Consider the following 101,990-nt stretch of genomic DNA (forward strand, 5'->3'; position numbering starts at 1 on the left):
AATGTGAGATATAGTGAATAGATATGATGTGATATAAAGAAAAACCCCCTGCAAAAACAGAGGGTTGAGTTCGAAATTGAATAGAAATGATTAGCTACGAGTTAGCTGTAAATCATTCCCACTCAATGGTAGCTGGCGGCTTACCGCTGATGTCATACACCACGCGGGAAATACCGTTAACTTCGTTGATGATGCGGTTAGAGACTCGGCCTAAGAAGTCATACGGCAGATGCGCCCAGTGGGCGGTCATAAAGTCGATGGTCTCAACAGCACGCAGGGAAACAACCCAGTCGTACTTACGGCCATCGCCCATGACGCCAACGGAACGCACCGGCAGGAACACGGTGAACGCCTGACTGACTTTGTTGTACAGGTCAGCTTTGTGCAATTCTTCAATGAAGATAGCATCCGCACGACGCAGCAGGTCGCAGTACTCTTTCTTCACTTCGCCCAGTACGCGCACGCCGAGACCCGGCCCCGGGAACGGGTGACGGTACAGCATGTCGTATGGCAGGCCCAGCTCCAGACCAATCTTACGCACTTCGTCTTTGAACAGCTCACGTAGCGGTTCAACCAGACCCATCTTCATCTCTTTCGGCAGGCCGCCGACGTTATGGTGAGATTTAATGACGTGCGCTTTACCGGTGGCGGAAGCCGCGGATTCAATCACGTCAGGGTAGATAGTACCCTGCGCCAGCCATTTCACATCTTCCAGTTTCAGCGCTTCTTCGTCGAACACTTCAACGAATACGCGGCCGATGATCTTACGTTTCGCTTCCGGATCGTTCTCACCTTTCAGCGCGTCCAGGAAACGCTGTTCGCCTTCAACGTGAACGATGTTCAGTCCAAAGTGGTCACCAAACATATCCATTACCTGCTGGGCTTCGTTCAGGCGCAGCAGACCGTTGTCAACGAACACACAGGTCAGGTTTTTACCGATCGCACGGTGCAGCAGCATCGCGGTGACGGAGGAGTCCACGCCACCGGACAGGCCGAGGATCACTTTATCATTGCCAACCTGCTCGCGAATGCGGGCAACGGCGTCATCGATAATTTTTGCCGGCGTCCATAGCGCTTCACACTGACAGATATCGCGCACAAAGCGCTCCAGCATACGCATGCCCTGACGGGTGTGGGTCACTTCCGGGTGGAACTGCACGCCGTAGAAGCGTTTTTCTTCGTGCGCCATAATGGCGAACGGGCAGTTGTCGGTACTGGCGACAGTAACGAAACCTTCCGGGATAGCGGTCACTTTATCGCCGTGACTCATCCATACGTCCAGCAGCGGTTTGCCATCGGCGGTCAGGGAGTCTTCAATACCACGCACCAGCGCGCTGTCGGTCTGAACCTCTACCTGCGCATAGCCGAATTCACGTTCGTTAGATCCTTCAACATGACCACCGAGCTGCATTGCCATAGTCTGCATGCCGTAGCAGACGCCGAATACCGGCACACCGGCATTGAAAACGTATTCTGGCGCGCGCGGGCTGTTTGCTTCGGTGGTGCTTTCCGGACCACCGGAAAGAATGATACCGCTTGGGTTGAATTCGCGAATTTGTGCTTCCGTAACATCCCATGCCCACAGTTCACAGTAGACGCCCAGTTCACGTACGCGACGTGCAACCAACTGAGTATACTGCGAGCCGAAATCGAGGATGAGAATGCGATGTTTATGAATATTGTCTGTCATTGACGCTAATTCCGAGGCAAGTGAAACAAATTCGCCCGGCATATAGCCGGGCGCGGAAACTTATCAGGAGCCCATGCGGTAGTTAGGGGACTCTTTGGTGATGGTCACATCGTGAACGTGACTTTCCTGAATACCCGCACCGCTGATGCGTACAAACTCTGCTTGAGTGCGCAGCGCGTCGATAGTACCACAGCCGGTCAGGCCCATACAGGAGCGCAGGCCACCCATCTGCTGGTGGATGATCTCTTTCAGGCGGCCTTTATACGCTACACGGCCTTCGATACCTTCCGGGACCAGTTTGTCAGCAGCGTTATCGCTCTGGAAGTAACGGTCGGAGGAGCCTTTGGACATCGCACCCAGAGAGCCCATACCGCGGTATGATTTGTAAGAACGGCCCTGGTACAGTTCGATTTCGCCCGGGGATTCTTCGGTACCCGCCAGCATGGAACCAACCATCACTGCAGCAGCACCGGCAGCGATTGCTTTCGCGATGTCGCCGGAGAAGCGAATACCGCCATCGGCGATAACCGGAATACCGGTGCCTTCCAGCGCTTCAACGGCGTCAGAAACAGCGGTGATCTGCGGTACACCTACGCCGGTCACGATACGAGTCGTACAGATGGAGCCAGGGCCGATACCGACTTTAACCGCGCTGCAGCCGGCTTCCGCCAGTGCGCGAGCGCCTGCGCCCGTTGCAACGTTACCGCCGATGATCTGCAGATCCGGATATTTAGCGCGAGTTTCACGAATACGCTGCAATACGCCTTCAGAGTGACCGTGAGAGGAGTCAATCAGCAGTACGTCAACGCCCGCGGCAACCAGCGCGTCAACACGCTCTTCGTTACCAGCACCCGCGCCGACAGCAGCGCCAACGCGCAGACGACCATGCTCGTCTTTACAGGCGTTAGGTTTACGTTCTGCTTTCTGGAAATCTTTAACCGTGATCATGCCGAGCAGGTGGAAGCTGTCATCAACAACCAACGCTTTTTCAACGCGTTTTTCGTGCATTTTGGCAAAAACAACATCACGCGCTTCACCTTCGCGAACGGTCACCAGACGCTCTTTCGGGGTCATGTAAACGCTCACTGGCTGGCTGAGATCGGTCACAAAACGTACGTCGCGACCGGTGATGATGCCGACCAGTTCGTTATCTTCCGTCACAACCGGGTAGCCTGCAAAACCGTTACGCTCGGTCAGTTCTTTCACTTCGCGCAGCGTGGTGGTTGGCAGTACGGTCTGTGGGTCAGTTACCACGCCAGATTCGTGTTTCTTCACGCGGCGAACTTCTTCCGCCTGGCGCTCGATGGACATGTTTTTGTGGATAAAACCGATGCCGCCTTCCTGGGCCAGAGCAATTGCCAGGCGCGCTTCCGTCACGGTGTCCATTGCTGCGGAGAGCATAGGAATGTTCAGGCGAATGGTTTTCGTCAACTGGGTGCTGAGGTCAGCAGTATTCGGCAGAACGGTAGAATGAGCGGGAACGAGGAGGACGTCGTCAAACGTCAGGGCTTCTTTTGCGATACGTAGCATGGGCAATATCTCACCTGGGAGGTTATTAAATATTGCCGCGGCATTATACAGAGCGTAACCGATTGCATCCACACTTTTTTGCAAAAAAACCTTGCGCTCCTCTGTGGGCATGTTACTTTCGACTGAATAACCTGCTGATTTAGAATTTGATCCCGCTCACATGTTATCCTCTCAGACCACCTCAATTTTTACCGTAAGCCGCCTGAATCAGACGGTTCGTTTGCTGCTTGAGCAGGAAATGGGGCAAGTATGGATCAGCGGTGAAATATCCAATTTCACTCAGCCGTCCTCGGGTCACTGGTATTTCACGCTCAAAGATGACACCGCTCAGGTTCGCTGCGCGATGTTTCGCAACAGTAACCGCAGGGTAACGTTCCGCCCACAGCACGGGCAACAGGTACTGGTACGCGCCAACATTACATTGTATGAGCCGCGTGGGGACTACCAGATAATCGTCGAGAGCATGCAGCCAGCTGGCGAAGGCTTGTTGCAGCAAAAATATGAGCAACTGAAGGCCAAACTGCAGGCTGAAGGGCTGTTCGATCAGCAATTCAAAAAAACACTGCCCTCACCGGCCCACTGCGTCGGGGTTATCACCTCTAAAACCGGGGCTGCACTGCACGATATTCTTCACGTCCTGAAGCGTCGCGACCCTTCCCTGCCCGTTATTATCTACCCGACCGCAGTCCAGGGCGATGATGCGCCAGGACAAATTGTACGCGCCATTGAGCTGGCGAATGCCCGCAACGAATGCGACGTATTAATCGTCGGACGCGGCGGCGGCTCGCTGGAAGATTTATGGAGCTTTAACGACGAACGTGTAGCGCGAGCGATCTTTGCCAGCAACATTCCAGTAGTCAGCGCCGTCGGCCACGAAACTGACGTCACTATTGCCGATTTTGTCGGCGATCTGCGAGCGCCCACGCCATCAGCCGCGGCGGAGATTGTCAGCCGCAACCAACTTGAACTGCTGCGTCAAATTCAGCATGGTCAGCAGCGTCTGGAGATGGCGATGGACTACTATCTCGCCAACCGAACTCGTCGATTTACCCAGCTTTTTCACCGCTTGCAACAACAGCATCCGCAGTTGCGTCTGGCCCGCCAGCAGACCGTGCTGGAACGACTGCGTCAGAGAATGAACTTCGCACTTGAGAATAAGATCAAACAGGCGAATCAGCGTCAACAGCGCATACTACAGCGTCTGAATCAGCAAAACCTGCAGCCGCGTATCCACCGCACGCAAACACGTATTCAACAACTGGAATACCGACTGGCGGAAAATATTCGCTCGCGCGTCAGCGAGCAGCGAGAACGTTTTGGCAATGCGGTCACGCATCTGGAAGCCGTCAGCCCGCTGGCCACGTTGGCACGTGGTTATAGCGTCACTACCGCGACAGACGGCAAAGTGCTGAAGCAAACCAAACAGGTGAAGGCCGGTGATGTGCTCACCACCCGACTGTCTGATGGTTGGGTAGAGAGCGAAGTGAAAGGCGTAACGGTGGCAAAGAAAACGCGTAAGAAAAAGCCGGATTAAACCGGCACAAACTCCACGCGTTTCTTCGAAATCAGCCCATGGCCATTCTGACAGAAATAATCCACCGCGCCGCAGGCTTTTAACACTTGCAGTGGCAAATGGCATTCCGGACAACGCGCTTCCAGCTGAATATCTTTGTGACACTGCTCGCAGTGCGCCACACCGTTTTGTGGCTCCAGCTCAGCATGACAATCCGGGCATGTAATCGACATATCGTGTCCTTGTACAGAAAATGTATTCTTGTTTTTATTTTAACACCATGCGCGTAATGTGGCCCACGTAACTGCTGTTGTAACGTTAACAGGCACTCCACTTCTTCCGCACCGCATCGGTCATGGCTGATGATGTTCCCGTCGCGAAGATAAATCCGCAGACCTTTTGTCCGCCATCAGGTCCCGCATATTTGTTGAGCCAGATCGCCAGTGAATTTTCAACCACGGTACATGCGATGGGAAAGGCCTGGACTTGTTCAAACACCTCAAGATGGTGCAGGGAAAAGGTCGTGATAAACAAGATATCAAAAGGCTGAGTAAGCAGTTCTTCGAAGGATGTGCAACGCGTCACGCCTGCAGGCTGTTTAGTGGAGCGAACATCAAAACCCGCTCAGCGTAGTGAATCACTAAAGAGGTTATGTAATGCAGGCAAGTATGCCGTTTCAACGACTGCGCCAAGGCCAACAAACCCAAACAGCATGTTCTTACCTCGAAAATTAAATGGCCGGGACACAACGTCTGCCCCGGCACAAACGAGGTGGTATCAGGCGCTGGTCACCGGTTTAGTTTGCGTATTTTCCAGCATGCGACGAATCGGAACAATGAGGACGATCAGTACTGCAGCGCAGATCAGCAGCGCAATCGAACAGCGCGCGAAGAGATCCGGCAGCATATCCAGTTGGTCAGCCTTCACATGACCACCAATCAGACCCGCGGCCAGGTTACCCAGCGCACTGGCGCAGAACCACAGACCCATCATCTGCCCACGCATTCTTTCCGGTGCCAACAGCGTCATGGTTGCCAGACCAATCGGACTCAGACACAGTTCGCCAAGCGTAAGCATCAGAATACTGCCCACCAGCCAGAATGGTGAAACGCCTGCCCCGCCGTTGCTCAGCACGTTTTGCGCCGCCAGCATCATCAGACCAAAACCTGCCGCTGCACACAGAATACCGATAACAAATTTGGTGATGCTGCTCGGACGAATGTTCATGCTCGCCAGCTTCGGCCACGCCCAGCTAAACACAGGTGCCAGCAGAATGATAAACAGCGCGTTGATTGACTGGAACCAAACCGCCGGGATTTCAAAATCACCGATCATACGATTAGTGTAGTCATTGGCGAACAGGTTAAACGAGGTTGGTTTTTGCTCAAACGCCGACCAGAAGAACGCGGCGGAGACCAGCAGGATAAAACAAACCAGCAGTCTGGCGCGCTCTTTACGATTCAGACCAGCAAAGATAAACAGGTAGATGAAGTAGAGAGCAACGGATGCGGCGATCACGTACACCAGCATGCTGGCAACCGCGACCGGGTTTATCACAATCACGCCCTGCGCAATCAGCGTAACGATAACCACCACGCCGACGGCCAGCGCCAGCAGCCACGCGCCCACGCCGTTACGTTTCACAACAGGACTATTCCAGGTGGAATCCAGACCGACTTCGCTATCGTAGCGCTTCATCGACGGAACGGCAAAAACACGGAAAATAATCAGCGCGACCAGCATCCCGATGCCACCAATACCAAAACCCCAGTGCCAGCCGTGGGTTTTAATCAGCCAGCCGGAGATCAGCGGCGCGATGAACGACCCCATGTTGATGCCCATGTAGAACAGCGAGAAACCGCCGTCGCGGCGCGCATCGCCTTTTTTATACAGCGTGCCTACCATGACCGAAATACAGGTCTTAAACAGACCGGAGCCGAGCACGATAAACATCAGGCCGATAAAAAACAGGTTGTTCCCCATGATGGCCGAGAGCGCAATCGACAGATGGCCGAGCGCAATCAGAATGGAACCGTACCACACTGCTTTTTGCTGACCGAGCCAGTTATCCGCCAACCAGCCGCCCGGCAGCGCGGCGAGGTACATCGTACCGGCAAAGATACCCACGATCGCCGAGGCGTTTTCACGCGCCAGCCCCATGCCGCCGTCATAAACGGTAGCCGCCATAAACAGGATCAGTAACGGGCGAATGCCATAAAACGAGAAACGCTCCCACATCTCTGTGAAGAACAGCGAGCCGAGCGGATAAGGATGGCCGAAGAAAGTTCGGCTTTCTTTTTGATTAACAGAGGATTGCATAATTCTCCCGAAAGTTATGTCGTCGTGCGTGTAGACACCGCGATGTACGCCAGTCAGTTACGTATCTGACCGATTTTTTACATGCGGCGAAAATTTATTTAACCATTTGATAACCTAAGACTAGTTTTGTCTAGTACCAGACCCCGGACTTTAAGATGAAAACTCGACAAATGTCTACTTTCTTAGATTTAAACTTGGTAAAAAACGAATAGTAATTGACATCGCACGGGTTGAGGCTGGCGATGAATTAACGAAAAAAACCCGCGACAAGCGCGGGTTTTTATCAGCATCAAGCAACGATCACTTGCTTTTTTTAATATGCTTAATCAAACGCTTACGTTTACGCATCTGAGTGGGAGTCAACGTATTGCGTTTGTTAGCAAACGGGTTTTCTCCTTCTTTAAACTGAATGCGGATCGGCGTCCCCATCACGTTCAAAGATTTACGGAAATAGTTCATCAGATAGCGCTTGTACGAATCCGGCAGGTCTTTAACCTGATTGCCGTGGATCACCACGATTGGCGGGTTATAACCACCGGCGTGAGCATATTTCAGCTTAACGCGACGACCACGCACCAGCGGCGGCTGATGATCTTCTACCGCCATGGTCATGATGCGAGTCAGCATCGCGGTGCTAACGCGGCGGGTGGAGCTGTCGTACGCTTCACGGACCGATTCAAACAGATTACCGACACCGCTGCCGTGCAGCGCAGAGATAAAGTGTACGCGCGCAAAATCAATAAAGCCCAGACGGAAGTCCAGCGTCTCTTTGACCTGCTCTTTCACTTCCTGTGTCAGGCCATCCCACTTATTGACTACGATAACGAGTGAGCGTCCACTATTGAGGATAAAGCCCAGCAGCGACAGGTCCTGATCGGAAATACCTTCGCGCGCGTCAATCACCAGCATCACCACGTTGGCGTCTTCAATCGCCTGCAGCGTTTTGATAACTGAAAATTTTTCTACCGCTTCGGTAATTTTGCCGCGCTTGCGCACGCCTGCGGTATCGATGAGCACATATTCGCGTTCATCACGCTGCATTGGGATATAAATACTGTCACGCGTGGTCCCCGGCATGTCGTAAACCACCACACGATCTTCGCCGAGAATACGGTTAGTAAGCGTGGACTTACCTACGTTCGGACGACCAACAATCGCCAGTTTGATCGGCAGATCCTGCGGGTTGAAATCGTCTTCAGGCTCTTCTTCGCCGTTTTCTTTGGCTTCCAGTTGCGCCCAATATTCCGCGTCTTCGTCCACTTCTTCCTGCGGAGCAACGTCATCCATCCACGGCAGCAGAACATGTTCCAGCAGGCTAAGAACGCCACGACCATGAGACGCCGCGATCGGATAAATTTCGCCCAACCCCAGTGAGTAAAAATCAACAACCGCCTGGTCAGGATCGAGTCCGTCAGTTTTGTTGGCGACCAGGAACGTCGGTTTCTGGCGCGAACGCAGATGCTTCGCAATAGCTTCATCTGCAGGCATCAGGCCAGCACGCGCATCCACCATGAACAGCACAACGTCCGCTTCTTCAATAGCCAACAGCGACTGTTCCGCCATACGGGTTTCAACACCGTCTTCGGTGCCATCAATACCGCCGGTATCAATACAGATAAACTCGCGGCCTTCAATTTCCGCACGACCGTACTTACGGTCACGAGTCAGACCCGGGAAATCCGCAACCAGCGCATCTCGGGTGCGAGTTAGACGGTTAAATAACGTGGATTTGCCAACGTTAGGGCGCCCGACAAGCGCGACCACAGGTACCATGTTTAAAGCCTCATTTAAAAAATCATCAGACAACGGGCGCATTTTGCGCCGTTGTTAAAAACAGTAAAACGGCCCCTGCATCCAGGAGCCGTTTTTCAAAGCGAGCGGCCGGGACGATTAACGCGTAATAGAGTACAGCGTACCGTCTTTCGCCTGGATCAGCAGTTTACCATCAGCAGAGACCGGCTCAGTCAGGAAACCAGAGCTGTCAACTTTCTGCTGGGCAACAAAACGGCCATCGTCAACGTTGATCCAGTGCAGGTAGCCTTCGCTATCACCCACAACCAGATTGCCGTTATACAATACCGGGGACGTCAGCAGACGGTGCAGCAGATCGCTTTGCGTCCACAGCGTCACGCCGCCGTCGGTGGTCAGCGCCAGTACGCGGTCGTTCTGGTCAACCAGGTAGATACGGTTACCGTCGACGATAAAATCATTCACCGAGCCCAGTTCACGTTTCCACATGATCTGACCGCTACGCAGATCCAGCGCCGTCAGGTTACCATTATAAGCCAGCGCGTAAACAACGCCATTGACGATAACCGGTGTGGTATCAACGTCGCTCAGACGATCGATTTCCGTTGGACCTGTCGCCTGCGAAATGCGTTGCTGCCAAATCATCTGGCCCTGCTGCATCAGCACGGCGCTTACGCGACCATTATCGCCACCGACAATGGCAGCGCCAAAAGCGGTCGCTGGCGCAGATTCTCCGCGCAGTGACAGAGAAGGCATATCGAGGTTAACGGTCCATTTGATGGCGCCGTCAGCTTCGTTCAAGGCTTGCAGTTGGCCGTTACTGGTGTGGATCAACACCATGCCATCGCTAACAACCGGACGAGACAGCGCTTCCCCGGCAACTTTCGTCTGCCATGCGGTGGTACCGTCGCTGGTGTTCAGCGCATAAACCTGCGCTTTCTCACTGCCGATATAAACATGCCCGCCGGATACGGTGACACCGCCAGAAAGCTGTGCTGATGCACGGGAGAACCAGCCGTCTTTCTCACCCAGATTAACCGACCAGACTTCTTTACCGTCGTCTGCATTCAACGCTTTCACGACACCGGCGCGTGAAGCTGCATAGACAACATTATCCGCCAGCGCAGGATGAAGATTGGAATAGAAATCGCCAATACCGTTGCCTACAGAGGTGCTCCATGCAGTGGACGGAGTAAACTGGTTTTCAACCACCGGTAATGGGGACATCTTAACGACATCTTCTTCGCCACTAAACAGTGAACAGCCGCTCAATAGGGTAACAGAAAGCAGCCCTGGCAGAAGTAATTTACGCAATTGCATCGGGTCCCTCTCAGATGGACAAATTATTGATTTTCATCTGCATCATTTCGCTCAGAGCAGGAGAGGCATCGCTTTTCACGCCCGCTTCCCATGCGCTACGCGCGCCTTGTTTGTCGCCTTTGCTCAGCAACGCTTCACCGCGCAGATCGGCAACAATGGCCGCCCACCCTTCACCCTTAATGGTGTCGAGCGTTTTCAGCGCGGTATCAGCCTGTTTAAGCTGAACCTGAACACGAGCCAGACGCAGGTTAATCACCGCTTTGAGATTTTCATCGCTGGTCGCAGCTAAACCTTGTTGTAATTGGCTTGCAGCTTTCTCTAGTTCATTTTGGTCAACAAACTGTTGCGCCAGTTCCAGTGAAGCTAACGCGCCGTAAGTATTTTTGTTCTCTGCGGCAAATTTCTCTGCAGCAGGAATGCTATCCGGTTTACCCGAGCTAACCGCAGTCACCGTATTTTGATAAGCCAGAGAAGCAGAGCGTGCGGACTCTGTCTGATGGCTGGTCCAGTAACGCCAGCCAACCAGCGCGCCAACCCCTAAAATGATCCCAACAGCCAGCGCTTTGCCATTTTCAGCAAAGAAGCGTTTTACCGCATCAACCTGGTCGTTTTCGTTCTCGTAAATTTCCACGCTGTCCTTCTCCTTAGCCCAATAGAGTGCGCAAATGCGCGGCAACGCTATCCTGCGCTACTGCCGTTTGCTCACCAGAGCGCAAATCCTTCACTACAACAGTACCGTCAGCCACTTCGGACTCGCCCAGTACTAGTGCAACGCGGGCGCCCCACTTATCGGCGCGGGCAAACTGTTTCTTAAAGTTGCCGCCGCCGTGGTTTGTCATCAGTTTCACACCAGGAACTTCATCGCGCAGACGTTCTGCAAGTCGCATTGCCGCTGACTGCGTGTCTGCCCCTGAAGCGACCAGGTATATATCGACAACAGGATCTGCGTTAAATTCCGGATTAACTGCCTGAACTAACAAAACAAGTCGTTCAAGGCCCATAGCAAAGCCTACCGCCGGCGTTGCGCGGCCGCCAAGTTGCTCTACCAGACCGTCATAACGACCACCTGCACACACGGTACCTTGTGAGCCCAGGCTGGTGGTGACCCACTCAAATACGGTACGGTTGTAGTAATCAAGACCACGAACCAGACGCTGATTGACGGTGTAGGCAATACCTGCGGATTCCAGCAGTTTGCACAAGCCTGCAAAATGCTCGCGCGAGTCGTCATCCAGATAGTCGCCCAGCGCAGGCGCATCGTTGAGTAGTGCCTGTACTTCCGGGTTTTTGGAGTCGAGCACGCGCAACGGGTTGGTGTACATGCGGCGCTTACAGTCTTCGTCCAGTTTATCTTTATACTGTTCCAGATAAGCGACCAGCGCATCACGGTAGTTCGCACGTGCTTCAAGCGAACCAATGGAGTTCAGTTCAAGTCTCACATGCTGGGAAATACCCAGCGCACGCCACCAGCGGGCGGTCAGCAGAATGAGTTCAGCATCGATGTCCGGGCCTTGCAGGCCAAAAACTTCGCAACCCAACTGATGGAATTGACGATAGCGCCCTTTTTGCGGACGTTCGTGGCGGAACATCGGCCCGATATACCACAGACGCTGTTCCTGATTGTACAGGAGACCATGTTCGATGCCGGCGCGTACGCAGCCCGCAGTCCCTTCAGGACGCAACGTCAGGCTGTCGCCATTACGGTCCTCAAAGGTATACATCTCTTTTTCAACCACGTCGGTGACTTCACCAATCGCGCGTTTGAATAACGGGGTCTGCTCTACAATCGGCAAGCGGATTTCACTGTAACCATAGCTGCCGAGCACGTTTTTGAGAGTGCCTTCAATGCGCTGCCAGATGGCGGTTTCGCCAGGCAGATAATCGTTCATGCCGCGAATGGCTTGAATGTTTTTTGCCACGTTTATTCTCTTTATGAATATAAAAATGAACCCTCAGCGCTAACCCGAACAATGCGGGCGCCATGCGGGTTCAATCATACACGGGAAGCACGCCGCTTCCCATCACGTTGTTATTTTTCAAGCTGCTGCACGTCGATACGACGCGCTTCGTCCAGAATACTTGCTTTAGCACGAATGCGGGCTTCAAGCTGCGTAATCATGTCGTCGTTATCGAGTCTGTCCTTACGCACTCCGTCTTCATACAGACCGCTTTTCTTGTTACCGCCCGTCACGCCCAGCGTAGAAACCAGCGCTTCACCAGGGCCGTTTACCACGCAACCGATGATCGAAACATCCATTGGCGTAATGATATCTTCCAGGCGTTGCTCCAGCGCGTTCACCGTGCCGATAACGTCAAACTCCTGACGCGAGCAGGTTGGGCAAGCGATAAAGTTGATCCCGCGCGCACGAATGCGCAGCGATTTCAGGATGTCGAAGCCAACTTTGATCTCTTCCACCGGATCGGCAGCCAAAGAAACGCGCAGCGTATCGCCGATCCCTTCAGACAGCAGCAACCCTAAACCGATCGCGGATTTTACCGCCCCGCTGCGTGCACCACCGGCTTCGGTGATCCCCAGATGCAACGGCTGATCAATCTGTTTCGCCAGCAAGCGATAAGACTCTACGGCGAGGAAAACGTCAGACGCTTTAACGCTGACTTTGAATTGATCGAAGTTGAGGCGATCGAGGTGATCCACATGGCGCATAGCAGATTCCAGCAGCGCTTGCGGCGTCGGTTCTCCGTATTTTTCCTGCAGATCTTTTTCCAGCGAACCGGCATTAACGCCGATGCGGATCGGAATATTTTTATCACGAGCGCAGTCAACCACCATGCGAATGCGCTCTTCGTTGCCGATATTGCCAGGGTTAATGCGCAGGCAATCAACGCCGTATTCCGCCACCTTCAGCGCGATACGATAGTCGAAGTGAATATCGGCAACCAGCGGGACGTTAACCTGCTGTTTGATAAGCTTGAACGCCTCTGCTGCATCCATTGTCGGTACAGAGACACGAACAATGTCTGCGCCTACGCGTTCCAGCGCTTTAATCTGATTAACCGTTGCTTCCACATCTGTGGTACGCGTATTGGTCATCGACTGTACGGCGATGGGAGCGCCATCGCCGATCGGCACGTTCCCAACGTAAATTCGTGTCGATTTTCTACGTTGAATTGGAGCCTGGTTATGCATTAAAAAATCTCCCGCATTGCCGTCTGTTACTGAGCCGGTGATTGTTCGGCATTAACGGTCAGACGCGCAACCTGGTTAGTTCTGATAAAACGACTCAGGTCGACAGGTTTACCCTGGAACTGAATCTGCACTGCCGCCGGAGCGCCAATTTTCAGTTTGTACGGCGCCTGACCGGTCAGATTCAGATTGCCATCTTTACGCTGCATCCCGCTGAACAGTTTCTTACCGGTCGCATCGGTGACTTCCAGCCAGCAGTCGGCGGTAAAGTTCATTACCAGCGCGTTAGGATCGCCAGCCGGTGTTGTAACGCCCGCCTGGTCAGTCGGCAACGGTGCTGCGGCGGCCGGAGCGGTTGGCGCTGTGATTGCGGTATCAACGTTAGCCTGAGAAGGTGCTACAACGGCGTTCTGTTGCGCATCAGCAGCCGGAGCCTGAGTCGCTGCGGCATCTTGTTGCGCTGGCGCCGCATCCGTTACCGCGCCATTTTCAGCTACCGACGTGGTATCCTGGCTTGCCGCAGCGCTGGTATCTAACGGTACATTCTGCGCACCCTCTTTACCGGCATTCAACTCAGCGGAGGATTGATCGACCATGGTGGTGATCTCTTCCTGCTGCGCTTTATGGTTCTGCCACCACCAGGCACCTGTCAGTCCGACAACGACAAACAGTACCAGCCAGGTAAAGGTCATTAACCAGCCGTCGCGTTTCTTACGACGCTTACCGAGCGAAAAGCTCTGCATCGGCGCGACTTTAGCAGGACGAATCGGAGCCTGTTTTTCCAGCCCTGGCAACAGTTCTTCTTCAGGAATATGCACCAGACGCGCATAAGAACGGATATACCCGCGCAGGAATGTTGAAGCGAGATCGGCTGGCGCCTTATCTTCTTCAATATCGCGTACCGTGGAGACCTTCAGGCAAAGTCGCTCCGCGACTGCCTGCTGGCTGAATCCGAGTTGTTCACGGGCATTGCGCAGACGAACGCCGGTGGAGAGTGCTTCATTTTTGTCGTGCGTGGCTTCAGTATTCATTCGCTACAGCTGCGTAATATTTGGGTTCTGATGCCGGCGAGCCATAATGCTCACCCACACCGCGAAACATCTGGTCAGTTAACCTTCGTCAGACAGTATAAAACCGTCAGACCATCAATGACAAAACAGCGTAAACCTGAGGGTTAAACGCTTGTTGCGCCGTTACATACTGCCTTAAAGTCGACAAAAACGCACCGTTATTATTGACCTGACGACAACAACAAGGAACCTCATCTGGCTTACGTTGCACTACGGTACATGAATTATACCGTAGTGCACTCAACATCAAACAGTCTTGATGTCGATAGCGTCGCCCTGCATACGCTTACGCAGAGTACGCTTGGTACGGTCGATAACGTCGCCCGCCAGCTGACCGCAGGCTGCATCAATGTCATCGCCACGTGTTTTACGCACGATGGTGGTGAAACCATAGCTCATCAACACTTTGGAGAAACGATCGATACGGCTGTTAGAGCTACGACCATACGGCGCGCCCGGGAACGGGTTCCACGGGATCAGGTTGATCTTACACGGCGTATCTTTCAGCAGCTCGGCCAACTGATGCGCGTGTTCCGTGCCATCATTGATGTGATCCAACATCACATATTCAATGGTTACACGACCCTGGTTAGCGTTGGATTTCTCCAGATAACGACGGACGGCGCCAAGGAACGTTTCGATATTGTACTTTTTGTTGATAGGCACAATTTCGTCACGAATTTCATCGTTCGGCGCATGCAGAGAAATCGCCAGCGCGACGTCGATCATATCGCCCAGCTTATCCAGCGCAGGCACAACGCCCGAGGTGGAGAGCGTAACGCGACGCTTGGACAGCCCGAAACCAAAGTCGTCCAGCATGATTTCCATCGCTGGCACCACGTTGGTCAGGTTGAGCAGAGGCTCGCCCATCCCCATCATCACCACGTTGGTGATAGGACGCACGCCCGTTGCTTTCACCGCGCCGACGATTTTCGCCGCACGCCAGACCTGACCAATGATTTCCGACACCCGCAGGTTACGGTTAAAGCCCTGTTGCGCTGTAGAGCAGAATTTACACTCTAATGCACAACCGACTTGTGAAGAAACACACAGGGTAGCGCGATCGTCTTCCGGGATATACACGGTTTCTACGCGTTGATCGCCAACCGCAATGGCCCATTTGATCGTACCGTCAGAGGAACGCTGCTCTTCCACCACTTCCGGGGCGCGAATTTCAGCCACTTCTTTCAGCTTGTTACGCAGCACTTTATTGATGTCAGTCATGTCATCAAAGTTGTCGCTGCAATAGTGATACATCCACTTCATGACCTGATCGGCACGAAACGGTTTTTCGCCCATTTCTTTGAAGAATTCGCGCATTTGCTGACGGTTCAGATCCAGCAGGTTAATTTTTCCATTTTTATTTGGAACCGCAGGAATGACGACTTCAGAGGTGTTAACTAATTCAGACATAATTTTTTCCGGCCTCGTTGTTACACGTTGTGGCCCGTGGAGGGTTAAAAAGAAACGCCCCGGCAAGCGATCTGCTCTTCCGGGGCGTTGCATTGTACAAAGTCTGGCGCAGGGATGCCACGTTTGCACGAAGCATTAGCGAAAATAATATGTAAATCGCTAATTCATCTCCAAAGGATTTCGCGTCGCAGGAAGGCGGCAAGTTCGAGCATCCCCGGGAGCATAGAAAACTATGTGACCGGAGTAAACGAACGCAGCCAACGCATCTGCGACGTGAAAGACGCGGGAGATTAGCGAGTACGAGGGCAAACCTCGCCTTCCCCAAAGAAATAGGCGATTTCGCGCGCCGCTGACTCAACGGAATCGGAACCGTGGGTACCGTTCTCAGTAAAGCTGTCAGCGTAATCTGCGCGCAGAGTGCCTGCCAGCGCATTTGCCGGGTTGGTTGCGCCCAGCAGATCGCGGTGGCGCTGTACGGCATTTTCGCTTTCCAGAACAGAAACAACGATCGGACCAGAGGTCATGAACTCAACCAGACCGTCAAAAAACGGCTTGCCATCATGCTCGGCGTAGAAGCCGCGCGCCTGCTCAACGGTCAGGTGCAGCATTTTAGTACCGACAATTTTGAACCCTGCAGCTTCAAAGCGCGCAAAGATGCTCCCAATAACGTTTTTTGCCACCGCGTTTGGTTTGATGATGGAAAAAGTACGTTCAATAGCCATGATTACCTCTGAAAAAGATGTTTTGTTGTGGTTTACCTGGCGCGGATTATAAAGAGCATCCTGGCAATTGACTATTGACGAAGATAACATTTCTTTAAAATAAGATGAATTTTAGCAACAAACAGTAACCAATTGGTCTACTGCAATGAAAATCTCACCGTCGCCACCTGTCCGGCATCATCCATCACCAGCAATTGATAATCCCCTTTGTTCGCCAACCGTAGCGTCAGGCGACGTCCTCGTTCATCCAGCCGTTCACCGTTAAGAAACCACCAACGTTCGCCTGTCCCGCCGCTGGTTTGTACCGGCAATGAGGCCTGCGCAGAACCGGGTAAACGCCTTACAATCGCGCCATCGCGAACGCCTGTCAACTGCAGCGGCAGTGAAACATCCTGTCCCAGTGGCGGACACGTGGCTGAGACCGGCGGTAGCCTTGCCCCACGTCGATCTGACTCCGGTAACCACGGCTCCAGTGGCAAAGGCCAGACGATTAGCGTTTGCTCGTGCGCCTGCGGGCAATCCGCCGCCACACGTTGACCTTCATCGTCCAGCCAGACAGGGAAACGAATGCCACTCACTCCTTCCTGTTCGGGCAATAACAACGTTGGCGGCTGGCTATCGTCCAGTAGCCAGGTAGACAGACGGCGTCGGCAGTTGCTGTCACCGGGGGCAAGAGATTGCCCGCCCGGCCAGCACACCACACCGCGACTCACGGATTCAGGGCGTGGATCTTCCGGCTGATTTGTCCCGCGAGAGAGCAAAAGATTGTTGACCTGATTGAGCAACGGCACGGCACTGGCGAAACCAAACTGACCCACTACCGGCGTACCGTCGGGCCTGCCGGTCCAGATTCCAATCACATAACGGGCGTTAACGCCAATCGCCCATGCGTCGCGATAGCCATAGCTGGTGCCCGTTTTCCACGCCAGAGGGACCACCCGGCTCAGCGCGTTATCCGGCAACGGCTGCCCTTCATCGGCCATAATGCGGCGAATAATCCACGCCGCGCCCGCCGACATCAGCGGACGCTCCAGCAGCGGATCGTCTGGCTGTAGGCGCAGTTTTCCCGCTTTCCCCTGGCGGGCAAAGGCGCTGTAAGCCGCTGCCATATCCTCAAGCTTTGCTCCCGCACCGCCCAAAATCAGCGACAGATTCGGTGCGGCCCCGGCGGGTAGATACAGCGATAAGCCAACGTTACGTAAGGATGCGGCAAAACGCTTCGGGCCATAGGCTTCGAGTACCTGCACAGCGGGTAAATTCAGCGAGCGCACCAACGCTTCACTCATACTCACCGGGCCATGAAAACCACTGTCAAAATTTCCTGGTCGATAATCCCCGGTTCGCCGCGGGACATCCTGCAACAACGAAGCCGGATGAATGAGTCCGTCATCCAGCGCCAGACCATAAACAAACGGCTTTAGCACCGAGCCCGGCGAACGGATCGCATTCACCATATCCACATGACCAAAACGGGAGTCGTCATTCATATCTACCGACCCCACCCAGCCACGCACGCTCATATCGGTGTGATCGACCACGATCATCGCCAGCGAACTGCGCGCAGGTAAGCGTCCTTTCCAGTTTTGCGCCAGTTCTTCCAGTTGGCGCTGTAATCCGGCATCAAGGGTAGTCACGATTTTATCGCTTCGGCTTTTTCCCAGCATCATGCGCGAGAATAACGGCGCTAACTGCGGCATTTGTCTGGGCGCCAGCCAAACCGGTTCTTCGCGTGATTCCTGCACCTGCCTGACTGACCAAATGCCCTGCGTTGCCATGCGTTCCAGCACTTTATTGCGCGCCACTTCAGCACGGTCCGGCCAACGATCCGGTCGTAGGCGGCTCGGTGCCTGCGGCAGGACGGCCAGCAGCGCGGCATCGGAATAACTCAATTGTGCAGGCGATTTCCCCAGATAGGCCCAGCTTGCCGCACCCACGCCCTGTAGCGTACCGCCAAACGGCGCACGGTTGAGATACAGCGTCAGGATGTCGCGCTTGGAGAGATGCCATTCCAGTTGCAATGCGCGCCAGAGTTGGCGGAACTTGCCGCCGAAGGTGCGGGGATGGGGATCGAGCAATCGTGCAACCTGCATGGTGAGCGTGCTGCCGCCAGAAATCACACGCCCTGAGGAGAGGTCCTGCCATGCCGCGCGCAGCACTGAAAAAGGATTAACGCCAGGATGTTTCCAGAACCAGCGGTCTTCGTAGTTGATTAACGCCTCGAGATACCGGGGTGACACTTCATCAATTGTCACCGGATAACGCCAGATGCCGTCTGCATCGGCGAAGCGCCAGAGCGGCGTACCATCATAGGCCACCACGACACGCGCCGGATCGACTTCGTGAAGCGGCAGCGGCCAGATTTTATCTGCTGCCCAAACCGCCACCACAAACAATAGCGTAGCGGCTACCAGCCAGTGCCAGCAGCCGCGCTTACCCAACACGCGCATCATTTACGGTCTGACAATCAAAAGTCCCTCTGTCGCACCGGTCGCGCGCCACTGCGGAACATACATTGATTCCACCTGCGGGACAGGAACCTGGTAGGTCCCCGGCGTTACCGCCCTCGCCAGATACACCAGCGTAACCGGTTGTCCTTCGTTAACCGCCACCGCGGCGACAAAGCGATCATCACGGAACTCAACATGCTGGATATCCGCCTGCTGCATCTGATTGAGCAGATTCGCCACTTCGCTGCCGCTATCCTGCAGGCTGGCGCTGCCGTTGGCCAGATTCTGGTTTTCAAGTTCCAGGCCCGCAGGCAGTAAGTCGACCACCAGCGCATCCGGTACGTTCTGACTGGCTTTCACCTCCAGCCAGACCAGCACCAGCTCGCCGCTGCGCAGAGAATCCAGCGATTTGCTGTTCCCGTCGAGTCCCAGGATCTGACGCTCAATGTGCAGCACATTACTGGCAGGCGTCGGCGAGGTTTGCGGGTAACCACTCACATCCAAACGCAGCCACAGCGGCAGGCTACCTGTATTGGTCACGCTCAGCGTAGACAGCGCGTCGGCATCCAGATTACGCGTCTGTGATTTCTCTGCGGCTAACGGTTGTTCAGAGAATGACGTTTGCGCCTGCCATGAGCCAGGCAAGTCCTGCAACGTATGTGCGGCAAGGAACAGCGCATTATTTTCCTGAGTAGAGAGCCAACGCTGCCCAAAGGCCTGTTCTGACAAGGTGTTCAGCAACGTATTCTGCACCTCTGGTTTAAGTTTGTTTTCTTCCAGCAATGCCAGCATCAGTGCGTTGTCGCGAAGTTGACTGCCGTAATCCGCCATCCACTGATGCGCATCGCGGCGTGGTGTATTCAACGCCAGCGTCAGCGCCTGTTCACTGCGGTTAGCATCGCCCATGTTTTTCAGCGCAATCCCCAATTGTAACAACGGTAAACCCGAAGCCGCCTGCGTACGACGCTCCCAGATTTCACGCAGCGCACCTAGCGGGGCTTTCTGCTGACGAGCCAGTACCAGCGCGGAGTAGGCCTGGACGGCAAACCGGCTCGCTGAAGCGTCGTCAGTATAACGAATCGACATCATGCCCGGATCCTGCAAGTAGCGCAGCAATCGTTCATTGCCCCGGTTAATGACCTCTGTCGGAACGCTATAGCCTTGTTCATTCGCCCGAACGAGAAAATCCATCACATACGCGGTCAACCAGTACTCTTCCGACCCGTTCTTTTCCCACAGTGCGAAACCGCCGTTATCACGTTGCATTTGCAGTAAACGAGAGATACCAATCTCTATTGCCGCGCGGCGTTTTTCATCGCTGTCGCCCGCGATACCTAATGCCTTCATCTGCGCGGCGTTGGTGTATAAAGACGGGAATAACCCGCTCGCCGTTTGCTCGAGGCAACCGTAAGGATAAGCTTTCAGTTCACGGATGTAGCGCGCCAGATTCAACGGCGGTTTACCGCTGAACAGCAGTTGTCCCTGCATCGTCGCTGGAGAGAAGCTCATCAGTTCTTCGCCCGGAAGCTGCCAGGTTGCACCCGGCTGAAGTGCGACACCGTTGTTGATGGTTTGCGCCGGGAACGCCGGACGCACGCCAATCTTCCACTGCTTATGCTGAACAGGCAGCGTTTCGCCCGGTAACGTCAGACCGCTAATCTGCGCCTGAATTTCGCCATCGCCAAAACCCTCTCGTGCACGTACCGGAACAAACAATGTTGTCCGTACGCCCGGTGCCAGATTTACCGGCGCGGGATCTTGCCCCATCAGCTCCAGTAAACCGCTGGCCACGAGCTTAATGTCCAGCGTTTGTGGTTTGTCAGTCAGGTTGGTCACGTCCATCGTCAGGCGCGACGTATCCCCCCCTGCCAGAAAGCGCGGCATGTTCAGTTCAGCAATCACCGGCGCGGCGACAATCACTTTGCTTTCACTGCTGCCAAAATCATCCGCCGTCCAGCCTTGCGCCATAACCCGCAACTCGCCGTTGAAATCACCAATCGGTAATGTCACCGTACCTTCGCCCTGGTCGTTAAGCATGACTGGCAATGCCTGTTGCGCCACAATATTAACGTGATTGACTGGAGGTTTGCCGCCGCGTTTTAACTCATCGCCATCACCACCAAAGCGCAGCGCCGCCAAACGCCCTTGCCCTTCTATCACCTGGCCGTAAATATCATAAATATCCGCGCCATAGCGTTTTTGCCCGAAAAACGCCTGCCACGGATCCGGCGTGGCGTAATCGGTAATGTTCAATACCCCGCTGTCAACGGCAGAGACCAGTACGTTAACCTGTTTAGGCACGTCGCCATTTTTAACGCTGGCTTTAATCTTGACGGTCAACGGCTGATTTGGCCGTATTTTCGCCGGGCTTTCCAGCGCCAGCCCCAAACGACGGTTTTCATCACCTAACGGTAAATGCAGAAGGCCGACAGCCCTTTTGGGCGTTGCCGAGCGAGACTTATCGCCCGGACGAACCACCAGTGCGCTGAGATACAAATCGTGGCGGTTCCAGGTTTTATCGACCGGAATGGAGATATCAAGCCCCTCTGCCGGCACGTTTATCTCTTGCCACCATAGCGGGCCTTCGCTGGACTCCACCATCGCATAACCTTTGCCGGCGGCGGGTGCGGCAATGTGCAGCTTCATGGTATCACCGGGACGATAACTGGGTTTATCCAGTTTCAGGGTCACACGATCAGGACGCACTGACCCGCTGCCGTCGCTGTTATCCTGCCAGCTATAACCGGCCCAGAAGCGCACGCTGCTCACCGCATCATTCGGAGCTTTCACTTCCAGACGGTAAGCACCCCACTCAACCGGGAAGCTGACTTTACCGGTTTCATCGGCCTTAAGATCCAGGGTCTGCTCCCCCTCAATCAGATCTTTTTGATCGAACTGTGATTGCCACCCCTCGCCTTCAGACCAGTTCCAGTAATAATCACGACGTTCACGGATCAAGCGCACCTGCAAACCGGATACCGCTTTTTTCTCGCCTTGTGCGTTGGCATACACAATATCAAACGCGGCATTGCTGCCCTCATCAACGATGGGCTGATTCACGGTGGTATCGGTGCGGTAGTCATAAACGGCTTTCGCTGCAAACTGCGGACGAATACCCGGCAGCGTATCCGCAGGCCAGATGGCCTGTTCAACCCGACGCGTCACCGGGCGACCACCTGACTCCAGCAGGCTGGCTTGCAGAATGACCTGTAACGGGGAATGCGTCTCCTGCCACTGGCTGTTAGTGATTACTTCGCCGCGTCCGTGGTCATCCAGCGTGAGCTGAACTTCATCGAGGCTACGGGAAAGGTTTTCTTCAGCGATATTCCCAAACTGGAACCCCGGCAATGCCTGCACCGCATCCCGCAATGGTCGCAGATAAAGCTGTCCTTGCAGAGCATTGCCGTTGGCGGGCGCGCCATACAGGTAATAGCCCACCGCAGAGAACTTCACTTCATCAGTTGGCGCCACCGGCATCTTACTGGCGGTGAGGTTAAGCGCCATCCGCTCCGGCATAAAATCTTCGACATGGAAATCCCACATCCGTGACTGGTTGTCACCAGTATTGGCACGAATATGCCACATGCCGGTTGGTGCGCTGCTGTCCAGCGGCCAGCTAAAGCGGTACAAGCCGTTTTCCGGTTGGCTAACTACCGAGCGTAAAACCTGTCCGTCGGGTTTCACGACTTCCAGCTTCACCGGCTGGTCGGGTAACGTTTTGCCGTCGCTGTCACGCAGTAATCCGTTGAGGATCACCGTTTCGCCGGGGCGATAGAGGTCACGAGGACCAAACATAAAGAACTGTTTGCTGTATCCCGGCGCGCCAGCGATATCAAACTCAGCCAGATCTAACGCCGGGAGCTTCAGGTCCAGCAGCGTGGTTTGTCCGTCTTTGCGAGCCAGCAATAAGGCAGCGTCTTTATCATTCTCCAGCTTTACATGTCCTTGCGCATCGCTGGTCGCCTGCGCCAGCGTCTGCCCTTTTTCGTTGAGTAACGTGACCTCAATACCCTGCTGCGCAGCGCCATTTTCCAGACTCTGCGTAAAGACATCCAGTTGAGTGTGGTAACGGTGCACAGACACGCCAATATCACTGAGCGTAAACAGCGTAGCGGCATTGCTGTAGTTGTATTTTCCAGCCTGATTCATAACCGCAATGTAAACTCCCGCCTGCTGCAGCGGTTTGATATCGCTAAGCGGTAGCAGCAGTTTCTCGCGGGTGTTACGCGCAGGATTAAGGTCAAAGCGCCCGGTATAAACCAATTCAGCCATCTTCAGCAGATTGTCAGACTCCCAGTTAGACAGCGAGTTGCGGTATTCCCACTGGCTGACAAACGCACCGAGCGACTCAGGCTTAACGCGAAAGAAGTTCACATCCACGCTATTAACGTTAAGGGCCATCACCGGCAGCCCTTCAATCACTTTGCCTGGCAGCAGCGAGCCACGACTGGCGAAGCCTACGCTTGGCTGGACATCGCGGGTGGTAATGTTTTTTTCATAGTCGATAGCGAACGTTGCTTTATTCAGCGCCAGCAACTCACGCTCGATGCTCACCACCAGTTCGCGATTAGGTTCGAGATGGCGTAAGCGTAGCTCTTTCAAATTTGGCGCCAGTTCCCAGGCTCCATCCACTTTGCCGCTTTTTTTATCAACCACGTGTAGTACGCGAGAAAAATCTTGTTCAGGATCGAGAGGAATAGAAAAAGTCAGCACCAGCGTCGCCGCACCATCCAACTGGACTTCTGAGGCATCCAGCAGCGTCAGCGGCTTGCCCTGGCTTTGCTGCATCAGCTTATGTAATTGCGCCGGATCTTTTGCCAACGTGGTCTGTGGGGCGGGCGTATCATTTTTTGCCGCCATCGACGGCTTATCGTTATTATCGCACCCCGCCAACGCCAACATCAGCAGACAGGCCACTACGTGTAATTGTTTCATTTTTCATCCCTGGCCTGAGTGGCCCGTTAGCTACGTAGAACAACTATTATGCGTCAGATTTCAGGCGGTGGAAGTCAGTAATGAGATGTTGTTGTCTGAATTTTCGTGATTAATGTGGGTCCACCTGACAAATCAGCCTCTTTTACTTGTCGCTTTACGGTAAACAGCCGACAATTTGCCGAAACCTGGTAAAAATGGAGATGCCTATGACCACCGCCTTCTTTGTCGCTGCCGACTGGCTTGTCGAACACATTGACGATCCGGAAATACAAATTATTGATGCCCGGATGGCTCCTCCAGGACAGGAAGAACGCGATGTTGGCGAGGAGTATCGCGCCGGCCATATCCCTGGCGCGGTCTTTTTTGATATCGAAGCGCTCTCCGACCATACTTCTGCGTTGCCGCATATGCTGCCACGTCCGGAGGCTTTCGCCGTAGCCATGCGCGAGCTGGGTGTACATCAGGATAAACACCTGGTCATCTACGATGATGGCAATCTGTTTTCTGCCCCGCGAGCCTGGTGGATGCTGCGCACGTTTGGCGTCGAAAATGTCTCCATTTTAGCAGGCGGTTTTGCGAGCTGGCAGCGTGATGCGTTACCGTTGCAGAAAGGGAACGTTGATTTGCCCGAAGGCGAGTTTGACGCTGCGTTTACGCCAGAGGCCGTAGTGCGGGTGACCGATGTCCTGCTGGCCAGCCATGAAAAAACCGCACAGATTGTCGATGCTCGCCCGGCAGCGCGTTTTAACGCCGAAGTTGATGAGCCGCGACCAGGCCTCAAGCGTGGTCATGTGCCCGGAGCGCTTAACGTACCGTGGACCGAACTGGTTCGTGACGGCGAACTGAAAACCACCGAAGAGCTGGATGCTATCTTCTTCAGCCACGGCGTGAGCTTTGACCGCCCAATTATCGCCAGCTGTGGCTCAGGCGTAACGGCTGCCGTAGTGGTGCTGGCACTTGCCACGCTGGGTGTGTCCAACGTCGCGTTGTATGACGGCGCATGGAGCGAGTGGGGTGCTCGCAACGATTTACCGGTAGAACCGGTATTATAAAGCTGGAAATGCCGGATAGCGCTTCGCTTATCCGGCTTACAATTTAGATAATCCGATTCTGTTTAAAGTCGCGCAGGAAACCGCCCCAGCGGCGTTCGTAGAACGGTGCGATGTGCTCAGTGATAAAGTGGCTCACGCCCTTCTCACCTTTGACCACCTGGCAGATATCAATCGGTTCATCACCTGGCAACGTATCAGTCGCGACGCTGCCCGCGACATGAATGATCTCTTCAATATCACCGTCGGCTTCAATGCCAATCAACAGGTTGGGTTGGGCATCCGGACTTTCTTTGATTGAGCAGAGAAATGCCCGTTTTACCGGTTTAATGGTTTTAAACAGCGTGGTCAGCGAGTCAATCATCTGCGCCGGAGGTTCAGCGACTTCAGAGAGGATCAGCGATTCACCGCCTTCCAGTACTTCCTGGGTACTGAGCGGATTCCCTTCATCTCCCATCAGCAGGCTTATTTCACGCGGCATAAATTCTTTGCCGGTCGGCAGTTTCGCGTTGAGAAACAGCGTTTCGCCAAGCGTCATTTCAAACAACGTGCGCACTGGCATGACAACAAATGCCTGCTCCTCTTCAACCGCCTGCTGCAAGGCTTCCAGAGAGGTGAAGAACGGGATCACGGTCGTGCCATCTTCTTTTTCCCAGTGCTGAAGGTCGAGCGCACTATCTTCAACCACCGTCTCACCTTCTGCGGCAGTACCTGGCACCCAGACGGTAGACTCCAGTAAAGTACGGAAAAATGCCGGACGATGCGCAGGCTCTGTCGCCGCTTGCTCCAACAGGATTTCTAATTCGTTTTTCGTTTCGGACATAAGGATCACAAATTGGGTAAATACATGTAGGCCGGATAAGCGTAGCGCCATCCGGCCATACAATCATGAATTATGCGGTCAACAGATTCGCGATAGTACGCACACCTAAACCGGTTGCGCCCGCAGCCCACTGCTCAACCGGTGCTTTGCGATAGGTTGCAGAGCAGTCGATGTGCAGCCAGCCCTGCTGATAGTTTTCCACGAAATGGGACAGGAAGCCCGCCGCAGTGCTTGCACCCGCCGGATAAGCCGCGCTGCCGGTATTATTCAGCTCGGCAAAGTTAGACGGCAACTGGCTACGGTGGAACTCTGCCAACGGCAGACGCCAGAACGGCTCGTTTTCTTGCGCCGCACTTGCCAGCAGACGGGCAGCCAGTTCATCATCAAAGCTAAACAGCGCGTGGTAATCGTTGCCCAGTGCCGTTTTTGCCGCACCGGTCAGCGTGGCAGCATCAATGATCAATTCTGGTTTTTGCGCGCTGGCGTCGATCAGGCCATCGGCCAGCACCAGACGCCCTTCAGCATCAGTATTCATCACTTCAACTTTTTTACCGTTGCGATAGTGAATAATATCGCCGAGCTTAAAGGCGTTACCGCTGATCAGGTTATCCGCGCAGCACAGATACAGCTTCACGCGCTTGTTCAGACCACGGGTAATGGCGAACGCCAGCGCGCCGGTCACCGTTGCCGCGCCGCCCATATCAGACTTCATCGAGTCCATAAATGCGCTTTGCTTGATGCTGTATCCGCCGGAGTCAAAGGTAATTCCCTTGCCAACCAGACAGGCATAAACCGGAGCTTCTTTATCGCCAGTTGGATTGTAATCCAGTGCCAGCAGCACCGGAGGACGTTCGGAGCCACGACCTACGGTATGCAATCCCATGTAGTTCTGCTCGCGCAGATCTTCGCCTTTAGTGATCCGATAAGAGATGTTATCGCAGGCAACAGAACACAGCAGGTCTACTGCGCGTTGCGCCAGCTGTTCCGGGCCCAGCTCTTCTGCCGGGGCGTTAATGGTATCGCGCACCCAGTCAATAATCTTCAGACGGTTATCCAGCTCTTTGCGCTGTGTCTCGTCCAGAGCAGCCCACTCAACGTTGCGGGTGCCTTTTGGTCCTTTGTAGCCCTGCCAGAACGCCCAGCTACGTTCGGTATCCCAGCCTTCACCTTCCAGTTGGACATGTTTAATACCCAGGCCGTCAATTTTACGGGCAGCGCGCTGGATAAGGCCGAGGTCATCTTTTCCGTTCAGGTGCAGGGTAATGCCGTCATTATTAATGCTGTATGTCGCCTTTTCACCCCAGCGGGCGTCGGCGGGTTGCGTGGAAAGCGTAATTTTCATGGCTTCTGTCATTTTATTTATCCTTATTTTCGCGCATACAGGAAAACGGGCCACCCGTGGGCAGCCCGTTGACTTATTCGGCTTCGTCCAGCCAGACCAGCAAAATGGCCTCAAGGATTTTTTCGTTCGATGCCTGTGGATCATCATCGAACTCTTCCAGGTCACAGATCCACTGGTGCAGATCGGTGAAACGAACGGTCTTAGGGTCGAGATCGGGGAACGCGTCGTACAGCGCCTCGCCAATTTCACGGCTATCGGTCCACTTCAGTCCCATACTACCCTCTGTTAATGCTCACGTGCATGATTGATTGTGTAACGTGGGATTTCGACCACTAAATCGTCCTCGGTGACGCGCGCCTGACAGCTTAAACGGCTCTCCGGCTCCAGTCCCCAGGCTTTATCCAGCATATCGTCTTCTTCTTCTGTGCTTTCCGGCAAAGAATCAAAACCTTCACGTACGATGCAGTGGCAGGTTGTGCAGGCACAGGATTTTTCACAGGCGTGTTCAATCTCAATACCGTTACGCAGGGCAACGTCAAGAATGGTTTCGCCGGTCTCAGCTTCCAGAACTGCGCCATCGGGACAGAGATCCTGATGAGGCAAAATAACAATCTTTGGCATATTAAACCTCGTCCACGGAATGGCCCTTCAGCGCGCTACGGACGGATTTGTCCATGCGGCGAGCGGCGAATTCCTGGGTTTGTTTGTCTACGTTTTTAATGGCTTGTTCTATCGCGTCAACATCGTCACCCTGTGCAACCTCGCTCAAATGCGCGGCGGCGGTGTCGATAGCCTGACGTTCTGCGGCGCTTAACAGCGCGGCATCAGCGTTCAGCGCACCGGATAAACTCTCCAGCACGCGTGCCGCTTCGACTTTCTGTTCTGCCAGCATACGCGCTTTAACGTCCTGCTCGGCAAAACTCATCGAATCCTGAATCATGGAGGCGATTTCACTGTCGGTCAGACCGTAGGACGGTTTAACCTGAATTGAGGACTCAACGCCGGTAGATTTTTCCATCGCGGTGACGCTGAGCAGGCCATCGGCGTCCACCTGGAAGGTCACGCGGATATGCGCGCCACCCGCCGGCAACGCCGGGATACCGCGCAGCGCAAAACGCGCCAGGGAACGGCAGTCCTGCACCAGCTCACGCTCGCCTTGCATCACGTGAATGGACATCGCGGTTTGGCCATCTTTAAAGGTGGTAAAATCCTGCGCGCGCGCCACCGGAATCGTGGTGTTACGTGGGATCACTTTCTCCACCAGACCGCCCATGGTTTCAAGACCAAGCGACAGCGGGATAACGTCCAGCAGCAGCATTTCGCTGTCCGGTTTATTTCCGACCAGAATATCTGCCTGGATTGCCGCACCAATAGCGACCACTTTGTCCGGGTCGATAGAGGTCAGCGGCGTACGGCCAAAAAATTCACCGACGCGTTCACGCACCAGCGGCACGCGTGTTGAACCACCGACCATCACCACTTCCAGCACATCCTGCGGCTCAACGCCCGCATCTTTCAGCGCGCGACGGCAGGCCAACAGCGTACGCTTAACCAGTGCGGAAATGAGTTCATTAAAGGTTTCACGGGTGATTTCACCCTGCCATCCCGCCACGTTAACCGTCACAGAATCGGCGTCGCTAAGCGCGATTTTCGCGGCAATCGCGGCATCCAGCAGCTCGCGCTGTACGCGGTTATCACTGCGATCGGCAACACCCGCCTGCTCGCGAATGTAATCTGCCAGCAGATGGTCAAAGTCGTCGCCGCCGAGCGCGGAATCACCGCCGGTCGCCAGCACTTCGAACACGCCGCGACTCAGGCGCAGAATAGAAATATCAAACGTGCCGCCGCCAAGGTCATAGACGGCGATCACGCCTTCCTGACCTGAGTCCAGGCCATAGGCGATCGCCGCAGCTGTCGGTTCGTTCAGCAAACGCAATACGTGCAGACCCGCCAGACGCGCGGCGTCTTTGGTCCCCTGACGCTGTGCATCGTCAAAGTAAGCCGGAACGGTGATCACCACGCCGTCCAGTTCTCCGGACAGCGATTCGGTTGCCCGCGCGGCCAGCGCTTTCAGAATGTCAGCGGAGACGCGCACCGGATTAAGCAAACCGGCAGCGGTTTCAATCATCGGCAAGCCATTTTCGCTTGCCTGGAAGGTATAAGGTAAATGCGGGTAACGCGCCTGGATATCCGTCAGAGAGCGGCCCATCATGCGTTTTACCGAACTGACGGTGTTTGCCGTATCCAGCGCGGCATTGGCGCGGGCATCGTAACCGACAGAGTAGCCCTGTTGCTGATAGTGAACCACTGACGGCAACAGGTGGCGACCTTCATGGTCTGCCAGCGTTTCGGCCTGGCCGCTGCGTACGGTCGCAACCAGGGAGTTGGTGGTGCCTAAATCGATACCTACCGCCAGACGACGCTGGTGCGGTGCGGCGCTCAGACCAGGCTCACTAATTTGTAATAAGGCCATTTTCGCTTCCGGAAATTAAAAATCGAGCAGTTTTTCTTCGAGTTGTTCTGCACTGCTTCGCAGTTTATCGAGAAAACGCAGTTTACGCACGGTATCTGCCGCCGCGTCCCACGTCTCGCTATCCAGTTGTTCCACCATCAATTGATGGCGTACGTTATACATTTCGCTAACGCGTTGCATAAACGTATCCAGACGTTGACTGTCTTTTGCCTGTTCAATTTCGTCCAGCTCTTCGCGCAGCTCCAGCTGTTCCATCAGGAACGCGGTGTCGCGCACCGTGTGTTGCTCGCTACGGATATCAAAGCCGTGTAAAGACAGTAAGTATTCCGCGCGCATCAAAGGATGACGCAGCGTTTGCCAGGCCTGGTTGATCGTGGCGGACTGCGAAACCGCAGCAAGTTGTTCCGCCTGGGAACCGCTGGCGAATTTATCAGGATGATACTGACGTTGTAGATCCTGAAAACGTAGGCTCAGCGCCTGAGTATCGAGCTGATAACGGGCCGGTAAGCCAAAGAGGGTGAAGTAGTCCATAACATTCTCAGGGTAGCCTGTTAGAACAAACCCCACACGTAGCAAAGCCACGGTGGGGTTTTCGGGTGACGCACGTTATACGTGGAAGCTTTCGCCACATCCACATTCGTCTTTCACATTCGGGTTAGTAAACTTAAACCCTTCGTTAAGACCTTCTTTGACGAAGTCTAACTGCGTACCGTCGAGGAATTGCAGGCTCTTACCGTCGACCACAACTTTAACGCCTTTGTCTTCAAACACGGTATCTTCAGCCGCCGGCTCGTCAACAAATTCCAGTACATAGGCCATACCTGAGCAGCCGGAGGTTCTCACGCCCAGACGCAGACCAAACCCTTTACCGCGGTTTGCCAGGAAGGTATTTACACGCGCTGCTGCACTGTCGCTTAAGGTAATCGACATAATAAAACCTCAACTCTTAATTATTTTGCTTCACGTTTGCTTTTGTAATCCGCAATCGCGGCTTTAATTGCGTCTTCAGCCAGAATAGAGCAGTGAATTTTCACCGGTGGCAGTTCAAGCTCGTCGGCGATATCGGTGTTTTTAATCGCCTGTGCTTCGTCCAGAGATTTCCCTTTCACCCATTCGGTAACCAGAGAGCTGGAGGCAATAGCGGAACCGCAGCCGTAAGTCTTGAAACGCGCGTCTTCAATGATACCTTCATTGTTGACTTTAATCTGCAACTTCATCACATCGCCACAGGCCGGTGCACCCACCATGCCGCTGCCCACGTTCTCGTCGCTGTTGTCAAAAGAGCCCACGTTGCGGGGATTCTCGTAATGATCGATTACTTTTTCGCTGTAAGCCATGATGAATTCTCCTTATTGGTGCCGAATTAGTGATGTGACCATTCAATACTGTTCAGATCCACGCCCTGTTTGAACATTTCCCACAGTGGGGAAAGGTCACGCAGACGGCCGATGGAGTTGCGAACCAGATTGATGGTGTAGTCAATCTCTTCTTCGGTAGTGAAACGACCTAAAGAGAAACGAATTGAGCTGTGTGCCAGCTCGTCGGTCATCCCCAGCGCACGCAGCACGTAGGATGGCTCCAGGCTTGCAGAAGTACATGCAGAACCGGAGGATACTGCCAAATCTTTCAGTGCCATAATCAGCGATTCGCCTTCAACATAGTTGAAGCTGACGTTGAGAATGTTCGGTGCGCCCTGCTCGAGATCGCCGTTAAGATACACTTCTTCCATATCTTTCACGCCGTCCCACAGACGGTTACGCAGGCTGCGCAGGCGCGCCATCTCTGTTTCCATCTCTTCTTTGGCGATACGATATGCTTCACCCATACCAACGATCTGGTGCACAGGCAGTGTACCGGAACGCATGCCACGCTCGTGACCGCCGCCGTGCATCTGGGCTTCAATACGAATACGCGGTTTACGACGCACGTACAGCGCACCGATACCTTTCGGGCCATAGATTTTGTGACCGGAGAAGGACATCAGGTCGACTTTCAGCTGGCTCAGATCGATAGGCAGTTTGCCCACGCTCTGGGTTGCATCGACGTGATAGATGATGCCGCGCGCACGGCACATTTCGCCGATAGTCGCGATATCCTGCACCACGCCGATTTCGTTATTCACGTGCATGATGGAGACGAGAATAGTGTCGTCACGCATTGCCGCTTCAAGTTCTTTCAGGTCGATAATGCCGTTACGCTGCGGGGCGAGGTAGGTGACTTCAAACCCTTCGCGCTCCAGCTGGCGACAGGTGTCCAGCACGGCTTTGTGTTCGGTTTTGCTGGTGATGATGTGCTTGCCTTTTTTCTGATAAAAGTTGGCTACACCTTTGATCGCCAGGTTGTCGGATTCGGTCGCACCGGAGGTGAAAACAATCTCACGCGGGTCGGCACCCACCAGGTCAGCAATCTGATTACGGGCGATATCAACCGCCTCTTCAGCATGCCAGCCAAAACGGTGTGAACGGGAAGCTGGGTTACCAAAGTTTCCGTCCAGGGTCAGACACTGCATCATTTTCTCGGCAACACGCGGGTCCACCGGCGTGGTTGCGGAGTAATCGAGATAAATCGGTAATTTCATTGCTCTATAAACTCCGTACATCGCTTCAATGCAAGGAATCAGGCAACCGGCTGGATGTACGACCGAGTTAACGGGGCGTCTGGCACCCCGGCCTGATTCTAATATCTTATTATCTTTACCCTAAATAGTTCGTGTTGCAGCAAGGCGGCAAACTTGAGAGTGCCCAGGAGCTTACATCATGTAAGTGACTGGGGCGAGCAAGTGCGGCTAACGCAGTTGCGGCACGAAATATAACGGGCAAATTATGCGCGTAACTTAACGTCGATCGCGTCTTGTGCACGATTAGTGCGTGGAGCGTCATGTGTGTGCTGGCGACCAGACACATCCAGGACTTCCTGATTATTCACCAGTTCGCCCAACGTAATGTTGTTGAGGAAGCCGGTCAGACGATCGCTCAGATCGCGCCACAGCGCGTGAGTCAGGCATTTATCGCCGCCCTGACAACCGCCTTTGCCCTGGCAACGAGTCGCATCTACTGACTCGTCCACAGCGCTGATAACTTCACCTACTGCGATGCTGCCGGCATCTTTACCCAGCAGATACCCGCCGCCTGGCCCACGTACGCTGGAAACCAGACCGTTTTTACGCAAACGGGAAAACAGCTGCTCCAGATATGACAGGGAAATTCCCTGACGTTCAGAAATATCAGCCAACGGTACCGGGCCCGTTTCGGAGTTGAGCGCAACGTCCAACATTGCGGTCACGGCATAACGCCCTTTTGATGTCAGTCTCATGTCTTACTTAGCCTCAAACTCGCCCCTGCCCGGGGTTTTTTATTGTAAAATGGGGGTATTGCATAGCAGGGGCAAGTCTGACATTCCCGACTAAATCAGTCAACTATTTACTTGACTAATTTAGTCAGGTATTTAACCTTCAGTGCCATTTTTACTTGCCGGAGGCGTTACGTTTACTTGCCTTTATTCTGTTGCTCAATTGAAGCTAAAATTCCGCGCAAAATGTTCAGCTCCTGGCTCTCAGGACGTGCGCGCGTAAACAGACGGCGCAGCTTGTTCATCACCTGTCCCGGATGCCCTTCGCGGATAAACCCGGTCGACAGCAGCGTTTGTTCCAGATGACCGTAAAAACGCTCTAAATCATCGACCAGCGGGTACTCAGCGTCTTCGTATTCTGCGGTCTTCTCGCTTTCCTGCGTCGCCAGCCAGGCCATGCGCACTTCATAAGAAATGACCTGTACCGCCATCGCCAGATTCAGCGAACTGTATTCCGGGTTCGCGGCAATAGCGACGTGGTAATGGCACTTCTGCAGTTCTTCATTCGTCAGGCCAACGCGTTCACGACCAAACACCAGCGCCACGGGCGAACTCGTCGCTTCAGAGACGCTTTTTAAGCCGCATTCGCGCGGATCCAGCATCGGCCACGGCAGCGTACGGGAGCGCGCGCTGGTGCCTACCACCAGGCTGCAACCTGCCAGCGCTTCATCGAGAGTATCGACGATCTGCGCGCTGCCGATCACATCGCTGGCACCTGCCGCCAGAGCGATGGCCTGGGAATCCGGTTTAACCAGTGGATTTACCAACCACAGATTGGTTAAACCCATGGTTTTCATTGCGCGGGCTACAGAGCCCATGTTGCCAGTGTGAGAGGTTTCCACCAGCACAATTCGAATATTTTGCAGCATTGTATTTCTTCGGCTAAAGATTATTCGACCATATTATCATAAAACGAAGACATATTCCGAACTCGCTGCTATACTCTGCGCCGTTTTCCCGTTCTTTAACATCCAGTGAGAGAGACCGATGCATCCGATGCTGACCATCGCCGTGCGCGCAGCGCGCAAGGCGGGTAATGTAATTGCCAAACACTACGAAACCCCCGACTCTGTAGAAACCAGCCAGAAAGGCAGCAATGATTTCGTGACTAACGTCGATAAAGCCGCCGAAGCGATTATTATCGAAACTATTCGCAAATCTTACCCACAGCACACCATCATCACCGAAGAAAGCGGTGAGCACGCTGGTGAAGATCAGGATGTTCAATGGGTTATCGATCCACTGGATGGCACTACTAACTTCGTAAAACGTCTGCCGCACTTCGCGGTATCCATCGCGGTACGCATTAAAGGCCGTACTGAAGTCGCCGTTGTTTACGATCCAATGCGTAACGAACTGTTCACCGCAACTCGCGGCCAGGGCGCACAGCTGAACGGCTATCGTCTGCGTGGCAGCACCGCCCGCGATCTGGACGGCACCATCATCGCCACCGGTTTCCCGTTCAAAGCGAAGCAGCACGCTGCTTCTTATATGAAAATTCTTGGCAAAATGTTTACCGAGTGCGCTGACTTCCGCCGCACAGGTTCTGCTGCGCTGGATCTGGCTTATGTGGCCGCTGCGCGCGTTGACGGTTACTTCGAAATTGGTTTGAAACCCTGGGACTTCGCCGCAGGTGAGCTGATTGCGCGTGAAGCCGGCGCACTGGTTTGCGACTTCACCGGTGGTCATAACTACCTGGCGACCGGCAACATCGTTGCAGGTAACCCGCGCGTTGTTAAAGCCATGCTGGCTAACATGCGTGACGAACTGAGCGATGCGCTGAAGCGTTAATCTGCTGTGGTGCCGGATGCGACGCTTTCGCGTCTTATCCGGCCTACAAGTCATACCATTCCGCTCACTAACCTAAAACGGTCTTATCCCTCGCCCTACCGGCACCGCGCTCATCCACATCACTACCGCAGCAACAATAAGCACTGCACCACCGGCTAATGCCAGCGTTGTCCAGCCAATCTGTCGCCACAGCACCGGCGCTTTATGTCCGCTAAGTCTCACCGCCAGTGAGCGAAAACTGTGTACCAGCAGAGCCAGTGACGTAATCGTCAAAGAGGTTCCTGCCGCCATCGCCAACGCCGACGCCATGCCCCAGCTAAAGACGCCAACCACTTTACTGAACAGCAGCACCATAATTGCACCAGAGCAGGGACGCATGCCCATGGAGAGAATAATCATCAGCCGCGCGCGCCAGTCATCTCCGCTTTGCATTGGTTCCGGCTTGGGCAAATGCTGATGCCCACAACCGCAGCCCTCGTGATGCACATGGTACGGCGTAAAGGCGGTGAATTTCGGCCGACGCAGCAGCTGGCGCAATTTCTTCAGCGCACGGACGCACAATAAAACGCCCAACATGCCAACCAGCGCATAACTTCCCTTCTCCAGCCAGAAACTGCTCATATGCAGCTGCCGGGCAGGCAGTTGCAGCACCGTGAGGACTACAACCACCAGTCCTATTGCCACCAGCCCCTGCAATAGTGAAGACGCCAGCGTCAGCCCAATGCTCGACTTGAGCTTCGACGGATGCGTCGCAAGCCAGGTCGTGATGACAATTTTGCCGTGCCCCGGCCCCAATGCGTGCAATACCCCATAAAGAAAGCTAAACAACAGCAGAGATCCGCCCGCACGAGTGGGATTCGCGGCAACCGCTTTCAGCAACCCGCTCATCTGCTGGTTAACGTCGCGCTGCCAGACAACACTTTGCATCATTACCTGAGGCCAGGCCTGCCACAACCACAGCCCCCCGCCTGTCGCCAGCAACAAAAAGACCGCCAGCGGCCATAGCGTGAGCCAACGGCGTCTGGCTGCGCGTTGTTGATAAACTACTGACATTGCAGTGTCACCGTCTGTGCAAACTGTTTACCCAATTCCATATCCTCCGGCGGAGCGTCTTCTTTATCCAGCGACTGCGCAAAGCTCAGCATGTGTTCATTCGGCGTCGGCGTATGCATTGAAATATGGCATTGCTGGCTTATAGTCTGCGAAAGCCGGGCGTCGCTGTCTTTGTCATAGCTCATATCGACGTAGTAGGTCGGATCGAAGGTTGAAATAGTATATTTTTGACCGCTCAGTGGTTGAGCTTCGGCCAGCGGCAGAACGAACGTCAGCACCGCCTGGTGTTCTTCACGCTCCATGCCATATTCCGTCGGTCTGTTTTTAAACTTTACCTTTTTCCCATCGTGCCACACTTCGGTGAAATAGTGCTGCCCGAGAACGTTGGCCATCACTTCCGCCGCCAGTTTCTTCCAAATTTCATCGCCAGGTTTAGCATTCCCCGCGTCGTAGAGCAGATCCGCCGACGTGATTTCATCCATCGTCCAGCGCATTTTTAGCGCGACGAACCGATCATTCTCGCTCACGACTTCGGTTTTCAGATGAATAAAGCTGTGGGGATGCGCACCTGCGCCAAAGGACAGGACAGCGAGAAACAACGTCATAATGATACGTTTAACGCCTTGCATGAGTTCTCCACGTTAAAAATCAACACCGCCACAAATAATGATGCCGTATTTGGCGCAAGTGTGCCGAGGATACCATCGAACGAAAAAAAGTTGAGCACCCTTTTCCGGTATCGATTCAGTTCTCAATTTCGATAATTTATTCTTCATCAATGTCAGCCTAAATCCCTTTTTTACGCCACAACTTAAGTTAAATGAAAATAGAATGTTAATTAATGGTTTAATTTTAATGTTTTTTTAACTTAAAATTCATTCGCATCAATAAAAATCCGCTCAATTTTAACCAAAATCTAACTATTTATTTTCCATAAATTAACAATAACGGATATAGATCACATTCATCAAACTTGTGGTTCATTCCCTCTTCCATTCGTTGTTAACTTCACGCCGTGACATGTCCTGCCCCCTACAAAAGGTACAACTATGAAATTCAAACTCGCATTACTCAGTGCAACCCTGGTTTCTGCATGCATGTTGTCCGGCACGTCCTTTGCGGCGGAAAAATATGAAATTGCTGTGGTTGCCAAAGTCACCGGTATTCCTTGGTTTAACCGCATGGAAACCGGTGTTAACGAAGCAGCAAAAAAACTGGATGTGAACGCTTACCAGACCGGTCCGTCTACGCCGGATCCGGCACAGCAGGTCAAAGTGATTGAGGATCTGATCGCCAAAAACGTCAACGCGATCATCGTGGTACCGAATGATGCCAAAGTTCTTGAGCCAGTACTGAAAAAAGCTCGCGATAAAGGCATTGTGGTCCTGACGCACGAATCCCCGGACGAGCAAATCGGTCAGTGGGATATCGAAACCATCGATAGTGAAAAATACGCACAAGCCAACGTCGATGAGCTAGCAAAAAACATGGGCGGCAAAGGGGGTTATGCCATCTATGTTGGTTCGCTGACGGTCCCGCTGCATAACGCGTGGGCGGATTATGCAATCAAGTACCAGAAAGAAAAATATCCGGAAATGTTCGAAGTCACTTCACGTCTGCCGGTTGCGGAAAGCATCGATAAATCCTACGCCACGACGCTGGATCTGATGAAAACCTATCCGCAGATGAAGGGGATTATTGGTTTCGGCTCGCTGGGTCCAATCGGTGCGGGTCAGGCTGTACAGAAAAAACGCGCCAAAGATAAAATTGCCGTCGTCGGGATCGCCATGCCAGCACAAGCTGCGCCTTACCTGATGCGCGGTGATATCAAAAAAGCGCTGCTGTGGGATCCAAAAGATGCGGGCTATGCGCTGGTAACGGTCGCCGATCAGCTGTTGCAGGGCAAAGAAGTCAATGCCGATCTGAGTATCGACGGTTTAGGGAAAGCCGATATCGACACGGAGAAGAAAGTGATCCGCTTTAATAAGATCCTCGAAGTCACCAAAGACAACGCACAATCACTTGGTTTCTAAGGCTTTAGCCAACACCAGGGAACCTTAACGCCGACCGTCTGGTCGGCGCTATCAACCAAACTAACACTCAGCGTCCGTCAGGGCGCTCGCAGGGGTATTGTCCATGACAGACACCACCGCATTTATCACTCTTGAGAATATCAGCAAACAATTCCCGGGCGTGCTGGCGCTGGATAACGTGAATCTGACGCTGAGAAAAGGCGAAGTTCACTGTCTGGCGGGTCAAAACGGCTGTGGTAAAAGCACCATTATTAAAGTGATCTGCGGGGTTTATCACCCGGAAAAAGGCGCGCAGATTTTACTCGACGGAAAATTGTTCCATCACCTGACGCCGCAGCTCTCTTCCCATTATGGCATTCAGGTTATTTATCAGGACCTGTCGTTGTTCCCGAATTTTAGCGTCGCGGAAAATATCGCGGTCAACCGTTATCTGCCTGGTGGCGATATCTGGGTACGTCGTGGCGCCATGAAGCAGCAGGCGTTGGCCGCCATGAAGCGTATCGGTGTGAACATCGATCCCGACAAAAAAGTTGAAAAACTCTCGATTGCCGACCGACAGCTGGTCGCCATTTGCCGGGCGATTGCCGCCGATGCACGTCTGGTCATTATGGATGAACCCACCGCCTCGCTGACCCGTCAGGAGGTCAATGGCCTGCTGAAGGTGGTTAACGAACTGAAAGCGGCTGGCATTTGCGTGGTGTTTGTCAGCCATCGCCTGGATGAAGTAATGGAAGTCGCTGACCGCATCAGCGTGATGCGCGACGGCAAACTGGTGGGCACGTACCCTGCCAGCGAACTGGACAGCCACGAGCTGGCTTTCCTGATGACCGGACAACGCTTCCACTACAGCCCGCTGCCGGAAAAATCATTCGACGATCGAGAACCCCTGCTTGAGCTGCGCAACCTCAGCCGCAGAGGCAAATACCAGAACATTAATCTGTCGCTGCATGGCGGCGAGATTGTTTCCATTGTCGGCCTGCTGGGCGCCGGGCGTACCGAGCTTTGTTTGAGCCTGTTCGGCATGACGCACCCGGAAAGCGGCGAGATGCGTATTAACGGTCAGCCGGTCACGCTTCGTAATAACCACGACGCCATTAAGCACGGGATCGGCTACGTCTCAGAAGATCGCCTGACGCAGGGGCTGATCATGGAGCAGTCGATTTACGACAACACCATTGTCACGGTGTTTGATCAACTGCACACCGGTAGCGGCTTGCTCGATCATCGTAAAGCGCAAAAGCTGGTCGCCGATTTAATCCGCGAACTGAATATCAAAGTGTCCGATCCGCACCTGCCGGTCAAAACGCTTTCCGGCGGCAATGCCCAGCGTATCGCCATTGCCAAATGGGTGGCAACCAATCCGCGCATTCTGATCCTCGACTCCCCGACTGTTGGCGTGGATATCGCCAACAAAGAGGGTATTTACCAGATCGCCCGCGATCTGGCGGAACAAGGTATGGCGGTGCTGATGATTTGCGATGAAATTCCGGAAGCGTATTACAACAGCCACCGCGTGCTGGTGATGCGTCGCGGCAGGCTGGTGGCGGAATTTAATCCTCATCACTGCCGTGAAGAGGAGATTGCTGAAGTGGTCGAGGTAATCAATGAATAAGATGCATCTCTCCCGTTTAATCGGGCAACATGAATTCTGGCTGGGCCTGCTGGTCGTGGCGCTGGCGGTTGGGCTAAGTGTCAGCACCGATGAGTTCCTCTCGCTCGGCAATCTGACAGATGTGGCCACCAGCTACGCGATTCTCGGCATTCTTGCCTGCGGGTTGTTTGTGGTGTTGATTTCCGGCGGGATCGACATCTCATTTCCGGCGATGACCGCAATTGCCCAGTATGCGATGGCCAGTTGGGTGATCGGCCACGGCGGCAACTTCGCACTGGCGTTAACCATTGCGATTGCGGTGGGGCTGCTTCTTGGACTGATTAATGGCTTCCTGGTCTACTGGCTGCGCGTTCCGGCAATCATCATTACCATCGCCACGCTGAACGTCTACTACGGCCTTCTGGTTTACACCACCAAAGGCACCTGGCTGTACGGTTTCCCTGACTGGTTTATGAACGGCATTAACTGGTTGTCGTTCACTGCGGCAGATGGCTACGACTACGGCCTGACCCTGCCTCTGCTGTGTCTGGCGGCGGTGATCGTCTGTACCGCTGTGCTGATGAACTATACCCGTCTTGGCCGTCAGGTTTACGCCATGGGCGGTAATCGCGACGCAGCGTCACGCCTCGGTCTGAACCTGCTGAAGCTGCATTTCTACGTGTATGGTTACATGGGTATTCTGGCAGGCATTGCCGCCGTGGTTCAGGCGCAAATTACCCAGTCAGTTGCGCCCAATTCGCTGCTCGGTTTTGAGCTGACGGTGCTGGCGGCGGTCGTACTCGGCGGAACCAGCATGAGCGGCGGACGCGGTACGTTGACCGGAACCCTGCTCGGCGTTGTCCTGCTCGCCTTCTTACAAAATGGTCTGACGCTGCTCAGCGTCTCCTCTTACTGGCACACCGTGTTCAGCGGCGCCATTATCCTGGTCAGCATTAGTGCCACGGCCTGGAACGAAAAACGCAAACTGGCAAGGGAGCTTTGAGATGAAAACAATCGCCAGATTTTTACCCGGTGATGCCATCATTCGTCTGCAATGCGTCATTATTGTGGTCGTTGCCCTGGTCTTCTCGGCCCTGCTTGGCAGCCGCTTTTTTAGCGTCGCTAACTTCCAGTCGATAGGCTCACAGTTACCGATCCTCGGCATGCTGGCCCTCGGAATGGGTATGACCATGCTGACCGGCGGCATTAACCTGTCAATTATTGCCGGAGCGAACGCCTGCTCGCTGGTGATGGCAGCGATTATCGTCACCCATCCGGATAACCCGCTGTTTCTGGTGCTGGCGCTGCTGGCAGGCGCTGCCGTGGCGGTGGCTATCGGTACGCTCAACGGCGCGCTGATTGCCTGGGTCGGCGTCTCACCGATTCTCGCCACCCTCGGCACGATGACACTTATCTCCGGGCTGAATATTCTGCTCTCCAACGGGACGGTGATTTCGGGTTTCCCGACTGCCATTCAGTATCTTGGCAACGCCACGATTGCGGGTATTCCGGTGGCGCTGTTGCTCTTTTTCCTGGTGGCAATCCTGCTATGGGTACTGCTGGAGCACACCACGCTGGGGCGCAGTCTTTATCTCGTCGGCTCCAATGAACAGGCTACCCGCTACAGCGGCGTGAATACCGTGCGGGTACAAATTTCCGTGTACGTTATTTCAGCCCTGCTCGGCTGGGTCGCCGCCATTCTGATGATGGCGAAATTCAACTCGGCAAAAGCCGGATACGGTGAGTCCTACCTGCTGGTCACCATCCTTGCCTCCGTACTCGGCGGCATCAATCCGGATGGCGGCTTCGGACGCATTATCGGCCTGGTATTGGCGCTGATTGTGCTGCAAATGCTGGAAAGCGGCCTTAACTTGCTGGGGGTTAGCAGCTATCTGACGATGGCGCTGTGGGGCGCGGTGCTGATCCTCTTTATCGCATTACAGAATCGTAAAGCCTGATTTCAGGAGAAAAAATTATGGCAAGTTACTTTATTGGTGTGGATGTCGGAACCGGAAGCGCCCGCGCTGGCGTGTTTGATCTCAACGGCAGAATGGTCGGTCAGGCCAGTCGGGCCATCGAAATTTACCGTCCGCAGGCCGATTTTGTTGAGCAGTCTTCCGATAACATCTGGCAGGCAGTGTGTAACGCGGTTCGCGATGCGATTAACCAGTCGGATATCAACCCTATCCAGGTGAAAGGTCTGGGCTTTGACGCGACCTGTTCACTGGTGGTGTTGGATAAAGAAGGTAAACCGCTGACCATCAGCCCGTCCGGGCGCAGTGAACAAAACATCATTGTGTGGATGGATCACCGCGCGATTACCCAGGCCGAACGCATCAACGCCCTGCATCATCGGGTGCTGGACTACGTTGGCGGCATTATTTCGCCGGAAATGCAGACGCCAAAGCTGCTGTGGCTGAAGCAACATATGCCCAATACGTGGGCCAATGCAGGTTATTACTTTGACCTGCCCGATTTCCTGACATGGCGCGCAACGGGCGATGACACGCGCTCATTGTGTTCAACAGTGTGCAAATGGACCTACATGGGCCATGAAGACAAATGGGATGCCAGCTATTTCCGCCAGATTGGGCTGGAAGACTTGCTGGAACATGATGCCGCCAAAATTGGCCGTTACGTGAAAACTATGGGCGAACCGCTTGGTCACGGGCTGTCAGCACGCGCCGCCAGCGAAATGGGGCTGATACCCGGAACCGCGGTCAGCGTCTCGATCATCGATGCCCACGCCGGTACGCTCGGCACGCTTGGTGCCTGCGGTGTTTCCGGCGAGGTGGCTGATTTCGATCGCCGCGTCGCACTGATTGGCGGCACCTCCACCGGGCACATGGCGATTTCCAAAGAGCCACGTTTTATCGGCGGTGTCTGGGGGCCTTACTACTCAGCAGTACTGCCGGAGTACTGGCTCAACGAAGGTGGACAGTCAGCAACCGGGGCGTTAATCGACCACGTAATTCAGTCGCATCCCTGTTACGAAACCTTGTTGGCCCAGGCGAAGTCTCAGGGGCAAACCATTTATGAAGTACTGAATGCGCTGCTGCGTAAAATGGCCGGAGAGCCGGAAGATATCGCCTTTCTGACCCGCGACATGCACATCTTGCCCTATTTCCACGGCAACCGCTCGCCGCGTGCCAACCCCACACTCACGGGGGGGATCACCGGACTGAAACTGTCGCGCACGCCGGAAGATATGGCGCTACAGTACCTCGCGACCATCCAGGCTATTGCGCTGGGAACGCGCCATATTATTGAAACGATGAATCAAAGCGGCTATACCATCGATACGATTATGGCCAGCGGCGGCGGAACGAAAAACCCGATCTTCGTCCAGGAGCATGCCAACGCCACTGGCTGCGCCATGCTACTGCCTGAAGAGAGCGAAGCCATGCTGCTGGGCGGCGCCATGATGGGGACTATCGCCGCAGGCGTATTCGACACCTTCCCGGAAGCGATGTCGGCAATGAGCCGGATTGGTAAAACGGTCACCCCGCAGACCAATCGCATCAAGCAGTACTACGATCGCAAATATCGGGTGTTCCACGAGATGTATCAGGACCATATGAAATACCGCCAGTTGATGCAGGAGGACGCATGAGTGATTCATGGTCTCAGGCCAGCGGCGTATTCCAGCTCTATAGCGATGCCCTTGCGGGTCTGGGGCAGCATTTGACTGAACCGCTCTGGCAGTCGCTGATGGCGGAGTTGCGCGGTTGTCAGGGTAAAATCGTCGTTACCGGCGTCGGTACATCCGGTATTGCGGCGCGTAAAGTCGCGCATATGCTTGCCTGCGTGGAACGTCCGGCGATTTATCTCAACGCGACGGATGCAGCGCATGGCGATTTGGGCTTCTTACGCGCTAACGACCTGGTGATTATGCTGTCGCGTGGGGGAAATTCGGATGAACTCACCCGACTGCTGCCAGGGCTAACAGCGAGGAATGTGCCAATCCTGAGCGTGACTGAAAACGCCGATTCGGCCATCGCTAAAGCGTCGAGGTTGGTGATATCCACCGGTGTCCAGCGAGAGGCTGACCCGTTGAACATGTTGGCTACCACCTCTATTTTACTGGTGCTGGCTATCTTTGACGCCGCCTGTGCCTGTCTGATGAGCGAGAGCGGCTACTCAAAGGAAACGCTGCTGGCGGTCCATCCGGGCGGCGATGTGGGATTAACGCTGAGTCGTGGGCGGTAACGCCAGACAGCTGTTACGGAGGTAATGAATTTGTTGCCTCCGTCGTATTGCTACGTTCACCTAAAGTTTTCACTTCTCTGAAACGATACTCCCTGTGAACGTGTTAAGGGTATCAGCGCTTCAGAGAAATGACACTGCTGAGGTGAACGGAACCCTTTCTCTGCGAGAGCATGTTCATACCACCCTCCGCCAGCATTCCCCCCTCTGGCATTTTTTATATCTCAACAAAAGATAAAACAGTGAAAAAGCGGATTAACGCGCTGCGTTCCACTCCCGCTATCTGATCCCCACGTGAAAAATTCTGTGACGCCCTCCAGCATTCCTGGTGGAAAGCATTCCATTCCCCAAATCTATGAGCAAACTTTAGCTATTCTTATCAAACATACTTACGGGAGATCCTACAGATGATGTCAACGCTTGCTCCGCCATCTGTACTTTCCGCTCCCCAGCGCCGTTGCCAGGTACTGCTGACGCTTTTCCTGCCCGGCCAAATCGCTACGGCTCAAACCTTTACCAGCCTTAATGGCGTTGATGATGCCACGGTCCAGGAAGATATTATTGGCGCAGGACTCGAAATCCAGCGTTATCATCGACTCGCGATTACCATCGCGCAACATGGTGGCTATACGATCGAAGGAACTCCGCTCAATCAGCGCCTGTGTCTGTTGCAGTGGCTGCGCCGTGGTTTGCGAATTTGCCCGACTTTTATCGCCCAGCATTTCACGCCCGCATTAAAAATGGAGCTGAAACAACGAGGTATTGCGCGGACGCTGTATGACGACACCAACCTGCATGCGCTTATTAACCTCTGTTCCCGGCGCTTGCAAAAACCCTTTGAGTGCCGTGATATTCAGTTCCTGCGCTTGTATTTACAGTATTGCCTGCTGCAACATCACGCAGGGATCACCCCGGAGTTTAATCCGCTCCAGCAACGGTGGGCGCAATCCTGCGCTGAGTATCCGCTCGCAGAGGAAATTGGCCGCCACTGGCAGCGCCACGTCATGCAAAGTGCGCCGCTGGGCGAATCGTTGTTTATGGCGTTGTTATTCTCAATGATCCGCATCCCCGACCCTATCCGCGATAATCACCAGCAGGATCGCCGCCTGCGTCTTGCTATTGCTCGGCTGGTGCTGCGTTTTCGCGAGTATGGCAACGTCCGCTTCAGCGATGAGCAAGGACTGAATGACCAGCTTTATATTCATCTTGCCCAGGCGCTTAACCGTAGCGTGTTTGCCATTGGCATTGATAACACACTGCCGGAGGAGTTCAGCCGACTTTATCCCCGACTAGTACGTACCACCCGCGAGGCGATACACGGCTTCGAAGCGGAATACGACGTGCAGTTTTCAGAAGAAGAGATCGGGCTGGTTGCGGTTATTTTCGGTGCCTGGCTGATGCAGGAGAAGGATTTGCACGAGAAGCAGATTATCCTGCTGACCGGTAGTAACGAACAACTCGAAATGCATATAGAACAACAGCTGCGCGAACTAACGCTGCTGCCGCTCAACGTAAAACATATGCCAATGCAGGACTTTCAAAAAGAGGGCGCGCCGCGCGGTGTAACGCTGATCGTCACACCATACACTACGCCGCTGCCGCTGTTTTCACCGCCGTTGATTCATGCGGATCTGGCGCTGACGTCTCACCAGCAGCAGCAGATCCGCAAAATCCTCGAATCATAATGTTGCAGGCTGCGCCACCACTTTCGGGCGCAGCACGATAGCCGGTAGCGCCACCAGCGCCATCACCCAGAATACGCCGCTGCCCAGGTTCTGGTACAGGTAACCGGCGAAGACGGTCATGATGGCGATACTGCCGCCCATCGCCACCGCGGAATAGACCGCCTGTAAACGAATCACTTCACTGCCCTGTCGCGCAGCAATGTAACGCATTGCCGCCAGATGGCAGACGGTAAACGTTCCGCAATGCAGGATTTGCACAACAATCAGCCACGGGAGCTCTGTGCTCCAACCCATCAGCCCCCAACGAATCACGCCGCAAACGGCGGAAAGCAGCAGCAGATCGCGGGCGCTAAAGCGGCGGAACAACTTATGGCTGAGCGCAAAAATAATCACTTCCGCCACCACACCTAATGACCATAAATAGCCCACCGCCGAAGCGGAATACCCGGCAGACTGCCAGTAAATGGCGCTGAAACCGTAATAAGCCGCATGCGCGCCTTGCAGCAGACTCACGCAGGCCAGAAAACGCCAGCTTTGGGTTATCAGCGCGCGCCAGGCGGGCCATCCCGCACTCTCCTGCTGACGGGTTTCACCTGCGGGCTGCACGGTCGGGCGAATCATCATGCCCAGCAGCATCGAGGCGATGCCAAGCGACAGCAGGACCAGGATAATCCGATAGTCAAACAGGCTCACCAGCTTACCGGTCAACGCAGAGCCGATCACAAAGGCCACGGATCCCCACAACCGTACCCGACCGTAATCCATGGTTATCTGTTTTTGCCAGGTGTTGGCCAGTGCGTCGGTCAGCGGCACCAGCGGCGAGAAAAACAGGTTAAAGCCGACCATCACCACCATCAGCCACGCCACGTTGGTTCCCGCCCAGAAGGCCAGCGCAAACACCAGCGTCAACAGGGCCAAAATACGTAAAGCTGAGATCAGACGAGAGGGATCGCTTACGCGCGGCGCAATCAGTAAACTGCCGAGAAAACGGGCAATCAACCCAGTCCCCAACAGTAAACCAATCGTTTCCGGCGTCAGTCCCAGCCCTTCGAGCCAGACGCTCCAGAAAGGCAGAAAAATACCGTAGCTAAAGAAGTAAGTAAAATAACCGAGCGCCAGCCAGCGCGTGGAATGCAAAGCCATGAATCCCTCCCGTTTGGTGGCGATAGTCTGGCGACAAACGCTGGCTGGCGCAAGAGTGCATTAACACGCAGATAACATGATATTGGCCCTATTCGACGCAAATTTGCATCGTAAAATGGCAGCGTTCTCCCTGCGCTAAAACCTGCAACCCCGGCTGCCCCTGCATGTGGTGGGCATTCACCGGATGCGTCTGCGGCTCCAGGCACAGAAACGGCTCACCCGACATTCTGAACAGCATCAACCACGGAGTTTGCGCTAAAATCGTGATTTTCATCACGTTCCGCTGAATAACAGCCCGTCCGCTCCAGCCAGAATAACCGACGTTCAGCCAGCGATCCTCACCGTATTGCGCGCGCATGAAATCCGCTGCTGGCGGAAGGACACTTTGCCATTCCAGCGGCAGATGCTGTTCCCCCTCCGGCCAGTAGCCGCTGGCGGTGAACTGCGCCATACTGTGCTTATCAAAGGCGAAAAATGGATGAAACCCGCAGCCATAGATCATGGGCTGCTCACCGCAATGGGTAAGCGTCAACGAGGCATGCAGGCTTGAGGTTTCCAGTTGATAGCAAAGCTGCGCCGTATAGTCGTAGCCACAGGGATGCCAACTGCGCAACAGCAGCAAACAGCCGCTTTGGGTAGCGGTAATAATCTGCCAGCGTTGCAACCAGCCGTCACCGTGCAGGAAGAAGTGTGCATCCGCCCCATGGTGCGGTAGCACAACCTCTTCCCCACGTAACATAAAACGATTGCCCGCCACCCTATTTGCCACCGGTAACATCGGGAACAGGCCGCAATCACCGGGCTGCTGACCATGACCTTCACGTAATATTGCCCGTTGATGTTGTAACGAAACCAGACTCAATAGCGAACCGCCCTGTGGATCTACGCACATCCGTAGATGTGCGTTTTGTAGCGTCAGCAGACCATCCATCAGCGGGCGTTTCGCGGTTGAGCTGATGCGCCAACTTTTGTATGCTGCGCCGCCAGTTGCTCCTCCAGCGCTTCCAGCGTCACGCCTTTGGTTTCCGGTACATTACGCAGAACATAGATGAAGCCCATCGCGCAAATCACACCGTACAGCAGGAAGCTTCCCGACGCGCCAAGACTCGCATTGAGCAGCGGGAAGGTATAGGTTAGCAGGAAGCAGGCAATCCACAGCGCCAGTGTACCGAGCGACATTGCCAGCCCGCGTACGCGATTGGGAAAAATCTCCGACAGCAGCACCCAGGTCACCGGGGCCAGCGTCAGGGCATAAATCGCGATCGCCGTCAGAACCAGAACCAGAACCGGCCAGCCCATAATGCCCAACCCGTACGCCCCGGCAATCAGGACATAAATAACCGTCAATCCTGACGCGCCGAACAACATCAGTTTACGACGGCCAATTTTGTCCACTAACGGCAGGGCGGCAAGAGTAAAGACCAGATTGATGATCCCCGTCGCCACGATCGATTTTAACGTACCGTTGATGTCGAATCCGGCGGAGGCGAAGATCTCCTGCGCATAGTTGAAAATAACGTTGATCCCACACCACTGCTGGAACACCGCCAACACCATACCGATAATCACGATCGGTTTAATTTGTGGTTGTAACAGCGTTGACCACGCGACTTTGTGGTTATCTTTTTGCAATGTATGTTCAATCTCTTTCAGCGTTTGCCCGGCATATTCCGCCGAACCAATGCGCTGCAGCATGGCACGAGCACGATCGACTTTGCCTGCTTTCACCAACCAACGCGGTGATTCAGGCACAAAGAACATTAGTACCAGGAAAATTACTGCGGGCACCAATTCCGCACCAAACATCCAGCGCCAGCCCGTCTGACCGTTCCAGCTTTCCACAATCGCCTGCTGCGTGGCGCCTGTGGCGACAGGTTCGGCTATCATCAGGTTGATAAGCTGCGCCGCCAGTACGCCAATCACAATGGTGAGCTGGTTAACGGCAACAAAGCGACCTCGCTTTTCCGCCGGGCTAACCTCGGCGATATACAGCGGACTTAGCGCAGACGCCAGACCAATCCCCACGCCACCCACAATGCGATAGACAATAAACATATCGAAGTTACTGGCGACGGCAGTTCCCCAGGCAGAAGCGCTAAACAGGATCGCCGAGAGAATCAGCGGCATCTTTCGACCAAACTTATCGGCGCACCAGCCGGAAATCAGTGCACCAAATACACAACCGATCAGCGCGGAACTCATCGCCCAACCGGATTGCGCCGGATCGGTAATCGAGAAATACGCTTCATAGAAAGGTTTTGCCCCGCCGATTACCACCCAGTCATAGCCAAACAGTAAACCACCGCAGGCCGCAACCAGGCAGATAGTCCAGACGTAACCAATCTTTAAATGTGTCTGCGCGTTATTCATTATGATTCCTCTTTCAGGGAAACGCAGGGGACAGAAGGTTTCGGGTGAGGTCGCCCCCACCCATTTCAGGTATTACTGGAAAAGCCTTACGTTAATGGCGTGACGCAGCAGTAATGCCTTGTCATGCGCCGGATTAAGTTGCAGGAGTTCATCAAGATCACGCTGACAGGCTGCGCTATTTCCCAACCCCAGATGCCCAAGCGCATTGATAAACAGGCAGTGTTGCTGGTGTTTTGCTTGTGCAGAGGTATCCAGCACCACCAGATCGGGTAGCGATACAGCAAAGAAATCGACATCCGGCACGTTGTCGCGATTCAACTCAACCCATTGCAGGAAGCTGTTGAACAGAACATCCGCCTCTGCATCTTCGCCAAGTTTTCTCTGCGCCATTCCTTGCCAGAAGAGATAGTCCACCGGCTGGTCGTTGTAGTAACGTCCTGCATCCAACGAGCTACCGCCACGCGTCGCACGGGAGAAGTAGCGCTGAGACTCGTCAAAATGGCCTTGTTGCTGCGCGCAATGCCCCAGCAAATACCAGATGTCATTATCCGTTTGTCCGGGTAAACGTCCCTCGCCGAGGTTTTGCGGATAGTGCAGCGCCTGTTGCAGCTGCATAATAGCCGTTTGCGGGTCGCCGGACTGCACGGCAGCCAGCGCGCGATGCAATTGATTAAGCAGATATTGCCCGGTGGCTTTGCCTTCACCGCCTTCCCACGGATGGAACACCCGCTCGCGTAATACTGCGGCAGCATCGTCATAGCGCCCCAATCCATTCCATAGGCTGAGCAGTTCCACCGTCAGATCATCACGCTGGAAGACAATCTCTTTGCTGGCTTCCAGTCGCTGCAGGCGCTGTTCAACCGGTTGTGCCATCAGCTTATTGAGATAGTCGAGTTCAAACAGGAAGCGGGCATTTTGCGGATCCAGCGCCACAGCCTGCGACAGATACTGTTTCGCCTGCTGCGCATCGTGCAGTTTGTTCCAGGCGTAGATACCCAGTAAACGATGCACCGGGGCAAAATCTGCTTCCTGCGCAAGCGTAAATTGCCAGCAGTCAACGGCCTCGGCATAACGTCGTTTGCTGTACCAGAAACAACCGAGTAAATAGCGAGCAAATGCGCTCTGTTCGAGGCTCTGCAGCATTTGCACTTCATCCAGCGTATTAGGGAAACGGACGCGGTTTTGCAGGCACGCGCGGGCTCGCTCAATGAAAGGTTGCGGGTCGTCGCTCAGTGAGGCGCGCCACAGCATCGGCAGCGTTTCCTGGCTGTCGAGCAGTTCCAGCACACCACGGGCAGCATCCTTTTGTCCGAAAGAGGTCAGCCAGCCCGCCAGTTCACACGCATTGGTCCCGCGACACCCGGTAATCGAAATCAGTGCTTGCGTCGTCGCCTCATCCTGGCAGATAGCCCAGCGCGCATAGTGCAGGGTATAACTGAGCGGATAATCCACCAACTGTTGGCGGATATAGTCCAGCGCTTGTTCACGACGATTAAGCCTGGACAACACCAGCGCTTTTAGCCCCATCGCCAGGTTGTTACTGCCGTTAAAGCGTAAGCTCTGCTCGACCTTTTCCAGTGCACCGGCGTAGTCCTGACGCTTCATCGCCAGACGCGCTAACGACCAGAATGCCGCATCCCGACAGTTACCGCTCCAGCTTGCCTTAAAATAGTTATCCCAGGCGCTGTCATCATCGCCCTGACGTTCCTGTGCGGCGGCCAGCAACATACTGGCCTCACCATCCCGTGGATTCTTATTGAGCTTATGCGCTCGCTCCAGCGCTTTGCCCGCACAATGTTCTGCCAACCCCCAGTCCGCGCGGTTTAACGCCAGCGTTCCGAGGGCAACATTATTGCGATAATCCAGCGGGTCAACCTCCAGCGCGCGACGATAATAATCTTCGGCATAGCGACTGGCGTGGTTGTACTGCTCCAGATGCTGACCAATGAAATAGAGTTCATCGGTATTAGACAGCGCTTCTGGTCGTGCTGGCGCGACGGCCGCTGAAGGTAGTGGTAACTCTTGCGCGATGTGCTCTTTGTACTGCAAAAGCGAAGTACCATCGGCACCAGTGACAGTCATCGTTACCCGCGCATGGTTATTGTCAGACACATCAGCCAGCCAACTTTGTCCAGGCTCCAGGGTCAGCGTATGCTCATAGAACGGTTGCCCATCTGCAGAAAGCGTAACCTGCACGTCGCACAGCGGCGCAATCGCATAAACCCCCACTGATAGCTGATTACTCTCACGTACCAGGCGCAGTGCCAGTTGCGTGCTGGCGTTTTGCACCATGCCCAGTTCGCTGTAGGGCAGGAAGTTTTGTACGAAGACTTTCTCTTCATACGGCGCAAGCCAGGTGAAATCCGGCTGGTTGTCGGTAAAGACCCCGGTCATCAGTTCAATATACGGACCGTTGTCATCGGTAAGGTTACGATCCCAGGCAACGCCAAAGTCGCCATAGCCCCAGGTCCACTGTTTTTTCCCTGGCGAAACGTGGTGATCGGCCACATGCAGCAGCCCGCCTCGCTCACCGTGATGCCATGCACCAACAAAATCATAATCTGATTTTTCAGCCATGTAGGAGGTCGGTACAGGAACGTTTTTGTAGCGCGAGATATCCACGCCAGCCGAGTAGTCCACTTTGTAGTATGTGCCGGTGGCAATGGGAAATGCAGAAACATCGCGCTTACCGTGGTCAAATACTGCGGTCACATCCGGCGGAAACACGCTCTGATGATCGTCACCACCCTTCACCGCTGGATTCGCCCACCATAAAAAATGGCGCGGCGTGGCGTTACCATTAAACACCTTCCCGGTTATCTCGATCAGAGCGCGATCCGGATACAGCGTAAATCCGGTCATCACCTGTAAACCGCGCATAGGTTCTACTTCACCCATCCATACAGTATATTCGCCATGCTCACCCTGCTGCTGCGTAAAATCGACCGGCATAAAAGTGGTTGGGCGATGATGCTGCGGCCAGTTAAATTCAATGCCACCAGAGATCCACGGTCCAAGCAAACCAACCAGAGCGGGCTTCACCACTTCGTTGTAGTAGACAAAATCGCGCTGCTGTACTTTGTCATACGCTCGATGAATACGCCCGCCTAACTCCGGCAACAGCATGACGCGAATGAAGTCATTCTCCATCCACACCGCCTTGTAGTCGCGCATTTCACGTTTGCCGGTCAGCGTATCAATCACGCCATACGGATACACCGCGCCAGAAGATCCCTGATAAACCCTTTTCTCCAGAAACATGGGGTTAGCGTCTTCTTCACCCGCCGTCCACGTTGGGAGGGTGATCGTTTCTTGCCAGACTTTAACTGAACCGTACATGCCGCTCTCCACTCAATAAACAAAAGTAAAAATTCAACTTGATGCTATTCTGCGGCAGTTAAGTGGCGGTAAAATGCGCAATGCTCACGCAATATAGTTAAGGGAGTTAAGTGAATGCAACGTTCGGGGTTCAACAACGCCAGGGTTCGTCAGGCGAATAAGCAGATCTTTTTGTCCCACCTTTGGCGGGAAAAGCAGCTCAGCAAATCACAGCTGGCGCAGCTCACCAGTCTGTCGATCCCGGCGGTCAGCAATATCCTCGAAGAGCTGATGGATGAAGGGAGAATCAGCCACTCGCGAGAAACCTTAAGCCAGCGCGGTTTGAGCAGCGGCAGTTATCATTTGCCAGAAAAAGGCACATGGACGCTATGTATCAACGTCACCCCTACCAGCATCACCAGTCAACTGGCAGACGCACGGCTGGTTGCCATCGGCGCCTGGCGTCATGAGGTCATCAAGCCGGAAACGCCCAAAGCGCTGCTGTCGGCCCTGGCTGCACACTGGCGGGAATACCGTCGACAATTTCCCGAAGTCACGATTAATCTGGCGCTCGGCGTTCACGGCCAGGTTGATCCGATCACCGGCGCATCAAAAACCATGCCCCAGGCACCGTGGAAAACACCGGTGGAAATAAAATATCTGCTGGAAGAGATGCTCGGCGTTCAGGTCCGCCTGGACAATGACTGCGTGATGCTGGCGCTGGCCGAAAAATGGCAAAACCCAGCGGCTAACGGTGATTTTTGCGTGATTAACGTTGATTACGGTATCGGCTCATCGTTTGTGATAAACGACAATATCTGGCGCGGTAGTCTGTATGGCAGCGGTCAGATTGGACACACCATCATTCATCCCGATGGAATTGCCTGTGACTGCGGTCGCTATGGTTGCCTAGAAACGGTAGCGTCATTGAGCGCGTTGAAAAAACAGGCCCGCGTATGGATGAAATCGCAGCCGACATCCCTTTACGATCCGGAAACGCTCACCACCGACCAGCTTATTACTGCCTGGCAGAACGGTGATGTTCGTATTCAGGCCTGGGCCGAGCATGCCGCCAGCGCTATTGGACTAAGTTTATATAACTTTCTGAATATACTGAATATTAACCAAATATGGTTGTACGGACGTAGCTGCGCTTTCGGCGATAGCTGGCTTAATACGCTGGTGCAGCAAACTGGGTTTAACCCATTTGATCACGGTGATAACCCGCGCGCCAGAGCGACTCAGATAAGCTTCGGCCAGCTCAATCGCGCCCAGCAACTCATGGGAATTGGCTATCTGTATGTCGAGTCGCAGCTCAGCGAGTTGTAACCATTATACCATCAGGCTCACGGCCAAACGTTCATGTACCGTGGCGATAAAATCGGTCAGTGCCGGTTTGAGCGATCCTTTTTTCCACGCCATCAGCAAAGCAATGGTTGGGGCATCGCCAACAATAGGGCGAAAAACCACCTGCCCGGTATTAAAATTATTCATATAACCGGGTATCAAAGTCACCCCCAGCCCCATCCCGACCAGGTTCATCGTCACCAGAATATTGGTCGCTACTTGCACAATATTGGGCTGGCTTTTCTGCTGCTGAAACCAGTTTTTGACAATCATCGCTAACGCGCCGGAATACGCAGGATCGGTGCTGACAAAATTCACCCCGTGCAGCTGCTCTGCGGAGATCGCTGGTTCATTGGCTAACGGATGATTCACCGGTAACACCACCACCAACGGCTCATGAATGAGCTCCAGATAGTCCAACTCCGGGCTGTAAACCGGGTGGCGCATTAAGCCCACATCCAGCTCGCCGCGCAGGATCTTCTCCTCCTGCTCAGTGGTTATCAAACTCACCAGTTCAATATGCGTATCCGGCTGCTTTAAACGAAATAAAGGCAGCACCTTCGGCAGTAAATTCACCTCTGCAGAAGGGACAAAACCAATAGCAAAATGGTTATCTTCCTGTACCGTTTTACGGGCGCGAACTTTGGCGTTTTCCGCCTGCTCGAGGATCGTCAGCGCATCCTGTAAAAAGCACTCTCCCGCCGCCGTTAGCGCAACTTTTCGCTTATCGCGCACCAGTAACGGAACGCCCACGCAGGTTTCCAGATCGCGGATCTGACTGCTTAACGACGGCTGGGAGGTATGCAATTTTTCTGCCGCTCGGGTGAAATTCAGCGCCTGCGCCACCGCCACAAAATAGCGTAAGTGCCTCAGTTCCATGCCCTTCTCCTTGTTATCGAAAAAATGTCTCAACTGGTAGAAATTTACTATTTCACAGATTGATAACTAACCAGCAACATCCTTATGGCACAAAAAATGAAGGTCAATACATCTTAGCTTTCAGGATTAAAAAATATGACCACACCCTCAAATTTAGACATCTACCAACTGATCGACACGAAAAACGGTCGCGTAACCCCACGGATTTATACCGACCCTGAAATTTACCAACTGGAGCTGGAACGCATCTTCGGTCGCTGCTGGCTGTTTCTCGCCCACGAAAGCCAAATTCCCAAACCCGGTGATTTTTTTAACACTTACATGGGCGAAGATGCAGTCGTGGTAGTCCGCCAGAAAGACGGCAGCATCAAAGCGTTTCTCAACCAGTGCCGCCACCGCGCGATGCGCGTCAGCTATGCCGACTGCGGCAATACCCGTGCCTTTACCTGTCCGTATCACGGCTGGTCGTACGGCATTAACGGCGAGCTGATCGACGTCCCACTGGAACCACGCGCTTATCCGCAAGGTTTATGCAAATCGCATTGGGGACTGAACGAAGTCCCTGGCGTCGAGAGCTATAAAGGGCTGATTTTCGGCAACTGGGATACCACCGCACCAACGCTTCGCGATTATCTCGGCGATATCGCCTGGTATCTCGATGGCGTGCTCGACCGCCGTGAAGGCGGCACCGAAATCGTCGGTGGCGTCCAGAAGTGGACTATCGACTGCAACTGGAAATTCCCCGCCGAACAGTTTGCCAGCGACCAGTATCACGCGCTGTTCAGCCATGCCTCAGCGGTACAGGTGCTGGGGGCGAAAGACGACGGTAGCGATAAGCGCCTCGGCGATGGTCAGACTGCCCGCCCGGTGTGGGAAACCGCCAAAGATGCGCTACAGTTCGGCCAGGACGGGCACGGCAGCGGATTTTTCTTTACTGAGAATCCCGATGCCAACGTGTGGGTAGACGGCGAAGTCTCCAGCTACTACCGCGACACCTACGAAGAGGCCGAACAGCGTCTGGGCAAGGTTCGCGCCCTGCGCCTGGCCGGTCACAACAACATTTTCCCCACGCTTTCCTGGCTGAACGGTACCGCCACGCTGCGCGTCTGGCACCCACGCGGACCGGATCGGGTTGAAGTGTGGGCGTTCTGTCTTACTGATAAAGCCGCCTCCGACGAGGTGAAAGCCGCATTTGAAAACAGCGCCACCCGCGCCTTTGGTCCGGCCGGATTCCTTGAACAGGACGACTCGGAAAACTGGTGCGAGATTCAAAAACTGCTGAAGGGTCACCGGGCACGCAACACTAACCTGTGCCTCGAAATGGGCTTAGGCCAGGAAAAGCGCCGCGAAGACGGTATTCCGGGGATCACCAACTACATCTTTTCGGAAACCGCCGCGCGCGGCATGTATCAGCGCTGGGCCGATCTGCTCAGCAGCGAAAGCTGGCAGGATGTGCACGACAAAACCGCCGCTTACCAGCAGGAGGTGATGAAATGAGCGCGTTAGTTTCTCTCGAACTGCATCATCGCATCAGCCAGTTTCTGTATGAAGAAGCACGTCTGCTGGACGACTGGCAGTTTCGCGACTGGCTGGCGCTGCTCGATGACGACATTCGCTACACCATGCGTACCACGGTCAATGCCCAGACCCGCGACCGCCGCAAAGGCGTGCAGCCGCCGACCACCTGGATTTTCAACGATAACAAAGACCAGCTTGAGCGCCGTATCGCACGGCTGGAAACCGGCATGGCCTGGGCGGAGGAGCCACCTTCCCGCACCCGTCATCTGATTGACAACTTACAAATCAGCGAAACCGACCAACCGGACGTGTTCGCCGTGCGCCTCAACTATCTGCTGTATCGCGCGCAAAAAGAGCGGGACGAGACGTTTTACGTCGGTACGCGCATGGACAAAGTGCGTCGTTTGCCCGGCGATGAGTGGCGCTTACTGGCGCGTGAGATCGTGCTGGATCAAGCGGTTATCACCTCCCATAACCTGAGTGTACTGTTCTGATGAGCCGTGTATTTGCCTGCTCCGCCACGGAGCTGCCGGATGGTGAAGCCCTCCGGCTGGAAACCTCGCCCGTCATCGCCCTGTTCAATGTTGGCGGCGAGTTTTATGCCATTAACGATCGCTGTAGCCACGGTAATGCCTCGATGTCCGAAGGTTATCTGGAAGACGATGCCACGGTGGAATGCCCGCTGCATGCGGCCAGCTTCTGCCTGAAAACCGGCAAGGCGTTGTGCTTACCTGCCACCGATCCGCTGACCACTTACGCGGTTTACGTGGAAGGCAGCGATGTATTTGTTGATATTCCAGAGGACGCCCGATGAGCGATTTACGCGATAACGTGGTTTTTATTACCGGCGGTGGCTCCGGCCTCGGCCTGGCGCTGGTCGAGCGCTTTATTGAAGAAGGCGCGAAGGTCGCCACGCTCGAACTGTCGCCAGCCAAAGTTGCCAGCCTGCGCCAGCGTTTTGGCGAACATGTGTTGGCGATAGAGGGCAACGTCACCTGCTATGCCGACTATCAGCGTGCGGTCGATCAAATCCTCACCGCGTTTGGCAAGCTGGACTGTTTTATTGGCAATGCGGGCATCTGGGATCATAACGCAACGTTGGTGAACACCTCTGCTGAGGCGCTGGAGAGCGGCTTTCACGAGTTATTTAACGTCAATGTGCTCGGCTATCTGCTTGGTGCAAAAGCCTGCGCCCCAGCGCTTATCGCCAGCGAAGGCAGCATTATCTTTACCCTGTCCAACGCCGCGTGGTACCCGGGCGGCGGCGGTCCTTTGTATACCGCCAGTAAGCATGCAGCTACCGGGCTGATTCGCCAGTTGGCCTACGAGCTGGCACCAAAGGTACGTGTTAACGGTGTCGGTCCGTGCGGTATGGCCACCGATCTGCGCGGCCCACAGGCGCTGGGGCAAAGCGATACCTCGATTATGCAGTCGCTGACGCCGGAGAAAATCGCCGCGATTCTGCCGCTCCAGTTCTTCCCCGACCCTGCCGACTTTACCGGACCGTACGTGATGCTGGCGTCGCGTCGCAACAACCGCACCTTAAGCGGCGTGATGATCAACGCTGATGCCGGACTGGGGATTCGAGGTATTCGTCACGTTGCCGCCGGGCTGGATCTGTAGGGAGTCGTTATGTGTGAACAGATTATAGCCATCATCGGCGGCGGTCAGGCGGGGGCAATGGCCGCCGCCGCGCTACGCCAGCAGGGGTTTAACGGGCCGTTACACCTCTTTTCTGACGAAGCGCATCTACCCTATGAACGCCCGCCGCTCTCCAAAGCCATGCTGCTGGACGATGCCCCGCAGCTTCAGCCGGTACTCCCCGCCAGTTGGTGGCAGGAACACAACGTGCAACTGCATCTCGGCGTTACGTTACGCCAGATTGATCGCGCCTCGCGTACGCTAACGCTGGCCGATGGTCAAACCTACCGCTGGTCGCAGTTGCTGCTGGCCACCGGCGCCGCTGCCAGGCCTTTGCCACTGCTCAATAAGCTGGGCGAGCGTTGCTTTACGCTGCGCCATGCTGGAGACGCCGAACGCCTGCGCGACGTGCTACAGCCGGGTAAGGCAATTGTGATCGTCGGTGCGGGCACGATTGGCCTGGAACTGGCGGCGAGTGCCACACAACGCGGCTGCAGGGTGACAGTGGTCGAGATGGCGTCGTCGGTAATGGGCCGCAACGCCCCTGCTCCGGTGCGCGACTACCTGCTTGCCCGCCACCAGCAGGCGGGCGTGCGGGTGTTACTCAACAGCACCATTGAACACGCCGAAGCGGGGGAGTTTCTCTCGCTGACGCTGCAAAACGGCGAGACGCTGCTGGCCGATGCCGTGGTATACGGCATCGGTATCGTGGCGAATGATGCGCTGGCCCGCGACGCCGGTCTGGAGACGGCGAACGGCATTATCGTTGATAGCACCTGCACCACCTCCGATCCGGACATTTTCGCCGCCGGTGATGTGGCGATAATGCGCTTGCCCGATGGTTCGTTAGTTCGTGTGGAAAGCTGGGAAAATGCCAATAATCAGGCACAGATTGCAGCCGCCGCAATGCTCAACCAGCCGTTGCCCCACAAGACACCGGGCTGGTTCTGGACCGACCAATATCGCGATAATTTGCAGTTTATTGGCGAAATGCAGGGGCAAACATGGCTATGTCGTGGCAACCCTGAAAGGGGGAAAGCAATCTGGCTCCAGTTGCGCGATGGAGCGATAATTGGCGCAGTCGCGCTCAACAACGGGCGCGAAGTGCGTGTACTGCGTAAGCTTATTCAGTCAGAGCGAGCCTTGAGCGAGGAAGCGTTGTGTGATGAAGGCGTGGCGCTGAAATCGTTATAACTGCTGCCTGATATCGAACATAAAAAAGGCCGCATTCGCGGCCTTTTTCACAGCTAACTATTGACGCTTACGCGTAAACCGGGAAGCGTGCGCAGATGTCCAGAACTTTACCTTTGACGCGCTCAATTACGGCTTCGTCATTGATATTGTCCAGCACGTCACACATCCAGCCAGCCAGTTCTTTCGCTTCCGCTTCTTTGAAGCCACGGCGAGTGATTGCCGGAGAACCGATACGGATACCGGAAGTCACAAACGGGCTCTTCGGATCGTTCGGCACGCTGTTTTTGTTGACGGTGATGTTGGCACGGCCCAGCGCAGCGTCAGCTTCTTTACCGGTCAGGTTTTTATCAACCAGGTCCAGCAGGAACAGGTGGTTTTCAGTACCGCCAGAAACCACTTTGTAACCACGGTTCAGGAACACTTCCACCATCGCTTTGGCGTTTTTAGCAACCTGCTGCTGGTAAACCTTGAACTCAGGCTCCATTGCTTCTTTCAGCGCCACGGCTTTCGCCGCGATCACGTGCATCAGCGGGCCACCCTGCGCACTTGGGAACACCGCAGAGTTCAGTTTTTTGTACAGCTCTTCATCACCGCCTTTCGCCAGGATCAGGCCGCCGCGCGGACCCGCCAGAGTTTTGTGGGTGGTGGTGGTGACAACGTGTGCGTGTGGAACCGGGTTCGGGTAAACGCCTGCGGCAATCAGACCCGCAACGTGCGCCATGTCAACGAACAGGTATGCGCCGATGCTGTCAGCGATTTCACGCATTTTGGCCCAGTCAACCACGCCAGAGTAAGCAGAGAAACCACCGATGATCATCTTCGATTTGTGTTCTTTGGCCTGCTTCGCCATATCTTCGTAGTCAATTTTGCCGGAATCATCAATACCGTAAGGAATGATGTTGTACAGTTTGCCGGAGAAGTTAACCGGGGAGCCGTGAGTCAGGTGGCCGCCTTGTGCCAGGTTCATACCCAGAACGGTATCGCCCGGTTGCAGCAGAGCGGTGTAAACAGCGAAGTTAGCCTGAGAACCGGAGTGCGGCTGCACGTTAGCGTAGTCAGCGCCAAACAGCTCTTTTGCACGATCGATAGCCAGTTGTTCAACGATATCAACGTACTCACAACCGCCGTAGTAGCGCTTGCCCGGATAACCTTCAGCGTATTTATTGGTCAGCTGAGAACCCTGCGCCTGCATAACACGCGGGCTGGTATAGTTTTCGGAGGCGATCAGTTCGATGTGCTCTTCCTGACGTACTTTTTCCTGCTCCATAGCCTGCCACAGTTCGGCATCATAATCGGCAATGTTCATTTCACGCTTTAACATCCGCATCTCCTGACTCAGCTAACAATAAAATTTTCGGCCTTAAAAGGCGGTCCGTAGGACAACGGCGAACAGTATAACCGAATCATTCTTCGATAACAGGTCTTGACAAAGGATTTTACGCAAACGATTACCTTCACGGTACGCAAGGCTTTGGAGAACAAAGGTCTGCTGAATTTCAACGGATTTCTTTTCAGGTTTGTGATGCAGATTTTTCACGATGTAACCTTTACAACGCAAAGTTACAAAGAACCATTTACAATGCAGGGGTATTTTTTATAAGATGTATTTGACATACATCATTAAAGTCTCAGATAAAGGAAGACCGTATGCTTGACGCACAAACCATCGCTACAGTTAAAGCCACCATTCCCCTGCTGGTTGAAACAGGTCCGAAGCTGACCGCCCATTTCTACGATCGCATGTTTACGCATAACCCAGAGCTGAAAGAAATTTTCAACATGAGTAACCAGCGTAATGGCGATCAGCGCGAAGCGCTGTTTAACGCGATTGCCGCGTATGCCAGCAATATCGAAAACCTGGCGGCGCTGTTGCCAGCGGTTGAGAAAATCGCGCAGAAGCATACCAGCTTCCAGATTAAACCAGAGCAGTACAACATCGTGGGTGGTCATTTGCTGGCAACGCTGGACGAAATGTTCAGCCCAGGCCAGGAAGTCCTGGATGCGTGGGGTAAAGCGTATGGTGTACTGGCGAACGTTTTCATCAACCGTGAAGCGCAAATCTATAGCGAAAATGCCAATAAAAATGGCGGCTGGGAAGGTACTCGACCTTTCCGTATCGTGGCAAAAACGCCGCGAAGCGCGCTTATCACCAGCTTTGAGTTTGAGCCTGTCGACGGTGGCGCGGTAGCTGAATATCATCCGGGGCAATACCTGGGCGTCTGGCTGAAGCCGGAAGGTTTCCCGCATCAGGAAATTCGTCAGTACTCACTGACCCGTAAACCTGATGGCAAAGGCTATCGGATTGCCGTTAAGCGTGAAGACGGTGGTCAGGTTTCCACCTGGCTGCACAATCATGCGAATGTTGGCGACGTTGTTCACTTAGCCGCACCTGCGGGCGATTTCTTTATGGATGTCGCGACTAATACCCCTGTGTCTCTGATTTCCGCAGGCGTAGGTCAGACCCCAATGCTGGCGATGCTGGATACGCTGGTGAAAGCAAACCATGCGGCGCAGGTTAACTGGTTCCATGCGGCTGAAAACGGTGATGTCCATGCCTTCGCCGATGAAGTGAATGAACTCGGCAAAACGCTGCCGCGCTTTAGCGCACACACCTGGTATCGCGAGCCAACCGAAGCTGATCGCGCGAAAGGTGCGTTTGATAGTATAGGTCTGATGGATCTGAATAAACTGGAAGGCGCAATCAGCGACCCGGCGATGCAGTTTTATCTGTGCGGTCCGGTTGGCTTTATGCAGTTTGCCGCAAAGCAGCTGGTTGGTCTGGGCGTAAAAAACGAGAACATTCATTACGAATGTTTCGGCCCACATAAAGTTCTGTAATTACGTTATGCCTGATGGCGCTGCGCTTCTCAGGCCTACGAGATATTGTAGGCCTGAGAAGGTGTTTACACCGCCATTCGGCAAGCACGGCGCGGCTTAGATTGCCGCGTCGTCTTCTTCACCGGTACGAATACGAATAACGCGAGCCACGTCAAAGACAAAAATCTTACCGTCACCGATTTTGCCGGTCTGGGCGGTACGAATAATGGTGTCGACGCAGGTATCTACGATGTCGTCGGTAACCACAATTTCAATTTTTACTTTCGGCAGAAAATCCACCATATATTCCGCGCCGCGGTACAGCTCGGTATGGCCTTTCTGACGGCCAAAGCCTTTGACCTCTGTTACAGTCATACCGGTAATGCCAACTTCGGCCAGCGCTTCGCGGACGTCGTCCAGCTTGAAGGGTTTAATAATCGCATCAATCTTTTTCATGCTATTCCTTGAAAAGGTCGCCTGTCTTTTGATCGGATAAACGTAACATAATCCGGAAAACTATTCTTTGAAATCGTTTGCATCTAACTCATGGCGAGAAAGCAACTTGTAGAACTCAGTGCGGTTGCGCCCAGCCATTCGCGCCGCATGGGTCACATTACCCTTGGTAATTTGCAGCAGCTTACGCAGGTAATTGAGTTCAAACTGATTACGCGCCTCAACAAAGGTCGGCAGCGCGGTGTTCTCCCCTTCCAGTGCCTGCTCCACCAGCGCATCGCTGATCACCGGGGAAGAGGTCAACGCGACGCACTGTTCAATCACGTTGACCAACTGACGCACGTTGCCCGGCCAACTGGCGGTCATTAACCGCTTCATGGCATCGGTTGAAAAGGCGCGCACGAACGGTTTATGTCGTTCAGCAGACTGGCGTAGCAGATGGTTTGCCAGCAGCGGAATATCTTCCGTACGTTCGGCCAGTGCCGGGATCTTCAGACTCACCACGTTGAGGCGATAGTACAAATCCTCGCGAAATTCTCCCCGCGCCATGGCTTTGGGTAAATCGCGGTGCGTCGCGGAAACGATCCTCACATCAATGTCGATATCGCGGTTACTTCCCAGCGGTCTGACTTTTCGTTCCTGCAACACGCGCAGTAATTTAACCTGCAACGGTGCTGGCATATCGCCAATCTCATCGAGAAACAGCGTCCCACCTTCCGCAGCCTGAAACAGCCCTTCACGATTACTCACCGCGCCGGTAAAAGCGCCGCGCGCATGGCCAAACAGTTCAGACTCCAGCAATTGTTCCGGCAACGCGCCGCAATTAATGGCAATAAAGGGTTTGTGGCTACGCGGGCTGGCGTTGTGAATAGCCTGAGCAAAAACTTCTTTCCCGGTCCCACTTTGGCCGTTGATGAGTACACTAACGTCCGACTGTGCCACCATTCGCGCCTGTTCCAACAAACGCAGCATCAGCGGACTGCGGGTGACAATGGACTCACGCCAGCTATCATCAGTAGCAGGCGCAGACTGTTCCAGCGCCCCGTCAATTGCGTGGTATAACGCGTCTTTATCGACCGGTTTGGTGAGAAAACTGAAGACCCCTTGCTGCGTCGCCGCTACGGCGTCAGGAATGGAGCCGTGAGCGGTGAGGATAATAACCGGCATTCCCGGCTGTACTTTCTGGATTTCCGTAAACAGCTGCATGCCGTCCATTTCATCCATACGCAGATCGCTAATGACCAGATCCACTTTTTCGCGATTCAGTACCCGTAGCCCTTCCTGCCCGCTTTCCGCAGTCACGACGCTGTAACCTTCGCTGGTCAGTCGCATACCGAGTAATTTCAACAGCCCCGGATCATCATCCACCAGCAGCAAATGCGCGGGCTTACGGCTTATCATGGCGTTACCTCATCGGCAGGCGGCGTGGCACCGCCCTCGTTATCAGGCGTAGTGAGTTTATCGTTCCCGTGCGGCGCATCAGGATTGTAGTTACCGGCGGGTTTGCGCGTGGAAAGCTGGCGCTCAATATCGGTCAGATTCTCCAGCTTGCGGGTCGTGAGATCGAGCTGGGACTGCAAATGCTGTTGCTGCTGACGCAGCGTATCGAGCTCGCTGTCTGACGCCTGCTGGAGCTTACTGTAACGCATGCGTTCTTCAGCAAGCTGTAATTGCAACAGTTGGTTACGAAACCAGGCCTGATAAAGCGGTCGAACCTGAGTCGGAATTTGTGGACTTAACGCATCGAGACGCGTAACTGCCTCCTGCCGTTCAGGCGGGGTAATACGGGCGTTATCAAGCAGGATCCCGCGTTTGAAAGCACCCTGCCAGGTATCCGTGAGTTGAGCACTGGCCTCACTGCGCGCCTGCACAGGCATCATGCGATCGGCGCAATCCATCGCCCGCAGCCAATACAGCGGGTTGGTATCCGTGGACTGACCCGTTAGCGACCAGATATCCGCACACTCGGTTGCAAGGTAGTCAGCAAGTTGATGAGGTGGAATTTTCTCCTGCGAGGGATCGCCGATGATATGATTCACCGCGTTCGGAACGCAGCCAACCAGCACCAGACACGGCAGGCTTGCGAGGATAACGCGACGGAAAAAATGTCGTTTAAGCATTCTGACAACAACGTAAGGCATACTCACCAGACTTAGGTTTATTTTAGTGATTTTTCGCAGCAGCTAGCGGCAGTTCTATGCGAAAACAAACGTTTTGCGCATGGTCATCAACCAGATACAGTTTGCCCCGCATACGGCGGATGCAATCTCTGGCAATGCTCAGCCCCAACCCGCTTCCTTTTACCGCCCCTTTTCGCTGATGGCTCCCCTGGAAAAAAGGCTCGAAGATCATGGTCTGTTCTGCTTCTGGGATCGGTGTGCCGGTATTCATTACATCAATATATACCGTTGAGCCATGCAAACTGCTGCGGATCCAAATGTTACCGGATTCAGCGCCGTAGTGCACCGCATTGGAATAAAGATTGTCCAGCACGCTCATTAATAGCATCGGCTCTGCCAGGCAGGCGTTCACCGCAAGCGCAACATCAGTATGGATCATTTTGGCGCGGGCGGGCAGGCTATGCGCAGAAACCACGTTTTCCACCAGCGGGGCGATTTCTACACTTTCAAGCTCAACCTCGTCATCCGCCAGCTTGCGGTTGTAATCGAGAAGCTGCTCAATCAGTTTTTGCAGATTGCGGCTGCTGTCATCGAGAATACCGACCACCTCTTTTTGCTCCGGTGTTAACGGGCCCACTACCTGATCGGCCAGCAATTCGGTACCTTCGCGCATACTCGCCAGCGGTGTTTTCAGCTCATGAGAAAGATGGCGTAAAAACTGATGCCGCTGCGACTCAAGCCAGGAAAGACGTTCGCTCAGCCAGATAATACGCTGCCCCACGGATCGCAGCTCACGGGGCCCGGTAAATAACACGCTATCACCCAGCGAGCGCCCTTCTCCCAGACGGTTGATCATCCGTTCGATGCCCTTCACCGGACCGATAATCATGCGGGTAAACAGCAGCACCATTGCCAGGCTAACGAGAAACAGCACCAGCGCCTGCCAGCCGAAGAACTGACCTCGCTCGGCTATCTCCTGCTGTAGTTGCTGTCCACGAGAAAAGACGACAGTCCGCGTCGCTTGTACCATCTCAGTATTGGCATTGGCGAACGCTTCCAGCCGCGCGGCCGCCACGCTGTCAGGACCACTGTTACGACACTGCAACTGCGCGAGATCGTTGATGTCCTGGCGTAACGCCTGATAGAGCCGGTTATCCGGCAACACGCCTGCATGCGCATCCAGCATGTCGCTGTAGCGTTTACGTTGACTCTGGTAAACCTTAGCTAACGTTGGGTCATCAAGTACACAGTATTGGCGGTAGCTACGCTCCATCTCAAGGGCAGCATTGGTCATCGCTTCACTGCGTCTGGCGTCAATCAGCGTCGTTCGGTTCGTCAGAGCCGCCTGCGCGCTCAGGGCATTCAGGCTTTGCCACGCCTGCCAGGCCAAAACTAACAACGGCAACAGGATAAGCAAAAATGCCAACGTCACCAGTTGACGTAAAGATCGGGGAAAAACTGACCAGCGCTTCAAGGCGTTACTCTCAATGGACAGGAATAGGTTGATGCTAACTGAGGGAAACGCCAGATACAACAAAGCCGGGATTAACCCGGCTTTGTTGTGGAATAAGGCGGTGCCTAACTCGACGTTTCGCCCGAAGGTTGATATAGCTACGCTAATATCAGATGTTGGACGGCAGGCACCTTGTTGTGCGTCATTCGAAGTTTATGTAGCACGTCCCGAAGGGGCTGACATAAGAAGGTGAATGAGCCACTGATTAATATTATGCAGCATCTGTGCCAATATTCAAAACATTTTATTAACACAATGATATATATAGAAAATATCATTATTTATCTGAAAAATGATATTGTCCGTTTTTTACCCATACCGTCGCCAATCAGCAACACCTGTAGCATTTAAAAACAAATTTATTGTAAATCATATAATTAAATGTCTCTTTTTGGCGACACCCCAACCCCGCCAATGTCGGGATTTCGAGACACATTAATTCTGTGCCATAAGCGCTGAGGTATTGCCGGATGACGGCGTGAACGCCTTAATTGGTCTGCGCCATAAAAAAAGCCCCTCACGAAGAGGGGCTTAATGATTACAGGCTAATTAACCCAACTGTTTACGCGCGTTACGGAAAATGCGCATCCACGGGCTGTCCTCACCCCAGTTTTCCGGGTGCCAGGAGTTACTCACGGTACGGAACACGCGTTCCGGGTGCGGCATCATAATGGTAACGCGACCATTTTCCGTGGTAACAGCGGTAATACCGTTCGGCGAACCGTTCGGGTTAGCCGGGTAGGTCTCGGTCACCTTACCGAAATTATCAACATAGCGCAGGGCCACCAGACCTTTGCTCTCGAGCTGAGCCAGATGCGCACCGTCACGCACTTCCACACGACCTTCACCGTGAGAAACGGCAATCGGCATCATCGATCCCACCATATCGGCAAGCAGTAAAGACGGGCTTTGCGTCACTTCAACCAAACTGAAGCGGGCTTCAAAACGATCGGAGTAATTGCGTACAAAGCGCGGCCACAGGTCGCTTCCCGGGATCAGCTCACGCAGGTTAGACATCATCTGGCAACCGTTACACACCCCGAGCGCCAGCGTTTGCGGGCGATGGAAGAAGGTTTCGAACTCATCACGCACGCGGTTGTTGAACAGAATTGACTTCGCCCAACCTTCCCCTGCGCCGAGCACATCGCCGTAAGAGAAGCCGCCGCAGGCTACCAGCGCCTGGAAATTACCCAGGCCGATGCGTCCCCCCAGCAGATCGCTCATGTGTACATCAATAGCGTCAAAGCCCGCACGGTGGAAAGCTGCCGCCATTTCGACATGGGAGTTAACGCCCTGCTCGCGCAGCACGGCCACTTTCGGACGCGCGCCAGTGGCGATGTACGGAGCAGCAACGTCTTCATTGATATCAAATGACAGTTTAACGTTAAGGCCAGGGTCGGCATCGTTGGTTTTAGCGTCGTGTTCCTGATCGGCACACTCCGGGTTGTCGCGCAGACGCTGCATCTGCCAGGTGGTTTCCGCCCACCACATACGCATCGTGGTGCGGCTTTCGCTGAACACCGCATGACCGTCAACTTCAACCACGAAGCGGTCGCCCTGCACGGCTTTCCCCAGATAGTGCACGCAATCGGCCAGGCCATGTTGAGCCAGCAACGCCTCAACCGCTTCACGATCAGCTGCGCGAACCTGAATCACCGCGCCAAGCTCTTCGTTAAACAGCGCAGCCAGACGATCGTCACCCAAAGAGTGGATATCAGCTTCAATACCGCAGTGACCGGTGAAGGCCATTTCCGCCAGCGTAACCAGCAGCCCGCCGTCTGAACGGTCGTGGTAGGCCAACAGCTTACGCTGTGCCACCAGCGCCTGAATGGCGTCGTAGAAGCCTTTCAGTTGCTCAACGTTACGCACATCAGCAGGCTTATCGCCCAGTTGACGGTAAACCTGCGCCAACGCTGTTGCACCCAGCGCGTTGTGACCAAGACCAAGGTCAATCAGCAACAGGGCATTGTCTTCAGTAGAAAGCTGCGGGGTAATCGTGTGGCGCACGTCTTCCACGCGGGCAAAGGCGGTGATCACCAGCGACAGCGGCGAGGTCATTTCACGCTGTTCGTTGCCTTCCTGCCAGCGGGTTTTCATCGACATAGAGTCTTTGCCCACCGGAATGGTCAGGCCAAGCGCCGGACATAATTCTTCCCCAACGGCTTTTACCGCCTCGTACAGTCCGGCGTCTTCGCCAGGGTGACCCGCAGCAGCCATCCAGTTAGCCGACAGTTTAATGCGTTTTATATCGCCAATCTGCGTTGCCGCAATGTTGGTCAGCGCCTCACCTACAGCCAGACGCGCAGAGGCAGAGAAGTCGAGCAATGCGACTGGCGCGCGCTCGCCAAGAGACATCGCTTCACCGTAGTAGCTATCAAGGCTTGCGGTAGTGACCGCGCAGTTGGCGACCGGGATCTGCCATGGCCCCACCATCTGGTCACGCGCGACCATGCCGGTAACGGTACGGTCGCCGATGGTCACAAGGAACGTTTTTTCAGCAACAGTCGGCAGATGCAGCACACGGTTAACCGCATCTGCAATCGAGATTTCGCCACGCTTCAGGGCATCGCCTTTGGCTTTCAGCGTCTGCACATCGCGGGTCATTTTCGGCGTTTTGCCCAACAGCACATCGAGCGGCATGTCGATCGGCTGATTGTCGAAGTGGCTATCGCTCAGTGTCAGATGCTGTTCTTCGGTGGCTTCACCGATCACCGCATACGGCGCGCGCTCGCGCTTACACAGTTCGTCAAACAGCGGTAGCTGGTCAGCGGCAACCGCCAGCACATAACGCTCCTGGGATTCGTTACACCAGATTTCCAGCGGGCTCATGCCCGGTTCGTCGCTGAGGATATCGCGCAGCTGGAACTTACCGCCGCGACCGCCATCGCTTACCAGCTCAGGCATGGCGTTTGACAGGCCGCCAGCGCCAACGTCATGGATAAACAGGATCGGGTTGGCATCGCCCATCTGCCAGCAGCGGTCGATAACTTCCTGGCAACGACGTTCCATTTCCGGGTTGTCACGCTGTACGGAGGCAAAGTCGAGGTCCGCATCAGACTGGCCGGAAGCCATAGAAGAGGCCGCACCCCCGCCAAGACCGATGTTCATTGCCGGCCCGCCGAGGACGATCAGCTTAGCGCCAACGACGATCTCGCCTTTCTGTACATGATCGGCACGGATGTTACCGATCCCGCCTGCCAGCATGATCGGTTTATGGTAACCGCGCAGTTCTTCGCCGTTGTGACTGTTAACCTTTTCTTCATAGGTGCGGAAATACCCCGTCAGCGCCGGGCGACCAAATTCATTATTAAACGCCGCGCCGCCCAGTGGCCCTTCGGTCATGATATCGAGCGCGGTAACAATACGGTCCGGCTTACCAAAATCTTCTTCCCATGGCTGTTCAAAGCCTGGAATACGCAGGTTGGAAACGGAGAAACCCACCAGCCCTGCTTTCGGTTTTGCACCACGACCGGTAGCCCCCTCGTCGCGGATTTCGCCGCCGGAGCCGGTTGCCGCACCCGGCCACGGAGAGATAGCCGTCGGATGGTTGTGGGTTTCTACCTTCATCAGGATGTGGGCTGGCTCCTGATGGAAATCGTAGCGGCCGGTTTTGTGGTCGGCAAAGTAACGACCCACTTCAGAACCTTCCATTACCGCAGCGTTGTCCTTATAGGCAGACAGCACGTGGTCCGGCGTAGTTTCGAAGGTATTTTTGATCATCTTGAACAGCGACTTCGGCTGCTGTTTACCATCGATAATCCAGTCGGCGTTAAAAATCTTGTGGCGGCAGTGCTCGGAGTTTGCCTGCGCAAACATGTACAGTTCAATGTCGTTCGGGTTGCGTCCCAGTTTGGTGAACGCATCCTGCAGATAGTCGATTTCGTCTTCCGCCAGCGCCAGGCCCAGACGCAGGTTAGCGTCGATCAGTGCCTGGCGTCCCTCACCCAGCAGATCAACGCTTAAGACCGGTGCTGGCTGATGATGTACAAACAGCTTTTCGGCATCGTTCAGTGCTGGGAAAACCGTTTCCATCATGCGGTCGTGCAGTTCATCGGCAACCATCTGCCACTGCTCAGCGGTCAACGTAGAGGCCTCAACATACCAGGCAATGCCACGTTCCAGGCGGCTAATCTGCTGCAGGCCGCAGTTGTGGGCAATATCAGTCGCTTTAGAAGACCACGGGGAGATGGTGCCAGGGCGAGGCGTAACCAGCAGCAGTTTGCCTTCAGGGGCGTGGCTGTGAAGAGCAGGACCATATTTCAGCAGACGTGCTAGTTGTGCGTGCTCGTCCTCATTCAGCGGTGCATTCAGATCGGCAAAATGGACGTACTCGGCGTAAATATTGTGGACCTGGAGGTTGGCAGCCTGAAAACGTGCCAGCAGTTTGTTAATACGGAATGCAGACAGTGCAGGTGAACCACGCAGAATTTCCATCATAAGTCTCTCGTCTTCTAAGCTTTCGGTGTGCCCAAGTGGGGGAAACGGGCGTCATTATAAAGAATCTGGCGCGCCGACGAAACCGTTTGCGTCGAAATAAAATCACGACCATTTCTTATCATCAAATGCGGTCTGGTTTCTGAATAAGTTGCCAACTGGCGCAAGTTTAAGCAAAATGCCGCTCATTAATGACGACTTCACTTCTTAATCAGCACCACAGCAGGCAGAGAAAACGTACGGTTCAGAGAATTAACTAATTGAAAAAATTAAAGATTAATTATCTGTTCATCGGCATATTAACGCTGTTGTTGGCAGCGGCCCTTTGGCCATCTATCCCCTGGTTCGGTAAAGCCGAAAATCGTATCGCCGCCATTCAGTCGCGGGGAGAGCTGCGCGTCAGTACCCTCGACTCGCCGTTAACTTACGCAACCCTCAACGGCAAAAAATTCGGTCTGGATTATGAACTGGCCCAGGCGTTCGCCAACTACTTGGGCGTGAAGTTAAACGTCACAGTGCGCCAGAACATTAGCCAGCTTTTCGACGACCTGGATAACGGTAATGCCGATCTGTTAGCCGCAGGTCTGGTCTATAACAGCGAGCGGGTAAAAAATTACCAGCCAGGACCGACCTACTATTCAGTTTCACAACAGTTGGTGTATCGGGTTGGACAATACCGCCCGCGCACGCTCGCCACCGTGAACGAAAGCCAACTGACTATCGCCCCAGGACATGTGGTGGTTAACGATCTCCAACAGCTAAAAGAGAAAAAATTCCCCGAGCTGAGCTGGAAGGTCGATGACAAAAAAGGTACCACTGAACTGCTTGATGATGTTATCGCCGGAAAGCTGGATTACACCATTGCCGATTCCGTCGCCATCAGTTTATACCAGCGCGTTCATCCTGAGCTGGCCGTGGCGCTGGACGTTTCCGACGAACAACCGGTGACCTGGTTTAGTCGTCTGGACAATGACAACACCCTGTCTGCCGCGCTGTTGGATTTCTTTAATACCATGAATGAAGATGGTTCTCTGGCGCGGCTGGAAGAGAAGTATCTTGGGCATGGCGATGATTTTGACTATGTTGATACCCGCACCTTTTTGCGTGCCGTAGACAGCGTATTGCCGGACCTCAAGCCGCTCTTTGAGAAGTATGCGCAGGAGATAGACTGGCGACTGCTCGCCGCAATATCCTATCAGGAGTCGCACTGGGATGCGCAGGCCACATCCCCGACTGGGGTACGCGGGCTGATGATGCTGACCAAAAATACCGCCCAGAGTCTCGGGCTAACTGACCGTACCGATGCAGAACAGAGCATCAGCGGCGGCGCGCGGTATTTGCAGGATATGATGAGTAAAGTGCCGGATACCGTTCCCGAAGGGGAACGTATCTGGTTTGCGCTCGCGGCCTACAACATGGGTTATGCGCACATGCTGGATGCCCGGGCGCTGACGGTGAAAACAAAAGGCAATCCGAACAGCTGGTCCGACGTAAAACAGCGACTGCCACTACTCAGCCAAAAGCCGTATTACAGCAAGTTGACCTATGGCTATGCGCGTGGTCACGAAGCCTACGCTTATGTGGAAAATATCCGTAAATACCAGATTAGCCTGGTGGGGTATCTGCAGGAGAAAGAAAAACAGGCGCAGGAAAAAATGCAACTGGCTCAGGATTATCCGGCGGTGTCACCGGCTGAGCTGGTGGGTAAAGATAAATTTCCGCTTTCAGCGTTTCTGACTCAGACATCGTCAAACTACCTGTCGCACTCCCCTTCGCTGCTGTTTTCAGCACAAAAGAAAGAGGATAAGTAGCCTGATTGGTATTTACTGATTGGCGGATTTTTTCAACGCTTTGATCTCCTGCCGACGCATGCGGAAGAAATCACTGAGCAGCGTGGCGCATTCATCCCGTAACACGCCTTCGGTCACGTCAACCCGATGATTCATTCCTGGGTGATGCAGCACATCCATTAATGACCCGGCAGCGCCCGTTTTCGCATCGCGTGCGCCAAAAACCACCCGGCCGATACGACTATGGACTATCGCGCCTGCGCACATCACGCACGGCTCCAGAGTGACGTACAGCGTGGCATCTAACAGACGGTAGTTTTGCAGTACCAGGCCCCCCTGACGCAGCGCCATAATTTCAGCGTGAGCAGTCGGATCATGGTGGCCGATCGGACGGTTCCAGCCTTCGCCAATCACGCGGTTGTTATGCACCAATACTGCACCCACCGGAACTTCACGTTCATCCCAGGCGCGCTTAGCCAGCGTTAAAGCATGACGCATCCAGTATTCGTGGCTAAATTCAACTTCAGACAAAGGGGTTACTCCACCAATAAAAGCGGGCGCATTATACACAGACGCTATCGTTTACTCTATTCGAGTTGTTGCAGCTCTCCGCGCGGCGTGACGCGCCAGCGATGCTGGCAAAAAGAGAGCAACGGATTGTCCTGCTTACTGTCGCTGTAGCCGCTGTAAAGAGACAGCGGCGCGCCAATCTGCCGCTCCAGTTGAGTCACTTTCTCATGGCCGAGGCAGCGCAGCGTCAGCACCCACCCGCCGTATCCCCGCGCCATTTTGCTGGCAATCAAATTGACACGCGGTAGCCACGGCGTGTCGAAGTAAACCTGCTCGACCAGCGACTGCGGAGAGCCGGTGATAAGCCAGATGTCAGCATCAGAGCTTAACAGGTAGGTTGTCAGGCGCTGCTGAACGAGCGGAAACGCCGTCACATTACTGCGAAACCAGCGTACAAAGTCGGACTGATGCGCTTTCAGACGCGCCTCGCTGCGACCAAAAGTGCATCCCCACAACAGCAGGCTCATTGGCCAGCGGGCGGCACGCCCTTGAATCAGCAATGCCAGCGCAATCACCGGTAGCAGAGGCAGCACCAGCAGCGCGTTCAGCGGCTGACGACGTAGCAGATAACGTATGAAACTACCGAACATATCCTGCTGGTGTAACGTGCCATCCAAATCAAAAAAAACAACGCGGCGCGGGTGATTGGTCAAACCTTAGTCCTCTGGATCGTTGAACCCCAATAGCCAGGTAAACAGGAACCCGGCAATAACTGCTACCAGATAGCCTAACAGATAGAACATCACTTTTCCGGCAACAATCGTCAGTGCCAGCGGTAATCCTGAGATACCAAAGGTGATAACCGTCGCCACCTTCCAGTAGCTAATCAGCGCTCCGCCTACCGCGCCGCCAAGGCAGGCACCGATAAACGGTCTACCTAACGGCAGCGTGACGCCAAAAATCAGCGGCTCGCCAACGCCCAGCAGTCCAACCGGCAACGCGCCTTTGATCACTTTTTTAAGCCGTGCGTTACGGGTTTTCATCAGCACGGCAATGGAAGCTCCAATTTGCCCGACGCCAGCCATCGCCAGGATAGGAAAGAGCGCGTTATAACCATGCGCCTGTACCAGTTCAACGTGGATCGGCACCAATCCCTGATGAAGTCCGGTGAGCACCAACGGCAGGAAAGTCCCAGCCAGTACGGCCCCCACCAGAAAACCGCCGCGATCAATAGCCCAGGATGCGCCATGAGCAATAGATTCAGAAATCCAGCCGCCAAGTGGTTGCAGCGCAACAATCGCGATGGCCCCGGTGATAATGGTGGTCAGCAGTGGGTTTAGGATCAGCTCCAGCGATTCTGGCAACAGCTCACGGAATTTGCGTTCGATCCAACACATCAACGCAACCACCAGCAGTACCGCGATCACCCCGCCGCGTCCCGGCTGCAACGCTTCGCCAAACAGCGTGATTTGTGCCAGTTGCGGACTGGAGAGGATCCCCGCCATCACCCCGCCCATCGCCAGAGAACCGCCGAATACTTTGGCGGTATTCACCCCGACCAGAATATTCATGATGGCAAACACGGCGCTGCCAAATATTCCCATCAGCCCAAGCATATTTGGATAGTGGGTCGCAAAATCCCCGACGATATCCGGTCGCTTAAGAATGTTAATAATGCCGGTGATCAAACCAGAAGCGATAAAAGCTGGAATAAGAGGGATAAAGACGTTCGCCAACTTACGCAGCGCATCGCTCATGGGCGCTTTGTACTTCGCTTTGGCCTCTGACTTCGTGCGCTCGATATCATTCGTATCTCTGCCTTCGCCGCCATCAGCAATCAGAGAGCGCATAGCATCCACCACCTTGGCCGCTTTACCGGGGCCGACAATGATCTGGTGCTGCACGCCCTGCTTCACGTAGCCGCTGACGCCGGGCAGTTGCCTGAGACGAGGGATATCGAGCAGCCCGTCATCCTGAACTTCAACCCTGACGCGGGTCATACAGTTTTCCAGACGCAGAATATTTTTCTCTCCGCCAACGCCCAGCAGAATATCGCTGGCCAGCACCGCCGTCTTATCCATATACACCTCTTAGTGTTCTAACGCCGCGCGTAAAAAACCCTGGTGAGCGGCAAGCTTTTCGCGAGCGGCAGCGGCGTCCAGGCCGGTGAGCGCCATTAAAATAGCCGGCTTAACGTCAAAATCAGTCTGCTTTAGCAACGCTTGCGCCTGTTCACGCGCAATGCCCGTGGCTTCAACCACCATACGGCACGCACGATCGACCAGTTTGACGTTGGTTGCCTGCATGTCCACCATCAGGTTCTGATAAACCTTACCGAACTTCACCATCGCTCCGGTGGAGATCATATTGAGCACCAGCTTTTGCGCGGTACCGGATTTCAGTCGCGTTGACCCCGTCAGCGCCTCCGGACCCACCACCGGGGAAATAGCGATATCCGCTTCATGTGCAATTGGTGAATCCGGATTGCAGGAAATAGCCGCCGTCGTACAACCTACCGTACGCGCATATTTCAGTCCGCCAATCACATACGGCGTACGACCTGAAGCCGCCAGACCAACGACCATATCCTGTGCGGTGAGATTGATCGCGCGCAGATCGTCTTCACCTAGCTGTGGGTTATCTTCCGCACCCTCAACCGCCTTCAGCAGCGCGCCCGGCCCCCCGGCAATCAACCCAACCACCAGACCGTGCGGAACGCCGAAAGTCGGTGGGCATTCAGATGCATCCAGCACCCCAAGACGCCCGCTGGTACCCGCCCCCATGTAAATAATGCGGCCACCTGCTTTTAGCGCGTTAGCTGCCGCATCGACCGCGCACGCAACTTGAGGCAGAGTTGCTTTTACTGCTTCGGCTACCAGCGTATCCTGTTGATTAAAACGATGAACCAACTCCAGCGTGGAGAGCGCATCCAGGTCCATGGTCTGTGGATTGCGGGTTTCTGAAACTAATGCACCGAGATTCATTTTTTGGTCCTTAGGAATTTTTAATTCATAATAATCTGCCATAATGGAATATTATATTCATCAAGGCGAATGAAATTTTGTTTTGTAATCGCCATCACGTTTTCGCCAGGAGACAGCATGAACTGTTTAATTCGCATTCGTCAGCGTTACCCGGACCTCGCGCAGAGCGATAAAAAACTTGCGGATTATCTCCTTGCCCAGCCGGATAGTGCGCGGCATCTCAGTTCGCAGCAGTTGGCCGCGGAGGCGGGCGTCAGCCAGTCCAGCGTGGTGAAGTTCGCGCAAAAGATGGGTTTTAAAGGATTTCCTGCACTCAAACTAGCGATTAGCGAAGCGCTGGCCAGCAACCCTAACCCCCACTCCATTCCGGTGCATAATCAGATTCGCGGTGACGACCCTATGCGTCTGGTGGGAGAAAAGTTGATTCAGGAGAACGTGGCGGCGATGCATGCGACGCTGGACGTCAACAGCGAAGAGAAACTGATGGAGAGCGTCATGATGCTGCGCTCAGCCCGGCGCATTATCGTGACCGGGATTGGCGCATCGGGTCTGGTGGCACAGAATTTTGCCTGGAAGCTGCTGAAGATTGGTTTTAACGCGGTGGTTGAACGCGATATGCACGCCCTGTTGGCGGCAGTGCAGGCGCTTTCGCCCAACGATCTGCTGCTGGCCATTTCGTATACCGGCGAACGCCGTGAGCTCAACCTGGCTGCGGACGAAACATTGCGCACCGGAGCCAAAATTCTCGCCGTCACCGGATTTACACCGAACGCCCTGCAGCAACGGGCAACTCATTGTCTGTATACGATTGCTGAGGAGCAGGCTACGCGCAGCGCAGCGATTTCCTCTACGCATGCGCAAATGATGCTGACTGATTTATTGTTTATGGCACTGGTACAGCAGGATCTTGAGCACGCTCCGGAACGCATTCGCCACAGCGAAGCACTGGTAAAAAAACTGGTCTGAGCAAAGAATGCGCGTATAATGCCCGCCCGATTTGTGATGTTTTGAGAGTTTCCTGATGGCCCTGTTAATCACTAAAAAGTGTATCAATTGCGATATGTGCGAGCCCGAATGCCCGAATGAGGCAATTTCGATGGGTGACAGCATTTACGAGATTAACAGTGACAAATGTACGGAATGCGTAGGCCATTACGACACGCCAACCTGCCAGAAGGTGTGCCCGATCCCCAATACTATTTTGAAAGATCCGGCACATATCGAAACGGAAGAGCAGCTGTGGGATAAGTTTGTCCTGATGCATCACGCAGACAAACTTTAACTCTCGATAATCACCGTAGCGCAGGCGTAGTGACGCTCATCAGCCAGCGTCACATGCATATGTGCGACACCGAGTTTTTCCGCCAGTTTTAACGCCTCTCCCCATAACCGCAAACGCGGCTTACCGAGTTCATCGTTAAAGACTTCAAACTGATTAAATGCCAGACCGTTGCGGATACCCGTCCCAAAGGCTTTTGCTGCCGCCTCTTTGACCGCAAAACGCTTCGCCAAAAAACGCACCGGCTGCTGATGCGTCTCCCAGATAGCCCATTCGTTGTCACTGAGCACACGTCTTGCCAGACGGTCGCCGGAACGTGAGATCACCGCCTCAATGCGGGCAATCTCCACGATATCCGTGCCTAATCCCAGAATCGCCATTAGCCACGCGCTTCCAGCATCAAACGTTTCATTTCGACAACTGCATCTTTCAGACCGCTCATCACCGCGCGTCCGATAATGGCATGTCCAATGTTCAGCTCGTGCATTTCCGGGATTCGCGCGATGGCTTTAACGTTATGGTATGTCAGGCCGTGACCTGCATTTACCTTCAGGCCAAGGCTGGCGGCAAAGGTTGCCGCTTTGGCGATACGCGCCAGTTCGCTGGCCTGTTCAGCGTCGGTTTTCGCATCGGCGTAACAGCCTGTGTGAATTTCGATATACGGCGCGCCGACTTCAGCAGCAGCCTTAATCTGCTCTTCATCGGCATCGATAAACAGCGAAACCAGAATGCCTGCGTCCGCCAGGCGTTTGCAGGCATCACGCATCTTATCTCGCTGGCCGGCGACGTCCAGACCACCTTCAGTAGTCACTTCCTGACGTTTTTCCGGCACCAGGCAGCAAAAATGCGGCTTAGTCTCAACGGCAATCTCCAGCATCTCTTCGGTGACCGCCATTTCCAGATTCATGCGCGTATCCAGCGTCTGGCGCAAAATACGTACGTCACGGTCGGTGATATGACGACGGTCTTCACGCAGGTGTACGGTAATACCATCCGCGCCCGCCTGTTCAACGATAAATGCCGCCTGAACCGGATCCGGATATGCGGTACCGCGTGCATTACGTAATGTGGCAATGTGGTCAATATTGACGCCTAACAGTAATTCAGCCATGACAATCCTCGTTAATCATTATTTGTTTTTACTGCTCGTTTTGGCATAAATTGCCGGAACAGTTCCCGGCTTTTTAACGGCTTACCACCAAGATACGGCTTTAACGCCATGCGGGTAAAGCGTTTCGCGGCGCGTAACGTATCGACATCGGGAAATTCACGCGACTCAAGCGCTTTGAGATGGCGTCCCGTAAAAGTGTTGTGATCAATAACAATGCTGGCAATAAACCCTTTTTCTTCCCGGTAACGATAGGTCATGGTGTCGTCTACCGGCTCGCCGCTGCCCGCACAGTGGGTAAAATCGACGCCGTATCCCAAATGTCCAAGTAAGGCCAGCTCAAAACGACGCAGCGCGGGTTCTGGCGAACCTGTGGCGCCAGCCAGCGCCTGAATACAGTTCAGATAATCGAAAAAGAGTTCAGAAAAGCGGGTCTCGTACTCAAGGACGCGGGAGATAAGTTCGTTGATATACAAGCCGCTGTACAGCGTGATACCGCTAAGAGGGAGTGCCAGAGAAACGGCTTCAGCACTACGTAGGGTTTTGACCTCTCCACGTCCACCAAAGCGAAGCAACAACGGGGTAAAAGGCTGGAGTGCGCCTTTAAGATTGGAGCGTTTGGAACGTGCGCCTTTAGCCACCAGGCGCACGCGACCCGACTCTTCCGTGAAGACGTCCAGCACGAGACTGGTTTCGCTCCAGGGGCGACTATGTAAGACAAAGGCTCGTTGCCATCCTTCCATATACTCGCCGTGTTTCAGAAGATGGGTTTAGACGTCGTCGCCGTAACCGAGGCTACGCAACGCTCGTTCGTCATCGGCCCAGCCAGATTTCACTTTCACCCACAGTTCGAGGTGAACAGGCGCTTCGAACATCTCCTGCATGTCTTTACGCGCTTCGATGCCGATGGTTTTAATTTTGGCTCCTTTGTTGCCAATAACCATCTTCTTCTGTCCTTCACGTTCAACGAGGATCAGACCGTTAATATCGTAGCCACCGCGCTCGTTAGAGATAAAACGCTCAATCTCCACGGTGACAGAATACGGCAGTTCAGCCCCCAGAAAACGCATCAGCTTTTCGCGGATGATTTCAGAAGCCATAAAACGCTGAGAACGGTCAGTGATGTAATCTTCCGGGAAGTGATGAATAGCTTCCGGCAGATGCTTACGTACGATGTCCGCAACGATATCCACATTCAAACCCGTCTCGGCAGAGATCGGGACGATATCGAGGAAATTCATCTGGCTTGCCAGGAACTGCAGGTGCGGAAGCAGATCGGCTTTTTCCTGAACATTGTCTACTTTGTTCACAGCCAGAATAACCGGGGCTTTACCGTCGCGCAGCTTGTTAAGCACCATTTCGTCGTCCGGCGTCCAGCGGGTTCCTTCCACAACGAAAATAACCAGTTCAACATCACCAATCGAGCTGCTCGCCGCTTTGTTCATCAGGCGGTTGATCGCCCGTTTTTCTTCCATATGCAGGCCCGGGGTATCAACATAAATCGCCTGATACGCGCCTTCAGTATGGATGCCAACAATACGGTGACGTGTTGTCTGAGCCTTACGTGAGGTAATGGAAATCTTCTGCCCAAGCAGGTTATTTAACAGGGTGGATTTGCCGACGTTCGGACGACCGACGATGGCAATAAATCCGCAGTAAGTTGTATCGATGCTCATTCCAGCTCCAGTTTTTTCAACGCCTGTTCGGCGGCAGCCTGCTCAGCCTTACGACGGCTAGAACCTGTGCCAACCACCGGTTCACTCAGGCCGCTGACCTGGCAGTGGATAGTAAATTCTTGATCGTGTGCTTCACCACGAACCTGCACCACCAGATAAGACGGCAGCGGCAGGTGGCGACCCTGCAAATATTCCTGCAAGCGCGTTTTCGGATCTTTTTGTTTATCGCCTGGGCTAATTTCATCCAGACGAGTCTGATACCAGTTCAGGATCAGTTGCTCAACGGTTTGAATGTCGCTGTCGAGGAAGACGCCGCCAATTAAAGCTTCAACGGTATCAGCCAGGATCGATTCACGGCGGAAGCCGCCGCTTTTCAGCTCACCAGGCCCCAAACGTAAACATTCACCGAGGTCAAACTCACGGGCTAATTCAGCAAGCGTATTGCCGCGAACCAGCGTTGCGCGCATGCGGCTCATATCACCTTCGTCCACTCGCGGGAAACGGTGATAAAGCGCATTAGCGATAACAAAGCTCAAAATAGAGTCGCCTAAAAATTCTAAACGCTCGTTATGTTTGCTGCTGGCGCTACGGTGAGTCAATGCCTGCTGCAACAGCTCCTGATGATTAAAAGTGTAGCCCAGCTTCCGTTGAAGCCGATTAATTACGATGGGGTTCATGCGATACCAATAAATGAATGCGTCAACAATTCAGCACACGAAACAGACCTGATATACGCACTTCGCTTAGCCATTTGGCTTTAGCTAAATGCATTTATACAAACCAACGCTGTTTCGTGTGCCGTGGCAACCTGTCGGTGCCAACCTAAAACTTCGGGGGAATATTCTATACACAACGACAAGGGATGTCGTTAGTCTGCGGGAATTTATCCGAGAAATAATTCACGCTGCCGCCATAATGACGACAACGTGAACGATTATCAGCGATTAGTGAATACCGCCAATACGGCTTAAACGTACACCGGTCGGCCATTCGCCTTCTTGCTTGTCGAAACTCATCCAGATAGCGGTCGCTTTACCCACCAGGTTCGCTTCCGGCACAAATCCCCAGTAACGGCTGTCCGCGCTGTTGTCACGGTTATCACCCATCATGAAGTAGTGTCCCGGAGGGACGATCCAGGTTGCCAGTTGCTGGCCAGGCTGGCGGTAATACATTCCCACCTGATCCTGCGCGATTGGCACGGTCAGAATGCGGTGCGTTACCTCACCCAGCGTTTCTTTACGCTCGGAGAGGCGAATACCGTTTTCTTTCGTTTCATTCAGAGGAACTTCAAAGAAGCCGCTGGTCGCTTCCCCACCGTTACGACGGGCAAAGGTCTGCACGAAATCACTTGGCTGAACATCCGAATACGTCACCGGCAGCGCGTTTTCACACGCCTGACCAGAACTGCATCCTGGCTGAATCGTGACCTCTTTCGCCACCGGATCGTAGGTCACTTTGTCTCCCGGTAAACCGACAGCGCGTTTGATGTAGTCCAGACGCGGATCTTCCGGGTATTTAAACACCACAATATCACCGCGTTTCGGATGGCCAGTTTCGATCAACGTTTTCTGGTAAATAGGATCTTTAATCCCATAGGCGAATTTCTCCACCAGGATAAAGTCCCCGATAAGCAGCGTCGGCATCATCGAACCTGACGGGATCTGGAACGGCTCATAAATAAATGAACGTACCACCAGCACAATCGCCAGTACCGGGAAAACGGATGCTCCAGTTTCCAGCCAGCCCGGTTTAGGGGCTACTTTTTTTAGCGTTGCTTTATCCAGTGAATCACCTGCAGCAGCTTGCGCTGCTGCCTGACGCTCCCGGCGCTTTGGTGCGAAGATGAATTTATCTACGCACCACAAAATGCCCGTCACCAGTGTGGCAATCACCAGAATCAGGGCAAACATGTTCGCCATGCCAACTCCTTAAGGTTATTTGCTGTCTTTACCGACATGCAGAATGGCGAGGAAGGCTTCCTGCGGCAGTTCGACGTTACCGATCTGCTTCATGCGCTTTTTACCCTCTTTCTGTTTTTGCAGCAGCTTTTTCTTACGACTGATATCGCCACCGTAGCATTTCGCCAGAACGTTTTTACGCAGCTGCTTAACCGTTGAACGCGCAATGATGTGCGTACCAATGGCTGCCTGAATCGCGATATCAAACTGCTGGCGAGGGATCAGATCTTTCATCTTCTCAACCAGTTCGCGGCCACGGCTCTGGGAATTGTCGCGGTGGGTGATTAGCGCCAGCGCATCGACACGTTCGTTGTTGATGAGGACATCAACGCGCACCATGTCAGACGCCTGGAATCGTTTAAAGTTATAGTCCAGCGACGCATAGCCGCGCGAAGTCGACTTCAGACGGTCGAAAAAGTCGAGTACCACTTCCGCCATCGGGATTTCGTAGGTCAGCGCCACCTGGTTACCGTGGTAAACCATGTTGGTCTGAACGCCGCGCTTCTCGATACACAGGGTGATCACGTTGCCAAGGTAAGCCTGCGGCAGCAGCATGTGACACTCAGCGATCGGCTCACGCAGTTCGTAGATGTTGTTCAGCGGCGGCAGCTTGGACGGGCTATCGACGTAGATAGTCTCTTTCGCCGTAGTTTCAACTTCGTAAACTACGGTCGGCGCGGTGGTGATCAGATCCAGATCGTATTCACGCTCCAGACGTTCCTGAATGATCTCCATGTGCAGCAGACCAAGGAAGCCACAACGGAAGCCGAAGCCCAGCGCGGTCGAGCTTTCCGGTTCATAAAACAGGGAGGCGTCGTTGAGGCTCAGCTTGCCGAGGGCGTCACGGAAGTTTTCGTAGTCGTCAGAGCTCACTGGGAACAGACCAGCGTACACCTGCGGCTTCACTTTTTTAAAGCCTGGCAACGGTTTGTCTGCCGGGTTACGTGCCTGCGTCAGGGTATCGCCAACCGGTGCGCCGAGGATGTCTTTGATTGCACACACCAACCAACCTACCTCGCCGCATTTCAGCTCGGTACGATCAACCTGTTTTGGTGTGAAGATCCCCAGACGGTCGGCATTGTAGACCTGACCGGTGCTCATCACTTTAATTTTGTCGCCTTTACGCATGGTGCCGTTTTTAATACGCACCAGCGAAACCACGCCCAGGTAGTTATCGAACCAGGAGTCGATAATCAACGCCTGCAGCGGACCTTCCGGATCGCCTTCCGGCGGCGGAATGTCGCGCACCAGACGTTCCAGCACGTCGGTCACGCCCACGCCGGTTTTCGCCGAGCAGCGAACCGCATCAGTCGCGTCGATGCCGACGATGTCTTCAATCTCTTCTGCTACGCGCTCAGGATCGGCGGCTGGCAGGTCGATTTTGTTCAGAACCGGCACCACTTCCAGATCCATTTCCATGGCGGTATAGCAGTTAGCCAGGGTCTGCGCTTCGACACCCTGTCCGGCGTCAACCACCAGCAGTGCGCCTTCACAGGCGGCAAGCGAACGGGAAACTTCATACGAGAAGTCAACGTGGCCCGGGGTGTCGATAAAGTTAAGCTGATAGGTTTCACCATCAGATGCTTTGAAATCGAGCGTCACGCTCTGCGCTTTGATAGTAATACCGCGCTCACGCTCAAGATCCATCGAGTCGAGAACCTGCGCTTCCATTTCACGGTCAGACAGGCCACCGCAGATCTGGATAATACGGTCAGACAGCGTCGATTTACCGTGGTCGATGTGAGCTATGATTGAAAAGTTACGTATGTTCTTCATATAGTGTAATTATTGTGCCTTACGCCCGCCTGAGCAGGCTCTGAGAAGTCGCTGTTCTGAGCTTAACGTCTGTTTAAGTGAAACGCCGCATTCTACACTACAACGCTGAGGCGAGGAAATGTTCATAGAGCAAGGATAGTGGGAACTGGAAACAACTACGCAAAGTCGGTGAAACTTTTGCCGGATGGCGTTACCTCCCTCCGGCAAAGGTATCACTGCTGGGTTTCAATGCGAATGAGATCAGGCGGGAGAGCAACGTTCAGAATGACCGGCTGCCAGGCTTCACGCTCAGCAAGCTTACGAGAGAATCCACGGGCTATCAGGAATCCGCCCACGCCACCCAGTACCGCACCGCTTAACGCCGCAAGGTCGGAACCAAACAGCACCTGGAACAACGCCGCGAAAAGAAAAAGTCCCGCTAACGGTGACATATAGACCAGCATCGCTGATCCCAACAGGCTACCCTCGGCAATGCCCAGTTCAACTTTTTGTCCGGGTGTTAAGGGTTCGTCACTCGGCACCACAATGGTATGTGTGGTCTGTGGCCCAAGTTTGTTCAGCACGCGACTCCCACATCCAGCCCGGGAAGCGCAGCTGCTACATGATGCTTTAACGTCACAGCTAACCGTCGCCAGGCCATCTTGCCAGGAGACGACTGTCGCCCACTCTTTAATCATTGTGCTGCCCTGAACTTGATATTGTCCGCGATACGCTTCGCCGTTTGTGGTGGGAGCTCACCCACAATCGTAATTTCCGCGTTGTCACGCACGCTGGTGCTGACCGTCCTACGCCCGGTACGCAGCAGCTGCTCGGCGCTGTTTTGCGTCGCACGGTTTACGTTCACAGAAAAACTAAACAGGCCATCAGAATAAAGCCGCGATTCGATCGGCATGTTATCCATCGTCGGCAACGGGCGTCGACTGCTGGAAACTTCGCTGAAGCCTTGCGGCAACCACGACGGACTCCAGTTAAAGTTGGTTTTCTCTCCCGCAGGAACTGACAGCAACGGCGGCAGATTGGCCTTTGCCAGCGTCTGCATGCTGTCGCTGACGCCGTTGTTTACGGTAAAGGCGATGACGCGGAACTGTTCCAGCGTTTCGCCATCACGGTCAAGAAGATCAACACGCATCGGCAGCTTGGTCTCTGTGTCCATCCAGACGATATAGCTGTAACGCGTACCGTCTCGGGCTACCACGCGGATCACTTCACAGAGCCTGTCGGCAATGCGGGTGCGGCCTACTGAGATAAAATCATAGTAGGGAGCAAGACGTTTGAAGTCGGTATAAATCAGGGATGGCAGAGAGTCAACGATATAGTCGCCATTCAACGTGAACGGTTCAAGACCTGGCTCAAAATAGCTGATTTCATTGCCACGTTGCACCACTTCCCGGCGCGGCCCATCCATTTGCAACAGTTGTGCTAGCGGACGGTTATCCAGGCGAGCATGGCGATAACGTAGGGATTCAACACCCTGTTTATTGATGCTGACAAATGACAGCTCATAGGTTAGCGACTGGCTGGCCAGATTCATCTGCTGCAACAACGCCCCGGACGCAGGATTGGCCGAGGCGTTGACAGAGAAGAACAGGCCACCAGCCACAAGTGACATGGCAAACCAAAGTTGCTTCATTACTGCGATTGCGTTCCTAAAGTTTGAATTCCTGGCACCTGTACAGCGGCTTGCTGTGTTTGGGCCTGCTCAAACTGAAGCTGTTCAGAGTGCAGTCGACGTTGCAGTTCGTAATCCTGCAACATGGCATTAATACGACGACGCTGCTCCTGTACCTGCTGTTGCTGACCGCCGCTGGCCGTCGCGTCAGAAGGTACACCCAGGCTTACCGGACTGGCTTTACCCATCATCGGTAATGTATTAAATACCGGTGTTTCGGGCTGCTGGGACGTTTCAGATTGCCCATTATAGTGCTGGACGCCAACAATAACTGCAAGTGATACACACGCGGCAACACCCATTTGAGTAAGCTGCGCGGCCCACGGACGCATTTTCTTCCAGAACGGCATTTTCTGCCACTGGTGCGGTGCTGGCTGGGCCTCAGGAATCAATGGCACCGTCTGACGTACTGGCTCATCCTGGATGGCGGCCATTACGCGGGCGGAAATATCGAAATGGAGAACGTCGGCGGTATCACCTCGCATGGAATCGCGAATCAGGTGATAACTCTCCCAGGTTTTTTGCATTTCCGGGTCGTGAGCCAGCTCTTTGAGCAACTCAGTATCCAGCGTTTCGCCATCCATTAAAGCGGAAAGTTTTTCTTTCTGCATGCCTAATACCTTTTCCAGTATCCCGCTATCGTCAACGCCTGATAAGCGGTTGAACTTTATTATCAATAGCTTCCCTCGCTCGGAAGATACGTGAACGCACCGTACCCACCGGACAATCCATGATAGCGGCTATCTCTTCATAGCTCAGGCCATCCAGCTCCCGCAAGGTTATTGCCATGCGTAAATCTTCCGGGAGGGACTCAATAGTCCGGAAAACTATCTGTCTCAGTTCTTCTGACAACATTAAGTTCTCAGGGTTCGAAATTTCTTTCAGCGCACCGCCACTTTCGTAATTTTCTGCTTCAATCGCATCTATATCACTGGAAGGTGGACGACGCCCCTGAGCGACCAGGTAATTCTTCGCTGTATTGACCGCAATACGATACAGCCAGGTATAAAAAGCACTATCCCCCCGGAACGAGTCCAGCGCACGATAGGCCTTGATAAATGCTTCTTGTACGACATCGGGTACATCACCCGACGGTACATAGCGAGAAACCAGACTCGCCACCTTATGCTGATAGCGCACTACCAGTAGGTTAAAGGCTTTCTGATCTCCCTTTTGGACCCGTTCTACCAGGACCTGGTCCGTTAACTGCTCGCTCATCCGAGGTAAAGTCTCCCCAAACCAAATTTCCACGCGCTTTCGAAACGCCACTCCATCAGCTTCACTATGAGCAAGCAAATGCTTAGAGTGCTCAAGTTTCGTAAAGTTCCGTTACGCATTGTTTTTTGTTTGTCATGTTGTAGACAGGTCTTATATCTCATTATAAGTCTACATAACCCAATCAACGCACTATCTGTAAGAAATGCCCATTTCACCGCCAGCAGAGTAACCCAACGGGCACTTTATTTCATCACATAATCTGATGCTAACGGCCTGCTTCACAAAATATTTTTGCTCATTTCACCCTCGTCACGCTTTTCTATCATGTTTAGTCATTGCAACACATATAAAAATAAAACGTGCAGTATCGCCCAATGTGGTGCTATGGTGACCATACACTGTTTAGTAAATTAAACAAAAAACATGAATACGACTCCTGAATTATCCTGTGACGTGCTGATCATTGGCAGCGGAGCTGCTGGACTTTCGCTGGCGCTGCGGCTAGCGGAAAAACATCAGGTCATTGTTCTGAGCAAAGGTCCGGTCAGCGAAGGTTCAACGTTTTACGCCCAGGGCGGTATTGCCGCGGTGTTTGATGAAACCGACAGCATCGACTCCCACGTTGAAGATACGCTGATTGCCGGAGCCGGCCTGTGCGATCGCCATGCGGTGGAATTTGTCGCCAGTAATGCCCGTAGCTGCGTTCAGTGGCTTATCGATCAGGGTGTCTTATTTGATACGCAGGTTCAGCCCAACGGTGAAGAGAGTTACCATCTGACCCGTGAAGGCGGTCATAGCCATCGACGCATTCTGCATGCGGCGGATGCCACCGGCAAAGAAGTTGAAACCACCCTCGTCAGCCAGGCGCAAAATCATCCCAACATCCGGGTTCTCGAACGCAGCAATGCCGTCGACCTGATTGTCTCTGATAAAATCGGTCTGCCGGGAACGCGTCGGGTTGTCGGAGCCTGGATCTGGAACCGTAATAAGGAAGCCGTTGAGACCTGCCATGCGAAGTCAGTAGTGTTGGCTACCGGTGGCGCATCAAAAGTGTATCAATACACCACAAATCCGGATATTTCTTCGGGCGACGGCATTGCGATGGCCTGGCGTGCAGGATGCCGTGTCGCTAATCTGGAGTTTAACCAGTTTCACCCGACGGCGCTGTATCACCCGCAGGCACGCAATTTTCTGCTGACCGAGGCGCTACGTGGCGAAGGCGCACACCTGAAGCGCCCGGACGGTTCACGCTTTATGCCCGATTTTGACGAGCGTGGCGAACTGGCTCCCAGAGATATTGTCGCCCGCGCCATTGACCACGAAATGAAGCGCCTTGGCGCTGACTGTATGTTCCTCGACATCAGCCATAAGCCCGAAGAATTTGTTCGTCAGCATTTTCCAATGATTTACGAAAAATTGCTGGGACTGGGTATTGATCTGACCAAAGAGCCGGTCCCCATTGTTCCTGCCGCGCACTATACCTGCGGCGGGGTGATGGTGGATGACTTTGGTCGTACGGATGTCGACGGGCTATATGCAATTGGCGAAGTGAGTTACACCGGCCTGCATGGTGCTAACCGAATGGCGTCGAACTCATTACTGGAGTGCCTGGTTTACGGTTGGTCCGCTGCGGAAGATATCGACAGGCGTATGCCTTATGCGCGCGGCGTCAGCACGCTCCCTGGCTGGGATGAAAGCCGGGTAGAAAATCCGGATGAGCTGGTTGTCATTCAGCATAACTGGCATGAGCTACGGCTGTTTATGTGGGATTACGTCGGTATTGTGCGCACCACTAAACGTCTGGAACGCGCCCTGCGCCGTATCACCATGCTGCAACAGGAAATCGACGAGTATTATGCGCATTTCCGTGTGTCGAACAACTTACTGGAATTGCGCAATCTGGTGCAAGTTGCTGAGCTGATTGTCCGCTGCGCGATGATGCGCAAAGAGAGTCGGGGCCTGCACTACACGCTGGATTATCCAGAACAGCTTCCAGAGGCAGGCCCGTCAATTCTCTCGCCGCTCAGTCATCACATAAACAGATAGAACGCCTGGGTCAGTGCCGTGTAACCTTCAGAGTAACGTTGGTCTGGCCCACGGATCACCAGTCTGTCGCTAAAGCACTCCCCGGCCTGCGGGGAGAATGCCAGCAATACCCGATGCGGTAGACGGGCCTCGGTTTCTGCTACATCCGTGCGCAATCGCAGGTGCCAGCCCATGCCAAGTGCCAGCTGAGTAAATGCGTTACCAATCTCCTCCGGTAGCACCACGCAAAAAAAACCGTCTTCCGTAATGCTGTCCGCCGCCAGCGTAAGCAATGCTTGATGATCGAGCGTGGTGGTGTAGCGTGCTTGCTCGCGCTGCGGCGTAGCACATTCCACGCCCTGTTCATAATAGGGAGGATTGCTGATGATCAAATCAAAACGCACGGTCTGGCGTGGTATCCACTGTTGGGCATCTTCCGTATGCACGTTCATGCGATGCTTCCACGGAGATTGCGCGATGTTCTCCTGCGCCTGCTGCGCGGCGTCAACGTCGAGCTCCACGGCGTCAATGATGACGTTTTCATCAGTACGTTGGGCCAACATCAGCGCCAATAGACCGCTCCCGGTACCAATGTCCAGGATTCGTTTAACACCAGCAACGGGCGCCCAGGCCCCCAATAAAATGCCGTCCGTTCCGACTTTCATTGCACAACGATCGTGTGCCACAAAAAACTGCTTAAAAGTAAATCCATTACGTCTAAGTACGGATGTAGACTGGGGCATGAAGAACAACCTTCCTGGAAAAAAAACGATAACATAGGATAAAAACAATACCTGAGAAGGTATATCCATACAAACAGATGAAGATTGCAGCCGTAACGTCTATAATCAGCGCCCCACTCAGAGGTAGAACATGACTGTAACGACTTTTTCCGAACTTGAACTCGATGAAAGCCTTCTGGATGCCCTCCAGGAAAAAGGTTTCACTCGCCCGACCGCCATTCAGGCTGCCGCCATACCGCCTGCGCTCGATGGCCGTGATGTACTCGGTTCTGCGCCGACAGGCACCGGTAAAACGGCGGCATATTTGCTGCCAGCGTTGCAGCACCTGCTCGACTTCCCGCGCAAAAAATCGGGTCCGCCACGCATTTTAATTCTGACGCCAACGCGTGAACTGGCGATGCAGGTTGCTGAACATGCCCGTGAACTGGCGAAGAATACACATCTGGATATCGCGACTATTACTGGGGGCGTGGCTTACATGAACCACATGGAAGTCTTTAGCGAAAACCAGGACATCGTGGTCGCTACCACCGGTCGTCTGCTGCAATATATTAAAGAAGAGAACTTCGACTGCCATGCGGTTGAGACGCTGATCCTCGATGAAGCAGACCGTATGCTGGATATGGGCTTTGCCCAGGACATTGAGCATATCGCGGGTGAAACCCGTTGGCGCAAGCAAACGATGCTGTTTTCCGCCACGCTGGAAGGCGATGCGATCAAAGACTTTGCCGAGCGCCTGCTGGAAGATCCTGTCGAAGTTTCGGCGGATCCGTCCACCCGCGAACGCAAGAAGATCCATCAGTTTTACTACCGTGCCGATGACATCGAGCACAAAACTGCCCTGCTGATCCATCTGTTAAAACAGCCAGAAGCGACCCGCTCGATTGTCTTTGTACGTAAACGCGAGCGTGTGCACGAGCTGGCGGGCTGGCTGCGCCAGGCGGGCATCAATAACTGCTACCTCGAAGGTGAGATGGTGCAGAACAAACGCAATGAAGCGATCAAACGCCTGACTGATGGTCGTGTGAATGTGCTGGTTGCCACCGACGTTGCCGCTCGTGGGATCGATATTCCTGACGTCAGCCATGTGTTTAACTTCGACATGCCGCGCAGTGGCGATGCTTATCTGCACCGCATTGGCCGTACCGGTCGTGCAGGCCGTAAAGGTACTGCAATCTCTTTGGTTGAAGCGCATGATCACCTGCTGCTTGGCAAAGCGAGCCGCTATATTGACGAGCCACTGAAAGCACGCGTCATCGACGAATTGCGTCCAACCACGCGCGCGCCAAGTGAGAAATCTAACGGCAAGCCATCCAAGAAAGTACTGGCGAAGCGTGCCGAGAAAAAAGCAAAAGAGAAAGAGAAGCCACGGGTGAAAAAACGTCACCGCGACGCCAAAAATATCGGCAAACGTCGTAAGCCGAGCGGAGCTGCTACTCAGCAGTCCGACAAAGAGTAACCGAATGCCGGGCCATTTAGCCCGGCTTTTTTTCATGCGTCGCAAAGCTCTCTTCAATACACTCAATAAACACCCGCATCGCCGGGCTAACGGTTTTCCCGGCATGATAGCCGCACAATGCCGTAATTAACTCGGGCTGTTTACTAAACGGTAATTCAATCAATTCCCCTGAACGTAGCTCCTTCTCAACGGCAAAATGCGGCAAAAAGCTGACCCCAAGATTTGCCGATACGCACTGCTTGATGCTTTCAATGCTCCATAACTCAATGGTATTTTCCAGTGTAATCTGCCGTTTACGCAGAAGTCCCTCGAAGCGTTGTCTGAAAATACATTGCGGTTCATTAATGATAAAGCTGCAGGGAATGTGCTGGTTATGCCGGGTGAAATCAACGTGCTGCAGCAGAGGCGACGCAACCAGCGCCAGTGACTGATCACCCAGCGGCATCATCTCAAGGGCATCGTCATTACCTACACGATAAAATACGCCCAGGTCGACCTCATCACTGAGTAGCGCATCGCGAATGACATAACAGTTGAGCGACTGTAAGGACAGCCGCACATGGGGCGCACGTTGTTTAAATCGCTGTAAAACCTGCGGCATTTTATATGCCAGCAGCGTTTCACCGGTGGCGACGCGCAGATCGCCGCTCGGCTGCGCATCCTGTTGTACGGACTGACGAATTGAGGCCATCACACGCGTCAGGTCATGTATATGCGGCATCAGCCGTTTTCCTTCGCTGGTAAGACACATCCGGCGACCAATTTTTTCAAACAGCTGCACCGAGAGTTCTTGCTCAAGCTGTTGAATATGAAAGGTAACCGTTGACTGCGTACAGCAAAGCTTTTGTGAAGCCCGCAGGAATGAACCTTCTTCTACCACTGTTTTTAGCGTAATAAACCGACGTAAATCCATCCGCACCAACCCATCGAAAATATCGAACTCAGAATGCAAAAACATTCATTTTTTTAAATGTTTTATCTCGGGTACTGTCTACCAAAACAGAGGAGATAACAAGTGACCCCCACCCTTTTAAGTGCATTCTGGACCTATACATTGATTACCGCGTTAACTCCCGGGCCAAACAACATCCTTGCGCTCAGTGCCGCAACGTCACACGGTTTTCGTCAGAGTACGCGCGTTCTGGCCGGAATGAGTCTTGGTTTTTTAATCGTCATGCTGATGTGCGCCGGGATTTCGTTTTCGCTGGCGAATATAGACCCGGCCATCATCCATTGGCTCAGTTGGGCCGGAGCCGCTTATATTCTGTGGCTGGCGCTGAAGATTGCCACCAGCCCGGCGACAAACGATGGTTTACAGTCAGAACCCATTAGCTTCTGGGCGAGTTTTGGCCTGCAGTTTGTTAACGTCAAAATTATTTTGTACGGCATTACCGCGTTATCCACATTTGTATTGCCGTATACGCAGGACGCGCAGTGGTTGATTGGAGTGAGTCTTCTTCTGGCGCTTATCGGCACCTTCGGGAATGCCTGTTGGGCGCTGGCGGGCCATCTTTTTCAGCGCATCTTTCGCCGTTACGGTCGGCAGCTGAATATCATTTTGGCATTACTGTTGGTGTATTGTGCGGTGAGGATTTTTTACTAACGGATATAAAAAAGCGGAAGACGCACTGGCATCTTCCGCTTATAGATTCTCTGCTGGACGGGGTTATTCCCCGTGAACCTTACAGGCTCTCAGTAAAGGTACGGGCAATAACGTCGCGCTGCTGCTCTGGAGTCAGAGAGTTGAAACGCACTGCATAACCTGAAACACGAATGGTCAGCTGCGGATATTTTTCCGGATGCTTAACCGCATCTTCCAGCGTTTCACGACGCAGAACGTTTACGTTCAGATGCTGACCACCTTCCACACGGACTTCCGGCTGTACGTCTACCGGTACTTCACGGTATTCGATTTCACCCAGTTTGCTGACGGCAACGACTTCATCGGCATTGAAACCTGCTTTCGCAACGATGCAGCGTGCTTCGCCTTTTTCGCTGTCCAGCAGCCAGAAAGAGTTCAGCAGGTCGTCGTTTGCAGCTTTAGTAATCTGGATACCTGTAATCATTTGATGCCTCCCCGGCAAAATTATTTGATCTCGGTTGGCCGTCATCCGGCCAATTGGTAAAACCATTGTTGCTTGAGTGTATATATACCCCTCACCCACCCTTGAATCTTTGATTTAAATCAACAAAAACCACACATCAAAAGTGGTGATAGGTGGATTTTATTGTTTTACATCAACTTACGTCATATTCAGCACTAAACTTTTTACATAAATTTTCAACTATCTTTAAGGGGTAGCCCCTTGAGAAACGTACAGAATTTTGCGACGCTGAAAGAAGCAGTTAAGCTAGAGGGATTGAAAATTCGCAGGAGAGCGAGATGGCCACCGAATTAACCTGGCACGATGTGCTGGCTGAAGAAAAACAGCAGCCTTATTTTGTTAACACGCTGCATACAGTAGCGAGCGAACGTCAGTCGGGTATGACTATTTACCCTCCGCAAAAAGATGTATTTAACGCATTTCGCTTTACCGAACTTGGCGACGTTAAAGTCGTCATTCTGGGACAAGACCCCTACCACGGCCCAGGCCAGGCACACGGTCTCGCGTTCTCTGTTCGTCCGGGGATTGCCACTCCGCCTTCGTTGCTGAACATGTACAAAGAGCTGGAAGCAACAATTCCCGGCTTCACCCGCCCCACGCACGGATATCTGGAAAGCTGGGCACGCCAGGGCGTACTGTTACTCAACACCGTGCTTACCGTCCGCGCCGGCCAGGCTCATTCGCATGCCAGTCTCGGGTGGGAAACATTTACCGATAAAGTGATTAGCCTGATTAATCAACATCGGGAAGGCGTGGTTTTCCTGCTCTGGGGTTCTCACGCACAGAAGAAAGGCGCGATTATAGATGCGCAGCGTCACCATGTGTTGAAAGCGCCACACCCATCACCGCTCTCTGCGCATCGCGGGTTCTTTGGTTGCAATCACTTTGTACTGGCTAATAAATGGCTGGAACAACGAGGTGAAAAACCGATTGACTGGATGCCGGTATTACCCGCAGAAAGCGAGTAAAAAAATGCCAGCGATTCGCTGGCATTTTTATTATCAGGCTTTGTTCTGACGCCACCATTCCGCGAGCAGTACGCCGGTCGCGACAGAAACGTTGAGTGTTTCTACCTTGCCGGTACCGTCAATCGCCACGCACAGGTCGTCGGCTGAGCATGCCGCTTCTGGCAGAGCTTCACGCTCACGCCCTAATACCAGCACCATTTTTTCCGGCAGCGTGGTCGTAAACAGCGGTTTGCCTTTCACGCTTGAGGTCATCACTACCGTGTAACCTGCGTTACGGAAATCGTCCAGCACATCGACAATACTGTCACCGGTAATCGGCTGAACGTGCTCTGCCCCACCTTCAGCAGTACGGATAGCCGCACCCGATTCCAGCAGCGCCGCATCCTGCACCACCACGCCTTTCACACCAAAGTGCGCACAGCTACGCATCATGCCGCCCAGGTTATGCGGGTTGGCGATGTCTTCCAGCGCCAGTACGCAATCCTGCGCCCCCGCCTGACTCACCCACTGCTTAACGGTAGTACCGTTACGTTTTTTGATCAGGAAACAAACGCCACCATGGTGTTCAGTGCCGGAAGCTTTCGCCAGTTCGGCTTCGTCAACCACGTGGTAGGCTTTGCGGTTTGCCGCCATCCAGCGTAATGCTTCTTTAAAACGCGGGGTTACGCTCTGAACAAACCAGGCGCGGACGATAGCGTCCGGACGACTCTGGAACAGAGCCTGGCAGGCATTCTCACCGTAAACGCGCGTTTCTTCCGCGCGCTGGCGACGTAATACTTCCGGATCGATAAAGCTTTTGCCGCTGATACCGCCGTGATCGGCTTTTTCCGGTGCATCATCACTCGGTGCGCGGGACACGGTACGCCATGGTGAATCTTCACGTCTGCGGTCGCGTTCTACATCGCGGTCACGGCCACGTTCACGGCCTCGTTCGCTGTTCGGACCCTTTCTGTCATCACGGGCAGGGCGACGACCGCCTTCGGCTCGGGAAGTACCGGGGCGACCGCCGCCTTTACCAGTACGTGGATTTTGGGTGCGTTTGTCCGAGTCATCGTCACTGCGGACGTACATCACTTTGACCTTGCCGTTTTTGTTCTTCAGTTCGTCGCTCATGTTTTTCTCCACCTGCTCTGCGCGAAGCGCGCAGATTACCCGATGTGCACGTCGTTAGCCATTATTTCATTTAAAAGCTAAGGACTATTGTACTCATTGAATAAAACGCATTGTTGTTTAGAACAGACTCCCTGATAATATGTAACATAATAGAAACATACTGGCATTACTGCCGGGAAGTCCACTCCACTCATCCAGAGGTTAGTTATGAATACCGTTTGTACCAGCTGCCAGGCTATCAACCGCATCCCCGACGATCGTGTCCAGGAAGCGGCTAAATGCGGACGCTGTGGTCACGATCTGTTTGATGGGGAGGTGATCAATGCGACCGGTGAAACACTGGATAAACTGTTAAAAGACGATCTCCCGGTGGTGGTTGATTTTTGGGCCCCCTGGTGTGGTCCATGCCGCAACTTCGCCCCAATTTTTGAAGATGTCGCGGAAGAGCGTAGCGGTAAAGTACGTTTTGTGAAAGTGAATACGGAAGCCGAACGTGAGCTCAGCACCCGCTTCGGTATCCGCAGCATTCCGACCATCATGATCTTCAGAAAAGGTGAAATCGTTGACATGCTTAATGGTGCCGTACCTAAGGCCCCGTTTGATAGCTGGCTTAACGAATCATTATAAACTCTGCGGGGCACATCTTGTGCCCCGTTTTGTCCTTTGAGACAATAGCATTTTTCAACGTGCTTCCCCATGACCAATAACGCCGTTCTCCAGTTACGTGCCGAGCGTCTTGCGCGCGCCACGCGCCCTTTTCTTGCCCGAGGTAATCGCATCCGTCGCTGTCAGCGCTGCCTGCTACCGCTGAAACTGTGCCTGTGTGAAACGCTGACACCAGCTCAGGCGAAAAGCCGTTTTTGCCTGGTGATGTTTGATACTGAACCGATGAAACCCAGCAATACCGGGCGTTTAATTGCCGATATCCTCCCCGAAACAACGGCTTTTCAGTGGTCACGTACCGAGCCACCGCAGGCGCTGCTGGAACTGGTGAAAAATCCGGATTACCAGCCGATGGTTGTATTCCCGGCCTCCTATGCGGGTGAAGAGCGTGAAGTGATTTTCACGCCACCAGCCGGTAAGCCCCCATTGTTTATCATGCTCGACGGCACCTGGCCTGAGGCACGCAAAATGTTTCGCAAAAGCCCGTACCTTGATAACCTGCCGGTGATCTCCGTCGATTTGTCACGCCTTTCCGCTTACCATCTGCGCGAAGTTCATGCCGAGGGGCAATATTGCACTGCCGAAGTGGCAATCGCTTTACTGGATCTGGCAGGCGATACGCAGGCAGCCGAAGGATTAGGTGAGCACTTCACGCGTTTTAAAACACGCTACCTGGCAGGAAAAACGCAACATCAGGGAAGCGTCACAGCAGACTCGTCAGAAAGCGTTTAGAATCATTCGGTCACTGGTGTCATTAAGGAAGCCGATATGAGTCAGCGTGGTCTGGAAGCACTCCTGCGACCGAAATCTATTGCGGTGATTGGGGCGTCAATGAAGCCTAATCGCGCGGGTTACCTGATGATGCGTAATCTGCTTGCAGGTGGTTTCAACGGACCTGTTTTACCGGTGACGCCCGCCTGGAAAGCGGTGTTGGGCGTACTGGCCTGGCCCAATATCAGCAGCCTGCCTTTTAGCCCCGATCTCGCCGTGTTGTGCACCAATGCCAGCCGCAACCTGACGTTGCTCGAAGCGCTTGGCGAGAAAGGCTGTAAAACCTGCATTATTCTCTCGGCTCCCACGACGCAACACGCGGAGCTGCTGGTCTGCGCATCACGCTACAACATACGTCTGCTGGGTCCCAACAGTCTGGGGCTTCTCGCGCCCTGGCAGGGGCTTAACGCCAGCTTTTCCCCCGTCCCCATCAAGCGCGGTAAGCTGGCATTTATTTCCCAGTCGGCGGCGATTTCTAACACCATTCTGGACTGGGCACAGCAGCGCGACATGGGTTTTTCCTGGTTTATCGCGCTGGGTGACAGCCTGGATATCGACGTTGATGAGTTGCTTGATTACCTTGCCCGCGACAGCAAAACCAGTGCGATCTTGCTGTATCTCGAACATTTAAGCGATGCCCGCCGCTTTGTCTCCGCCGCACGTAGCGCGTCGCGCAACAAACCCATTTTGGTGATCAAAAGTGGTCGCAGTCCGGCGGCTCAGCGCCTGCTGCATACCAGCGCAGGGATGGATCCGGCGTGGGATGCAGCTATTCAGCGCGCCGGTTTATTACGCGTACAAGACACTCACGAGCTGTTCTCAGCAGTGGAAACCCTGAGCCACATGCGCCCGCTGCGTGGCGACAGGCTGATGATCATTAGCAATGGAGCCGCGCCTGCCGCACTGGCATTAGATGAACTGTGGTCAAAAAATGGCAAGCTGGCGACATTGAGTGAAGATACCTGCCAGAAATTACGCGATGCGTTACCTGAACACGTTGACATCGCCAACCCGCTGGATCTGCGGGACGACGCCAGCAGCGAGCACTATGTTAAGACAGTGGATATTTTGCTTGCCAGCCAGGATTTCGACGCGCTAATGGTGATTCACTCACCCAGCGCAGCCGCCCCAGGAACCGAAAGCGCGCAAGCGTTGATCGAAGCAGTAAAGCATCATCCGCGCGGCAAGTTCGTCTCGTTGCTGACCAACTGGTGCGGAGAGTTTTCCTCACAGGAAGCACGCAGACTGTTTAGCGAAGCCGGATTACCAACCTACCGCACGCCAGAAGGCACCATCACGGCGTTTATGCATATGGTGGAGTACCGGCGCAACCAGAAGCAACTGCGTGAAACGCCTGCGCTGCCCGACAATCTGACCACCAACACCGCCGAAGCGCATAATCTGTTACAACAGGCGATTGCAGAAGGCGCAACGTCGCTGGATACCCATGAAGTGCAGCCGATTTTACAGGCCTATGGCTTACACACACTGCCGACATGGATCGCCAGCGACAGTGCAGAGGCCGTACACATCGCGGAGCAAATCGGCTACCCAGTGGCGCTCAAGCTGCGTTCTCCTGATATCCCGCATAAATCGGAAGTTCAGGGGGTAATGCTCTACCTGCGTACAGCAACAGAGGTGCAGCAGGCAGCCAATGCGATTTTTGATCGGGTGAAAATGGCCTGGCCGCAGGCACGCATTCACGGTTTATTAGTACAAAGTATGGCAAATCGCGCTGGCGCTCAGGAGCTACGCGTTGTCGTTGAACACGACCCGGTATTTGGCCCGTTGATTATGCTGGGCGAAGGCGGAGTTGAGTGGCGACCAGAAGAGCAAGCCGTGGTGGCCTTGCCGCCATTGAACATGAATCTGGCACGTTATCTGGTTATCCAGGGAATCAAAAATAAAAAGATCCGCGCTCGCAGCGCACTACGCCCGCTGGATATCGCCGGGTTAAGCCAGCTTCTGGTGCAGGTCTCCAACCTGATCGTCGATTGTCCGGAAATTCAGCGGCTGGATATTCATCCGCTGCTGGCCTCCGCCGGTGAATTTACCGCCCTGGATGTCACACTGGACATTGCCCCTTTTACGGGGGACAACGAAAGCCGACTGGCTGTCCGTCCCTACCCCCATCAGCTTGAAGAATGGGTGGAGTTGAAAAACGGGGAACACTGCCTGTTCCGTCCCATTTTACCGGAGGACGAACCTCATCTGCAGCAGTTCATATCTCAGGTAACGAAAGAAGATCTTTATTATCGCTATTTCAGTGAGATCAACGAATTTACCCATGAAGATTTAGCCAATATGACGCAGATCGACTACGATCGGGAAATGGCCTTCGTTGCAGTACGCTGTAAAGATAATCAGCAAGAGATCCTCGGCGTAACGAGGGCAATCTCGGATCCTGATAACGTTGACGCCGAGTTTGCCGTGCTGGTACGTTCAGATCTCAAAGGGCTCGGGCTGGGTCGTCGGTTGATGGAAAAGTTAATTTCATATACCCGAGATCACGGACTTATACGTTTGAATGGTATTACGATGCCAAACAATCGTGGGATGGTCGCCTTGGCCCGAAAACTCGGGTTTGTCGTTGACGTCCAACTCGAAGAGGGAATTGTTGGGCTAACGCTTGATCTGGCCCAATTCGAGGAATCGTGAGTAAGGTACTGGAAATGTTGACCACATTAATGGGTACTGGTGGTATCATTGCCCGCTTATGTCGTCTGCATAGCACAGAGGACCCTCCAATGAACAGAGAAGAAATGCACTGTGATGTTGTCAAAATTTAAGCGTAATAAACATCAACAACACCTTGCCCAACTACCCAAGATTTCTCAGTCAGTTGATGATGTAGATTTCTTTTATGCTCCCGCTAATTTCAGGGAGACTCTGCTGGAAAAAATAGCCAGCGCGACGCGACGGATCTGCATTATTGCGCTGTACCTGGAACAGGATGACGGTGGCAAAGGCATTCTCGACGCGCTCTATGCGGCAAAACGGCAGCGTCCAGAGCTGGAAGTACGGGTGCTTGTCGACTGGCACCGAGCCCAGCGTGGACGTATTGGTGCCGCGGCATCGAATACCAACGCTGACTGGTATTGCCGAATGGCGCAGGAAAATCCGGGTATTGATATCCCTGTCTACGGCGTTCCGATTAACACCCGCGAAGCGCTTGGCGTCCTGCATTTCAAAGGCTTTATCATCGATGACAGCGTCCTGTACAGCGGGGCCAGTCTGAACGATGTTTATCTGCATCAGCATGATAAATATCGCTATGACCGTTATCAGTTGATTCGCAACGCACAAATGGCCGATATTATGTTCGATTGGGTTACGCAGAACCTGATGAACGGTCGTGGCGTTAATCGCCTTGATGATATCAATCGCCCTAAAAGCCCGGAAATTAAAAATGACATCCGCCTGTACCGTCAGGAACTGCGTGATGCGTCATTCCATTTTCAGGGGGATGCGGATAATGAACAGCTTTCGGTTACGCCTTTGGTGGGCCTTGGAAAATCCAGTCTGTTAAATAAGACCATTTTCCACCTTATGCCCTGCGCGGAGCACAAGCTGACAATCTGTACCCCTTATTTCAACCTGCCAGCTATACTGGTGCGCAATATCATTCAGCTGCTGCGTGAAGGGAAAAAGGTCGAAATTATTGTCGGTGATAAAACCGCCAACGACTTTTTCATTCCCGAAGATGAGCCATTTAAGATCATCGGCGCGCTGCCTTATCTGTATGAAATTAACCTACGCCGTTTCCTGAGCAGACTGCAGTATTACGTGAATACCGACCAGCTGGTCGTGCGCTTATGGAAAGATGATGACAACACTTATCATCTGAAAGGCATGTGGGTTGATGATAAATGGATGCTGCTGACTGGCAACAACCTTAACCCTCGCGCCTGGCGTCTGGATCTGGAAAACGCCATTCTTATCCACGATCCTAAGCAAGAGCTGACTCCCCAGCGCGATAAAGAGCTGGAGCTCATCCGCACGCATACCACCGTCGTTAAGCACTATCGCGACCTGCAGAGCATTGCCGACTATCCAGTCAAAGTACGTAAGCTCATCCGTCGACTACGCCGTATTCGTATCGACAGATTAATTAGCCGTATTCTGTAACCAAGACCCCGTCCAGTGACGGGGTTTTTCCTATGGAGGCCACGGTGCGTCTGTTGATTCTTACCAGTATCCTGGTCATTTCTGGCTGCAGCCACATGGCTAACGACCGCTGGAGTGGGCAAGACAAGGCTCAACACTTTATCGCCTCCGCCATGCTTGCCGCAGCCGGAAACGAATATGCCCAACATCAGGGCAACGGCCGCGATCGCAGTGCGGCTATCGGCCTGATGTTTTCAGTCAGCCTGGGCGCGTCAAAAGAGCTGTGGGACAGCCGCCCCGCTGGGAGTGGCTGGAGCTGGAAGGACTTCGCCTGGGATGTTGCTGGCGCGTCTACCGGCTATGCGGTCTGGCAATTGGCACATTACTAGAGGCGCAGACCTTTCCCCTTCCCATGCAGCATCAATGATACCAAAAATGCGACGACTGCCAGCGCTGTAACGTACCAGAAGAATGTCGTTTCCATACCGACAGACTTCAGGGATAACGCAACATATTCGGCTGAACCACCAAACAGGGCATTAGCCACCGCATAAGATAACCCAACCCCCAGAGCGCGCACCTGCGCTGGGAACATTTCAGCCTTCAGAATACCGCTGATTGATGTATAGAAGCTCACGATCAACAAGGCACACATCACCAGAGTAAACGCCATGTACGGGGACGTCACGCTTTGCAATGCTGTCAGAATGGGAACAGTAAAAATAGCGGCCAACGCGCCGAAGCACAGCATTGAAGTACGTCTGCCAATCTTATCTGACAGAGCACCAAACAGCGGTTGCACCAGCATAAACACGCACAGCGCGGCTGTCATAATCCCACTGGCTACGTTGGCATGCATGCCGGCGGTGTTAACCAAATATTTTTGCATGTAGGTTGTGAACGTGTAAAAACACAGCGAGCCAGCAGCGGTAAAGCCAAGCACCATGATAAACGCTTTACGATTACGCCACAGACCTTTCAGAGATCCCGCTTCTTTCAGCGCGCGAACATCCTGTTTCGAGGTTTCATCCAACTGGCGACGCAACCATAGCGCAACAATAGCCAGCACGGCTCCCAGCGCAAAGGGAATACGCCACCCCCACGCTCTTAGGGCTGAATCTTCTAACGTTTGCTGTAATATGACCACAACCAGCAATGCCAGTAACTGCCCGCCAATTAACGTCACATACTGGAATGAAGCATAAAAACCTTTCTTACCTTCAACGGCCACTTCACTCATATAAGTTGCACTGGTTCCGTATTCCCCCCCGACAGACAGCCCCTGAAAGAGTCTTGCCAGCAGCAATAGCGCAGGAGCCCATGTGCCGATGGTTTCATATCCCGGAAGACAAGCGATCACCAACGATCCCATACACATCATACAAACGGACAGTAGCATAGATTTTTTACGCCCATGCTTATCTGCGATGCGGCCAAACAGCCAACCGCCAATCGGTCGCATCAGAAAACCTGCAGCAAAAACGCCGGCGGTTTGTAAGAGTTGCGTTGTGGTGTTTCCAGATGGAAAAAAGATATGAGCAAAGTAGAGAGAGCAGAAAGAATAAATATAGAAATCAAACCATTCGACCAGATTCCCTGATGATGCTCCGACAATCGCCCATATACGGCGACGGGTATCGCCGTCTGTCAGCGCCCCGTTATCAGTTACACTGCTATCAGCCATTAAAATTGTACCCCTGCCAACGATCGCATGAATTTATCAATGATGGTTGTGTATTTTTTGGTGAATCAAATGTTATACATTTGTTATGCTTTATTGTGCGAGAAAGATCACGGTTTTAATTAGCAGAGAAAGGATTCAGATATGTTCGAGGAATAGATCCGAGTTATCGGTCAGATATAGTGCGGACTTTTGTGGGCCGGATAAGGCAGGCACGCCGCAGCCGGCGGATTTCACTGCGCACAGACGCAAAAAAGCCCATCCGGCAGGATGGGCTTCTTCACTTTATTTGATGCCTGGCAGTTCCCTACTCTCGCATGGGGAGACCCCACACTACCATCGGCGCTACGGCGTTTCACTTCTGAGTTCGGCATGGGGTCAGGTGGGACCACC

Annotated in this window: 88 protein-coding genes, 1 rRNA gene and 1 pseudogene; 29 read left to right on the plus strand and 61 right to left on the minus strand. The window is 53.8% G+C overall.

Annotation, left to right across the window (positions count from 1 at the left end):
• Positions 1-112: 112 nt before the first annotated feature.
• Both guaA and guaB read right to left on the minus strand, forming a co-directional pair.
• Positions 113-1,690: a glutamine-hydrolyzing GMP synthase gene (gene guaA, locus ACU8YC_RS22375; protein ID WP_151217648.1), complete on the minus strand. Its 1,578-nt coding sequence runs from the start codon at positions 1,688-1,690 to the stop codon at positions 113-115.
• A gap of 63 nt (positions 1,691-1,753) precedes the next feature.
• Complete coding sequence (guaB, locus tag ACU8YC_RS22380) at positions 1,754-3,220, minus strand: IMP dehydrogenase (RefSeq protein ID WP_187253548.1); 1,467 nt, start codon at positions 3,218-3,220, stop codon at positions 1,754-1,756.
• Positions 3,221-3,380: 160 nt separating this feature from the next.
• Between guaB and xseA the strand changes: the two genes are divergently transcribed.
• Positions 3,381-4,754 (plus strand): exodeoxyribonuclease VII large subunit, encoded by a 1,374-nt coding sequence (xseA, locus tag ACU8YC_RS22385; RefSeq protein ID WP_252837832.1) that lies wholly within the window; start codon positions 3,381-3,383, stop codon positions 4,752-4,754.
• Here xseA and ACU8YC_RS22390 read toward each other — a convergent pair.
• From ACU8YC_RS22390 to ACU8YC_RS22450, 13 genes and pseudogenes are all read right to left on the minus strand, one after another.
• The gene (locus ACU8YC_RS22390) at positions 4,751-4,966 is read right to left on the minus strand and encodes a zinc ribbon domain-containing protein (RefSeq protein ID WP_187253550.1); all 216 of its coding nucleotides are present in this window, start codon (positions 4,964-4,966) and stop codon (positions 4,751-4,753) included. The two genes, xseA and ACU8YC_RS22390, sit on opposite strands and share 4 nt — an antisense overlap.
• A 190-nt stretch (positions 4,967-5,156) precedes the next feature.
• Positions 5,157-5,447: pseudogene (locus ACU8YC_RS22395) on the minus strand (oxidoreductase); the annotation flags it as partial.
• A 63-nt stretch (positions 5,448-5,510) separates the two neighbouring features.
• Positions 5,511-7,052, minus strand: coding sequence for a peptide MFS transporter (locus ACU8YC_RS22400; protein ID WP_151217651.1), 1,542 nt, complete (start codon positions 7,050-7,052; stop codon positions 5,511-5,513).
• Between the two features lie 300 nt (positions 7,053-7,352).
• Positions 7,353-8,825, minus strand: a complete 1,473-nt coding sequence (gene der / locus ACU8YC_RS22405; protein ID WP_079939511.1) for a ribosome biogenesis GTPase Der — start codon at positions 8,823-8,825, stop codon at positions 7,353-7,355.
• 117 nt (positions 8,826-8,942) lie between these two features.
• On the minus strand, positions 8,943-10,121 hold the full coding sequence (gene bamB / locus ACU8YC_RS22410) for an outer membrane protein assembly factor BamB (protein WP_151217652.1): 1,179 nt from the start codon (positions 10,119-10,121) through the stop codon (positions 8,943-8,945).
• A 10-nt stretch (positions 10,122-10,131) separates the two neighbouring features.
• Positions 10,132-10,752 (minus strand): YfgM family protein, encoded by a 621-nt coding sequence (locus tag ACU8YC_RS22415; protein ID WP_446895757.1) that lies wholly within the window; start codon positions 10,750-10,752, stop codon positions 10,132-10,134.
• Between the two features lie 13 nt (positions 10,753-10,765).
• Positions 10,766-12,040: a histidine--tRNA ligase gene (hisS, locus tag ACU8YC_RS22420; RefSeq protein ID WP_151224082.1), complete on the minus strand. Its 1,275-nt coding sequence runs from the start codon at positions 12,038-12,040 to the stop codon at positions 10,766-10,768.
• 110 nt (positions 12,041-12,150) lie between these two features.
• Positions 12,151-13,269, minus strand: coding sequence for a flavodoxin-dependent (E)-4-hydroxy-3-methylbut-2-enyl-diphosphate synthase (gene ispG, locus ACU8YC_RS22425; RefSeq protein WP_016154000.1), 1,119 nt, complete (start codon positions 13,267-13,269; stop codon positions 12,151-12,153).
• A 26-nt stretch (positions 13,270-13,295) separates the two neighbouring features.
• Positions 13,296-14,297, minus strand: coding sequence for a cytoskeleton protein RodZ (gene rodZ / locus ACU8YC_RS22430; protein ID WP_446895758.1), 1,002 nt, complete (start codon positions 14,295-14,297; stop codon positions 13,296-13,298).
• A gap of 285 nt (positions 14,298-14,582) precedes the next feature.
• On the minus strand, positions 14,583-15,749 hold the full coding sequence (locus ACU8YC_RS22435; protein WP_003037713.1) for a bifunctional tRNA (adenosine(37)-C2)-methyltransferase TrmG/ribosomal RNA large subunit methyltransferase RlmN: 1,167 nt from the start codon (positions 15,747-15,749) through the stop codon (positions 14,583-14,585).
• Positions 15,750-16,039: 290 nt separating this feature from the next.
• Complete coding sequence (ndk, locus tag ACU8YC_RS22440; protein WP_003037710.1) at positions 16,040-16,471, minus strand: nucleoside-diphosphate kinase; 432 nt, start codon at positions 16,469-16,471, stop codon at positions 16,040-16,042.
• A 137-nt stretch (positions 16,472-16,608) separates the two neighbouring features.
• The gene (gene pbpC, locus ACU8YC_RS22445) at positions 16,609-18,921 is read right to left on the minus strand and encodes a peptidoglycan glycosyltransferase PbpC (protein ID WP_446895759.1); all 2,313 of its coding nucleotides are present in this window, start codon (positions 18,919-18,921) and stop codon (positions 16,609-16,611) included.
• Positions 18,922-23,853, minus strand: coding sequence for an alpha-2-macroglobulin family protein (locus ACU8YC_RS22450; protein WP_446895760.1), 4,932 nt, complete (start codon positions 23,851-23,853; stop codon positions 18,922-18,924).
• Positions 23,854-24,059: 206 nt separating this feature from the next.
• Between ACU8YC_RS22450 and sseA the strand changes: the two genes are divergently transcribed.
• A complete protein-coding gene (sseA, locus tag ACU8YC_RS22455; RefSeq protein WP_187258602.1) occupies positions 24,060-24,905 on the plus strand; it encodes a 3-mercaptopyruvate sulfurtransferase in 846 nt (281 codons plus the stop codon).
• A gap of 43 nt (positions 24,906-24,948) precedes the next feature.
• Here sseA and sseB read toward each other — a convergent pair whose 3' ends face one another.
• The 11 genes from sseB to trmJ form a co-directional block, all read right to left on the minus strand.
• Positions 24,949-25,725 (minus strand): enhanced serine sensitivity protein SseB, encoded by a 777-nt coding sequence (sseB, locus tag ACU8YC_RS22460; protein ID WP_151217657.1) that lies wholly within the window; start codon positions 25,723-25,725, stop codon positions 24,949-24,951.
• A gap of 70 nt (positions 25,726-25,795) precedes the next feature.
• Complete coding sequence (gene pepB, locus ACU8YC_RS22465) at positions 25,796-27,079, minus strand: aminopeptidase PepB (protein ID WP_446895761.1); 1,284 nt, start codon at positions 27,077-27,079, stop codon at positions 25,796-25,798.
• A gap of 61 nt (positions 27,080-27,140) precedes the next feature.
• Complete coding sequence (gene iscX / locus ACU8YC_RS22470) at positions 27,141-27,341, minus strand: Fe-S cluster assembly protein IscX (RefSeq protein WP_003037694.1); 201 nt, start codon at positions 27,339-27,341, stop codon at positions 27,141-27,143.
• Positions 27,342-27,352: 11 nt separating this feature from the next.
• Positions 27,353-27,688 (minus strand): ISC system 2Fe-2S type ferredoxin, encoded by a 336-nt coding sequence (gene fdx / locus ACU8YC_RS22475; RefSeq protein ID WP_003037690.1) that lies wholly within the window; start codon positions 27,686-27,688, stop codon positions 27,353-27,355.
• A 1-nt stretch (position 27,689) separates the two neighbouring features.
• Complete coding sequence (gene hscA, locus ACU8YC_RS22480) at positions 27,690-29,540, minus strand: Fe-S protein assembly chaperone HscA (protein WP_151217659.1); 1,851 nt, start codon at positions 29,538-29,540, stop codon at positions 27,690-27,692.
• Positions 29,541-29,555: 15 nt separating this feature from the next.
• On the minus strand, positions 29,556-30,071 hold the full coding sequence (hscB, locus tag ACU8YC_RS22485) for a co-chaperone HscB (protein ID WP_005120410.1): 516 nt from the start codon (positions 30,069-30,071) through the stop codon (positions 29,556-29,558).
• Between the two features lie 75 nt (positions 30,072-30,146).
• On the minus strand, positions 30,147-30,470 hold the full coding sequence (gene iscA, locus ACU8YC_RS22490) for an iron-sulfur cluster assembly protein IscA (RefSeq protein ID WP_003037681.1): 324 nt from the start codon (positions 30,468-30,470) through the stop codon (positions 30,147-30,149).
• Between the two features lie 20 nt (positions 30,471-30,490).
• Entirely contained in the window at positions 30,491-30,877 is a 387-nt protein-coding gene (iscU, locus tag ACU8YC_RS22495) for a Fe-S cluster assembly scaffold IscU (RefSeq protein ID WP_002913991.1), read from the minus strand.
• Positions 30,878-30,903: 26 nt separating this feature from the next.
• Positions 30,904-32,118, minus strand: coding sequence for an IscS subfamily cysteine desulfurase (gene iscS, locus ACU8YC_RS22500; protein ID WP_210904478.1), 1,215 nt, complete (start codon positions 32,116-32,118; stop codon positions 30,904-30,906).
• A gap of 242 nt (positions 32,119-32,360) precedes the next feature.
• Positions 32,361-32,852, minus strand: a complete 492-nt coding sequence (gene iscR, locus ACU8YC_RS22505) for a Fe-S cluster assembly transcriptional regulator IscR (protein ID WP_003037674.1) — start codon at positions 32,850-32,852, stop codon at positions 32,361-32,363.
• Between the two features lie 173 nt (positions 32,853-33,025).
• The gene (trmJ, locus tag ACU8YC_RS22510; RefSeq protein WP_210904477.1) at positions 33,026-33,757 is read right to left on the minus strand and encodes a tRNA (cytosine(32)/uridine(32)-2'-O)-methyltransferase TrmJ; all 732 of its coding nucleotides are present in this window, start codon (positions 33,755-33,757) and stop codon (positions 33,026-33,028) included.
• A gap of 118 nt (positions 33,758-33,875) precedes the next feature.
• On the opposite strand from trmJ, the gene suhB reads away from it, so the two are divergent.
• On the plus strand, positions 33,876-34,679 hold the full coding sequence (suhB, locus tag ACU8YC_RS22515; protein ID WP_003037670.1) for an inositol-1-monophosphatase: 804 nt from the start codon (positions 33,876-33,878) through the stop codon (positions 34,677-34,679).
• Positions 34,680-34,751: 72 nt separating this feature from the next.
• Here suhB and ACU8YC_RS22520 read toward each other — a convergent pair whose 3' ends face one another.
• Together ACU8YC_RS22520 and ACU8YC_RS22525 are read right to left on the minus strand one after the other, a co-directional pair.
• The gene (locus ACU8YC_RS22520; RefSeq protein WP_446895762.1) at positions 34,752-35,732 is read right to left on the minus strand and encodes a nickel/cobalt transporter; all 981 of its coding nucleotides are present in this window, start codon (positions 35,730-35,732) and stop codon (positions 34,752-34,754) included.
• Positions 35,723-36,361, minus strand: a complete 639-nt coding sequence (locus tag ACU8YC_RS22525; protein ID WP_137375884.1) for a DUF1007 family protein — start codon at positions 36,359-36,361, stop codon at positions 35,723-35,725. The genes ACU8YC_RS22520 and ACU8YC_RS22525 overlap by 10 nt, the downstream gene beginning before the upstream one ends.
• Positions 36,362-36,781: 420 nt before the next feature.
• Between ACU8YC_RS22525 and ACU8YC_RS22530 the strand changes: the two genes are divergently transcribed.
• From ACU8YC_RS22530 to csiE, 7 genes are all read left to right on the plus strand, one after another.
• Positions 36,782-37,765 (plus strand): autoinducer 2 ABC transporter substrate-binding protein, encoded by a 984-nt coding sequence (locus tag ACU8YC_RS22530; protein ID WP_003037665.1) that lies wholly within the window; start codon positions 36,782-36,784, stop codon positions 37,763-37,765.
• A gap of 103 nt (positions 37,766-37,868) precedes the next feature.
• The gene (locus ACU8YC_RS22535) at positions 37,869-39,377 is read left to right on the plus strand and encodes a sugar ABC transporter ATP-binding protein (RefSeq protein ID WP_446895763.1); all 1,509 of its coding nucleotides are present in this window, start codon (positions 37,869-37,871) and stop codon (positions 39,375-39,377) included.
• A complete protein-coding gene (locus ACU8YC_RS22540) occupies positions 39,370-40,359 on the plus strand; it encodes an ABC transporter permease (protein WP_446895764.1) in 990 nt (329 codons plus the stop codon). The genes ACU8YC_RS22535 and ACU8YC_RS22540 overlap by 8 nt, the downstream gene beginning before the upstream one ends.
• A 1-nt stretch (position 40,360) precedes the next feature.
• Complete coding sequence (locus tag ACU8YC_RS22545; protein ID WP_003037658.1) at positions 40,361-41,314, plus strand: ABC transporter permease; 954 nt, start codon at positions 40,361-40,363, stop codon at positions 41,312-41,314.
• A 17-nt stretch (positions 41,315-41,331) separates the two neighbouring features.
• The gene (locus ACU8YC_RS22550; RefSeq protein WP_151224089.1) at positions 41,332-42,969 is read left to right on the plus strand and encodes an FGGY-family carbohydrate kinase; all 1,638 of its coding nucleotides are present in this window, start codon (positions 41,332-41,334) and stop codon (positions 42,967-42,969) included.
• Positions 42,966-43,565: a KpsF/GutQ family sugar-phosphate isomerase gene (locus ACU8YC_RS22555; RefSeq protein ID WP_151217666.1), complete on the plus strand. Its 600-nt coding sequence runs from the start codon at positions 42,966-42,968 to the stop codon at positions 43,563-43,565. Before ACU8YC_RS22550 ends, ACU8YC_RS22555 begins: the two co-directional genes overlap by 4 nt.
• Positions 43,566-43,969: 404 nt before the next feature.
• Positions 43,970-45,247, plus strand: a complete 1,278-nt coding sequence (gene csiE / locus ACU8YC_RS22560) for a stationary phase inducible protein CsiE (RefSeq protein ID WP_151224090.1) — start codon at positions 43,970-43,972, stop codon at positions 45,245-45,247.
• On the opposite strand, the gene ACU8YC_RS22565 is transcribed toward csiE, so the two are convergent.
• From ACU8YC_RS22565 to ACU8YC_RS22580, 4 genes are all read right to left on the minus strand, one after another.
• Positions 45,242-46,390, minus strand: a complete 1,149-nt coding sequence (locus ACU8YC_RS22565; protein WP_151217668.1) for a 3-phenylpropionate MFS transporter — start codon at positions 46,388-46,390, stop codon at positions 45,242-45,244. The genes csiE and ACU8YC_RS22565 overlap by 6 nt on opposite strands.
• Before the next feature lie 88 nt (positions 46,391-46,478).
• Positions 46,479-47,321 (minus strand): aldose 1-epimerase, encoded by an 843-nt coding sequence (locus tag ACU8YC_RS22570; protein WP_446895765.1) that lies wholly within the window; start codon positions 47,319-47,321, stop codon positions 46,479-46,481.
• On the minus strand, positions 47,321-48,760 hold the full coding sequence (locus tag ACU8YC_RS22575; protein WP_446895766.1) for a sugar porter family MFS transporter: 1,440 nt from the start codon (positions 48,758-48,760) through the stop codon (positions 47,321-47,323). The genes ACU8YC_RS22570 and ACU8YC_RS22575 overlap by 1 nt, the downstream gene beginning before the upstream one ends.
• A 72-nt stretch (positions 48,761-48,832) precedes the next feature.
• On the minus strand, positions 48,833-52,099 hold the full coding sequence (locus ACU8YC_RS22580; protein WP_446895767.1) for a DUF5107 domain-containing protein: 3,267 nt from the start codon (positions 52,097-52,099) through the stop codon (positions 48,833-48,835).
• A 114-nt stretch (positions 52,100-52,213) separates the two neighbouring features.
• Here ACU8YC_RS22580 and ACU8YC_RS22585 point away from each other — a divergent pair, with 114 nt between their 5' ends.
• Entirely contained in the window at positions 52,214-53,407 is a 1,194-nt protein-coding gene (locus ACU8YC_RS22585) for an ROK family transcriptional regulator (RefSeq protein WP_286538859.1), read from the plus strand.
• Between the two features lie 3 nt (positions 53,408-53,410).
• Here ACU8YC_RS22585 and hcaR read toward each other — a convergent pair whose 3' ends face one another.
• The gene (gene hcaR / locus ACU8YC_RS22590; protein WP_187258592.1) at positions 53,411-54,304 is read right to left on the minus strand and encodes a DNA-binding transcriptional regulator HcaR; all 894 of its coding nucleotides are present in this window, start codon (positions 54,302-54,304) and stop codon (positions 53,411-53,413) included.
• Positions 54,305-54,439: 135 nt separating this feature from the next.
• On the opposite strand from hcaR, the gene hcaE reads away from it, so the two are divergent.
• Genes hcaE through hcaD form a run of 5 tightly spaced genes read left to right on the plus strand, consistent with a single transcriptional unit; the run spans position 54,440 to position 58,657 of the window.
• On the plus strand, positions 54,440-55,801 hold the full coding sequence (gene hcaE / locus ACU8YC_RS22595) for a 3-phenylpropionate/cinnamic acid dioxygenase subunit alpha (RefSeq protein ID WP_151217673.1): 1,362 nt from the start codon (positions 54,440-54,442) through the stop codon (positions 55,799-55,801).
• Entirely contained in the window at positions 55,798-56,316 is a 519-nt protein-coding gene (hcaF, locus tag ACU8YC_RS22600) for a 3-phenylpropionate/cinnamic acid dioxygenase subunit beta (protein WP_151217674.1), read from the plus strand. Before hcaE ends, hcaF begins: the two co-directional genes overlap by 4 nt.
• Positions 56,316-56,636, plus strand: coding sequence for a 3-phenylpropionate/cinnamic acid dioxygenase ferredoxin subunit (gene hcaC / locus ACU8YC_RS22605; protein ID WP_151217675.1), 321 nt, complete (start codon positions 56,316-56,318; stop codon positions 56,634-56,636). Before hcaF ends, hcaC begins: the two co-directional genes overlap by 1 nt.
• Positions 56,633-57,445: a 3-phenylpropionate-dihydrodiol/cinnamic acid-dihydrodiol dehydrogenase gene (gene hcaB / locus ACU8YC_RS22610; RefSeq protein ID WP_151217676.1), complete on the plus strand. Its 813-nt coding sequence runs from the start codon at positions 56,633-56,635 to the stop codon at positions 57,443-57,445. The genes hcaC and hcaB overlap by 4 nt, the downstream gene beginning before the upstream one ends.
• Positions 57,446-57,454: 9 nt before the next feature.
• Entirely contained in the window at positions 57,455-58,657 is a 1,203-nt protein-coding gene (gene hcaD, locus ACU8YC_RS22615) for a phenylpropionate dioxygenase ferredoxin reductase subunit (RefSeq protein WP_446895768.1), read from the plus strand.
• Positions 58,658-58,724: 67 nt separating this feature from the next.
• Here hcaD and glyA read toward each other — a convergent pair whose 3' ends face one another.
• Positions 58,725-59,978 (minus strand): serine hydroxymethyltransferase, encoded by a 1,254-nt coding sequence (gene glyA, locus ACU8YC_RS22620; RefSeq protein WP_446895769.1) that lies wholly within the window; start codon positions 59,976-59,978, stop codon positions 58,725-58,727.
• Between the two features lie 326 nt (positions 59,979-60,304).
• Here glyA and hmpA point away from each other — a divergent pair, with 326 nt between their 5' ends.
• Complete coding sequence (gene hmpA, locus ACU8YC_RS22625; protein WP_187258590.1) at positions 60,305-61,495, plus strand: NO-inducible flavohemoprotein; 1,191 nt, start codon at positions 60,305-60,307, stop codon at positions 61,493-61,495.
• 96 nt (positions 61,496-61,591) lie between these two features.
• Here hmpA and glnB read toward each other — a convergent pair whose 3' ends face one another.
• From glnB to purL, 5 genes are all read right to left on the minus strand, one after another.
• Entirely contained in the window at positions 61,592-61,930 is a 339-nt protein-coding gene (gene glnB, locus ACU8YC_RS22630) for a nitrogen regulatory protein P-II (protein ID WP_002914032.1), read from the minus strand.
• Between the two features lie 60 nt (positions 61,931-61,990).
• Positions 61,991-63,325 (minus strand): two-component system response regulator GlrR, encoded by a 1,335-nt coding sequence (gene glrR / locus ACU8YC_RS22635; protein ID WP_304502307.1) that lies wholly within the window; start codon positions 63,323-63,325, stop codon positions 61,991-61,993.
• Positions 63,325-64,068, minus strand: coding sequence for a two-component system QseEF-associated lipoprotein QseG (qseG, locus tag ACU8YC_RS22640; protein WP_151217679.1), 744 nt, complete (start codon positions 64,066-64,068; stop codon positions 63,325-63,327). The genes glrR and qseG overlap by 1 nt, the downstream gene beginning before the upstream one ends.
• A 22-nt stretch (positions 64,069-64,090) precedes the next feature.
• The gene (gene qseE / locus ACU8YC_RS22645; protein ID WP_151224096.1) at positions 64,091-65,521 is read right to left on the minus strand and encodes a two component system sensor histidine kinase QseE/GlrK; all 1,431 of its coding nucleotides are present in this window, start codon (positions 65,519-65,521) and stop codon (positions 64,091-64,093) included.
• 588 nt (positions 65,522-66,109) lie between these two features.
• Positions 66,110-69,997: a phosphoribosylformylglycinamidine synthase gene (gene purL / locus ACU8YC_RS22650; protein ID WP_446895770.1), complete on the minus strand. Its 3,888-nt coding sequence runs from the start codon at positions 69,995-69,997 to the stop codon at positions 66,110-66,112.
• 257 nt (positions 69,998-70,254) lie between these two features.
• Here purL and mltF point away from each other — a divergent pair, with 257 nt between their 5' ends.
• A complete protein-coding gene (mltF, locus tag ACU8YC_RS22655; protein WP_151217681.1) occupies positions 70,255-71,805 on the plus strand; it encodes a membrane-bound lytic murein transglycosylase MltF in 1,551 nt (516 codons plus the stop codon).
• A 12-nt stretch (positions 71,806-71,817) separates the two neighbouring features.
• Here the strand turns inward: mltF and tadA are convergent, their stop codons facing one another.
• The 4 genes from tadA to murQ are packed head-to-tail and all read right to left on the minus strand — an operon-like array spanning position 71,818 to position 75,278.
• The gene (gene tadA / locus ACU8YC_RS22660) at positions 71,818-72,354 is read right to left on the minus strand and encodes a tRNA adenosine(34) deaminase TadA (protein ID WP_446895771.1); all 537 of its coding nucleotides are present in this window, start codon (positions 72,352-72,354) and stop codon (positions 71,818-71,820) included.
• Positions 72,355-72,371: 17 nt separating this feature from the next.
• Positions 72,372-73,007 carry a phosphatidylglycerophosphatase C gene (gene yfhb, locus ACU8YC_RS22665; protein ID WP_187253571.1) on the minus strand — a complete coding sequence of 212 codons (636 nt, stop codon included), beginning with the start codon at positions 73,005-73,007 and terminating at the stop codon, positions 72,372-72,374.
• 3 nt (positions 73,008-73,010) lie between these two features.
• Complete coding sequence (locus ACU8YC_RS22670) at positions 73,011-74,375, minus strand: PTS transporter subunit EIIC (RefSeq protein ID WP_414078128.1); 1,365 nt, start codon at positions 74,373-74,375, stop codon at positions 73,011-73,013.
• 9 nt (positions 74,376-74,384) lie between these two features.
• The gene (gene murQ, locus ACU8YC_RS22675; protein ID WP_151217683.1) at positions 74,385-75,278 is read right to left on the minus strand and encodes an N-acetylmuramic acid 6-phosphate etherase; all 894 of its coding nucleotides are present in this window, start codon (positions 75,276-75,278) and stop codon (positions 74,385-74,387) included.
• Between the two features lie 117 nt (positions 75,279-75,395).
• On the opposite strand from murQ, the gene ACU8YC_RS22680 reads away from it, so the two are divergent.
• Positions 75,396-76,244, plus strand: a complete 849-nt coding sequence (locus ACU8YC_RS22680) for a MurR/RpiR family transcriptional regulator (protein WP_151217684.1) — start codon at positions 75,396-75,398, stop codon at positions 76,242-76,244.
• 55 nt (positions 76,245-76,299) lie between these two features.
• The gene (locus ACU8YC_RS22685; protein ID WP_096756130.1) at positions 76,300-76,560 is read left to right on the plus strand and encodes a YfhL family 4Fe-4S dicluster ferredoxin; all 261 of its coding nucleotides are present in this window, start codon (positions 76,300-76,302) and stop codon (positions 76,558-76,560) included.
• Here the strand turns inward: ACU8YC_RS22685 and acpS are convergent.
• The 12 genes from acpS to rseD form a co-directional block, all read right to left on the minus strand.
• Positions 76,557-76,937: a holo-ACP synthase gene (gene acpS, locus ACU8YC_RS22690; RefSeq protein WP_003037588.1), complete on the minus strand. Its 381-nt coding sequence runs from the start codon at positions 76,935-76,937 to the stop codon at positions 76,557-76,559. The two genes, ACU8YC_RS22685 and acpS, sit on opposite strands and share 4 nt — an antisense overlap.
• Positions 76,937-77,668, minus strand: coding sequence for a pyridoxine 5'-phosphate synthase (gene pdxJ, locus ACU8YC_RS22695; protein ID WP_151217685.1), 732 nt, complete (start codon positions 77,666-77,668; stop codon positions 76,937-76,939). Before pdxJ ends, acpS begins: the two co-directional genes overlap by 1 nt.
• 11 nt (positions 77,669-77,679) lie before the next feature.
• Positions 77,680-78,408, minus strand: a complete 729-nt coding sequence (gene recO, locus ACU8YC_RS22700) for a DNA repair protein RecO (RefSeq protein WP_187258547.1) — start codon at positions 78,406-78,408, stop codon at positions 77,680-77,682.
• 27 nt (positions 78,409-78,435) lie between these two features.
• Positions 78,436-79,341 (minus strand): GTPase Era, encoded by a 906-nt coding sequence (gene era, locus ACU8YC_RS22705; protein ID WP_446895772.1) that lies wholly within the window; start codon positions 79,339-79,341, stop codon positions 78,436-78,438.
• The gene (gene rnc / locus ACU8YC_RS22710; RefSeq protein ID WP_003037579.1) at positions 79,338-80,018 is read right to left on the minus strand and encodes a ribonuclease III; all 681 of its coding nucleotides are present in this window, start codon (positions 80,016-80,018) and stop codon (positions 79,338-79,340) included. The genes era and rnc overlap by 4 nt, the downstream gene beginning before the upstream one ends.
• A gap of 267 nt (positions 80,019-80,285) precedes the next feature.
• On the minus strand, positions 80,286-81,260 hold the full coding sequence (lepB, locus tag ACU8YC_RS22715) for a signal peptidase I (protein WP_042306654.1): 975 nt from the start codon (positions 81,258-81,260) through the stop codon (positions 80,286-80,288).
• Positions 81,261-81,275: 15 nt separating this feature from the next.
• Complete coding sequence (gene lepA, locus ACU8YC_RS22720; protein WP_003037577.1) at positions 81,276-83,075, minus strand: translation elongation factor 4; 1,800 nt, start codon at positions 83,073-83,075, stop codon at positions 81,276-81,278.
• 212 nt (positions 83,076-83,287) lie between these two features.
• Positions 83,288-83,752: a SoxR-reducing system protein RseC gene (rseC, locus tag ACU8YC_RS22725; protein WP_187253573.1), complete on the minus strand. Its 465-nt coding sequence runs from the start codon at positions 83,750-83,752 to the stop codon at positions 83,288-83,290.
• Entirely contained in the window at positions 83,749-84,705 is a 957-nt protein-coding gene (gene rseB / locus ACU8YC_RS22730) for a sigma-E factor regulatory protein RseB (RefSeq protein WP_414438411.1), read from the minus strand. The genes rseC and rseB overlap by 4 nt, the downstream gene beginning before the upstream one ends.
• On the minus strand, positions 84,705-85,355 hold the full coding sequence (gene rseA / locus ACU8YC_RS22735) for an anti-sigma-E factor RseA (protein WP_047501529.1): 651 nt from the start codon (positions 85,353-85,355) through the stop codon (positions 84,705-84,707). Before rseA ends, rseB begins: the two co-directional genes overlap by 1 nt.
• 31 nt (positions 85,356-85,386) lie before the next feature.
• The gene (gene rpoE, locus ACU8YC_RS22740) at positions 85,387-85,962 is read right to left on the minus strand and encodes an RNA polymerase sigma factor RpoE (RefSeq protein WP_003037573.1); all 576 of its coding nucleotides are present in this window, start codon (positions 85,960-85,962) and stop codon (positions 85,387-85,389) included.
• On the minus strand, positions 85,959-86,123 hold the full coding sequence (gene rseD, locus ACU8YC_RS22745; protein WP_151217689.1) for a rpoE leader peptide RseD: 165 nt from the start codon (positions 86,121-86,123) through the stop codon (positions 85,959-85,961). Before rseD ends, rpoE begins: the two co-directional genes overlap by 4 nt.
• A 262-nt stretch (positions 86,124-86,385) precedes the next feature.
• On the opposite strand from rseD, the gene nadB reads away from it, so the two are divergent.
• A complete protein-coding gene (gene nadB / locus ACU8YC_RS22750; protein ID WP_151217690.1) occupies positions 86,386-88,008 on the plus strand; it encodes an L-aspartate oxidase in 1,623 nt (540 codons plus the stop codon).
• On the opposite strand, the gene trmN is transcribed toward nadB, so the two are convergent.
• Complete coding sequence (gene trmN / locus ACU8YC_RS22755; RefSeq protein WP_187253574.1) at positions 87,993-88,730, minus strand: tRNA(1)(Val) (adenine(37)-N(6))-methyltransferase TrmN; 738 nt, start codon at positions 88,728-88,730, stop codon at positions 87,993-87,995. The two genes, nadB and trmN, sit on opposite strands and share 16 nt — an antisense overlap.
• 130 nt (positions 88,731-88,860) lie before the next feature.
• On the opposite strand from trmN, the gene srmB reads away from it, so the two are divergent.
• Positions 88,861-90,189 carry an ATP-dependent RNA helicase SrmB gene (gene srmB, locus ACU8YC_RS22760; protein WP_003037569.1) on the plus strand — a complete coding sequence of 443 codons (1,329 nt, stop codon included), beginning with the start codon at positions 88,861-88,863 and terminating at the stop codon, positions 90,187-90,189.
• Between the two features lie 16 nt (positions 90,190-90,205).
• Here the strand turns inward: srmB and ACU8YC_RS22765 are convergent, their stop codons facing one another.
• Positions 90,206-91,102 (minus strand): LysR family transcriptional regulator, encoded by an 897-nt coding sequence (locus tag ACU8YC_RS22765; protein ID WP_446895773.1) that lies wholly within the window; start codon positions 91,100-91,102, stop codon positions 90,206-90,208.
• Between the two features lie 102 nt (positions 91,103-91,204).
• Between ACU8YC_RS22765 and eamB the strand changes: the two genes are divergently transcribed.
• The gene (gene eamB / locus ACU8YC_RS22770; RefSeq protein WP_151217692.1) at positions 91,205-91,792 is read left to right on the plus strand and encodes a cysteine/O-acetylserine transporter; all 588 of its coding nucleotides are present in this window, start codon (positions 91,205-91,207) and stop codon (positions 91,790-91,792) included.
• A gap of 79 nt (positions 91,793-91,871) precedes the next feature.
• Here the strand turns inward: eamB and grcA are convergent, their stop codons facing one another.
• On the minus strand, positions 91,872-92,255 hold the full coding sequence (gene grcA, locus ACU8YC_RS22775; protein ID WP_003037563.1) for an autonomous glycyl radical cofactor GrcA: 384 nt from the start codon (positions 92,253-92,255) through the stop codon (positions 91,872-91,874).
• A gap of 317 nt (positions 92,256-92,572) precedes the next feature.
• On the opposite strand from grcA, the gene ung reads away from it, so the two are divergent.
• Positions 92,573-93,262 (plus strand): uracil-DNA glycosylase, encoded by a 690-nt coding sequence (gene ung / locus ACU8YC_RS22780; RefSeq protein WP_446895774.1) that lies wholly within the window; start codon positions 92,573-92,575, stop codon positions 93,260-93,262.
• A gap of 33 nt (positions 93,263-93,295) precedes the next feature.
• Here ung and ACU8YC_RS22785 read toward each other — a convergent pair whose 3' ends face one another.
• Positions 93,296-94,375: a tRNA/rRNA methyltransferase gene (locus ACU8YC_RS22785; protein ID WP_151217694.1), complete on the minus strand. Its 1,080-nt coding sequence runs from the start codon at positions 94,373-94,375 to the stop codon at positions 93,296-93,298.
• A 207-nt stretch (positions 94,376-94,582) separates the two neighbouring features.
• Between ACU8YC_RS22785 and trxC the strand changes: the two genes are divergently transcribed.
• The 5 genes from trxC (at position 94,583) to ACU8YC_RS22810 (ending at position 100,305) form a co-directional block, all read left to right on the plus strand.
• Positions 94,583-95,002, plus strand: coding sequence for a thioredoxin TrxC (gene trxC, locus ACU8YC_RS22790; protein WP_278238413.1), 420 nt, complete (start codon positions 94,583-94,585; stop codon positions 95,000-95,002).
• A gap of 69 nt (positions 95,003-95,071) precedes the next feature.
• The gene (gene tapT, locus ACU8YC_RS22795; RefSeq protein WP_187253577.1) at positions 95,072-95,770 is read left to right on the plus strand and encodes a tRNA-uridine aminocarboxypropyltransferase; all 699 of its coding nucleotides are present in this window, start codon (positions 95,072-95,074) and stop codon (positions 95,768-95,770) included.
• 36 nt (positions 95,771-95,806) lie between these two features.
• Positions 95,807-98,467 carry a bifunctional acetate--CoA ligase family protein/GNAT family N-acetyltransferase gene (locus ACU8YC_RS22800; RefSeq protein ID WP_414438409.1) on the plus strand — a complete coding sequence of 887 codons (2,661 nt, stop codon included), beginning with the start codon at positions 95,807-95,809 and terminating at the stop codon, positions 98,465-98,467.
• 114 nt (positions 98,468-98,581) lie between these two features.
• The gene (pssA, locus tag ACU8YC_RS22805; protein ID WP_414438429.1) at positions 98,582-99,937 is read left to right on the plus strand and encodes a CDP-diacylglycerol--serine O-phosphatidyltransferase; all 1,356 of its coding nucleotides are present in this window, start codon (positions 98,582-98,584) and stop codon (positions 99,935-99,937) included.
• A gap of 32 nt (positions 99,938-99,969) precedes the next feature.
• Positions 99,970-100,305, plus strand: coding sequence for a YfiM family lipoprotein (locus ACU8YC_RS22810; RefSeq protein WP_446895775.1), 336 nt, complete (start codon positions 99,970-99,972; stop codon positions 100,303-100,305).
• On the opposite strand, the gene ACU8YC_RS22815 is transcribed toward ACU8YC_RS22810, so the two are convergent.
• Positions 100,302-101,600: an MFS transporter gene (locus ACU8YC_RS22815; protein ID WP_210904466.1), complete on the minus strand. Its 1,299-nt coding sequence runs from the start codon at positions 101,598-101,600 to the stop codon at positions 100,302-100,304. The two genes, ACU8YC_RS22810 and ACU8YC_RS22815, sit on opposite strands and share 4 nt — an antisense overlap.
• A 291-nt stretch (positions 101,601-101,891) precedes the next feature.
• Positions 101,892-101,990: ribosomal RNA gene (rrf, locus tag ACU8YC_RS22820) — 5S ribosomal RNA — on the minus strand; the annotation flags it as partial.

It is taken from the genome of Citrobacter sp. VF227 (assembly GCF_052950715.1).

Excerpts from the sequence above, each read along its gene's own strand:
- guaA (WP_151217648.1), bottom strand. The coding sequence starts at position 1,690 with ATGACAGACAATATTCATAAACATCGCATTCTCATCCTCGATTTCGGC.
- guaB (WP_187253548.1), bottom strand. The coding sequence starts at position 3,220 with ATGCTACGTATCGCAAAAGAAGCCCTGACGTTTGACGACGTCCTCCTC.
- xseA (WP_252837832.1), top strand. The coding sequence starts at position 3,381 with ATGTTATCCTCTCAGACCACCTCAATTTTTACCGTAAGCCGCCTGAAT.
- ACU8YC_RS22390 (WP_187253550.1), bottom strand. The coding sequence starts at position 4,966 with ATGTCGATTACATGCCCGGATTGTCATGCTGAGCTGGAGCCACAAAAC.
- ACU8YC_RS22400 (WP_151217651.1), bottom strand. The coding sequence starts at position 7,052 with ATGCAATCCTCTGTTAATCAAAAAGAAAGCCGAACTTTCTTCGGCCAT.
- der (WP_079939511.1), bottom strand. The coding sequence starts at position 8,825 with ATGGTACCTGTGGTCGCGCTTGTCGGGCGCCCTAACGTTGGCAAATCC.
- bamB (WP_151217652.1), bottom strand. The coding sequence starts at position 10,121 with ATGCAATTGCGTAAATTACTTCTGCCAGGGCTGCTTTCTGTTACCCTA.
- ispG (WP_016154000.1), bottom strand. The coding sequence starts at position 13,269 with ATGCATAACCAGGCTCCAATTCAACGTAGAAAATCGACACGAATTTAC.
- rodZ (WP_446895758.1), bottom strand. The coding sequence starts at position 14,297 with ATGAATACTGAAGCCACGCACGACAAAAATGAAGCACTCTCCACCGGC.
- ACU8YC_RS22435 (WP_003037713.1), bottom strand. The coding sequence starts at position 15,749 with ATGTCTGAATTAGTTAACACCTCTGAAGTCGTCATTCCTGCGGTTCCA.
- ndk (WP_003037710.1), bottom strand. The coding sequence starts at position 16,471 with ATGGCTATTGAACGTACTTTTTCCATCATCAAACCAAACGCGGTGGCA.
- pbpC (WP_446895759.1), bottom strand. The coding sequence starts at position 18,921 with ATGATGCGCGTGTTGGGTAAGCGCGGCTGCTGGCACTGGCTGGTAGCC.
- ACU8YC_RS22450 (WP_446895760.1), bottom strand. The coding sequence starts at position 23,853 with ATGAAACAATTACACGTAGTGGCCTGTCTGCTGATGTTGGCGTTGGCG.
- sseA (WP_187258602.1), top strand. The coding sequence starts at position 24,060 with ATGACCACCGCCTTCTTTGTCGCTGCCGACTGGCTTGTCGAACACATT.
- sseB (WP_151217657.1), bottom strand. The coding sequence starts at position 25,725 with ATGTCCGAAACGAAAAACGAATTAGAAATCCTGTTGGAGCAAGCGGCG.
- pepB (WP_446895761.1), bottom strand. The coding sequence starts at position 27,079 with ATGACAGAAGCCATGAAAATTACGCTTTCCACGCAACCCGCCGACGCC.
- iscX (WP_003037694.1), bottom strand. The coding sequence starts at position 27,341 with ATGGGACTGAAGTGGACCGATAGCCGTGAAATTGGCGAGGCGCTGTAC.
- fdx (WP_003037690.1), bottom strand. The coding sequence starts at position 27,688 with ATGCCAAAGATTGTTATTTTGCCTCATCAGGATCTCTGTCCCGATGGC.
- hscA (WP_151217659.1), bottom strand. The coding sequence starts at position 29,540 with ATGGCCTTATTACAAATTAGTGAGCCTGGTCTGAGCGCCGCACCGCAC.
- hscB (WP_005120410.1), bottom strand. The coding sequence starts at position 30,071 with ATGGACTACTTCACCCTCTTTGGCTTACCGGCCCGTTATCAGCTCGAT.
- iscA (WP_003037681.1), bottom strand. The coding sequence starts at position 30,470 with ATGTCGATTACCTTAAGCGACAGTGCAGCAGCGCGTGTAAATACCTTC.
- iscU (WP_002913991.1), bottom strand. The coding sequence starts at position 30,877 with ATGGCTTACAGCGAAAAAGTAATCGATCATTACGAGAATCCCCGCAAC.
- iscS (WP_210904478.1), bottom strand. The coding sequence starts at position 32,118 with ATGAAATTACCGATTTATCTCGATTACTCCGCAACCACGCCGGTGGAC.
- iscR (WP_003037674.1), bottom strand. The coding sequence starts at position 32,852 with ATGAGACTGACATCAAAAGGGCGTTATGCCGTGACCGCAATGTTGGAC.
- trmJ (WP_210904477.1), bottom strand. The coding sequence starts at position 33,757 with ATGCTGCAAAATATTCGAATTGTGCTGGTGGAAACCTCTCACACTGGC.
- suhB (WP_003037670.1), top strand. The coding sequence starts at position 33,876 with ATGCATCCGATGCTGACCATCGCCGTGCGCGCAGCGCGCAAGGCGGGT.
- ACU8YC_RS22520 (WP_446895762.1), bottom strand. The coding sequence starts at position 35,732 with ATGTCAGTAGTTTATCAACAACGCGCAGCCAGACGCCGTTGGCTCACG.
- ACU8YC_RS22525 (WP_137375884.1), bottom strand. The coding sequence starts at position 36,361 with ATGCAAGGCGTTAAACGTATCATTATGACGTTGTTTCTCGCTGTCCTG.
- ACU8YC_RS22530 (WP_003037665.1), top strand. The coding sequence starts at position 36,782 with ATGAAATTCAAACTCGCATTACTCAGTGCAACCCTGGTTTCTGCATGC.
- ACU8YC_RS22535 (WP_446895763.1), top strand. The coding sequence starts at position 37,869 with ATGACAGACACCACCGCATTTATCACTCTTGAGAATATCAGCAAACAA.
- ACU8YC_RS22540 (WP_446895764.1), top strand. The coding sequence starts at position 39,370 with ATGAATAAGATGCATCTCTCCCGTTTAATCGGGCAACATGAATTCTGG.
- ACU8YC_RS22545 (WP_003037658.1), top strand. The coding sequence starts at position 40,361 with ATGAAAACAATCGCCAGATTTTTACCCGGTGATGCCATCATTCGTCTG.
- ACU8YC_RS22550 (WP_151224089.1), top strand. The coding sequence starts at position 41,332 with ATGGCAAGTTACTTTATTGGTGTGGATGTCGGAACCGGAAGCGCCCGC.
- ACU8YC_RS22555 (WP_151217666.1), top strand. The coding sequence starts at position 42,966 with ATGAGTGATTCATGGTCTCAGGCCAGCGGCGTATTCCAGCTCTATAGC.
- csiE (WP_151224090.1), top strand. The coding sequence starts at position 43,970 with ATGATGTCAACGCTTGCTCCGCCATCTGTACTTTCCGCTCCCCAGCGC.
- ACU8YC_RS22565 (WP_151217668.1), bottom strand. The coding sequence starts at position 46,390 with ATGGCTTTGCATTCCACGCGCTGGCTGGCGCTCGGTTATTTTACTTAC.
- ACU8YC_RS22570 (WP_446895765.1), bottom strand. The coding sequence starts at position 47,321 with ATGGATGGTCTGCTGACGCTACAAAACGCACATCTACGGATGTGCGTA.
- ACU8YC_RS22575 (WP_446895766.1), bottom strand. The coding sequence starts at position 48,760 with ATGAATAACGCGCAGACACATTTAAAGATTGGTTACGTCTGGACTATC.
- ACU8YC_RS22580 (WP_446895767.1), bottom strand. The coding sequence starts at position 52,099 with ATGTACGGTTCAGTTAAAGTCTGGCAAGAAACGATCACCCTCCCAACG.
- ACU8YC_RS22585 (WP_286538859.1), top strand. The coding sequence starts at position 52,214 with ATGCAACGTTCGGGGTTCAACAACGCCAGGGTTCGTCAGGCGAATAAG.
- hcaR (WP_187258592.1), bottom strand. The coding sequence starts at position 54,304 with ATGGAACTGAGGCACTTACGCTATTTTGTGGCGGTGGCGCAGGCGCTG.
- hcaE (WP_151217673.1), top strand. The coding sequence starts at position 54,440 with ATGACCACACCCTCAAATTTAGACATCTACCAACTGATCGACACGAAA.
- hcaF (WP_151217674.1), top strand. The coding sequence starts at position 55,798 with ATGAGCGCGTTAGTTTCTCTCGAACTGCATCATCGCATCAGCCAGTTT.
- hcaC (WP_151217675.1), top strand. The coding sequence starts at position 56,316 with ATGAGCCGTGTATTTGCCTGCTCCGCCACGGAGCTGCCGGATGGTGAA.
- hcaB (WP_151217676.1), top strand. The coding sequence starts at position 56,633 with ATGAGCGATTTACGCGATAACGTGGTTTTTATTACCGGCGGTGGCTCC.
- hcaD (WP_446895768.1), top strand. The coding sequence starts at position 57,455 with ATGTGTGAACAGATTATAGCCATCATCGGCGGCGGTCAGGCGGGGGCA.
- glyA (WP_446895769.1), bottom strand. The coding sequence starts at position 59,978 with ATGTTAAAGCGTGAAATGAACATTGCCGATTATGATGCCGAACTGTGG.
- hmpA (WP_187258590.1), top strand. The coding sequence starts at position 60,305 with ATGCTTGACGCACAAACCATCGCTACAGTTAAAGCCACCATTCCCCTG.
- glnB (WP_002914032.1), bottom strand. The coding sequence starts at position 61,930 with ATGAAAAAGATTGATGCGATTATTAAACCCTTCAAGCTGGACGACGTC.
- qseG (WP_151217679.1), bottom strand. The coding sequence starts at position 64,068 with ATGCCTTACGTTGTTGTCAGAATGCTTAAACGACATTTTTTCCGTCGC.
- purL (WP_446895770.1), bottom strand. The coding sequence starts at position 69,997 with ATGATGGAAATTCTGCGTGGTTCACCTGCACTGTCTGCATTCCGTATT.
- ACU8YC_RS22670 (WP_414078128.1), bottom strand. The coding sequence starts at position 74,375 with ATGGATAAGACGGCGGTGCTGGCCAGCGATATTCTGCTGGGCGTTGGC.
- murQ (WP_151217683.1), bottom strand. The coding sequence starts at position 75,278 with ATGAATCTCGGTGCATTAGTTTCAGAAACCCGCAATCCACAGACCATG.
- ACU8YC_RS22680 (WP_151217684.1), top strand. The coding sequence starts at position 75,396 with ATGAACTGTTTAATTCGCATTCGTCAGCGTTACCCGGACCTCGCGCAG.
- ACU8YC_RS22685 (WP_096756130.1), top strand. The coding sequence starts at position 76,300 with ATGGCCCTGTTAATCACTAAAAAGTGTATCAATTGCGATATGTGCGAG.
- acpS (WP_003037588.1), bottom strand. The coding sequence starts at position 76,937 with ATGGCGATTCTGGGATTAGGCACGGATATCGTGGAGATTGCCCGCATT.
- pdxJ (WP_151217685.1), bottom strand. The coding sequence starts at position 77,668 with ATGGCTGAATTACTGTTAGGCGTCAATATTGACCACATTGCCACATTA.
- recO (WP_187258547.1), bottom strand. The coding sequence starts at position 78,408 with ATGGAAGGATGGCAACGAGCCTTTGTCTTACATAGTCGCCCCTGGAGC.
- era (WP_446895772.1), bottom strand. The coding sequence starts at position 79,341 with ATGAGCATCGATACAACTTACTGCGGATTTATTGCCATCGTCGGTCGT.
- rnc (WP_003037579.1), bottom strand. The coding sequence starts at position 80,018 with ATGAACCCCATCGTAATTAATCGGCTTCAACGGAAGCTGGGCTACACT.
- lepB (WP_042306654.1), bottom strand. The coding sequence starts at position 81,260 with ATGGCGAACATGTTTGCCCTGATTCTGGTGATTGCCACACTGGTGACG.
- lepA (WP_003037577.1), bottom strand. The coding sequence starts at position 83,075 with ATGAAGAACATACGTAACTTTTCAATCATAGCTCACATCGACCACGGT.
- rseC (WP_187253573.1), bottom strand. The coding sequence starts at position 83,752 with ATGATTAAAGAGTGGGCGACAGTCGTCTCCTGGCAAGATGGCCTGGCG.
- rseB (WP_414438411.1), bottom strand. The coding sequence starts at position 84,705 with ATGAAGCAACTTTGGTTTGCCATGTCACTTGTGGCTGGTGGCCTGTTC.
- rseA (WP_047501529.1), bottom strand. The coding sequence starts at position 85,355 with ATGCAGAAAGAAAAACTTTCCGCTTTAATGGATGGCGAAACGCTGGAT.
- rpoE (WP_003037573.1), bottom strand. The coding sequence starts at position 85,962 with ATGAGCGAGCAGTTAACGGACCAGGTCCTGGTAGAACGGGTCCAAAAG.
- rseD (WP_151217689.1), bottom strand. The coding sequence starts at position 86,123 with ATGAGATATAAGACCTGTCTACAACATGACAAACAAAAAACAATGCGT.
- nadB (WP_151217690.1), top strand. The coding sequence starts at position 86,386 with ATGAATACGACTCCTGAATTATCCTGTGACGTGCTGATCATTGGCAGC.
- trmN (WP_187253574.1), bottom strand. The coding sequence starts at position 88,730 with ATGCCCCAGTCTACATCCGTACTTAGACGTAATGGATTTACTTTTAAG.
- srmB (WP_003037569.1), top strand. The coding sequence starts at position 88,861 with ATGACTGTAACGACTTTTTCCGAACTTGAACTCGATGAAAGCCTTCTG.
- ACU8YC_RS22765 (WP_446895773.1), bottom strand. The coding sequence starts at position 91,102 with ATGGATTTACGTCGGTTTATTACGCTAAAAACAGTGGTAGAAGAAGGT.
- grcA (WP_003037563.1), bottom strand. The coding sequence starts at position 92,255 with ATGATTACAGGTATCCAGATTACTAAAGCTGCAAACGACGACCTGCTG.
- ung (WP_446895774.1), top strand. The coding sequence starts at position 92,573 with ATGGCCACCGAATTAACCTGGCACGATGTGCTGGCTGAAGAAAAACAG.
- ACU8YC_RS22785 (WP_151217694.1), bottom strand. The coding sequence starts at position 94,375 with ATGAGCGACGAACTGAAGAACAAAAACGGCAAGGTCAAAGTGATGTAC.
- trxC (WP_278238413.1), top strand. The coding sequence starts at position 94,583 with ATGAATACCGTTTGTACCAGCTGCCAGGCTATCAACCGCATCCCCGAC.
- tapT (WP_187253577.1), top strand. The coding sequence starts at position 95,072 with ATGACCAATAACGCCGTTCTCCAGTTACGTGCCGAGCGTCTTGCGCGC.
- ACU8YC_RS22800 (WP_414438409.1), top strand. The coding sequence starts at position 95,807 with ATGAGTCAGCGTGGTCTGGAAGCACTCCTGCGACCGAAATCTATTGCG.
- pssA (WP_414438429.1), top strand. The coding sequence starts at position 98,582 with ATGTTGTCAAAATTTAAGCGTAATAAACATCAACAACACCTTGCCCAA.
- ACU8YC_RS22810 (WP_446895775.1), top strand. The coding sequence starts at position 99,970 with ATGGAGGCCACGGTGCGTCTGTTGATTCTTACCAGTATCCTGGTCATT.
- ACU8YC_RS22815 (WP_210904466.1), bottom strand. The coding sequence starts at position 101,600 with ATGGCTGATAGCAGTGTAACTGATAACGGGGCGCTGACAGACGGCGAT.